109 protein-coding genes and 1 pseudogene (1 of these 110 cut by a window edge) are annotated in these 113,347 nt (G+C 61.8%); 41 read left to right on the forward strand and 69 right to left on the reverse strand.

The genetic code is table 11. The annotated features are described in order from the left end of the window. A pseudogene (locus G6N74_RS21825) lies at positions 1-376 on the forward strand (HlyD family secretion protein); the annotation flags it as partial. Between the two features lie 33 nt (positions 377-409). On the opposite strand, the gene G6N74_RS21830 reads toward G6N74_RS21825, so the two are convergent. Continuing rightward, positions 410-1,486, reverse strand: coding sequence for an NAD(P)/FAD-dependent oxidoreductase (locus G6N74_RS21830; RefSeq protein WP_165120131.1), 1,077 nt, complete (start codon positions 1,484-1,486; stop codon positions 410-412). Between the two features lie 143 nt (positions 1,487-1,629). After that, complete coding sequence (locus G6N74_RS21835) at positions 1,630-1,950, reverse strand: ArsR/SmtB family transcription factor (RefSeq protein WP_165120132.1); 321 nt, start codon at positions 1,948-1,950, stop codon at positions 1,630-1,632. Positions 1,951-1,996: 46 nt separating this feature from the next. On the opposite strand from G6N74_RS21835, the gene G6N74_RS21840 reads away from it, so the two are divergent. The 3 genes from G6N74_RS21840 (at position 1,997) to cml (ending at position 5,576) form a co-directional block, all read left to right on the forward strand. Continuing rightward, complete coding sequence (locus G6N74_RS21840) at positions 1,997-2,479, forward strand: SRPBCC family protein (RefSeq protein WP_165120133.1); 483 nt, start codon at positions 1,997-1,999, stop codon at positions 2,477-2,479. 93 nt (positions 2,480-2,572) lie between these two features. Continuing rightward, on the forward strand, positions 2,573-4,186 hold the full coding sequence (locus G6N74_RS21845) for an EAL domain-containing protein (RefSeq protein WP_165120134.1): 1,614 nt from the start codon (positions 2,573-2,575) through the stop codon (positions 4,184-4,186). 178 nt (positions 4,187-4,364) lie between these two features. Next, entirely contained in the window at positions 4,365-5,576 is a 1,212-nt protein-coding gene (gene cml, locus G6N74_RS21850) for a CmlA/FloR family chloramphenicol efflux MFS transporter (protein ID WP_312857909.1), read from the forward strand. Between the two features lie 139 nt (positions 5,577-5,715). Here cml and G6N74_RS21855 read toward each other — a convergent pair whose 3' ends face one another. From G6N74_RS21855 to G6N74_RS21885, 7 genes are all read right to left on the reverse strand, one after another. After that, positions 5,716-6,813, reverse strand: a complete 1,098-nt coding sequence (locus G6N74_RS21855; protein ID WP_165120135.1) for a DUF1513 domain-containing protein — start codon at positions 6,811-6,813, stop codon at positions 5,716-5,718. Positions 6,814-6,815: 2 nt separating this feature from the next. Further along, positions 6,816-7,892 (reverse strand): imelysin family protein, encoded by a 1,077-nt coding sequence (locus G6N74_RS21860; protein WP_165120136.1) that lies wholly within the window; start codon positions 7,890-7,892, stop codon positions 6,816-6,818. Then, complete coding sequence (locus tag G6N74_RS21865) at positions 7,892-9,421, reverse strand: di-heme oxidoreductase family protein (RefSeq protein ID WP_246245876.1); 1,530 nt, start codon at positions 9,419-9,421, stop codon at positions 7,892-7,894. Before G6N74_RS21865 ends, G6N74_RS21860 begins: the two co-directional genes overlap by 1 nt. 73 nt (positions 9,422-9,494) lie before the next feature. After that, positions 9,495-9,980 (reverse strand): bacterioferritin, encoded by a 486-nt coding sequence (gene bfr / locus G6N74_RS21870; protein WP_165120138.1) that lies wholly within the window; start codon positions 9,978-9,980, stop codon positions 9,495-9,497. Continuing rightward, positions 9,946-10,257, reverse strand: a complete 312-nt coding sequence (locus tag G6N74_RS21875; protein ID WP_165120139.1) for a (2Fe-2S)-binding protein — start codon at positions 10,255-10,257, stop codon at positions 9,946-9,948. The genes bfr and G6N74_RS21875 overlap by 35 nt, the downstream gene beginning before the upstream one ends. A gap of 125 nt (positions 10,258-10,382) precedes the next feature. Further along, positions 10,383-11,687 (reverse strand): imelysin family protein, encoded by a 1,305-nt coding sequence (locus G6N74_RS21880; RefSeq protein ID WP_205826804.1) that lies wholly within the window; start codon positions 11,685-11,687, stop codon positions 10,383-10,385. Positions 11,688-11,697: 10 nt separating this feature from the next. After that, on the reverse strand, positions 11,698-12,207 hold the full coding sequence (locus G6N74_RS21885; protein ID WP_165120140.1) for a hypothetical protein: 510 nt from the start codon (positions 12,205-12,207) through the stop codon (positions 11,698-11,700). A 396-nt stretch (positions 12,208-12,603) separates the two neighbouring features. On the opposite strand from G6N74_RS21885, the gene G6N74_RS21890 reads away from it, so the two are divergent. Both G6N74_RS21890 and G6N74_RS21895 read left to right on the forward strand, forming a co-directional pair. After that, positions 12,604-13,851, forward strand: coding sequence for an NAD(P)/FAD-dependent oxidoreductase (locus tag G6N74_RS21890; RefSeq protein WP_165120141.1), 1,248 nt, complete (start codon positions 12,604-12,606; stop codon positions 13,849-13,851). A 23-nt stretch (positions 13,852-13,874) separates the two neighbouring features. Continuing rightward, positions 13,875-14,603 (forward strand): MBL fold metallo-hydrolase, encoded by a 729-nt coding sequence (locus G6N74_RS21895; RefSeq protein ID WP_165120142.1) that lies wholly within the window; start codon positions 13,875-13,877, stop codon positions 14,601-14,603. Here G6N74_RS21895 and G6N74_RS21900 read toward each other — a convergent pair. After that, positions 14,600-15,205, reverse strand: coding sequence for a TetR/AcrR family transcriptional regulator (locus tag G6N74_RS21900; RefSeq protein WP_165120272.1), 606 nt, complete (start codon positions 15,203-15,205; stop codon positions 14,600-14,602). The two genes, G6N74_RS21895 and G6N74_RS21900, sit on opposite strands and share 4 nt — an antisense overlap. Before the next feature lie 100 nt (positions 15,206-15,305). Here G6N74_RS21900 and G6N74_RS21905 point away from each other — a divergent pair, with 100 nt between their 5' ends. Further along, on the forward strand, positions 15,306-15,830 hold the full coding sequence (locus G6N74_RS21905) for a DinB family protein (protein WP_165120143.1): 525 nt from the start codon (positions 15,306-15,308) through the stop codon (positions 15,828-15,830). Between the two features lie 43 nt (positions 15,831-15,873). Here the strand turns inward: G6N74_RS21905 and G6N74_RS21910 are convergent, their stop codons facing one another. Continuing rightward, positions 15,874-17,322: an aldehyde dehydrogenase family protein gene (locus tag G6N74_RS21910; RefSeq protein WP_165120144.1), complete on the reverse strand. Its 1,449-nt coding sequence runs from the start codon at positions 17,320-17,322 to the stop codon at positions 15,874-15,876. 304 nt (positions 17,323-17,626) lie between these two features. Here G6N74_RS21910 and G6N74_RS21915 point away from each other — a divergent pair, with 304 nt between their 5' ends. Both G6N74_RS21915 and G6N74_RS21920 read left to right on the forward strand, forming a co-directional pair. Beyond that, positions 17,627-18,865: a TCR/Tet family MFS transporter gene (locus G6N74_RS21915; protein WP_165120145.1), complete on the forward strand. Its 1,239-nt coding sequence runs from the start codon at positions 17,627-17,629 to the stop codon at positions 18,863-18,865. 175 nt (positions 18,866-19,040) lie between these two features. After that, a complete protein-coding gene (locus G6N74_RS21920) occupies positions 19,041-19,397 on the forward strand; it encodes a septal ring lytic transglycosylase RlpA family protein (RefSeq protein ID WP_091911700.1) in 357 nt (118 codons plus the stop codon). On the opposite strand, the gene G6N74_RS21925 is transcribed toward G6N74_RS21920, so the two are convergent. From G6N74_RS21925 to G6N74_RS21970, 10 genes are all read right to left on the reverse strand, one after another. After that, a complete protein-coding gene (locus G6N74_RS21925) occupies positions 19,367-20,446 on the reverse strand; it encodes a D-alanine--D-alanine ligase family protein (RefSeq protein WP_165120146.1) in 1,080 nt (359 codons plus the stop codon). The genes G6N74_RS21920 and G6N74_RS21925 overlap by 31 nt on opposite strands. 130 nt (positions 20,447-20,576) lie before the next feature. Continuing rightward, positions 20,577-22,547 (reverse strand): beta-galactosidase, encoded by a 1,971-nt coding sequence (locus tag G6N74_RS21930; protein WP_165120147.1) that lies wholly within the window; start codon positions 22,545-22,547, stop codon positions 20,577-20,579. A gap of 15 nt (positions 22,548-22,562) precedes the next feature. Then, entirely contained in the window at positions 22,563-23,441 is an 879-nt protein-coding gene (locus tag G6N74_RS21935) for an SMP-30/gluconolactonase/LRE family protein (RefSeq protein ID WP_165120148.1), read from the reverse strand. Then, the gene (locus G6N74_RS21940) at positions 23,434-24,072 is read right to left on the reverse strand and encodes a 2-dehydro-3-deoxy-6-phosphogalactonate aldolase (protein ID WP_165120149.1); all 639 of its coding nucleotides are present in this window, start codon (positions 24,070-24,072) and stop codon (positions 23,434-23,436) included. The genes G6N74_RS21935 and G6N74_RS21940 overlap by 8 nt, the downstream gene beginning before the upstream one ends. Next, complete coding sequence (locus tag G6N74_RS21945; RefSeq protein WP_165120150.1) at positions 24,069-25,010, reverse strand: 2-dehydro-3-deoxygalactonokinase; 942 nt, start codon at positions 25,008-25,010, stop codon at positions 24,069-24,071. Before G6N74_RS21945 ends, G6N74_RS21940 begins: the two co-directional genes overlap by 4 nt. Further along, a complete protein-coding gene (locus tag G6N74_RS21950; protein ID WP_165120151.1) occupies positions 25,010-25,777 on the reverse strand; it encodes an SDR family NAD(P)-dependent oxidoreductase in 768 nt (255 codons plus the stop codon). Before G6N74_RS21950 ends, G6N74_RS21945 begins: the two co-directional genes overlap by 1 nt. Positions 25,778-25,897: 120 nt before the next feature. Next, positions 25,898-27,241 (reverse strand): putative bifunctional diguanylate cyclase/phosphodiesterase, encoded by a 1,344-nt coding sequence (locus G6N74_RS21955; protein ID WP_165120273.1) that lies wholly within the window; start codon positions 27,239-27,241, stop codon positions 25,898-25,900. A gap of 146 nt (positions 27,242-27,387) precedes the next feature. Continuing rightward, entirely contained in the window at positions 27,388-29,211 is a 1,824-nt protein-coding gene (locus G6N74_RS21960) for a GtrA family protein (protein WP_165120152.1), read from the reverse strand. 63 nt (positions 29,212-29,274) lie between these two features. Further along, on the reverse strand, positions 29,275-29,691 hold the full coding sequence (locus G6N74_RS21965; RefSeq protein WP_165120153.1) for a GtrA family protein: 417 nt from the start codon (positions 29,689-29,691) through the stop codon (positions 29,275-29,277). Continuing rightward, positions 29,691-30,935, reverse strand: coding sequence for a glycosyltransferase family 2 protein (locus tag G6N74_RS21970; protein ID WP_165120154.1), 1,245 nt, complete (start codon positions 30,933-30,935; stop codon positions 29,691-29,693). The genes G6N74_RS21965 and G6N74_RS21970 overlap by 1 nt, the downstream gene beginning before the upstream one ends. A gap of 211 nt (positions 30,936-31,146) precedes the next feature. Between G6N74_RS21970 and gshB the strand changes: the two genes are divergently transcribed. Beyond that, positions 31,147-32,085, forward strand: a complete 939-nt coding sequence (gene gshB / locus G6N74_RS21975) for a glutathione synthase (RefSeq protein ID WP_165120155.1) — start codon at positions 31,147-31,149, stop codon at positions 32,083-32,085. Positions 32,086-32,270: 185 nt separating this feature from the next. Beyond that, on the forward strand, positions 32,271-33,806 hold the full coding sequence (locus tag G6N74_RS21980; RefSeq protein WP_165120156.1) for a YifB family Mg chelatase-like AAA ATPase: 1,536 nt from the start codon (positions 32,271-32,273) through the stop codon (positions 33,804-33,806). A gap of 89 nt (positions 33,807-33,895) precedes the next feature. Here the strand turns inward: G6N74_RS21980 and G6N74_RS21985 are convergent, their stop codons facing one another. The 10 genes from G6N74_RS21985 to dnaK form a co-directional block, all read right to left on the reverse strand. Next, positions 33,896-34,519, reverse strand: coding sequence for a transglutaminase-like cysteine peptidase (locus G6N74_RS21985; protein ID WP_165120157.1), 624 nt, complete (start codon positions 34,517-34,519; stop codon positions 33,896-33,898). Positions 34,520-34,782: 263 nt separating this feature from the next. Beyond that, positions 34,783-36,060, reverse strand: a complete 1,278-nt coding sequence (locus G6N74_RS21990; RefSeq protein ID WP_165120158.1) for a polyhydroxyalkanoate depolymerase — start codon at positions 36,058-36,060, stop codon at positions 34,783-34,785. A gap of 207 nt (positions 36,061-36,267) precedes the next feature. Then, positions 36,268-36,558, reverse strand: coding sequence for a DUF1330 domain-containing protein (locus tag G6N74_RS21995; protein WP_091915604.1), 291 nt, complete (start codon positions 36,556-36,558; stop codon positions 36,268-36,270). Between the two features lie 24 nt (positions 36,559-36,582). Further along, complete coding sequence (pyrF, locus tag G6N74_RS22000) at positions 36,583-37,281, reverse strand: orotidine-5'-phosphate decarboxylase (RefSeq protein WP_165120159.1); 699 nt, start codon at positions 37,279-37,281, stop codon at positions 36,583-36,585. After that, a complete protein-coding gene (locus G6N74_RS22005) occupies positions 37,278-37,868 on the reverse strand; it encodes an NADPH-dependent FMN reductase (RefSeq protein ID WP_376767738.1) in 591 nt (196 codons plus the stop codon). Before G6N74_RS22005 ends, pyrF begins: the two co-directional genes overlap by 4 nt. A 68-nt stretch (positions 37,869-37,936) precedes the next feature. Further along, positions 37,937-38,545 carry a phospholipid N-methyltransferase PmtA gene (pmtA, locus tag G6N74_RS22010; protein WP_165120161.1) on the reverse strand — a complete coding sequence of 203 codons (609 nt, stop codon included), beginning with the start codon at positions 38,543-38,545 and terminating at the stop codon, positions 37,937-37,939. Positions 38,546-38,659: 114 nt separating this feature from the next. After that, positions 38,660-39,790: a molecular chaperone DnaJ gene (gene dnaJ, locus G6N74_RS22015; RefSeq protein WP_165120162.1), complete on the reverse strand. Its 1,131-nt coding sequence runs from the start codon at positions 39,788-39,790 to the stop codon at positions 38,660-38,662. 175 nt (positions 39,791-39,965) lie between these two features. Beyond that, complete coding sequence (locus G6N74_RS22020) at positions 39,966-40,337, reverse strand: acyltransferase (RefSeq protein ID WP_165120163.1); 372 nt, start codon at positions 40,335-40,337, stop codon at positions 39,966-39,968. A 47-nt stretch (positions 40,338-40,384) separates the two neighbouring features. After that, positions 40,385-41,056 carry an acyltransferase family protein gene (locus tag G6N74_RS22025; protein ID WP_165120164.1) on the reverse strand — a complete coding sequence of 224 codons (672 nt, stop codon included), beginning with the start codon at positions 41,054-41,056 and terminating at the stop codon, positions 40,385-40,387. 186 nt (positions 41,057-41,242) lie between these two features. Next, the gene (gene dnaK, locus G6N74_RS22030) at positions 41,243-43,159 is read right to left on the reverse strand and encodes a molecular chaperone DnaK (RefSeq protein WP_165120165.1); all 1,917 of its coding nucleotides are present in this window, start codon (positions 43,157-43,159) and stop codon (positions 41,243-41,245) included. Between the two features lie 215 nt (positions 43,160-43,374). On the opposite strand from dnaK, the gene G6N74_RS22035 reads away from it, so the two are divergent. After that, positions 43,375-44,496 carry a zinc metalloprotease HtpX gene (locus tag G6N74_RS22035; protein WP_165120166.1) on the forward strand — a complete coding sequence of 374 codons (1,122 nt, stop codon included), beginning with the start codon at positions 43,375-43,377 and terminating at the stop codon, positions 44,494-44,496. Here G6N74_RS22035 and G6N74_RS22040 read toward each other — a convergent pair whose 3' ends face one another. Beyond that, complete coding sequence (locus tag G6N74_RS22040; RefSeq protein WP_165120167.1) at positions 44,497-45,483, reverse strand: Gfo/Idh/MocA family protein; 987 nt, start codon at positions 45,481-45,483, stop codon at positions 44,497-44,499. 263 nt (positions 45,484-45,746) lie between these two features. Between G6N74_RS22040 and G6N74_RS22045 the strand changes: the two genes are divergently transcribed. Beyond that, positions 45,747-46,271 carry a Panacea domain-containing protein gene (locus G6N74_RS22045; protein WP_165120168.1) on the forward strand — a complete coding sequence of 175 codons (525 nt, stop codon included), beginning with the start codon at positions 45,747-45,749 and terminating at the stop codon, positions 46,269-46,271. A gap of 289 nt (positions 46,272-46,560) precedes the next feature. Here the strand turns inward: G6N74_RS22045 and pheT are convergent, their stop codons facing one another. The 6 genes from pheT to infC all read right to left on the reverse strand — a co-directional run bounded on the left by pheT (position 46,561) and on the right by infC (position 52,287). Next, positions 46,561-48,966: a phenylalanine--tRNA ligase subunit beta gene (gene pheT / locus G6N74_RS22050; protein ID WP_165120169.1), complete on the reverse strand. Its 2,406-nt coding sequence runs from the start codon at positions 48,964-48,966 to the stop codon at positions 46,561-46,563. Between the two features lie 22 nt (positions 48,967-48,988). Next, on the reverse strand, positions 48,989-50,074 hold the full coding sequence (gene pheS, locus G6N74_RS22055) for a phenylalanine--tRNA ligase subunit alpha (protein WP_165120170.1): 1,086 nt from the start codon (positions 50,072-50,074) through the stop codon (positions 48,989-48,991). Positions 50,075-50,171: 97 nt separating this feature from the next. Beyond that, a complete protein-coding gene (gene rplT, locus G6N74_RS22060) occupies positions 50,172-50,573 on the reverse strand; it encodes a 50S ribosomal protein L20 (RefSeq protein ID WP_165120171.1) in 402 nt (133 codons plus the stop codon). 31 nt (positions 50,574-50,604) lie between these two features. Further along, on the reverse strand, positions 50,605-50,808 hold the full coding sequence (rpmI, locus tag G6N74_RS22065) for a 50S ribosomal protein L35 (RefSeq protein ID WP_091915627.1): 204 nt from the start codon (positions 50,806-50,808) through the stop codon (positions 50,605-50,607). Between the two features lie 198 nt (positions 50,809-51,006). Further along, positions 51,007-51,627 carry a methyltransferase family protein gene (locus tag G6N74_RS22070; RefSeq protein ID WP_165120172.1) on the reverse strand — a complete coding sequence of 207 codons (621 nt, stop codon included), beginning with the start codon at positions 51,625-51,627 and terminating at the stop codon, positions 51,007-51,009. Positions 51,628-51,750: 123 nt separating this feature from the next. Next, positions 51,751-52,287, reverse strand: a complete 537-nt coding sequence (infC, locus tag G6N74_RS22075; RefSeq protein WP_165120274.1) for a translation initiation factor IF-3 — start codon at positions 52,285-52,287, stop codon at positions 51,751-51,753. A 205-nt stretch (positions 52,288-52,492) separates the two neighbouring features. On the opposite strand from infC, the gene G6N74_RS22080 reads away from it, so the two are divergent. From G6N74_RS22080 to G6N74_RS22095, 4 genes are all read left to right on the forward strand, one after another. Further along, complete coding sequence (locus tag G6N74_RS22080; RefSeq protein ID WP_165120173.1) at positions 52,493-53,266, forward strand: alpha/beta hydrolase; 774 nt, start codon at positions 52,493-52,495, stop codon at positions 53,264-53,266. 2 nt (positions 53,267-53,268) lie between these two features. Further along, complete coding sequence (locus tag G6N74_RS22085) at positions 53,269-54,411, forward strand: benzoate/H(+) symporter BenE family transporter (RefSeq protein WP_205826806.1); 1,143 nt, start codon at positions 53,269-53,271, stop codon at positions 54,409-54,411. A 220-nt stretch (positions 54,412-54,631) separates the two neighbouring features. After that, a complete protein-coding gene (locus G6N74_RS22090) occupies positions 54,632-55,093 on the forward strand; it encodes a DUF2852 domain-containing protein (RefSeq protein ID WP_165120174.1) in 462 nt (153 codons plus the stop codon). 152 nt (positions 55,094-55,245) lie between these two features. Then, complete coding sequence (locus G6N74_RS22095; protein WP_165120175.1) at positions 55,246-56,004, forward strand: M48 family metallopeptidase; 759 nt, start codon at positions 55,246-55,248, stop codon at positions 56,002-56,004. 31 nt (positions 56,005-56,035) lie between these two features. Here G6N74_RS22095 and G6N74_RS22100 read toward each other — a convergent pair whose 3' ends face one another. After that, complete coding sequence (locus G6N74_RS22100; protein WP_246245870.1) at positions 56,036-56,944, reverse strand: LysR family transcriptional regulator; 909 nt, start codon at positions 56,942-56,944, stop codon at positions 56,036-56,038. 300 nt (positions 56,945-57,244) lie between these two features. Here G6N74_RS22100 and G6N74_RS22105 point away from each other — a divergent pair, with 300 nt between their 5' ends. The 5 genes from G6N74_RS22105 (at position 57,245) to G6N74_RS22125 (ending at position 62,439) form a co-directional block, all read left to right on the forward strand. Beyond that, positions 57,245-57,904 carry a phosphoribosylanthranilate isomerase gene (locus tag G6N74_RS22105; protein ID WP_165120277.1) on the forward strand — a complete coding sequence of 220 codons (660 nt, stop codon included), beginning with the start codon at positions 57,245-57,247 and terminating at the stop codon, positions 57,902-57,904. A gap of 114 nt (positions 57,905-58,018) precedes the next feature. Next, on the forward strand, positions 58,019-59,239 hold the full coding sequence (gene trpB / locus G6N74_RS22110; protein ID WP_165120176.1) for a tryptophan synthase subunit beta: 1,221 nt from the start codon (positions 58,019-58,021) through the stop codon (positions 59,237-59,239). A gap of 2 nt (positions 59,240-59,241) precedes the next feature. Beyond that, positions 59,242-60,081 carry a tryptophan synthase subunit alpha gene (trpA, locus tag G6N74_RS22115; RefSeq protein ID WP_165120177.1) on the forward strand — a complete coding sequence of 280 codons (840 nt, stop codon included), beginning with the start codon at positions 59,242-59,244 and terminating at the stop codon, positions 60,079-60,081. Between the two features lie 36 nt (positions 60,082-60,117). Further along, the gene (accD, locus tag G6N74_RS22120; protein WP_165120178.1) at positions 60,118-61,044 is read left to right on the forward strand and encodes an acetyl-CoA carboxylase, carboxyltransferase subunit beta; all 927 of its coding nucleotides are present in this window, start codon (positions 60,118-60,120) and stop codon (positions 61,042-61,044) included. Positions 61,045-61,107: 63 nt separating this feature from the next. After that, entirely contained in the window at positions 61,108-62,439 is a 1,332-nt protein-coding gene (locus G6N74_RS22125) for a bifunctional folylpolyglutamate synthase/dihydrofolate synthase (RefSeq protein ID WP_165120179.1), read from the forward strand. A 1,153-nt stretch (positions 62,440-63,592) separates the two neighbouring features. Here G6N74_RS22125 and G6N74_RS22130 read toward each other — a convergent pair. From G6N74_RS22130 to G6N74_RS22190, 13 genes are all read right to left on the reverse strand, one after another. Then, the gene (locus G6N74_RS22130; protein WP_165120180.1) at positions 63,593-63,874 is read right to left on the reverse strand and encodes a cupin domain-containing protein; all 282 of its coding nucleotides are present in this window, start codon (positions 63,872-63,874) and stop codon (positions 63,593-63,595) included. 137 nt (positions 63,875-64,011) lie between these two features. Further along, entirely contained in the window at positions 64,012-64,335 is a 324-nt protein-coding gene (gene trxA / locus G6N74_RS22135; RefSeq protein ID WP_091915651.1) for a thioredoxin, read from the reverse strand. 74 nt (positions 64,336-64,409) lie between these two features. Beyond that, positions 64,410-67,934: a double-strand break repair helicase AddA gene (gene addA, locus G6N74_RS22140; protein ID WP_165120181.1), complete on the reverse strand. Its 3,525-nt coding sequence runs from the start codon at positions 67,932-67,934 to the stop codon at positions 64,410-64,412. Beyond that, complete coding sequence (gene addB / locus G6N74_RS22145) at positions 67,931-71,062, reverse strand: double-strand break repair protein AddB (RefSeq protein WP_165120182.1); 3,132 nt, start codon at positions 71,060-71,062, stop codon at positions 67,931-67,933. The genes addA and addB overlap by 4 nt, the downstream gene beginning before the upstream one ends. Beyond that, entirely contained in the window at positions 71,059-71,763 is a 705-nt protein-coding gene (locus G6N74_RS22150) for a nucleotidyltransferase family protein (protein WP_165120278.1), read from the reverse strand. The genes addB and G6N74_RS22150 overlap by 4 nt, the downstream gene beginning before the upstream one ends. A gap of 17 nt (positions 71,764-71,780) precedes the next feature. Next, a complete protein-coding gene (tsaE, locus tag G6N74_RS22155; RefSeq protein WP_376767739.1) occupies positions 71,781-73,286 on the reverse strand; it encodes a tRNA (adenosine(37)-N6)-threonylcarbamoyltransferase complex ATPase subunit type 1 TsaE in 1,506 nt (501 codons plus the stop codon). An 8-nt stretch (positions 73,287-73,294) separates the two neighbouring features. After that, a complete protein-coding gene (locus G6N74_RS22160; protein WP_165120183.1) occupies positions 73,295-75,862 on the reverse strand; it encodes a sensor histidine kinase in 2,568 nt (855 codons plus the stop codon). A gap of 200 nt (positions 75,863-76,062) precedes the next feature. Next, a complete protein-coding gene (ahcY, locus tag G6N74_RS22165; RefSeq protein WP_165120184.1) occupies positions 76,063-77,463 on the reverse strand; it encodes an adenosylhomocysteinase in 1,401 nt (466 codons plus the stop codon). A 152-nt stretch (positions 77,464-77,615) separates the two neighbouring features. After that, positions 77,616-77,918: an HPr family phosphocarrier protein gene (locus G6N74_RS22170; protein ID WP_091915661.1), complete on the reverse strand. Its 303-nt coding sequence runs from the start codon at positions 77,916-77,918 to the stop codon at positions 77,616-77,618. After that, complete coding sequence (locus tag G6N74_RS22175) at positions 77,915-78,316, reverse strand: PTS sugar transporter subunit IIA (protein ID WP_091915663.1); 402 nt, start codon at positions 78,314-78,316, stop codon at positions 77,915-77,917. Before G6N74_RS22175 ends, G6N74_RS22170 begins: the two co-directional genes overlap by 4 nt. Before the next feature lie 172 nt (positions 78,317-78,488). After that, positions 78,489-78,935, reverse strand: a complete 447-nt coding sequence (locus G6N74_RS22180) for an HPr kinase/phosphorylase (protein ID WP_165120185.1) — start codon at positions 78,933-78,935, stop codon at positions 78,489-78,491. 2 nt (positions 78,936-78,937) lie between these two features. After that, on the reverse strand, positions 78,938-80,722 hold the full coding sequence (locus G6N74_RS22185; protein WP_165120186.1) for a sensor histidine kinase: 1,785 nt from the start codon (positions 80,720-80,722) through the stop codon (positions 78,938-78,940). 129 nt (positions 80,723-80,851) lie between these two features. Continuing rightward, positions 80,852-81,553 carry a response regulator transcription factor gene (locus G6N74_RS22190; protein WP_091915669.1) on the reverse strand — a complete coding sequence of 234 codons (702 nt, stop codon included), beginning with the start codon at positions 81,551-81,553 and terminating at the stop codon, positions 80,852-80,854. Between the two features lie 368 nt (positions 81,554-81,921). Here G6N74_RS22190 and G6N74_RS22195 point away from each other — a divergent pair, with 368 nt between their 5' ends. From G6N74_RS22195 to lysM, 3 genes are all read left to right on the forward strand, one after another. Beyond that, the gene (locus G6N74_RS22195) at positions 81,922-83,532 is read left to right on the forward strand and encodes a phosphoenolpyruvate carboxykinase (protein ID WP_165120187.1); all 1,611 of its coding nucleotides are present in this window, start codon (positions 81,922-81,924) and stop codon (positions 83,530-83,532) included. 79 nt (positions 83,533-83,611) lie between these two features. Next, on the forward strand, positions 83,612-84,049 hold the full coding sequence (arfB, locus tag G6N74_RS22200; protein ID WP_165120188.1) for an alternative ribosome rescue aminoacyl-tRNA hydrolase ArfB: 438 nt from the start codon (positions 83,612-83,614) through the stop codon (positions 84,047-84,049). A gap of 106 nt (positions 84,050-84,155) precedes the next feature. Beyond that, positions 84,156-84,677 (forward strand): peptidoglycan-binding protein LysM, encoded by a 522-nt coding sequence (gene lysM, locus G6N74_RS22205; protein ID WP_165120189.1) that lies wholly within the window; start codon positions 84,156-84,158, stop codon positions 84,675-84,677. Between the two features lie 61 nt (positions 84,678-84,738). Here the strand turns inward: lysM and coaA are convergent, their stop codons facing one another. The 7 genes from coaA to hisB form a co-directional block, all read right to left on the reverse strand. After that, positions 84,739-85,698, reverse strand: a complete 960-nt coding sequence (gene coaA, locus G6N74_RS22210; RefSeq protein ID WP_165120190.1) for a type I pantothenate kinase — start codon at positions 85,696-85,698, stop codon at positions 84,739-84,741. Positions 85,699-85,773: 75 nt separating this feature from the next. After that, positions 85,774-86,091 (reverse strand): phosphoribosyl-ATP diphosphatase, encoded by a 318-nt coding sequence (locus tag G6N74_RS22215; RefSeq protein WP_165120191.1) that lies wholly within the window; start codon positions 86,089-86,091, stop codon positions 85,774-85,776. Positions 86,092-86,111: 20 nt separating this feature from the next. Then, on the reverse strand, positions 86,112-86,897 hold the full coding sequence (hisF, locus tag G6N74_RS22220) for an imidazole glycerol phosphate synthase subunit HisF (protein WP_165120192.1): 786 nt from the start codon (positions 86,895-86,897) through the stop codon (positions 86,112-86,114). After that, positions 86,894-87,658 (reverse strand): 1-(5-phosphoribosyl)-5-[(5-phosphoribosylamino)methylideneamino]imidazole-4-carboxamide isomerase, encoded by a 765-nt coding sequence (hisA, locus tag G6N74_RS22225; protein WP_165120193.1) that lies wholly within the window; start codon positions 87,656-87,658, stop codon positions 86,894-86,896. Before hisA ends, hisF begins: the two co-directional genes overlap by 4 nt. Continuing rightward, entirely contained in the window at positions 87,655-88,305 is a 651-nt protein-coding gene (gene hisH / locus G6N74_RS22230; protein ID WP_165120194.1) for an imidazole glycerol phosphate synthase subunit HisH, read from the reverse strand. The genes hisA and hisH overlap by 4 nt, the downstream gene beginning before the upstream one ends. Position 88,306: 1 nt before the next feature. Then, positions 88,307-88,792: a DUF2628 domain-containing protein gene (locus G6N74_RS22235; protein WP_165120195.1), complete on the reverse strand. Its 486-nt coding sequence runs from the start codon at positions 88,790-88,792 to the stop codon at positions 88,307-88,309. 5 nt (positions 88,793-88,797) lie between these two features. Then, the gene (hisB, locus tag G6N74_RS22240; RefSeq protein ID WP_165120196.1) at positions 88,798-89,397 is read right to left on the reverse strand and encodes an imidazoleglycerol-phosphate dehydratase HisB; all 600 of its coding nucleotides are present in this window, start codon (positions 89,395-89,397) and stop codon (positions 88,798-88,800) included. A gap of 194 nt (positions 89,398-89,591) precedes the next feature. Between hisB and hslV the strand changes: the two genes are divergently transcribed. The 6 genes from hslV (at position 89,592) to G6N74_RS22270 (ending at position 94,715) form a co-directional block, all read left to right on the forward strand. Then, positions 89,592-90,140, forward strand: a complete 549-nt coding sequence (hslV, locus tag G6N74_RS22245) for an ATP-dependent protease subunit HslV (protein ID WP_165120197.1) — start codon at positions 89,592-89,594, stop codon at positions 90,138-90,140. Further along, positions 90,130-90,651: a GNAT family N-acetyltransferase gene (locus G6N74_RS22250; RefSeq protein ID WP_165120198.1), complete on the forward strand. Its 522-nt coding sequence runs from the start codon at positions 90,130-90,132 to the stop codon at positions 90,649-90,651. Before hslV ends, G6N74_RS22250 begins: the two co-directional genes overlap by 11 nt. Beyond that, entirely contained in the window at positions 90,648-91,250 is a 603-nt protein-coding gene (locus G6N74_RS22255) for a DUF2585 domain-containing protein (protein WP_165120199.1), read from the forward strand. The genes G6N74_RS22250 and G6N74_RS22255 overlap by 4 nt, the downstream gene beginning before the upstream one ends. 4 nt (positions 91,251-91,254) lie before the next feature. Beyond that, positions 91,255-92,322 (forward strand): hypothetical protein, encoded by a 1,068-nt coding sequence (locus G6N74_RS22260; protein ID WP_205826807.1) that lies wholly within the window; start codon positions 91,255-91,257, stop codon positions 92,320-92,322. A gap of 25 nt (positions 92,323-92,347) precedes the next feature. Then, the gene (gene hslU / locus G6N74_RS22265) at positions 92,348-93,658 is read left to right on the forward strand and encodes an ATP-dependent protease ATPase subunit HslU (protein WP_091915697.1); all 1,311 of its coding nucleotides are present in this window, start codon (positions 92,348-92,350) and stop codon (positions 93,656-93,658) included. Positions 93,659-93,758: 100 nt separating this feature from the next. Continuing rightward, positions 93,759-94,715, forward strand: a complete 957-nt coding sequence (locus G6N74_RS22270) for a DUF1402 family protein (RefSeq protein ID WP_165120200.1) — start codon at positions 93,759-93,761, stop codon at positions 94,713-94,715. A gap of 18 nt (positions 94,716-94,733) precedes the next feature. Here G6N74_RS22270 and G6N74_RS22275 read toward each other — a convergent pair whose 3' ends face one another. From G6N74_RS22275 to G6N74_RS22290, 4 genes are read right to left on the reverse strand one after another with little or no spacing between them, the layout of a single operon-like run. Beyond that, positions 94,734-95,102 carry a helix-turn-helix domain-containing protein gene (locus tag G6N74_RS22275; RefSeq protein ID WP_165120201.1) on the reverse strand — a complete coding sequence of 123 codons (369 nt, stop codon included), beginning with the start codon at positions 95,100-95,102 and terminating at the stop codon, positions 94,734-94,736. Next, positions 95,099-95,641: a Smr/MutS family protein gene (locus G6N74_RS22280; protein ID WP_165120202.1), complete on the reverse strand. Its 543-nt coding sequence runs from the start codon at positions 95,639-95,641 to the stop codon at positions 95,099-95,101. Before G6N74_RS22280 ends, G6N74_RS22275 begins: the two co-directional genes overlap by 4 nt. Continuing rightward, the gene (gene mltA, locus G6N74_RS22285) at positions 95,638-96,735 is read right to left on the reverse strand and encodes a murein transglycosylase A (RefSeq protein WP_165120203.1); all 1,098 of its coding nucleotides are present in this window, start codon (positions 96,733-96,735) and stop codon (positions 95,638-95,640) included. Before mltA ends, G6N74_RS22280 begins: the two co-directional genes overlap by 4 nt. A 22-nt stretch (positions 96,736-96,757) precedes the next feature. Then, on the reverse strand, positions 96,758-97,465 hold the full coding sequence (locus tag G6N74_RS22290; protein ID WP_091915707.1) for a Tim44/TimA family putative adaptor protein: 708 nt from the start codon (positions 97,463-97,465) through the stop codon (positions 96,758-96,760). Between the two features lie 188 nt (positions 97,466-97,653). Here G6N74_RS22290 and G6N74_RS22295 point away from each other — a divergent pair, with 188 nt between their 5' ends. Both G6N74_RS22295 and secB read left to right on the forward strand, forming a co-directional pair. Beyond that, positions 97,654-98,142 (forward strand): FxsA family protein, encoded by a 489-nt coding sequence (locus tag G6N74_RS22295; protein WP_165120204.1) that lies wholly within the window; start codon positions 97,654-97,656, stop codon positions 98,140-98,142. 114 nt (positions 98,143-98,256) lie between these two features. After that, complete coding sequence (secB, locus tag G6N74_RS22300; protein ID WP_165120205.1) at positions 98,257-98,763, forward strand: protein-export chaperone SecB; 507 nt, start codon at positions 98,257-98,259, stop codon at positions 98,761-98,763. A gap of 67 nt (positions 98,764-98,830) precedes the next feature. Here the strand turns inward: secB and dnaQ are convergent, their stop codons facing one another. Genes dnaQ through G6N74_RS22325 form a run of 5 tightly spaced genes read right to left on the reverse strand, consistent with a single transcriptional unit; the run spans position 98,831 to position 102,478 of the window. Next, positions 98,831-99,535: a DNA polymerase III subunit epsilon gene (gene dnaQ / locus G6N74_RS22305; RefSeq protein ID WP_165120206.1), complete on the reverse strand. Its 705-nt coding sequence runs from the start codon at positions 99,533-99,535 to the stop codon at positions 98,831-98,833. A 53-nt stretch (positions 99,536-99,588) separates the two neighbouring features. Then, entirely contained in the window at positions 99,589-100,194 is a 606-nt protein-coding gene (coaE, locus tag G6N74_RS22310; protein ID WP_165120207.1) for a dephospho-CoA kinase, read from the reverse strand. Beyond that, positions 100,191-101,030 carry a shikimate dehydrogenase gene (locus G6N74_RS22315; protein WP_165120208.1) on the reverse strand — a complete coding sequence of 280 codons (840 nt, stop codon included), beginning with the start codon at positions 101,028-101,030 and terminating at the stop codon, positions 100,191-100,193. Before G6N74_RS22315 ends, coaE begins: the two co-directional genes overlap by 4 nt. Further along, positions 101,023-101,622: a Maf-like protein gene (locus G6N74_RS22320; protein WP_165120209.1), complete on the reverse strand. Its 600-nt coding sequence runs from the start codon at positions 101,620-101,622 to the stop codon at positions 101,023-101,025. The genes G6N74_RS22315 and G6N74_RS22320 overlap by 8 nt, the downstream gene beginning before the upstream one ends. A gap of 34 nt (positions 101,623-101,656) precedes the next feature. After that, positions 101,657-102,478 (reverse strand): pyruvate, water dikinase regulatory protein, encoded by an 822-nt coding sequence (locus tag G6N74_RS22325; protein WP_165120210.1) that lies wholly within the window; start codon positions 102,476-102,478, stop codon positions 101,657-101,659. Between the two features lie 397 nt (positions 102,479-102,875). On the opposite strand from G6N74_RS22325, the gene hemE reads away from it, so the two are divergent. From hemE to rho, 3 genes are all read left to right on the forward strand, one after another. Beyond that, positions 102,876-103,910, forward strand: coding sequence for a uroporphyrinogen decarboxylase (gene hemE / locus G6N74_RS22330; protein WP_165120211.1), 1,035 nt, complete (start codon positions 102,876-102,878; stop codon positions 103,908-103,910). Next, entirely contained in the window at positions 103,907-104,449 is a 543-nt protein-coding gene (hemJ, locus tag G6N74_RS22335; RefSeq protein WP_165120212.1) for a protoporphyrinogen oxidase HemJ, read from the forward strand. Before hemE ends, hemJ begins: the two co-directional genes overlap by 4 nt. Positions 104,450-104,616: 167 nt before the next feature. Continuing rightward, positions 104,617-105,882, forward strand: a complete 1,266-nt coding sequence (gene rho / locus G6N74_RS22340) for a transcription termination factor Rho (protein WP_205826809.1) — start codon at positions 104,617-104,619, stop codon at positions 105,880-105,882. Positions 105,883-105,987: 105 nt separating this feature from the next. Here rho and G6N74_RS22345 read toward each other — a convergent pair whose 3' ends face one another. Beyond that, complete coding sequence (locus G6N74_RS22345; protein WP_165120213.1) at positions 105,988-108,015, reverse strand: thioredoxin domain-containing protein; 2,028 nt, start codon at positions 108,013-108,015, stop codon at positions 105,988-105,990. 61 nt (positions 108,016-108,076) lie between these two features. Here G6N74_RS22345 and mnmE point away from each other — a divergent pair, with 61 nt between their 5' ends. The 5 genes from mnmE to G6N74_RS22370 form a co-directional block, all read left to right on the forward strand. Beyond that, a complete protein-coding gene (gene mnmE / locus G6N74_RS22350; RefSeq protein ID WP_165120214.1) occupies positions 108,077-109,399 on the forward strand; it encodes a tRNA uridine-5-carboxymethylaminomethyl(34) synthesis GTPase MnmE in 1,323 nt (440 codons plus the stop codon). Between the two features lie 152 nt (positions 109,400-109,551). Beyond that, positions 109,552-111,429, forward strand: a complete 1,878-nt coding sequence (gene mnmG / locus G6N74_RS22355) for a tRNA uridine-5-carboxymethylaminomethyl(34) synthesis enzyme MnmG (RefSeq protein ID WP_165120215.1) — start codon at positions 109,552-109,554, stop codon at positions 111,427-111,429. Then, positions 111,426-112,058 (forward strand): 16S rRNA (guanine(527)-N(7))-methyltransferase RsmG, encoded by a 633-nt coding sequence (rsmG, locus tag G6N74_RS22360; protein ID WP_165120216.1) that lies wholly within the window; start codon positions 111,426-111,428, stop codon positions 112,056-112,058. Before mnmG ends, rsmG begins: the two co-directional genes overlap by 4 nt. A gap of 36 nt (positions 112,059-112,094) precedes the next feature. Further along, on the forward strand, positions 112,095-112,892 hold the full coding sequence (locus G6N74_RS22365; protein ID WP_165120217.1) for a ParA family protein: 798 nt from the start codon (positions 112,095-112,097) through the stop codon (positions 112,890-112,892). 33 nt (positions 112,893-112,925) lie between these two features. Further along, positions 112,926-113,347: the start of a ParB/RepB/Spo0J family partition protein gene (locus G6N74_RS22370; RefSeq protein ID WP_165120218.1), read on the forward strand. Its footprint extends 454 nt past the window's final position; 422 of the gene's 876 nt are visible here — the first part of the coding sequence; it begins with the start codon at positions 112,926-112,928; its stop codon lies off the right edge, out of view.

Below are 113,347 nucleotides of genomic sequence, written 5' to 3' on the forward strand. Positions count from 1 at the left end.
CACCGAAGCCACCTGCATCTCGAAGCCGATGACCATCATTCCGATGGTCATAACCGAGATGCAGGATCTTATCGCAGCCGGCCAGGTCCGGGCATCGGACCAGTTGATCGACCCACAGCAGGTGGTAAAGCCCGGCACGATCACCGTCTTCATGGAGCCGCTTTTCGAAGGCGGGCTCGACGGCGTCCCGCCCGGCAGCAGCTGCATCGTCAATGCCTATACCAACAATCACGACCTTCTCGCGACAAAGGATCTGAGCACCTCAAAATGGGTGTTTCTCCATGTAATCGACACGGTCGGGGTGGTGCACGCCATCATACTGAGACTGCAGGCGCTGCTTCTGCCCGTGCAGACACTCGTCCTCTCAGGACATTGAAATCAGCGCGGCGCGCAGCGAACGAGATCGCAGTCAGAACCGGTTCGACCTGTATGGCGCAAGCAGCGGGTCTTCCATGCCATGCGCTATTTCCAATGATGCGAGACGCCCGACCAACGGGGCCAGCATCACGCCGACATGCATGACGGACAGGTACAAGCCGGCGATCCCGGGAACCCGTCCGACAATCGGCAAGCCATCCCTTGGAACAGGCCTTATCCCTACCTGGACATCCATCAGTTCGACGTCCTCGCCGCCGGTGAGCTGTTTCCTGATTGCTGCCAGCGCGCGCGCTGCCACGGCTTCAGGTCCGTTCTCCCCAGAGGCATCGATATAATCCTCCGCGCCCACCATGATCGTATCGGTGTGGGGCCGTATCTCCATATGCTGGTTGCACACCACCCGGTTGACCAAACGGCGAGGGGTGCGAAAACGCATCAGGATGCAGGGCGAGGCGTCCAGCGGCAGCCTCAGGCCAAGCGGCTGGGACAAAGCCTTTGCCCCGACCCCTGCCGCCAGCACGACAGCATCGGCCTCGATCTTGCCGGTGGAAGTCACAACGCCGGTCACCCCCGAATCCTGCGTGGAGAGCGACAGGACTTCGCTATCGAGCCGGATACCCGCACCTGCCTCCCTTGCCGCCTGAACGAGAGTTTCCGTCGCAGCCACGGGATCGACGGCACCCTCGCCTGATGCGAAGGCGGCGCTGTCGGGCAGGTTCTTCAGGTTGGGCTCAAGGGCGGCTATCTCGTCGCGCCGAATGAGGCGCAAATCATGCCCCATGGCAGCGCTGTCGTGAGCCAGGCGTTCCGTCTCGAATGGGTCTGCATGCCAGGTCAATGCACCTGACCAATTGACCCGCAGCCGCCCACTCAACTCGCTTTCCAGCCTGTGCCACTCGCCGATGGCCCGCTTGCGCAGTTCCGGATAGGCCTCGGGCAGGCCGTGGGATACGTTGATCCACGCAAACGACCGATGCGTCACGCCACCGGCAGGCTTTCCCCTGTCGACAAGCGTAACCCCGACATTCAGTCTGGCCAGATGATAGGCCATGGAAGCGCCGACGATCCCGGCTCCCACGATGACGACGCTTGATCGCCGTGATGTCATTTTCTGTGCCCGCCCGTTTCCCCGGATTGGTGTCGCAAAGTTCGCGATCAGGCAAGGGCTTTTGCAGCAGGCATTCGCGGCGTCTCAACGCTGGCCGTGTCGCAACGGCGGCTCCCGAACCCGCCCGCCCGCGCTCACTTTGTCTACTCCAGATCGGTTTTCAGCCGGTCCAGCACTTCGGTCGCGTAGGCCGCGTAAGGCCCGATCCAGCGATCGTGGATATGCTTGATCGGCAGGGGATTGAGATGGTTCCAGCGCTCGCGCCCCTCGCGGCGCACGATGATGAGATCAGCCTCCTCCAGCACCTTCAGATGCTGCATCACCGTGCAGCGGTCGAGTGCGGGAAAGCGCGTGCATAGCTCGCCCGTCGTCTGCGGGTCGTCCTTCAAAAGGTCGAGAATCGAGCGCCGGGTGGACGCCGCCAACGCCTTGAAAATCCTGTCATTTTCGACATCGCTTGACATGTTATGTTTTTATAACATAATTGCCCGAAGAACAAGGAGAAAGATCATGGAGCTGAAGTTCAATGTCAGTGCACGGGTCTCGAAACCTGTTGCCCAAGTTTTCGAAGCTGTGGTCGATTCGGCACAGCTGTCGCGCTATTTCACCACCGGCGGCGCCAAGGGCCGGCTGGAGACCGGCGCCACCGTCAGCTGGGACTTTCATGACTTTCCCGGCGCCTTTCCGGTCCATGTCGTCGAGGTCGAGAAGGACAAAAAGATCGTCCTGCAATGGGAGGCCAATGAGGGCGCTCCCTCCGACGGCGAGGCGGCGATCACCGCATCCGCCGGCTACATGACCACGGTGACGATGACTTTTGAGCCGCTGGAGGGTAACCGCACGCTGGTCTCCATCACCGAGGAAGGCTGGCGCGAGACGCCGACAGGCCTGAAGGCCTCCTATGGCAATTGCCAGGGCTGGTCGCAGATGCTTTGCGCGCTGAAAATCTGGCTCGAGCACGACATCAACCTGCGCGAGGGCATGTACAAATAGCGCGGACTTGAAAACAATCCGACAAAGGCGAAAGGGAATTTCTTAACACCGGCCGGCGCATCATGGCCCGCTTGGAATGGCGAAGTTGCGGAGATGGAAATGCGACGTTCCCGCATTATCGCGACCGGTGTCCTGCTGGCTTTGCTCGGCGCTGCAATTCCCATTGCCGCGATGGCCTATATGTCGTGGGCGATTGCAGTGCAGAAGGAGCAATCCCTCCTGAAGCTGTTTGCCGACCGCACGATCGTGCGGGCAAACAGCACCTTCCGCGAAGCGAAAGACGCGCTCGACGCCGTCGAAGCCACGCCGTTCATCCCTTGCTCGGACGAGCACATCGCGCGCATGAGGGTGCTCACTGTCAATACGCCTGCCATCGAGGAAATGGGCTATTTCGAAAACGGTTTTCTCAGATGTACGTCCTGGGGACAGACGGAAGGTAAAATCGCGCTGACGCCTGCAGACTATGTGACCCCGGACGGGCTGGACGTGAAATTGCGGACAAAGCCTCGGGTCACCCAGGGCAATCCGATGATGGCCCTGCGCCATGGCAGGCATAATGTTCTCGTCGTGCCCTCGCGCTTTGTCGATGTCCTGGTCGACGACAGCATGTCACTTGCGCTCGCCAACGACCAGGGCACGCTGATCGATACGCTCAACGCTCCAGACGCAGAGCTCATCAAATCCGCGATCGGCAATCCGCAGGAGGGCATGACCAACGACGCGCTGTATGCCGTGGCCCGCGGCAACGGCCTCGTAGCGGTCGTGACGGAACCGAGAGCAAGCCTCGCCGGCAAGCTGCGCAACGAGCAGATGTTTCTTCTCCCCATCGGGGCCTTCATCGCCGCCTTCATCGTCGGCGTCGTCGTTTGGCTGTCGAGAAAACAGCTTTCGCCGCTGGGCGAGCTTGCAATCGCCGTGCGCAATCGCGAATTCATCGTGCACTACCAGCCAATCATCGAACTCAAGACCGGCATATGCGTCGGGGCGGAGGCGCTGGTGCGCTGGAAGCGCCCCGACGGCAGCATCGTCCGCCCCGACCTGTTCATTCCGTTGGCGGAAGACAGCGGCCTGATCATGCCGATCACCGACCAGGTTTTCGAGGCTATCGTTTTCGACCTGAACCGGATGCTGGTCGAAGACCGGACACTGCACATCGCCATCAACATCTGCGCCGCCGACATCAAGTCCGGCCGAATTCTCGACTTCATTGAAGACAGGCTGCGCCACACCGGCATCCGGCCGACGCAGATATGGCTGGAGGCGACCGAGCGCAGCTTCATCGACATCGATGCCGCGCGCGTGACGCTCGGCCGGGCGCGCGCGTTCGGCCATTCGGTGGCGATCGACGATTTCGGCACCGGCTATTCGAGCCTGCAATATCTGCAGGGCCTGCCCATGGATGCGCTGAAAATCGACAAGTCCTTCGTCGACACGGTCGGCAAGAATACGGCCACCAGCTCGGTGACGTCCCACATCATCGACATGGCGAAGGCGCTCGGCCTCTATACGGTGGCGGAGGGCATCGAAACCACCGAGCAAGCCGACTATCTCAAAGCGCAGGGCGTCGATTTCGGACAGGGATGGCTGTTCTCCAAGGCGCTGCCTGCCGCCGAATTCATCGCCTATCATCGCCGCAGCAAGGAGATTTACGGCACGGCACCGGAGGTCATTCAGGTGGCGGCCGTTGCCGGATCGGCCCGAGGCTGATAAAGCACGGCGCATTCATTCACGGGGCAAGACCATGGGAACCACCAAGTCAGCAGACAAGTAAGCCGCAGCAACTCGACTGTTGTTGCGGCGTCTGTCCCGTCATTCCCGGTTTGAAATACCGATCCCGATAGCCAGATCGCCGCCAGATCTTACCCATTTGAGCGGATGCATAATCGTGCCTTATCAAAACTCCCCTTCTCCCGCGCCGAAGGCGTGGAACTACGCCCTGCCCTCAGCCCTGCTGCTGATGGCGCCCTTCGACATCCTGGCCTCACTGGCCATGGATATCTACCTCCCGGTCGTCCCAGCGATGCCCGGCATTCTCGGCACCACGCCGGCGGTCGTGCAACTGACGCTGAGCCTCTACATGATCATGCTCGGCCTCGGCCAGATCGTCTTCGGGCCTATCTCCGACCGCATCGGCCGCCGTCCGGTGCTGATTGGCGGGGCGCTTCTCTTTGCGGCGAGTTCGCTCCTGCTTGCCGGCACCTCGTCGGCTTCGATCTTCGTTGCCCTGCGCCTGCTGCAGGCGGCGGGTGCGTCGGCGGCCCTCGTCGCCACCTTCGCCACCGTTCGCGACGTCTATGCCGAGCGACCGGAAAGTGCCGTCATCTACAGCCTGTTCAGCTCCATGCTGGCTTTCGTACCGGCACTCGGCCCGATCGCCGGCGCGCTGATCGCCAATCACCTCGGCTGGCGTTTCATCTTCGTCACGCTCGGCGTGCTCGCCCTCGCCGCCTCGCTGAATGCCGTGCCAAGATGGCATGAGACGCGGCCTGCAGGCACGTCGGCACAGCGGCCGGCCTTCGGGCCGATCCTCAGGAGTTTTGCCTTCTGGACCTACACGCTCGGCTTCAGTGCGGCGATGGGCGCGTTCTTCGTCTTCTTCTCGACGGCGCCGCGCGTGCTTATCGGCCGGGCCGGTTTCTCCGAGATTGGCTTCAGCGTCACTTTTGCCACCGCGGCACTGGTGATGATCGCCACCACGCGCTTCGCCAAGCGCTTCGTCGCGCGCTGGGGCATTGCCGGCAGCCTTGCGCGCGGCATGGCGATGCTGCTTGCCGGCGCTGTTCTGCTGGCAGGGGGACAGCTTCTGTTCGAGCCATCCTTCTGGACGTTTGTCGCGCCTATGTGGGTCATCTCGGTCGGCATAGTCCTTACCGGTTCGGTGACGGCAAACGGCGCGCTGCAGGCGTTCGGCGATGTCGCTGGCACGGCGGTGGCGCTGTATTTCTGCGTCCAGAGCCTGATCGTCGGCATCATTGGCACGCTGATGGTCGTACTACTCGGCGGCGACACGGCATGGCCGTTGGCCGGCTATTGCACGATCATGGCGCTGGTGACGCTGGGCATGCTGGCGCTGTTACAAAGCCGGCAAAGCACCTGAGAACCTGTCGAAATTCGGGCTAGGGTGAGCCGAGAATGGCAGACTTCGAGAACCGGAGCGGAGCGTACTTTAGTACGTGAGCACCGGAAGCGCAGAAGCTGCCTTTCGCAGGCCGCCATCGCCCGAATAGCGGCAGGTTCTAGCCGATTCTAAGGAGATGATTATCCCAGACATAATCGGCTTCCTCGACCGTGCCGCCGGCAGGGTCGAGGATTTCGCCCGTTCCGGTAGTGGCGCGGAAGCCGGCGTGGTCGGGCGCGAGGCCGCAGACCTCGCGCAGCGACTGGTCCGAAACGATCCTGCCGCTCGCCGCCTCGAAGACGGCGAAGGTATTGCCCTGCGGCGACGACACCGCCACTGTGCCGGCGTCGCGGTTGGCGGCGACCGAGCCGATATAGTTGCGGAAGCCGCCGAGCACATCTTCCGGCATGTCGAGAAGCTGAAGCTCCTTGCCGCGCTCGGCCTTGCCGACGAGCGAGGGCGTTTCGGTTGCCGGGCCTCTGTGCTGGCAGCCGAACCAGACCGCGCCGGTTGCGTCCGTATCCATGTGGCGGATGGAAAGCTGGTGCAGCGTTGGGGGCAATTCATGGCTTTCGATCAGGTCGCCCGAGACGCGATCGACGAACACCAGCGACGGCTTCATCGTCGACAGGTTCATCTCGGCGCGGCCGAAATCCGGATGGGTCTCGATGCCGCCATTGGCGATGGCGAGCGTGCGGCCGTCGTCGAGCAGCAGCAGCTCATGCGGCCCGACACCATGGGTCGGGAATTCGCCAAGCCGTCGAAAGCCGTCGCGCGCATCATAGATGCCGACCATGCCGGCGGCGTTGTCGAAATCATTCTCGGTCGCATAAAGCAGCGCGCCGTCCGGTGAAAAGACGCCATGGCCGAAGAAATGACGGTCCGGCAGGCTGGCGATGGTCTGCGGCTCCGCCTTGCCGGTGTGGTCGAAGGCGACGAAGAAGGTGCCGGGCTGGCGCGCAAACACCACGGACCTTCCCGATACCGGATCGAAGGTCACGTCATGGCCGCGATCGGGCAAATCGACCTGATGCAGCAGCTTGCCGGCTTCAGACAGGACCGCCGCGCCATAGCTGCCGTCGCGCCTCTGGTAGGCGGTGGCAAAGACGGCGTCGGCATCCAGCGTCTTCGCCCAGGCCGCAGGCGCCAGCGATGCGGCAAAGGCGGCACCCGAAGCCTTCAGGAAGTCGCGGCGATCGATGAGCGGCGTGCGCATGGTCAGTCCCCGTCGAGCGAAGAGAAACCCGAGGTCAGGCCGAGTTCGCCGGCGAGCCGCTTGCCGAATAGTTCGCTCAGGCTCGATGTCACGACGCTGAAGTAGGAGAGCCTGCCGCGCCGCTGCGGATCGGCCAGCACCTCGGTCAGCGGACCTTCCGAGCCCGCTGCTGCCCTTGCTGCATTGGCGAATTCGAAGTTGATGGAATTTTCGATCCAGCGCATCTCATCGGAAAGCGCATCGCCAAGACCGGAGATTTCGAACAGCGCTTTCATGCCAGCCAGATTGCCGGCGACCGAATCGACCGTCTTTTCCGAGCGCCAGAACAGCGCCTGTTTCGGCTTGTCCTCCGCCGCCGTCATCTTGCCGAGAAAGCCGCCCAGCCGCACGTCGCGGTCCATCTCCAGCCCAGTGACGAAGACGTCGAACAGTTCGCCGACCGCCTCGTCATTGTTGCGGTAGAGCGGGTTGTTCGCGCCCGGCTTCGCCCATGTGCCGGCAAAGCCGTCAGGCGCATTCCAGGCCTGCTCGAGCTCGCTGGCCATCGTATCGAGATTGATCGCGATCGACGCACCGAAGCTGCAGCGATAGGCGCCGTCGGTGCCGGCAAGCGTGTCCGCGTCGGTGCCGAACAGCACGAATTCCAGCGCGCCGAGGCCCTGCATGGCGACGCTCTTGGCCGCCAGCTGGGCCGGATCGGCAGCGGTCTCGTCCTTGGACTGGATCGCCGCCTGAACCTGCTTCAGGCCGATGCTCTTGCGGTCCGGCCAGAACAGGATGCGGTCAAGCCGGTTCTGCTCCGTTACGGGACCGAACCGGATGATTTCTGCCTTCGACCAGGCATCGACGGTGCCGCCGAACGCCTTTCGCGCCGTGGCGAGCGCGGCGCCGGAAGGTGCGGAGCACAACGCCTTGACATCGGTCGAGAGCTGCGACGTCGCCTGATGGAAGCCGTGATAGGCAGGCCGCACGAAACCGTCGATGACCTTGCCGACGATCTTCGGCGCGTCGAGTTCCGCGGCATAAGCGGCGGACTGGCCCAGCACGAAAAATGCAGCGGCAACCAAAACCCTGAACATCACAGCGACTCCAGAAATTTCACCAGCGCATCGCGCTCGGTTTTCGACAGCGCGGCAAAGCGATCGCGCGCAACCTGCCCCTCGCCGCCATGCCACAGGATCGCCTCGACCAGATTGCGGGCGCGCCCGTCATGCAGGAAGAAGGTGTGGCCGTTGACGCGCTTGGTCAGGCCGATGCCCCACAGCGGCGCGGTGCGCCATTCGTTGCCCGTCGCGTCGCCCACCTGCTGTCCGTCGGCCAGCCCGTCACCCATGTCGTGCAGCAGAAGGTCGGTATAGGGCCATATCAGCTGGAAGGACTGCGCCTTGTTGGGCGCATCGCGGCGGGTGACGAATTTCGGGGTGTGGCAGGACGCGCAGCCGCTTTCGTAAAACACCTTCTTGCCGGCCAGCACGTCGGCCTTGCCGACATCGCGGCGGGCCGGCACGGCGAGGTTCTGCGAATAGAAGGTGACGAGGTCGAGGATCGGGTCGGGCGCCTCGGTGTCGCCCAGCCGCTCCTGCACGCCGTTCGGCATGGCGAGGCATTTTTCCTGCGCCTTGGTGCAATCGCCCCAATGGTTCGGCACGTCCGGGTTGGAGATGCCGATGTCACCGGCAAAGGCTTCCGCCGACTGGCGGCGGATGGACGGCGTCGACGCCTTCCAACCGAAGCGGCCGAGCGTCAGCTCACCGGTCTTGTGGTCGCGCACGATCGAGGCTTTGCCGGAGATGCCGTCGCCGTCCTTGTCGTCGGGGTCGGCGCGGGCGAGGATATCGGCAGGGTGGATCTGCTCGAGCAGGCCGAGGCCGATCATCTGGGGCGTGACGCGCGGCGACAGCGTGACGCGCGGGTCGATCGGCCCTTGCGCCAGATTGGTCACCGAATAGGTCGGCTTGCGCAGCGAAACGACCGTGCCGTCGGCCAGCGTCACCGGCTGCTCCTCATAGGAGATCGCCATCTTGCCTTCGCCGGCAAGACCCGGAACGGCAAGATCCTGCAACTGCCCGCCATAGGTAGGATCGGGGAAATTCAGCGCCGTCTTGTGCGCGATGGCCGCCTTTTCCTCGTCGGTCTCGGCCTGACGCGCAAGGCGCAGGAACATCGATGTTGCGTCTGGGTTGCCTTCCGGCGGATGGCCACGACCGTCCTTCAGGTGGCAGCTCTGGCAGGCGCGGGCATTGAACAACGGTCCGAGCCCGTCGGACGCCTGCGTCGATGACGGCGACGACACCCACAGCTTGCGAAACAGCGCATTGCCGAGCTTGAAGGTGCCTTCTTCCTCGAAGGTGATGTTGGCGGAAAACTGCGAGAACGCATCCTGGTTGACGCGCTTGCGCGAGGTGCCGGCGCCGCCCTGCATCTGCTCGAATTCTTCCGGCTTGGAAAAATCGCCCGTCGGCTTGGTGATCGCCTCGACGCGGCCGAGGTCTTTGGTGTCGAGATCGGTGCGCGTGGTGGCAAGGCCGGCGGGTTCGGTTTCGCCGGCATGAGCGGGAGCCGCAATGAGAACTGCGGCAATTCCGCAAAAAAACCCGCGGCGCAGCATGGCGGTCACGCAGGTAGCGATCGCAGGCAGGACGCGGCGCGTCAAATTGTAGGCGCGCCGCATGGTCTCATGCCTATTCCGCGTCGTCCGCCGACGCTGCATTCAGCTGGCCGTACTTCTGTTCGCCGATCTTGGCGAGAAGGTCGAGCTGCGTCTCGAGGAAGTCGATGTGACCTTCCTCATCCGTCAGCAGCTGCTCGAATATCTTCATGGTCACGTAGTCGCCTATGTCCTGGCAGATTTCGCGGGACTTCTTGTAGGACGTCCGCGCGTCATATTCGCCGGCAAGATCCGATTCCAGCACTTCCTTGACGTTCTGCCCGATGCGCAGCGGCGCAACCGACTGAAGGTTCGGATGGCCCTCGAGGAAGATGATGCGCTCGATGATCTTGTCGGCGTGGTGCATTTCCTCGATCGATTCCTCGCGTTCCTTCTTCGCGAGCTTCTTGTAACCCCAGTCGTCGAGCAGGCGGTAGTGCAGCCAGTACTGGTTGACGGCGCCCAGCTCCAGAAAAAGCGCCTCGTTAAGCCGCTCGATGACCTGTTTTTCGCCCTTCATGGCTCCTGCTCCCAAATTGGCCGCGCAGACCTCGCACGCGGTCCAGGTGTGAAACGATGTCCATTTCGTTCGCCTCCGAACGGGAATGGTAGTGTTCGGTGACCCGAATGATCGTTTCCACCACATTTGGGAAGCAGCCGCAACAGCGTCCGCGCTTTTGCAGAGAATGATAGACCTTCGCCGGCACGATGAGGTGCCAGGGGTTTTCATCCAGAAGGGCGATGATCGCCTCCTCGATCTCCTTCTCGGTAATCAGGTTACAATGGCATACAAGCATGCTTTGCTCTGGTGGCTGACGGCGGCTTGGCGCCGTTTGGCTGTTGAACTTTCTTCCGTTTGACCATGATCTTTCCCAAAAACCGGCTTCGGCTTTGCTGGATCATCGCCGGGACCCCGCAGGGCTTACTTGAACACCTTGTCGGGCGAATCGAGGCTGTCCGAGCCTTCGAACGCGATCGAATCGAGCTTGAGCACGGCAACCGCGCGCTCGATCGACTTGGTCTGATCGACCAGCGCGTCGATGGCCTTCTGCACGCGGGCATTGCCCTCGGTGTTGCCTTCGCCGATCTGCTGGTCATAGGCCTCGCCGCCTTCGGCTGCCTTGACGATGGCTTCCATGTCGGCCACGGTCACGTCCAGCTTGGCCGAAAGCTCCGCATCCACGGCCGGATCGGCAGCCTTCACCAGCGCCTGAACCGACGGACCTTCGACGACCGTGCCGTCGATGCGCTTGTACTTGCCGAGATAGGCGTCGCGGATGCCGACGGCATCGTAGAGATGCGAGATATGGGTATTGTCGGAGAAGCAGTCATGCTCCTCTTCCGGATCGTGCAGCAACAGGCCGAGCTTCATGCGCTCGCCGGCCAGTTCGCCGTAGGAGAGCGAACCCATGCCGGTGAGGATGACCGAGATGCCGGCATTGGCCTGTCCATCGACAAGCGTCTTGCGGGCTTCGCCGTCCGGACCCCAGTTGCCGACCATCTCTTCGAGGTCGCTGACCAGCAGTTTTGCGGCCGACGACAGGTACTGCGCGCGGCGGTCGCAATTGCCGCCGGTGCAGTTGGCGGTGTCGTAATCGGTATAGGGGCGGTTGCCGGCGCCGGGTCCGGTGCCGTTCAGGTCCTGGCCCCAGAGCAGGAATTCGATGGCGTGATAGCCGGTGGCGACATTGGCCTCGATGTCGCCGGCTTCCTGCAGCTTGCCCGACAGGAATTCCGGGGTGAGGTTGGTGGCGTCCACCTTCTGGCCGTTGATCTCGATTTCCTTGTTGGCGATCACATTGGCCGTATAGAGCGTGTTCTCATCCGACTCGGTGCCGTAGCTCTTGTCGACATAGTCGATCAGACCTTCGTCCAGCGGCCAGGAGTTCACGCGGCCTTCCCAGTCATCGACGATCGGATTGCCGAAGCGATAGACCTCGGTCTGCTGGTAGGGGATGCGCGCGGCCTTCCACGCCGTGCGGGCAGCTTCCAGCGTCTCGGCCGAGGGCTTGGCGATGAGCGCGGAAACCGCCTCGTCGAGCGCCTTTGCCGTGGTCAGTGAATCCTCGTATTTTGCGAGGCCGATGTCGGCATAGCTGGAAACCACCGCCTTGGCATCGGTGTCGGCCTTTGCCGGCAGAACGAAGATCGCGGCCGTCAGGGCAGCCGTCGCTGCGATTGCCGCCAGTCGCCCGCTTTTGCGCGTCGTCACCATTGTGGCTTTCATTTCATTCTCCTCAGTGAACGGTGGCGCGGGGTGCGGCACGCGACAGGACGTCTTCGATTGCGCCTTGCGGGATAGGCAGAAGGAATTGCTGCAGCCCGGACAGTATTTCGGCAAAGCTTGCCGCCGCCTCGCCGATCGGCCCGTGCAACGGCGTACACGCCATCGCACCGAGACAGGCGCGCGCGGCGCCGTCATCGTTGTGCTGGATGGCAGCAATAAGGCCGAGCGTCATGCATTCGTCGCGGCAGATATGGTGCGCACCGAAGGGAAAGCTGCGCAGCGGGCAGGCGGCGCACTGCCGCAGCGTGCGCACATAATGCGAAAGCTCGCCCAGCGCGCGACGGCCTTCGACGCCGCCGAGAAGCTCGGTGTACAGCGCGAAGGTAAGCTCCCAGGGTGCTACCGAGCCGGTCTCGAAGCCGGCCATCCAGCGGCGATAGCCCTCAAGCACAAGCTTTTCGGGAACGCGCTCGAAATAGCAGCCGCCACTCGCGTCAAAATCGGGAATCCGCAACGACATCAGCAGCTTCTCATATTGCTGCCGCCGGTCGCGGGCGTGCCGCGCCAGCGCGCGGACCAGAAGAAACAGACATCAAAGTCCTCCAATCGAACGGGTTCAAGGCCCAAACATCAAAGGGATATGCCACCATCGGCATGGTGCCCTTAAAACGCCAGCGTCATCAAAAGTCAACAGGAATCAGACGAAAACGACTATAAATCAATAGCTTAGAACTATTCTAAACTAGCAGCATCAAGTTTAATGCCTGACACGGATGCCGACTGAGCCAAGAGGTCGTGGGGCAGGACGCTTGACACCGCCATATTCCAGGTGCGACCCAGAAGCCGCTTTCCCGGTCGGTTCGGGACGGATCGGAGGCACGGTGGGAGCCTATTCTGTGTCCGGAAACCAAAATTCATGAAAAACGGCGTTGTCATTATCGGTACGGGTCATGGCGGGGTGCAGGCAGCGGCCAGCCTGCGCGAGGAAGGCTATGACGGGCCAGTGACGCTGGTCGGCGACGAAAACGAGCTGCCCTATCACAAGCCGCCTCTGTCCAAGACCTTCATCAAAGACGCGCAAGCGCAGCCGCAGGTGCTGCGCGCCGAAATCTTCTACGCCAGTGGCAAGATCGATCTCAGGCTCGGCAAGAGCGTCGAGCGGATCGACCTTGCGGCCAAGCGCCTCGATCTTGCCGGCGGCGAAAAGATCGCCTTCGACCATGCGATCCTGGCGACCGGCTCGCGCCCGCGCATCCTGAAGCTCAACGGCTCGGACCTTGGCGGTGTGCTGTCGCTGCGCTCCATTGCCGATGCCCGCGCCATCCGCGAACGCAGCGCCGGTGTCGAGGATGTCGTCGTTCTCGGCGGCGGCTTCATCGGCCTTGAGATCGCAGCCACACTGGCGCTCGGCGGACGGCGCGTCACCGTGGTCGAAGCACAGGACCGGCTGCTTGGCCGTGCCGTGGCCCCGGCAATCTCGGCGCATGTGCGCCAGCGGCTGGAAGCCTCCGGCATCCGCATCCTGACCAACACCACCATCGACCGCCTTGAAGGCGACAACGGCCATGTCAGCGCCGCCGTCACCTCCGCCGGCGAGCGTCTGCCGGCGCGCATGGTCATCGTCGGCGTCGGCGTCGTGCCCAATGTCGAACTCGCCGACGCCGCCGGCATCGCCACTGCAAACGGCATTCGCGTCGATGGCCAATTGCGCTCGTCGCAGGCCGAAATCCTCGCCATCGGCGATGCTGCCAGCTACCGGCACTGGTTTTCAGGCGACGATGTGCGGCTGGAATCGGTGCAGAACGCCACCGACCATGCAAGGCTCGCCGCGCGCACCATCACCGGCCATTCGGACCCTTACCGGAGCCTGCCGTGGTTCTGGTCGGATATCGGAGACATGAAGCTGCAGATGGTCGGACTGGCCTCGGCCAGCGACCGCAATCTCATCGTCGGCGACCTGGCCGACAACAAATTCTCCGTCTACCACTATGCCGGCGACCAGCTGATCGCGATCGAATCCGTCAACCGGGCGGGCGACCATATGCTCGGCCGCAAGATGCTCGGTGCAGGCTTCTCGCCGAATGCCGAGGTCGTGGCGGCAGGCGCGGACGCCCTGAAAGCGGCTTTCACCGAAGCGCAAAAGGAAGCGCAGGCCGTCATCTGAATTTCAACGGTCGCGGGGCTGACATGGAAATTGCACCGGCAGGACAGTGGTTCAGGAAAACCGTGGTCGACAGCGCCGTAACGCGTTTCGAGGAGCCTTTCGTCCATCCCTATTTCGCTGCCAATATCTGGTTCGTCAGGGGCGCAGACGCCGACCTGCTGGTGGATGCCGGCATGGGCCTGCGGCCGCTGACGCCCGCGCTCGACCTGACGCCCGGCAAGCCGGTTCTGGCGCTCGCGACCCACATCCATCTCGATCATGTCGGCGCACTCTGCGAGTTCGAGAATCGCCTCGGCCCGCGCGAGTCGGCTGCGGCCTTCGCCACCATGCCGGACACGCTGACCTATGCGCACGAATTCCGCCATCTGGACGACGCCGTCAGCGCGCTGCCTTCGCCGGGCTGGACGCCCGACGACTACCAGCTGACGCCCGCGCCGCTTACGCGCATCCTCACCGAAGGCGACGTGATCGATCTCGGCGACCGCTCCTTCACCGTGCTCGAACTTCCCGGCCACTCGCCCGACGGCATCGGCCTGCTCGACGAAAAAAGCGGCCTCTTCTTCGGCGGCGACGCCATCTATGACGCCCAGCTTCTCGACGACATGCCCAACTCCGACCGCGCCGTCTACCGCCAAACGATGGAGCGGCTAAAGACGCTTCCGATCAGCATCGGCCATGGCGGCCACGGACCAAGCTTCGATGCCCGGCGCATGAGTGAGATTATCGAGGCGTATTTGTGGCGGGCAGCTTAAGCCGTCGCTTCGTCGCCCGCATCGGCAAGGTATAGGCTGACCAACCGGACCAACTCGCTTTGCATTGTCGAATCCGTCAGCATGCCACGGCGCGCAGCATTGTGAATCACGCCATCGATCGCATCGGAAATGATCAGCGCGGCTGTGTGGTCGGCTCCGTTGGGCAGGCGGTTCCGATAAGCGCCTACGGCCTCTGCATAGTAGTTGAGATACTCTATCTCGAATTCGCTGTTGGGATTCCGATAGTCGTCAGAACTCGGAGCTTCATCGAGCAATACCCTATGCAGTCCGGGATAGATGCTGTGGGCGTCGACCATCGCGTGAACGAGGTTTGCCACGAACTGCACTGGCGATAACCCATCGGCCTTGGATTTACGCATGACGGCAAGACAGTCTTCGAGATGCCGCCTGCGGATGGCATCGACCAGAGAAAGCTTGTCCGGGAAATACTGATACAGCGAGCCGATGCTCACTCCGGCCAAGTCTGCAACCTTGTTGGTCGTAAAACCGGCCCACCCCTCATTGCCTAGAATGCGAGCACCAGCCTGAATGACCGTTTCAACCGTCGCACGGGAACGGGCTTGGCGCGGCTCCTTGCGCATTACCGACTGCCCTTTTGCAATGCGAGTAGACAACGAAACCTCCTTGTACAAAATGTGAGTAAATTACTCGCATTCTTCGGAACTTGGAAGGACTAGTCTCATGAGCGCTTTGCTTCAGAAACTCTACACCTATCATGCTTGGGCTAATAACGATCTATTCGACAAGCTGGGAGCACTGGATCAAGAGGAATACAAAACCCAACTGCACACCGCCTTGCGGCTGATCAACCACTATTATGTCGTGGCTCGAATCTTCACCGCGCATCTAACCGGCGAGCAGCATGGCTTTACCTCCGACAACACGGACGAGACGCCAACCTTGGCCGATCTACGCGCTGCCGTAACATCTTCCGATCAATGGTATCTCGACTATCTTCGCCGCGTCTCGACCGAAAATCTGGCCGAGGCCATGCCGTTCATTTTTACCGATGGCGACAAGGGCTATATGACCAGAGAAGAGATGCTGACTCACGTTGCCTTGCACGGAGCCTACCATCGCGGCGAGGTCGGCCGGATACTCTGGCAACTCTCCATCACCCCGCCTTGGGATACCTTTGCCGTCTATCTTCATCGGACCGATCCGACGCGGCGACAGCAAGGCGGCAAGCAGCTCATCCTCGCTTGAGGAGCGGGCCGAAAGCCCGCCCCTTTTTCCGTTACGGCGCGGATCAGGCTTCCTGAGCGCCCCAGCCGGAAATGGCCTTGACCTCGAGAAAGTCCTCGAGACCCCATTTGCCGCCTTCCCGGCCGAGGCCCGACTGCTTGTAGCCGCCGAACGGGCTGCCCGAGCCGCGCGAGGCGCCATTGATCTGCACCATGCCGGCGCGCAGGCGGCGCGCGACGCGATGGGCCTTTTCCTCGTCACCGGTCTGGATGTAGCTCGACAGGCCATAGGGCGTGTCGTTGGCGATGGCGATGGCATCTTCCTCGCTGTCGAAGGGGATCATCGTCAGCACCGGCCCAAAAACTTCCTCCTGGGCGATGCGCATGTCGTTCGACACGTCGGCAAAGACGGTCGGGCGCACGAAATAGCCGCGGTTGAAACCTTCCGGACGGCCAAGCCCGCCGGCGACGAGCCGCGCGCCTTCCTTGATGCCGACATCGATCAGGCCCTGGATCTTGTCGAACTGCGCTTCCGAGACGACCGGGCCGATATGATCGCCGTCGTCGGTCGGGTTGCCGACCTTGGCGTTCTTGGCAAAGTCGGCCGCGACTTCGACGGCGCGGTCATAGACCGAGCGCTCGACCAGCATCCGGGTCGGCGCGTTGCAGGACTGGCCGGTGTTTTCGAAGCAATGGGCAAGACCGCGATGCACGGCAGCCTGAAGGTCGCTGTCGGCGAAGACGATGTTGGGCGACTTGCCGCCGAGTTCCAGCGTCACGCGCTTGACCGTCTCGGCCGCAGCCTTGGTGACGGCGATGCCGGCGCGGGTGGAGCCGGTGAATGACATCATGTCGATGCCGGGATGGCGCGACATCGCCTCGCCGACGGTCGGGCCGTCGCCATTGACCATGTTGAACACGCCGGCCGGGAAGCCTGCCTCCTCCATCATCTCGGCAAAGACGATCGACGACATCGGCGCGATTTCGGACGGCTTCAGAACCACGGTGCAGCCGGCGGCGATGGCCGGCACGACCTTCAGCGTCACCTGGTTCATCGGCCAGTTCCACGGCGTGATCAGGCCGCAGACGCCGATCGGCTCATGGACGATGCGGTCGTTGGGGGCGATATCGCTCAGCCGGTGCTCGAAGTCGAAATTCTTCAGCGTGCGGATGAAGCTCTTGATGTGGCTGACGCCGACGGCTGCCTGGGATTCGGTCGCGAGCTTGATCGGCGCGCCCATTTCCGAGGAGATGGCGCCGGCCATGTCGGGCAAGCGCTTCTTGTAGGCTTCGAGCAGCTTTTCGAGATATTCGACGCGCTCCTCGCGGCTGGTGCGGCTCCAGCTGTCGAACGCCTTGCGCGCGGCTGCGACAGCCTTGTCGACATCGGCACTCGAGCCGAGCGAGATGACGGCAAAGGCCTGCTCGTCGGCGGGATTGATGACCTCCAGCTCCCTGGGCGCGACCGGAGCCGTCCATTTTCCATCGATGAAGAAATCTGTCTTGCGCAGCATCTTTTATCTCCTTTGGTGACGGCTGTTGAGGTCGACGACGCAAGCATCGTTGCGGCGCTCGCGACCTGCTCTTTAGCTAAAGACGCATAAAGCAAGGTTCAAATGGCGTGGCTATCACAGACCTCGCCGTGGCGCTCAAGAGTCCCGCCTGTGGCCCAATGGTTTCGGCCACAAAGCACAATCGTCGCGCGTTTCCTGCAACAGCTTCAACCAAACTGCCACATCCTGTCAGGACATTTTCCCCTGCGGGATGGCCGAGAATTGAAGCGCCCCCTATAAATCCGCTCCCAATCGAGCAACCATCATGACAGTCCTCTCCGGCTCGCGCCGCCAGGCGGCAATCGCCTTCATTCTCGTCACCGCCGTACTCGACGTCGTGGCAATGGGCATCATCATTCCGGTGCTGCCCTCGCTGATCGAGGAATTCGTCGGTTCGAATGCCGAGGCCGGCTGGATCAACGGCGTCTTCGTGGCGCTGTGGGCCGGCATGCAATTCGTGGCATCTCCGATCATCGGCTCGCTGTCGGATCGCTACGGCCGGCGGCCGGTGATCCTGCTCTCCACCGTCGGGCTCGCCGCCGACTACGTGCTGATGGCGGTCGCGCCAAACCTGTGGTGGCTGGCGCTCGGCCGCATCATCGCCGGCATCACCTCGTCGAGCTTCACCACCGTCTTCGCCTATATGGCCGATATCACGGCACCGGAGGAACGCGCCCGCGGCTACGGCCTGATTGGTGCTGCCTTCAGCGCCGGCTTCGTCGCTGGCCCGCTGCTCGGTGGCGTGCTCGGCGAGATTTCACCGCGCGCGCCCTTCTGGTTCGCTGCCGGCATGAGCGGCATCGCCTTCCTCTACGGCCTGTTCGCCTTGCCGGAATCGCTTGTCCCGGCCAAGCGCATGCAGTTCTCCTGGAAACGCGCCAATCCCTTCGGCGCGATGATGCTGCTGCGCTCGCATACCGAACTGCTGGGGCTGGCCTTCGTGACCTTCCTGCTGCACTTCGCCCACCACGTCTTTTCCGCCGTCTTCGTGCTCTATGCCGCCTATCGCTATGGCTGGCACGCCTGGGAGGTCGGCGTGCTGCTGGCGATGGTCGGCGTGCTCGACATGATCGTGCAGGGCGCGCTCGTCGGCCCGGCGGTCAAGCGCTTCGGCGACCGCGCCACCATGGTCTTCGGCCTGTTCGGCGGCGCCGTCGGCATCGCCTGCATGGGGCTGGCGCCGACCGGCCTGCTGTTCACGCTGGCGATGTTCCCGAATGCGCTGTGGGGCCTTGCCATGCCGACGCTGCAATCGCTGATGACGCGGCGTGTTTCGGAGTCGGAACAAGGCCAGCTCCAGGGTGCCAATATGAGCGTCGCCAGCATCGCCGGCGTCGCCTCGCCGCTGTTCTTCGGCGCCGTCTATGCCTTCACCTTGCGCGACGGCTCGTGGCTGCCCTATCCCGGCGCGTCCTTCCTGATAGCGGCAGCGGTGCTTCTATGCGCAGCGATTTTGGGCTGGGTGGTGGCGCGGCAGGCGGGCCGGGCAACAAGCTTAAGATAAGGTTATCGGAAATCAGGCCAGAGCAGCGAAATCACGCCTGAAATCCTGACAATATATTACCCCAGGACTCCAAAGTTGTTCCCTCGCCTTGGAACCGCAGGAGGCTTGCCGCATTTGCTGCCACATTTGGCTCCTACCGCCTCGGCATGTTCAACCTTGGAGCCCTCCCCGAAAGATGAAGATCACTAGAACCGCGATCTGCGCGGTAACGATGACGGCCGGCCTGATGGTCGCCGCTTCCGCAGGAACCGCCTCGGCCCAGTGCGGCCGCGCTTCCTGGTACGCCCTCACCTCCAAGACCGCATCGGGTGAACGCATGAACCCCTCCGCCATGACCGCCGCGCATCGCAGCCTGCCCTTCGGCACCAAGCTGCGCGTCACCAACAAGAACAACGGCCGCAGCGTCATCGTGCGCATCAACGATCGTGGACCGTTCATCAAGGGCCGCGTGCTCGACGTATCGAAGGCCGCCGCCCGGAGCCTCGGCTTTATCGGCTCGGGTCACACCGCTGTTTGTATGGCGAAGGCCTGAAATCTATTCGCCGCAGTCGCGGCGATCGCCTCGGCCAGTTCGAGCCCCCATTGCGTCCTGCAATAGGCGCGGAAGTCGAAACAGGGCAGGCCGGGGCAGACTTCGAATTCGATGAGGTGGACGGTGTCGTCCGCCTCCACGCGAAAATCCATCGAGAACACATCGCGCAGGCCGAGCGTCTGCATCAGCCGCATGGCGATGGCGTTGATGCGCCCGGCCGCAACCGGCTGACTTTTCGCGACCGGCACCAGTTCCGGCTCGGCATAGCTGCCTGCGACCCTCGCTTCCGCGCCGGTCTCGCCATAGAGCGCGAGGCTGTCTTCCATGGTCTGGAAATCGCCGCCTGAATCGACGAAGAAAATGCCCAGCGCCTCCGCACCTGCATCGGGTGTCAGCCCGAGAAAGCTCAGCCGCACATTGCGGCCCGCAACATAGGGCTGGACGATCACATCGTCGCGGTAGGCGGCAAAGACGCGGCGGCTGAGTTCCAGCGCATGGCTGGCAGTCTCGCAACGCGAGTCGGCATAGATGCCGATCTTGGCGCCCAGACGGTTCGGCTTGACGAAATAGCCCGTCACCGAGGCCGGTGGTTCCACCAGCCAGCGCCCGTTCCGCGCCAGCCCCGCCTGCGGCACCGGCATGTCGAGAGCTGCAAGCACGGCGCCCGAGCGGAACTTGTCCTGGCAGAGCGCAAAAAGCGAATCGTCCGAACCCAGCGTCGGCAGGCCGTTCAACCGCGCCAGAGCGGGGCCAGCACTGCCACGGAAATAGGCGACGCCGTCGCTGATCGTCCACACCAGCGTGTTTTTGGGATCGCGCCCGGCAAGTGCCGTCGCCGCATCGTCCAATGCAACGGGTTCGAAGCGCAGGCCGCGGCGAGCACAGGCCGCTTCCATCGCGCCGAACTCCGGCGCGATATCGGTCGACTGCGCCAGATAGGACGAAATCTCCGCCGCGCGGGCAGTCGGAAAGCCGTCAGCCACCAGCCGGTCGAAGCAGGCTTTTTCGGGCTCGTAGATGAAGATCAGCGTCGGTGACTGACTGGGCATTTTTCAAGCATTCCTCGGAGGCGTGACAGCGCGAGAATCGCACCGCACCGGAAAACAGCTTGCGCGAAATCGACCTCGGCGAGGCGCTGGCGTGACAGTGGGTGTGACGACGATGTTGAAGCGCCGCACCCTACTCGCGCCTGAACACCGCCACGCCGCATGGCTCCAGCAATTCACTGCCAAGCAGCAGCGATTTCCCGTCCGTCCACTGGCTTATATCGACCGGCTCCGGTCCATAGTTGAAGATGTAGCGCATCGGGCCGTTGTCGCGGATGCGGATGTCGCGCGGCAGGCGGTGGATGGCGATGCCGGCCTTGCCGCACAGATATTCAACCACGCGCGCGGCATAGGCGGCGTTGGGCTGGCCGGTGAGATAGTGGAAGGCACCGCCAGCGTCGCAGCAGAAGGCAATCTCGTGGTCCTGCGTCCGGTCGATGACGCGAACGCCCTCGCCGGCGACGAGGAACTCGCGCCAGGTCTCGAAGGCCGAAACATTGGCAGGCTCCTCGATGGCAATCGCGAAGGGCGGTTCGAACGTTTCCGAGCGCCTGACCTTCACCGGAATGCGGCCCTGCAGACCCTCGCCCGGCGGCAGTGCATCAGGAATGCGGAAGTCGGGTGTGCGCGACCCAGTTCGCGGGCCGGCAAGCACGATCTGGCCATCGGCCCCGAGGGCTGCGGCAAGCGCTTCCGAGACCGAGAACAGGCCGGGCAGGAGAACGAGCCTGTAGCCTTGCACCGCTTCCGGCCTGGCCGGCACGATGTCGACCGAGATGCCGAGCGCGCGCAGGGCGCGGTAGAAAATCAGGATCAGGCGCGCATAGGAAAAGGATTTTCCCTGCGGCTGGATCGACCAGGCCCAGGCGCTTTCATAGTCGAAGACGATGGCAACCTTTGCCGCCGCCGTCTCGACTTTGGCGCCCAGATTTTCCAGTTCGCGCGAAACCGCACGCACGACGTGAAAGGCTTCGTTGGGCGTCGCATCCGGCAGCAACAGGCCCTCATGCATCTGCTCCTGCCCGAAGGGCGCCTGGCGCCAGCGGAAATAGCTGACCACCTCCGCACTCGCGGCAAAAGCCTCCCACGCCCACAGGCGGATGGCTCCGGGTGCGGGCGCGGGATTGTGGGCCGCCCAGTTCACCGGGCCAGGCTGCTGCTCCATGACCCACCAGCGGCCACGCCCGCAGGCACGATAGAGATCGTGGTTGAAGGCCTGGAAATCGGGATCGCCCACGCGCATGTAGCGCTGCCTGCGCTCTGGATCGGAGCTGTTTTCGAGAAAGCCGAGCGGATAGGAATCCCACGAAGCGGCATCGAGATCGGCACACAGGGCAAAATGGTCGAAGCCGGTGAAGCCGCCCATGAAATTGTGCAGGATCGTGCGGCCCGGCGAATGCTTTCTGATGATGTCGGTCTGGAGCCGGTTGAAGGCCACCACCTGTTCCGACGCATAGCGCCGGAAATCCAGCCGGTGCGCCGGAGCCGCTTCGGTGACGGCGAGATTGGGCAGTTCGATCTCGTCGAAGGAACGATATTCCATCGACCAGAACACGGTGCCCCACGCCCGGTTCAGCGCCTGCGGCGACTGGTATTTTCGCGACAGCCAGTCGCGAAAGCCGGCAAGGGCTGTGCTGGAATAGCTGAGCACCGTATCGTGGCAGCCATATTCATTGTCGGTCTGCCAGGCGACGATGCCGGGATGGGCGCCAAAGCGCTCGGCCAGTGCGGTGACGATGCGGGCGCATTCGGCGCGATAGAGAAGATGGCTGAAGCAGTAGTGCCGCCGCGAGCCAAAACCGCGAACGCGGCCTTCGGCATCGACCGCCAGCATATCGGGCATGGAATCGACCAGCCATTTGGGCGGCGTCGCTGTCGGCGTGCCGAGCACGATGGCCAGGCCCTCGCCGTGCAATATCTCGATGGCGCGCCGGAGCCAGTCGAAATCGTAGCGGCCGGGCTCCGGTTCGAGCCGCGACCAGGCAAATTCGCCGATGCGCACAAGGCCGATGCCGGCTTCGCGCATCATGCGCGCGTCGATCGCCCAGCGCTCCTCCGGCCAGTGTTCGGGATAGTAGCAGACGCCGAGTTTCTGGACGGTCATCGGCGCGATCCCAGCTCAGATCAGGACGCGCGGCTCGAAACGGCCTTTCACCGGCAGGTCCAGCAGCAAGGTCTTGCCGGCCGTCCGGTCGGCCTTTCGCGCCGCCGCATCCATGCCCTCCTGAGCGGTGGTGACGGCAAGGCGGTCCGCATTCGCGCCGACAAAGGCCGGGCAGGAAGGCTGCAGCGTACCGACCTCGATGGTGCGGATGCGCTTGCCGTCGGGCGAATAGGCATCGATGCAGGACGCACCCCAGCGCGCGTTCCACAGCACGCCCTCGGCATCGACCACCGAACCGTCGAGATCGCCCTTCTTGCCGCCGTGGTCGAAAAACACCTTCGGTTCGCCGACCGGCAGGCCGGTCTCGGGATCGCAGCCGACGCGGTAGAGAATGTTCTCTTTGCTGTCGGTGTAATAGGCGGTCGCCCCGTCCGGCGAAAAGCAGATCGAATTCGGGATCGAAATGTCGGGAAACAGTTTTCGGAACTCGCCCTTGAAAAACCAGTAGATCGAGCCGGCCTTGCGCTCGGCTTTTTTGCCCATCGTGCTGATCCAGAACGCGCCGCATGGGTGGACGCGCGAATCATTGGAGCGGGTCGACGGATCGTCCGCCTCGATGGCGAAATGCGGCGTGACCGCACCGGTCCGGACGTCGCGGATGTTCAGCCCGGTTTCGGTCATCAGCAGTTGATGGCCCTCGTTGATGACAGCCAGCGCGCTCGTCATCTCCGGCAGGTCGTGGACAATCGTCTCGCCGCCGGCGACCCGCTTTTCGAGAAGCTTCTTGCCCAGAATATCGAACCAGAACAGCGTGTCGGTGGCCGGGTCGTAGGTCGGGCCTTCACCGAGATGGCAGACATGATCAGACAGGATCGAGACGCCGGTTTCATCCATCGAGCTTTCCTCCGAAAACGGCATCATAGGCGCTGACGGCCGCATGCGCACGGTCGCGAACGTCTGCCACGGTCATGCCCGGCTTGAACAGGCTCGAGCCGAGCCCGAAGGTGCGGACGCCAACCTTGGCGTAGCCGGCGAAATCCACCTCCGAAACACCGCCGACGACACCGACGACGGTCTCGGCCGGAAGAACGGCCTTGATAGCCCCTATGCCGCCTGGTCCGAGCACGCTTGCCGGGAAGAATTTCAGCGCCGATGCGCCAAGGCCTATCGCCTGGAAGGCTTCGGTGGGGGTGAATATGCCGGGCATGGTGACCATGCCATGGTGGTTCGCGCGGTTCATGACTCCAGCATCGATGTTGGGGCTGACCAGAAGCCGCCCGCCTGCGTCATGCAGCCGGTCGACATCGTGCGGTGTCAGCACCGTACCCGCGCCGATCAACGCCTTCGGCAGTTTCGCGACCAGGCTTTCGATGGAGGTGAAAGGCTCCGACGAATTGAGCGGCACTTCGATGGCCTCGATGCCGGCTTCGAAAATCGCGCTGCCGATGTCGACCGCCTCTTGCGGCTTCAAGCCACGGAGGATGGCTACAAGGCCGCGCCGAAGTTCTGGAAATGGTGTCGTCATGCCTGCGTTCCGATGCTGCCAATCATGCCATTGTGCCTTGCCGCCGCAAACAGGCCGGCGCGTACCACCGCATCGCCATCGACAATGCGGACCTCGCGGCCTGCCATGTTCAAGGCGGCTTCATAGAGCTTCGCCAGGCTACTCGACGCGACCAACGTAACCGGACCGCCCACCCCGGCAAAGCGCCTCCCCGCCGAGGCGATCTCTGCGCCGATCAGCAGGCCGGAAAGGGCAGCCGCCGCATCGGCCGGCGAAAGGTCGAGAAGCAAACTCGAGGCGCGGATGCGAAAAAGATGCGCGCCGATATCGCCGCCCTCCGACAGCGCATTTGCGCACCAGTGCCGGAAGGTCGCGTTGTCCGGCAAAACGGAAGCCGGGCTTTCGCCGAGCGAGTGCCGAAGAATCGACTGGCGCGACAGCAGCGAAAACAGCTCGCCGGTCAGCCAGCTGCCGAAACCGGAGACGGTGCCGTCATTCGTCTCGACCCATTTCGAATGCGTGCCCGGCATGCAGACGAGATGACTTCCCACCGAAAGCTCGGCGATGCCCGCAAGCTGCGTTTCCTCGCCGCGCATGACATCCGGCGCGCTTTCATCACGCTGCGCGATGCCCGGAATGATGCGCACATCGCGGCGCGCGCCGGGCGCTGTTACTGCGCCAGCGAGAATGTCGCCGACGGATGCAGGGACAAACACATAGGGTGCCTCGATCCAGCCCTGACGCGAGCCGGCCATGCCGCAGATGATCACTGAGAGCGTTGCCGGCGCACCCATGGCATCGAGATGGCTCTCAAGCACGTCGGAAAAGCCGCCCGGCTTTACCGCCAGCAGTCCCTCGGCGCTGCGCCGCTCGGCAAGCGCATTGCCATCGGCATCCAGAAGCCAGACGCGCAGATGCGATGTGCCCCAATCGGCTGCGGCGATTGCCGGGTTTGGCATTACAGATAACCTCCGTCGACGATCAATGTTTGTGCGGTCAGCATGCGGGAAGCGTCCGAGGCCAGGAACAGGCAGGTGCCGACCATATCCTCGGGCTGCATGATCTGCTTGATGCTCTGCTTGGCGACATGGGCGGCAAGCGCCTCGTCGGTCACCCACAGCTCACGCTGACGCTCTGTGATGACCCAGCCGGGCGCCACCGCGTTGACGCGGATGTTATGCCGGCCGAGATGGCCGGCGAGTCCCTTGGTCAGGCCGATAATGCCGGCCTTGGCAGCCGTGTAGGACGGCATGTCGGGATGATTGATCAGGAACGAGGTCGAGGTGAAATTGATGATCGAGCCGCCACCCGCCGCTTTCATGCCCGGCAAGACGGCCTGCGCGCTGAAGAAATGCGGCCGCAGATTGATGGACTGGTTGTTGTCCCAGTAGTCGACCGTGACATCCTCGACGGCGTGACGCTCATCGAAGGCGGCATTGTTGATCAGGGTCGTCACCGGGCCGTGCGCCTCGATTGCCTGCGCTACGGCGGCGCGCAGGGCGTCGATGTCACGCAGATCGGCCTTGATGAACAAGGGTCGAATGCCGGCGCTCTTTTCGACATGCTCGCACAGCGCCGTGCTTGCCGCTTCGGCGATATCGACAAAGGCCACCTTGGCGCCCTGACGCGCAAATCCCTCGGTGAGGGCCGCGCCTATGCCGGAACCACCGCCGGTGATCAGGACAGACGCTCCCTGAAGATCGGTAAACTGCGCGGATGGCATCATGGCATCTCCCCCTCGACCTGTCTTGGTCGGCGTATGGAATGCACCAAGAGGCGACGAAGGCCAAGAGGAGAATGTTATGCCTGCATGAGGCTACGGGCTTGCGAGCTAAACCTGTGACGTTTAAGCACCGACCCGCCGCGCGCCGCGAAAGGCATCGCGCAGATAGCCGAGCGTGGCGTCGGCATCTGCCGGCTTGCCGAACAGATAGCCCTGCCCGCCGCCACAGCCGAATTCGATGAGACGACTGGCCTGCGCCTCCTGCTCGATGCCTTCGGCCACCACATCCATGCCCAGCCCCTCGCACATGGCGAGTATGGCGCGAATGATGTGTTCGGACGGCCTGTCCTCAAGTATCGAGGAAACGAAGGCGCGGTCGATCTTGAGCTTGTCGAACTGGAACTCGCGCAGGCGTCCGAGCGAGGATTGGCCGGTGCCGAAATCGTCGAGCGAGACGCGGATGCCACAGCGGCGCAGATCGTTGACGATCTTCTCGGCGGAAGCCGGGTCCGTCATCAGGCCGGTCTCGGTGATCTCGATCTCAAGGCGGCGCGGATCGAAGCCGGTCCGCTCCAGAATGGCCAGTATGTGCAGGCCGGTGTTCTGGTCGACAAGCTGCGACGGCGACAGGTTGAACGACAGGAACAGCTCTTCGGGCCAGCTGCGGGCGGCTTCGGTGGCCTTGCGCAGGACCAGCTGCGACAGCGGGCCGATGATGCCGCGCTCTTCGGCGATCGGAATGAAGACGACCGGCGAGACGAAACCGAGATCACGGTCGGTCCAGCGGGCGAGCGTTTCGAAACCGACGACGCGCCGCGTCTTCAGGTCGACGATCGGCTGGAAATGCGGCTCGACTTCGCCAGCGGAAACGGCGCGGCGCAGTGCCTGCTCGATGCGGGTGACGCGTTTGGCCGCCTCTTCCATTTCACGCGTATAGACGACGACGCGGCCCCGGCCAGAGCGCTTGGCGTGATAGAGCGCGGTCTCGGCCTTGTTGACCAGTATCTCGGTCGTCTCGTCGCCCGAATAGAAAAGCGAGCAGCCGACCGAGGCCGACAGCCTGGCGGTCCGCTCGCCGACATCGTAGGGCGCCGAAAGAACCTCGATCAGCATCCTCGCCCTTTCGGCGGCGGCGTCCTCCGAAAACACCATGGGATAGAGGAACGCGAACTCGTCAGCGCCGATGCGCGTGACCGCCGAATGCCCGTCCATGGCGGCACGCAGGCGCATGCCGACCTGGATGAGGATATCGTCGCCGGCCTTGTGGCCGAAAAGATCGTTGATCGGCTTGAACCCGTCCAGATCGATGATGCCTACCGTAAAAGGCGCAGGGTCGTCAGCGCGGTCGCTGATGAGCCTGTCGACCTTGTCGAAAAAACGCCGGTGATTGCCGAGCCCGGTCAAAGGGTCGGTAAAGGCAAGATCGGTGTTCTCCCTGGTCTCGTCAAAGCCGAACGACGGCTGCATCATGGTCCCCGCAGTCTTTTCGTGATTTGCGCGCTACAATGCCAGCAAACCCTTTAGGAAACGTATCGCGGGTGACCGCTTTTCTCCGGCAAAAGAGGCAGCCGAACCGGGGCAAGCGAGGGGGCGAAGACCATGCGGTGGAACAATTATCGATCCAGAACGACCCGGTAGAGCTCCAGCGGTTTTCCCGTGCTTTCGGAGACAGGTTCGAGCCAATCCGGCACCATCCCTTTCATCATGCCGGCAAGCAGGCCATCGGGGGCACGGTCGGTGAGAATCCTGTTCTCGTCGTTGCCGCGGCAAAGTGCGACGAGGCCGACATGGCGCGTTTCGACGATGGTCCGCGCCTGATCGGGCGAGCCCATGAGACCGTCCAGCGCCAGAAGGTTGCCCTCGATATTGCGGTGATAGGGACCGGAAAAGACGCGATGCCCGCTATAGGCGAGAATGGGCGAACCCAGATTGGAGATCGCCAGCACGGTCGTCGCCGGCAAGCCGGCAAGCACGGCGAAATCACTTTCATGCTGGCAGGCGGCAACCGAGGCAATCTGCGCCTCGGGCCTCTGCGACTCACCTTCGAAAGCGGCGGAGGCAGCAGCGGCGGCCGTCGTCCAGCTCGCATTGAGCGAGACCAGCCACACCGCGGCCATCCTGAGAGACGCAGCGGTGGACGGGTTTTTTTCCGCCCGCGCACGCCAGTGTCCGACCCAGGCGGAAAGCGGGATCACGGCGAAGGCGATCGAGAAGGTCGACCCGCGCACCTGCCACACGCTGACGATGAAGGCCGCGATCAGCACTGCGCCGACAAGGATATCCCGCCGCTGCCAGCCTTGACGGCGAAGACGCAGCAACATCCAGCCGATCGCCAGCAACGGCGTGATGTAGCGGGCGAAGACGGAGGCGGGATCCTCGACGATAAGTGCCAGCAGGGACTTCGCCTCGGAGACATGGTCGAGCCAGTCTGCCTTAAGCCGCGCATCAAGGCCGGAATAGGGTGCGGAAAGGCACTGCGGAAAGGCCAGAACCAGGAGCGCGCCGACGCCAACACCCAGCAATGCGAGGCCAAGCAGGCGACGGCTACGCGTGCGCGTGAAAACATCAGGGGATGTAACGGCTGCAAGGCCCACGCCAGCGACCGCTGCCAGCGCGAACTGAACGACCGAAAAGGCGTCGCATTGGGCCTCTCCCCAGCCGGAGGCCGGAACCGTGGCGAAGAAGACGGCAGCCGACACCACGGCAAAACCGAGCCCGAAATCACGGGCGATATGCCTTTCGCCGGCACCGTCGAAAAGAAACAGGCCTGCAACACAGAGGCCGATCACCGCCACATAGGGTGCGGTTTCCATCCCGACTGCCAGCATCAGCGCTGCACACACGCCCGACATTGCGGCGGCCGGCCGATTGTCCGGTGCTTCGAGAAGCAGGCAAAGGCTGCCGGCGGCGAGCATGAGTTGAATGTTGTGATGATCGAGTGCTGCGGGCTGATAGATGCCGAGGAAATGAAGCGCCGCAGCACCGATGATTACGGAGGGCAGAACCGCACGTTCCCCGCCGAAAATGCGCGCGGCCCGCAGGATGAAGAACAGCGTGCCGCAGTAGAGCAACGCCGGCCAAAGGACGCGCGCAACCGTCTCGCCAATCGCCGCGCTGCCGGTCACGGCAGAAACGGCGAGGATGATCGCAGCGATCGGCGCATCGACCAGTCGGGACCAGTGCATGACGAAACCGCCCTCAGGCCCCATGCGATATTGATGCAGATCGAACCAGCCCTGACCACCAAGCAGGTCGCGGACTTCGACAAGGCGAAGCAGGCTGTCGTTGTCACCGCCGAGGTTGGACAAGGTCCTGAAACCGGTCGCGGCATTGACGGCCAGGACGACCAGCGTCGCGCCCAGCGCAAGGGCAATATCCCTGCTCGCCGGCGAAAGGCCCGCCGCCCGTTTCGCGATCGTTGAATGCAATCCGCTCATTCGCTCACAGCCCGCCCGTAACCCGACGTGACCCTAATCCGCGCAGTTCAACAAACGGTAAAGCTAGCGTTTGTTGCTATGTCCCGGCTTGTCCGGAAAAACCCAGAGCGAGGAGACGACATAGCTGACCGTGCTTGCAACGGCCGTGATGAGGACCGACATCGCCAACGGTGACATGTGAAAACGATCCACGGCGATATGGGCGAGCACACCCGACAGCAGCGCGCATCCCGCCTGAAGAATGAAATAGCGCGGCAAAGCATGGCCATGACCGTGTGCTGCGCCGAACGTCCAGCCACGTTGCGCCGAATAGGCCACGACGAAGGCTACGGCATAGGCGATGAGACCCGCAGCGAAACGCGGCAGGCCGATGGATGCCAGCACATAGGATAGAACGAGCAGCAAGGCGGCAGCACCGACGCCGACCGTGACGAAACGAACGAACCGCAGGCGGAAGGCCGTTTGCAGCATCGCCGTCATCAGGAGACTTGGGCGCGCGCTGCTGCCTCGGCGACGAGGGTTTCGCCGGATTTGCGGCGCATGACCGGGATTTCAAGCACACCAAGCAGGAAGGCCGAGAAAAACACCTGCATCGCGATCACGATCAGCGTCAACCCGAACACCACGATGCGCGGGATTTCCGGGTCGTTGAGCGGCCCGAAACTCAGGCTGGCCCAGGACAAAGTCGCGTAGCCGAAGAACGACAGGCCGGCCAGCAGGCAGACGCCCGCGCCGAGTGCCAGCCGGTCGGTGCTGATATGGCGCGTGAGCCAGTCCGAACGGGCATTCCCCGGCAGGATGCCGGTGATGTCGGCATAGTACCGCGACAGGACCCCGAAGGTGGTGAGTTGTACGCCGGCGACGATCATGAAACAGGCCGCGACGAATGTGTTGAGGTCGAGCGAAAGGTTGTCGACGACCTGCAGCGGACCGAAGAAGAGCAGCGTCGAAAGCAGGAGGCCCAGCGCGCAAAGGCTCATGCCGGGAATGAAGAACAGCCAGCGCGGATTGTACATCAGCAGGAATTTGAGATGACGCCAGCCGTCGCGCCACGTCTTGAGATGCGGCGGGCGGCTGCGGCCATCCGGCTTCAGCGTGGTCGGCACTTCCTCGATGCGCAAACCGGCGAGCGCGCTGCGCACCACCATTTCGCTGGCGAATTCCATGCCCGCCGTCTTGAGGTCCAGTTCCCGGATGCGTTCCGCATTGAAGCCGCGCAGGCCGCAGTGAAAATCTCCCGCCTTGATGCGGAAAAACAGCCGGCCAAGGAAGCTCAGCACGGGATTGCCGAGATAGCGGTGCAGGACCGGCATGGCGCCGGCTTCGATGCCGCCCTGAAAACGGTTTCCCATGACCAGGTCGGCACCATCGCGAAGGCGCGACACGAAGGCGTCGAGCGCGCAGAAATCGTAGGAATCGTCGGCATCGCCCATGATGATGAAGCGTCCGCGCGCAGCCGCTATGCCGCCCTGCAAGGCTGCGCCATAGCCGCGCGCCTGCACAGGCACGACCCGGGCGCCAAGGCTGGTGGCGATGAGCTGCGAACCGTCGGCGCTGCCATTGTCGGCGATGAGCACTTCGCCCGATACGCCGGCTTGTTGCAAAAAGTGCTGCGCCTTGCCGATGCAGGTGGCAAGCGTTTCAGCCTCGTTGAGGCAGGGCATGAGAATGGTCAGCTCGATCTGATCTTCAGAGACTGCCCGGATTGGCGTGACTGCGTTCATGACCACCCTCGACAAGCGTGCTCTCCGGCACGTCTGGCAGCTTCTTAGCCGAGAATGATTGGCGTCCTGTTAACGCGGTCATGACATTCCGAGACATTTGCGTGAGGTGAGCTCCCTGCATCCCGGAGGTGGCGAAGTCGCCATTGGCAGACGCCGGGCAAAGCTATACATCCTCTCGACGATAAAAGCCCGCAGCGCCGGAGAAGCCTTCATGCCGCTCAACATCGCCGTCCAGATGGACCATATCTCCACCGTCAACATTGCCGGCGACACCAGCTTCGCGCTCTCGCTCGAGGCACAGCGGCGCGGGCACAAGCTGTTCCATTATACGCCCGACCGGCTCTCCATGATCGGCGGCACGGTGTTCGCGCGGCTGGAAAAGCTCGAAGTGCGCGACGAGAAGGGCAACCATTTCACGCTTGGCGAGCCTGAGCGCACCGATCTATCGGAAATGGATGTAGTGCTGCTGCGCCAGGACCCACCCTTCGACATGAACTACATCACCACCACCCACATCCTGGAACGCATCCACCCGAAGACGCTGGTGGTCAACGATCCGGCCTGGGTGCGCAACAGCCCGGAAAAGATCTTCGTCACCGAGTTCCCGGACCTGATGCCGGAAACGCTGATTACCAAGGATCCCTTGGAAGTCGCAGCCTTCCGCAAGGAATTCGGCGACATCATCGTCAAGCCGCTTTACGGCAATGGCGGCGCCGGCATCTTCCATATGCTTGAGGCCGACCGCAATCTGGCTTCGCTGCTGGAAATGTTCGGCCAGATGTTCCGTGAACCCTTCATCGTCCAGCGCTACCTCAAGGACGTGCGCAAGGGCGACAAGCGCATCATCCTGATCGACGGCGAGCCTGTCGGCGCCATCAACCGCGTGCCTGCCGAGCACGATTCCCGCTCCAACATGCATGTCGGCGGCCGCGCCGAAAAGACCGAGCTGACCGAGCGCGAGCGCGAAATCTGCGCGCGCATCGGGCCGTCGCTCAAGGAACGCGGCTTTATCCTCGTCGGAATCGACGTGATCGGCGACTACATGACCGAGATCAACGTCACCTCGCCGACCGGCGTGCGCGAGGTCAAGAAATTCGGCGGCGCGGATATCGCCGCGCTGTTCTGGGATGCCGTCGAAGCCAAACGCTGAGGCCCCGCCCGCCCAGGAAAAGCCATGCAACGTTCCAGCGCCGCAACCGGCCTCAACCCGGTTGCAATCTGCGCGGCAATTTTGTTCCCGTCTTGTTCTTGATTTGCTCTACAATCTATGCTTGTCTGACGCAGGGTTATCACTGGGCTGGGCATTCGATGCCCGCGCATGCGTCGGGGGACGGCATGGTATCGCGCGTACGCACGGTTGCATTTCAGGGCATCGAGGCGGTTCCCGTCGACGTGCAGGTAATGGTCGCGCCCGGTAAAGTCGGCATGCACATCGTCGGCCTGGGCGACAAGGCGGTGGCCGAAAGCCGTGAGCGGGTGCAGGCGGCCCTGCATGCATCCGGCCTGTCGATGCCGTCGAAGAAGGTCACCGTCAATCTCGCACCGGCAGATTTGCCAAAGGAAGGCAGCCACTACGACCTGCCGATCGCGCTCGGCCTGATGGCGGCACTTGGCGCCGTCCCGGGCGACGCGCTCTCCGGCTATGTCGTGCTTGGCGAATTGTCGCTCGACGGCACGATCGCCGCGGTGTCCGGCGCGCTGCCGGCAGCGATGGCCGCCAATGCCGAAGGCAAGGGCCTGATCTGTCCGGCCGCCTCAGGGCCGGAGGCGGCATGGGCAGGCTCGGAGATCGACATCTTGGCACCGCGAAGCCTGATCGCCATTGCCAACCATTTCCGTGGCACGCAGGTTCTGTCGCGGCCGGAGGCGAGTATCCACGCGCCGGCTTCGGACCTGCCGGACCTTGCCGATATCAAGGGCCAGGAAAGCGCCAAACGTGCGCTGGAAGTCGCAGCAGCAGGCGGTCACAATCTGATGATGGTCGGGCCGCCCGGATCGGGAAAATCCATGCTCGCGCAGCGCCTGCCATCAATCCTGCCGCCGCTGGCGCCGAAGGAACTGCTCGAAGTCTCGATGATCGCCTCGGTTGCCGGCGAGCTCGCGGGCGGCAGGCTGACCGACCGGCGGCCCTTTCGCGCGCCGCACCATTCCGCATCGATGGCGGCGATGGTCGGCGGCGGATTGCGGGTGCGTCCGGGAGAGGTTTCGCTCGCTCACAACGGCGTCCTGTTTCTCGACGAATTCCCGGAGTTCTCGCCTCAGACGCTCGACGCGCTGCGCCAGCCGCTGGAGACCGGCGAGTGCATGATCGCGCGCGCCAATCATCGCGTCACCTATCCGGCGCGCATCCAGCTGATCGCGGCCATGAACCCGTGCCGCTGCGGCATGGCCGGCGAGCCCGGTTATCGTTGCGCGCGCGGCCCGCGCTGCCAATCGGATTATCAGGCGCGGATTTCAGGTCCGCTTCTCGACCGGATCGACCTGCGCATCGAAGTGCCGGCGGTTTCGGCGAGCGACCTGATCCGGCCCGGTGCGGCGGAAAAGAGTGCCGCGGTGGCGGCACGCGTGGCGACCGCCCGCGCCATTCAGCGGGACCGTTTCGAGCGCGTCGGGGTTTCGGCGTCGCTCACCAATGCGCATTGCGCAACCGCGCTCATCGAAGAGATAGCCAAACCTGATGCAGCCGGCCTGTCGCTGTTGCACGATGCAAGTGAAAAGCTCGGCTTTTCGGCGCGCACCTATCATCGCGTGCTGAAAGTAGCGCGCACTTTGGCTGACCTCGACGGCAATGAGACCGTCGGCCGCATTCATCTCGCGGAGGCTATTTCCTACCGGATGACGGGCGAGCGGCTGTCGCAGGCGGCCGCATAGAACGGAAGAGGTCGCCTGCCGCGAAAAGCACGGCAGGACGTGACGTGGTCGTTGTCCCAAAACCGCTGCACAGTTTTGAGCGACGGTCGTTATTGCACCGCGCCGACGAGCGGTGCCTGGCCTTCACGGATCGTGACCCAATGGCCGGTATGATCGCTGGCCTGACGCTTGAGGAAGCGATAGCCTGTCTCGTCCCACTGGCGCACGGTATCCGTCAGATTGTCGAGGACGAAGTCACCCTTGTCGGTTCGCACGGTCAGAACCGCATGGCCTTCACCGTCCGGCTTGCGCACTACGGTTATCAGCAGGTTGGATACCGACAGACCCTTGTGGATCAGTTGCCGGCGCTTTTCGAGCACGTAGTCCTCGCAATCGCCGACGCCGTTATCGGGATAGGCCCAGACCTCGTCCTTGCCGTAGATGTCGAAATCATTCATCGGCGTGACAGCGCGGTTGACCTCAAGGTTGACCGCAACAAGCGTCTTCCAAAGAGACCCGGTGACGCGTTCGGGAACCGAGTTTCGCGAGCGTATGGAACATTCGGAGGGATTGATCTTGCAGAATTCGTAGTGACCGATCGGCTGCGAAGTGAGACCGCCGGTGACCATCGGCGACGACGCGAAAGCCGGCGAGATCGACCATGCAGTCGCCGTCAAGCCGATCATCAATGCCACACGCCTGGATGCGCACCACGCTTTCGGTGAGGAGTTCATTGCCCCGGTCCCGTTCGCCCTGTTTGTTAACAAAACGTTAAGGTCCGTGATGGGTCAATGTCAATTACGGCGAAGGGATGATTGACTTCATGGTTACCGACGAGGCCGGACAGCGACGATTTTGCAACAGAAGGCCCGGCCCTCAGGCAAATTGGTAGATCGGCCTGCACGTATAGGTCGAGCGCGGGATATCAGAACCGACAAGCATCCCTGTCCTGATCAAAAGGACAGGGTGTTATCTTGCGTCCTACGCTCAATGGCGGTCAGGACTTGCCGGAGCGTACCAGTCGCGGCTTCTGCGGCACGCGGCTTTGCCGGCCATAGCTGCTGATGAAATCAGAAATACGCGGCACAATCTCCGACCGGAAGCGCGAACCGTTGAACACGCCGTAGTGACCGACCGCCGGCTGCATATAGTGGGCGCGCATGTCGTCGGGGATGTTGACGCAAAGGTCGTGGGCTGCCTGGGTCTGCCCCAAGCCCGAAATATCGTCGTTCTCGCCTTCGATCGTCAGCAGCGCCACATTGCGGATGGCTGCCGGATCGACCGGAACGCCGCGATGGGTCATCTCGCCCTTGGGCAGGGCGTGGCGGACAAACACCGTATCGACAGTCTGCAGGTAGAATTCGGCGGTCAGGTCCATCACCGCCAAATACTCGTCATAGAAGTCCCGGTGCTTTTCGGCGCCATCGCCGTCGTTCTTCACAAGGTGCATGAAGAAGTCCTTATGGGCGGTGATATGCCGGTCAAGATTCATGCTCATGAAGCCCGAAAGCTGCAGGAAGCCGGGATAGACATCGCGGGTGAAGCCGGGCACCGGCCAGGGCACCTGCATGATGACGTTGTCGCGGAACCAGTCGATGCCCTTTTCCTCGGCCAGAAGATTGACCGCAGTGGGGTTGCGGCGCGTATCGATCGGCCCGCCCATGAGCGTCATCGTCGCCGGCGCGAAACGATCGCCGCGCGCTTCCATGATCGCCGCGGCGGCCAGAACCGGCACCGACGGCTGGCAAACCGCCATCACATGGGTGTCGGGACCCAGCGCATGCAACATGTCGATGACATAGTCGATATAGTCGTCGAGATCGAACCTGCCTTCGGAAACCGGCACCATGCGCGCGTCGGTCCAGTCGGTGATGTAGACATCTGCATGCTGCATCATCGCTTCGACCGTGCCGCGCAGCAAAGTCGCGTAGTGGCCCGACATCGGCGCTACGATAAGCAGCTTCTGGTCCGGCCGGCGCGCGGCAGGCAAGGCACGATCAAAATGCAGGAGATTGCAGAAAGGGCGCGACCAGACGATCTTTTCCGTCACCGGCACGGTTTTCCAGTCCACCACCGTCTGCGGAAGATCGAAACGGGGCTTGCCGTATCGGCGCGTCGTGCGTTCGAAGAGTTCGGCGGTCGCTGCGATCGACCTGCCCCATTGGGTGTGCGAGAACGGGTTGAGCGGATTCGAATAGAACATCTTCACCGCGTCGGCATAGGCTCTCGCCGGCTGAAGCGCCGCGTGGTTCATTTCATAAAACTGATAGAACATTCGAGAACCTTCTCCGGCCAGACAGCCGTCCGGAAGCTTTTTGCGCCCTATTACAAGGTAGCGCGAAATTGTTGCAGCGCAATACGTCACGCTGCGTGAATTATGCTCATACTTTGGTCCAAGGTGTTGAAAAACCGTTGCAGCCGGTGCTTGCCGGCTCACAAATCGTCATTTTGCATTGCAACAGCCAGCCAGCCTGACGCAGCGTCAGGCTGGCCCTTCCACCAATACGATCTCGCCATCGGCGAATTTCTGCCGGATAGCCTTCGCCGCCTGGTATTCGGGTGAGTTGTAGCAATCGCGCGCTGCCGCCAGTGACGGAAACTCAATCACTACATTGCGCGCGCGGCCGGGGCCTTCGACGACCTCATGCGCACCGCCGCGAACGAGAAAATTGGCGCCAAAGCGCTCGAAAGCGGGCTTCGCGGTAGAAACATAATCCTTGTAGCCCTCGGGGTCGCGAACATCGACGCGAGCGATCCAGTATCCCTTGGCCATCTTGTCCTCCAGAATCTTCTTTGTTCAGGCCTGCGCCATTTCGGCGAGGATAGCTTGCGCCGCCGCTCGTCTGTCAACCGCCGCGACCACTGGACGTGCGACGACGAGGTGGCTGGAGCCGTTGCGGATGGCCTGGGCCGGCGTCACGACGCGTTTCTGGTCGCCACGCTCGCTGCCGGCCGGGCGAATGCCCGGCGTCACGACCGCCATGTCCGGCCCGACGATCTTGCGCACGGCGGATGCTTCGTCGGCCGAGCAGACGATGCCGCCCATGCCCGCCTGCAATGCCTGTTCGGAGCGCCGCAGCACCAGCGTGTGCGGATCATATTCGTAGCCCGCGTCGATAACGTCCTGCTGGTCCATGGAGGTCAACACAGTCACGGCAAGCAGGCAGAGATCGCTTCCCCTGGCAGCCTCGACCGCGGCTCGCATCGCCTTGGGATAGGCGTGCAGCGTCAGCATGGACACGCCCATCTTGACGATGTTTTCGACGCCCTTGGCCACCGTGTTGTCGATGTCGAGCAGCTTCATGTCGAGGAAGACTTTGGTTCCGCCGCTTGCCAGCTCGCGGGCGAAATCGAGCCCGCCGGCAAAGGCAAGCTGGTAGCCGATCTTGTAGAAGGAGACGACGCCTTCGAGCTCGCGAACCGCAGCTTCCGCTTCCTTCAGCGTCGGCACATCCAGGCCGACGATCAGGCGGTCGCGCATCGTTTCAACCGTCATGCGTCAATCCTTGTCGAAACCATGCGAGCGCGCTCGATCAGCGTGCGCGCGACATTTTCCATGGCGTGGCGAAGGCGTTCTTCCCTGAAGTCGCCGTTCTCGTCAAAGGCTTCGCTCGCATGGGCAACGGAACATTGCGGCGTGATGATCTCGACCTGACAGTTCATCAGCACCGAGCGCAGGTGATAAAGGCCGCGAATGCCGGCGAAATTGCCATCCGACGACGAGCATAGCGCCGCGACCTTGCCGGCATATGGCTTGAAGGGGCGGCCGCCATCCTTGCGGACGCGGCTGACCCAGTCGATCGCATTCTTCAACAGCGGCGGGATCGATGAGTTGTATTCGGGGCTGGCGATGAGGAACCCGTCATGCGCGGCGATCTGGCGGCCGAGCTTGACGGCGTTTTCCGGGACGCCTTTTTCCGCCTCGAGATCCTCGTCCATGATCGGCAGAGAATAGTCGCCAAGCGAAATGCGGGTGACTTCGGCGCCTTGAAGGACCAGTTCCTTGACCGCCACGTCAGCGGTCCTGCCGCTAAACGCACCGGTGCGGATCGACCCGGCAAAGACGAGAATTCGGGCAGTCATCAGCATGGCTCCTGTTCACCCGGGGTATAGGCGAACTGGTGTTCTAATCAACCGTCAAGATTGCAGCGTCAACCGTTTGCGCCGCGGCGATAGATCCAGAGCTGCGCCGGAGGAATGTTGCGGATGACGAAGTCGAAATGCTCGACCCTATAATCGCCTCGTCCGGCAGGAACCGGCGACAACGGCCCATAGGTGATCTGGACAACCGGTCGACCAGAAGGCAGCCGATCGAGAATGTCATTGATATAGGCGATCCGCTTGGAAACCGGGAAATTCAGCAAAGGAACGCCGGAGATCGCGCAGTCGAACTGAATCCGGTCCTTGGGGCCAAGCGTCTCGTCAAGGTTAAAGGCGTCGCCCTGGATGACGTTGACGCCGGGATATCCCCTTCTCACGTGATCGACGAATTCTTCCGAATATTCGATTGCGTAGAGGTTCTGCGGCTTGATGCCCCGAGCCAGGATCGCCTTGGTGATGACGCCGGTGCCAGGCCCGAGCTCCAGAACGGGCAGACCGGAGGCCGGGTTGATGATGGAGGCCATGCGGCGGGCGGTGATGGAGCTTGTCGGGATGATGGACCCGACAGCCTTGGGCTTATCGATCCAACCCTTGAAGAAGCGCAGTTCGTCGTCGAACTTTGTCGCGAGCGACTTGCGCAGACCAGACCCACGAGCCATCGGCATATTCTCCTGCATTCCGTGCGCCCCGGTGTGATCTTTACGTCACGTAATCTGTGACGCAAGACAAAACGGAGCCAATCGTCGCAAAACCAACAGCTTGCGGTTGCTGCTCTACTCTCCGAAAGACTCGAAAAAGTCCTTCATGCGCGAGAAGAACCCGCTCGACTGCGGGCTGTTGTCCTTGGATGAAAGCTGCTCGAATTCTTCCAGAAGCTCGCGCTGACGCTTGGTCAGGTTCTGCGGCGTCTCGACCGCCGTCTGGATATAGAGGTCGCCGATATTGGGCTGGCGCAGAATTGGCATGCCCTTGCCCTTAAGGCGGAACTGACGGCCGTTCTGCGTGCCTTCCGGCACTTTCACGCGGGTCTGCGTGCCGTCGAGCGTTGCCACCTCGAACGAGCCACCGAGCGCTGCGGTGATCATCGAGATCGGCACCTTGCAGTAGAGGTCTGCGCCGTCGCGCTGGAAGAACTCATGCGGCTTGACCGAAAGGAAGATGTAGAGGTCGCCCGAAGGCCCACCGCGCAGGCCGGCCTCGCCTTCACTGGCGAGCCTGATGCGCGTACCGTCCTCGATGCCGGCCGGAATATTGACCGACAGCGAGCGCTCTTCGGTGACACGGCCCTGGCCGGAGCATTTCGCGCACGGGTCCTTGATCATCTGGCCGCGGCCCTGACATTGCGGGCAGGTGCGCTCGATGGAGAAGAAGCCCTGGCTGGCGCGAACGCGGCCGGAGCCGGAGCACATGGTGCAGGTCACCGGCTGCGTGCCGGGCTTGGCGCCGGAGCCGGAGCAATCGGTGCAGGAGATAGAGGCCGGCACATGGATCTGCGCGGTCTTGCCGGCAAATGCCTCTTCCAGCGTGATTTCCATATTGTAGCGAAGGTCGGCGCCACGTTCGCGGCCACCGGAGGAGCGGCGCTGGCGGCCACCCATCATCTCGCCGAAAATATCCTCGAATATGTCGGAGAAACCCCCGCCACCGCCGAAACCCTGCCCGCCGCCATTCATGCCGCCGTTCTCGAAGGCGGCGTGGCCGAAACGATCATAGGCCGCGCGCTTCTGCGGGTCCTTCAGCGTCTCATAGGCTTCGTTGATTTCCTTGAACTTGTGTTCGCAGGCATTGTCGCCGGGATTGCGGTCCGGGTGGAACTGCATCGCGAGCTTGCGAAAGGCACTCTTCAGTTCCTTCTCGTCAGCGCCCTTCTGGACGCCCAAGGTTTCGTAGAAATCAGCTTTCATCTTATCCCATAAACCGGAAGGGCAATGTCTTTGCGCATCGTTTCGTCCGTCTGCTTGCGGCAACTGGCACCGATTTAGTAAACCGCGAGCCCATATGCCATAGGGCAGGGCAGTCAAACGCGCAGTTTTCGCCAGAAAATCAGTGCTTGCGGCAAGTAAAACGGGTTTGTGGCCCTTAGGCAGCACTTCTCCCGGCCGCTGGCTTCGGCGCTTCGCCGAAACGAGCGTTGAGATAACGGCTCACCGGACCTTCGAAATAGCGGTCGGAAAGCAGGGCCACCACGATGACGGTCAATGCCGGCAAGTACCAATAGGTGTAAAATCCTACGACATTCATCGGCTCGACGATTTTGCGCCACACCACCGCGAGCAGGATGCTCTCGATGACGGGATGGATCATGTAGATGCCGAAGGAAACCCGGCCGATGGGGTGAAGCGGCTTGAGGTAGTAAGCGGCCTCGGCTTCGTTGCGTTCGGCAAGCGCTGCAAGAAAGGTCGCCGCTGCCAGCAGCAGCACGATTACATAGGCGTTCTGAAGCGTTGCCATGGCCGTGATCGCGGCGATAAAGAACAGCCAGCCCGGCAAAAGGCTTTTCAGCTTCCACCGGCTGTCACGCACAGCAATGGCGACCAGCGCGCCGAGGGCGAAATCGGCGAAGGCCCGATACGCCCCCAGGTATTGGCCTGCAACCAGCTCGGGAACGGAATCCAGCCGAGCGCTACCGCGATTTCCAGTGCGACGATTGCCGAGCCCGCGACGGCAGCCAGCCCCAAAATTCCGTACCAGCGGTAGGCGATAACGAGAACCGGTAGCGTGAGATAGCAGAACCATTCGGCCGAAAGCGTCCAGCCGACATAGTTGAAGGTCAGAACGTCGGTCAGGCCCCAGGCCTGAACCAGAGCGATATTGGCCGGCAAGGCCGACCATGCGTAGCGCTCGGGCTGGTCGGACTGGACCAAGCCTAAATGCAGCGCAACCGCGACAATGCAGAAGAACAACAGCGTCGCCAGGTACAGCGGATAAAGCCGCGCTAAGCGCCGCACGATAAAGCGCCGGAACGAGCCCGGCTCGGTCATCAGTGTGTCGGCATAGCGCAGCATGATCAGGAAGCCGGAGATCATGAAGAACATCTCCATCAGCGGCAGCAGGCGGTAGAGTGCAGCACTCGCCGCCTCGTGCCCCGGCGGTGCATAGCGCAGGAAATGCCACATCATCACAGCAAGTGCTGCAGAAAGCCGCCAGACTTCGAGTGTCCTGAAATGCACGCGTCCCTATCCCAGCCCATCACCGACGGCGGAACTGCCGTGCGGCATATACCGATATTGCTACTACCCCGCGGCTAGGTTGGCCGGGTTTCCTTTAGACAAGCTTAATGCGCGCTGAAGTTGTAGCCTGCAGAAACAAAAAGCCCGGCGCGATGGCCGGGCTTTCATTCCTACCTGTAAATCGGATCAGGCCGACTTTTTCTTGTCGTCGTCTTCGTTGATTTCTTCGAAATCAGCGTCGACCACGTCGGAGTCCTTGGCAGCATCGGCTGCGGCATCAGCCTCGGCCGCTTCCTTCTGCGAATTCTCGTACATGGCCTGGCCGAGCTTCATCGAGACTTCGGCAAGCGTCTGCGTCTTGGCGCCGATGTCGTCGACATCGTCACCTTCGGCAGCCGTCTTCAAGGCAGCGATCGCATCGGAGATCGCTGTGCGGTCGGCTTCCGTAACCTTGTCACCATAATCCTTGAGCGACTTCTCGGACGAATGCACCAGAGCCTCGGCCTGGTTGCGGGCCTCGACGAGGCCGCGGCGCTTCTTGTCGGTCTCGGCATTGGCTTCGGCGTCCTTGACCATCTTCTCGATGTCGGCGTCCGAAAGACCGCCAGAGGCCTGGATGCGGATTTGATGCTCCTTGCCGGTGCCCTTGTCCTTGGCCGAGACGTTGACGATGCCGTTGGCGTCGATGTCGAAGGTCACTTCGATCTGCGGCACGCCGCGCGGTGCCGGCGGAATGCCGACGAGATCGAACTGGCCGAGCATCTTGTTGTCGGCAGCCATTTCACGCTCGCCCTGGAAGACGCGGATCGTCACGGCCGATTGCGAATCCTCGGCGGTCGAGAAGACCTGGCTCTTCTTGGTCGGGATCGTGGTGTTGCGCTCGATAAGGCGCGTGAACACGCCGCCGAGCGTCTCGATGCCGAGCGACAGCGGGGTCACGTCGAGCAGCAGCACGTCCTTGACGTCGCCCTGCAGCACACCGGCCTGAATGGCGGCGCCCATGGCAACGACTTCATCCGGGTTGACGCCCTTGTGCGGCTCCTTGCCGAAGAACTGCTTCACGATCTCCTGGATCTTGGGCATGCGGGTCATGCCGCCGACCAGAACGACCTCATCGATTTCACCGGCCTTGAGGCCGGCATCCTTGAGGGCTGCCTTGCAGGGCTCGACCGTGCGCTGGACGAGATCGTCGACCAGCTGCTCGAACTTGGCGCGGGTGAGCTTCATCGTCAGGTGCTTCGGACCCGAAGCATCGGCGGTGATGAAGGGCAGGTTGATTTCGGTCTGGGCCGATGAGGAAAGCTCGATCTTGGCCTTTTCCGCAGCTTCCTTGAGGCGCTGAAGGGCGAGCTTGTCGTTCTTCAGGTCGATGCCCTGTTCCTTCTTGAACTCGGCCGCCAGATATTCGACCAGACGCATGTCGAAGTCTTCACCGCCGAGGAAGGTGTCGCCATTGGTCGACTTCACTTCGAAGACGCCGTCGCCGATTTCCAGCACGGAAATATCGAAGGTGCCGCCGCCAAGATCGTAGACGGCAATCGTCTTGCCTTCCTTCTTGTCGAGGCCGTAGGCAAGGGCTGCCGCGGTCGGCTCGTTGATGATGCGCAGGACTTCAAGGCCGGCGATCTTGCCTGCATCCTTGGTGGCCTGGCGCTGGGCGTCGTTGAAATAGGCCGGAACGGTGATGACGGCCTTCTCGACCTTCTCGCCGAGATAGGCTTCCGCCGTTTCCTTCATCTTCTGAAGGATCATCGCCGAAATCTGGCTCGGCGACTGCTTGCGGCCGACAGCCTCGACCCATGCATCGCCATTGTCACCCTTGACGATGTGGTAGGGGACAAGCTTCTTGTCCTTTTCGGTGACCGGGTCGTCATAGCGACGGCCGATCAGGCGCTTCACCGCAAAAATCGTGTTTTCAGGATTCGTCACCGCCTGGCGCTTGGCCGGCTGGCCGACGAGGCGCTCGTCACCATCGCTGAAAGCGACGATGGAAGGGGTCGTGCGCGCGCCTTCCGCATTCTCGATGACCTTCGCGTCCTTGCCGTCCATGACGGCGACGCAGGAATTGGTCGTTCCCAAATCGATACCGATTACTTTAGCCATTTCTCTACTCTCCGCTAAGCAGGCTGCCAGGACCCATCAGGCGTTCCGACGGCAGCCCCTGTTCACAAGAAATTTCGCTGGCTTGGCCGTATCTGCGGCAGTTCCAGCGATTGTTGGGCGTATATAAGAACAGGCGCCACGGCGCGCAAGCGTCCTGACAACGATGCTGATGCCGGGAATAGGCAAATCGATACATCCATACCATATTTCATTGGATGAGCCCGAACCGAACGATCAATCTCTTCGCCCAACGCCGCAATCGCGTCGTCAACACGCTGCATACGTGGCTGCTGGGCGCGGCGAGCCTTTTCCTGCTCGCCATCACCGCCTGGGCTTTCGGCGGTGTGACGGGTGTGATCTTCGCCGTTATTTTCGGCGCGGTTTCGATGGCGGCTATACGCCGCGTCAGCCCGCAGATGGTGCTGGGCATGTACAAGGCCAAGCCGGTATCGCCCGAGATGTTTCCCACGGGCTTTCGCATCGTTTCGGAATTGTCGCGCCGAGCCGGCCTGCCTTCGACGCCGAAACTTCACGTCATTCCCTCGAAGATGATGAACGCCTTTGCGGTTGGGCGACGCGAAGATTCGGCCATCGCCATCACCGACGTGCTGGCGCGAAATCTTTCGACGCGCGAACTGGCCGGCGTTCTGGCCCACGAAATGAGCCATATCGCGCATGAGGACGTGAAGGTGATGGCCTTTGCCGACATGGTTTCGCGCTTCACCTCCATCATGTCGACCGTCGGGCTGTTTTCGCTTTTCCTCAACATCGGCGGCTTTTTTGGCGGCATGGGCCAGCAGATACCCTGGCTCGGCGTGCTGGTGCTGCTTGCCGCGCCGACGATCGGCGGCCTTTTGCAGATGGCGCTGTCGCGCACCCGCGAGTTCGACGCCGATCTGGGCGCCGCCATGCTGACCGGCGATCCGGACGGGCTGGCCTCGGCACTCGACAAGCTCGAGAAAGCGCAAGGCCGGCGCTGGGAGAATATTTTGCTTCCGGGCGGGCGCATTCCCGACCCTTCGATCCTGCGCACCCATCCAAGAACCGAGGATCGCGTCGCGCGGCTGATGGCGCTGAAAGCGGCGCAGGCGGCGGAAGACGGGATCGTTCTGCCGATGGGTATGCCAGCACAGCCACGGCCTTCGATCGTTCCGAAGATACGGCCTTCCGCAGGCTCGCCCTTGGAGCCGACTTGCAATATCCACGCGTTGCTGGCAATGCCGGAAGCACCGATTGCCGATGGCGCGGATATCGAGCTGCCGGCCTGCATCGCTTCGCTCAATCCGCCGCAAAGCGCGCCACGCGTCAGGTTCAGGCGCGGCGGCGTCTACTGGTGATCAGACCTTTTCCCAACCGTCATGCTCGCCGGCGCGGAAAATGGCGTCGATGACCTTCTGGTTGAGGACAGAATTTTCCAGCGTGAACACTTCGTCCTTGCCGCCCTGTGCGGCGCGGGCGAAGGCTTCGACTTCCAGCCGATATTGCTGCGTTCCGGGGAAGCGGAAGACCTGAGCCTCGGTGTGGCTCTGGTTGTGTAATTCGATGCGATGATGATCGTAATTGCCCGCGTTGAAGGGTGAAGCGACTTCGATAAAACCCTTGTCGCCGTGGAATACCATGCTCTGCCGCGCCGCCATCTGCGTCGAAAGGTAGAAAGATAATTCGAAATCGCCGAAATCGGCGCGGATCGACGAATAGATATCCGTGCCGAAACTCTTGTCGCGCTCGATGGTCGCCTGGACGCGAGCGGGCTCCTTGCCCGTCGAAAACCGGGTCGCAACGGTCGGGTAAACGCCGATGTCGGGCAGCGCGCCGCCGCCGAGATCGAGATTGTTGCGCATGTTGTCCGGATCGACATTGTAATAGGAAAACGCGCCCTGGACATGCCGCAGCCGCCCGATGGCGCCTTCGGCAATGAGGTCTCGCACCTTGATCCACTGCGGGTGGTAGACGACCATGAACGCTTCGCAGATCAGCACCTTCTTGCGGTCGCGAATCGCGATCAGCGGGACGATATCCCTGGCATCAAGCGCCAGTGGCTTCTCGACCAGCACATGCTTCCCGGCTTCGGCCGCCTTCGCCGCCCATTCGACATGCTGCGAGGTCGGCAGCGGGATATAGACGCCGTCGACCGTATCGGAGGCCAGAAGCTCGTCATAGGAGCCGAAGGCATGGGGCACACCGAACCGATCGGCGAGGGCTCGCGCCTTTTGCGCGTCGCGGCTGGCGATGGCTGAAATCACGCCATTCTGCGCGTCGGCGATTGCCGGCAAAAGCTGCTCGCGCGCGATCTTGGCGGTCGACAAAACGCCCCATCGAAACATTTTTTGGCTCCTTGCTGAACTTGCGCCGGAGCCTAGCTGCCGCTTCGCCACAAGGGAAGTGCGGCGGCGAAGCCTTAAAGAAATCGATAAAGGCGCTCAGACCCGGCCGTATTTAACGGCGGCAAACGCTATAACGACAAAGGCTTTCATTCGATGAAGTGTCAGCGATCATCGTAGTGGTTATGCTTTCACATAAGCTAGTTGACACTAGGAGATAATTCCTATACCTTGACAGGAAGAATCAAATCTGACTCATTCGAATCATGGCACGCTATCCGAAACTAAACGCGGCGGTTCATTACATAATCTCTCGTTGTCAACCAGACGACTTGGGAGCAACTAAACTTAACAAAATTCTATGGTTTGCGGACGTCACATATTTTGAGCGCTACGGTAAATCGATCACCGGTGACGAGTATGTGAAACGTCAATTCGGCCCGGTACCTAAACATGTTCCAATGGCTACAAGGGAATTGGAGGCATCAGGACAAATCATAAGCCGCGAGGCTGAATACTTCGGCAAGCCAAAGAGAGAGTTTTGGTCCTTGCAGGAAGCCAACATCGCTGGATTTGATCCGAATGCAATTGCGATAATCGATCAGATGATTGATTGGGTATGTCACAATCATACTGCGACGTCGATTAGCGACGAAACGCACGATCTTCTTTGGGAATCTGCCGAAATGGGGGACGTAATCCCTCTAGGCGCGGCTCTCGCTTTCCGCTCTGCTGAAATCACCGAGGAAGACATCGCCTGGGCCCTTCGGGAACTCGAAGCCGCTGAATGAGAATCGGACCTGGTAGCCGCGGCGCGTTTGAAGTTGTTGAATCTCCCAAAGTTACAGAACTTATCGAACAGGCTATCGCAGCCGATCCGCGAATAGCAGACTTGTGGGCTGGTTTGGTTTGGCTCATTGCGAGGAGCGGTCATAAAATCGGTGTGCCTATTCCCTTTCAGGGTAAAACTCACCGCATCTACAAGACGCTCCCAACGAAATCCGGGCTACCATCGTTGCGCGTAGTCTACTTTCACGACGTTGGACGCTTCACCATCAAGATACTTTCAATCGGTTGATCCTATCCCCGCAGCGCGCCGCCGGTCTGCTTTTTCACATTGTCGACGATGCGGCCGGCGAGCGCCTCAAAATCTTCGTCGGTCAGCGTCTTTTCTACCGGCTGGATCGAAACTTCGATCGCTATCGACTTCTTGCCTTCGCCCAGCGAAGCGCCTTCGAAGATATCGAAGACGGAGACACCGGTGATCAGCTTCTTGTCTGCCGAAAGTGCTGCGCGCGTCAGCGTTCCGGCTTCCACCGCCTTGTCGACGACGAAGGCAAAATCGCGCTTCACCGCCTGGAAAGCCGAAAGCTCCAGTTTCGGCTTGGTGCGGGTCGGCTTGGCCTTCGGCTCGGGGATCGCATCGACGAACACTTCGAAGCCGCAGAGCGGGCCTGACACGTCGAGCACTTCGAGCGTTTTCGGGTGGAATTCGCCGAATGTCCCGAGCACGGTCTTGGGGCCGAGCTTTATCACGCCCGAGCGGCCCGGATGATACCAGGACGGCGCACCCGTCTCGATCTGCAGCTTGTCGACCGGCGCGCCGCAGGCTTCCAGGGCTGCAATCGCATCGGCCTTGGCGTCGAACACTCCGACCGGGCCGGCATTGCCGCTCCAGCTGCGGCCGGAACCTTCGAGCTTCGCGGTGCCGCGGCGAATGCCGGCAGCCACCCGGCGCTGTTTTTCCGGCGTGTCGCCCTCATAGGTGCCCGACACTTCGAACAGAGCGACATCACCAAAGCCACGGTCGGCATTGCGCTGTGCAGCAGCGAGCAGGCCCGGCAGCAGCGAGGGCCGCATGTCGGACATGTCGGCGGCAATCGGATTGGCGAGCTTCAGCTCGTTCTGGCCGCCGCCGAACAGCTCGGCATGCTTTGCCGGGATGAACGACCAGGTAACGGCCTCCATCATGCCGCGCACGGCGAGCGCGCGGCGCGCGGCGCGGGTGCGGATCTGGAGCGTCGTCAGGATCTTGCCATTGACGGCATCATGCGCGCCCAGCGGCTGGGGCAGGATGTTATCAACCCCGTGAATGCGCATGACCTCTTCGACCAGATCGGCCTTGCCGTCGACATCGGGCCGCCACGACGGAACCTCGACATCGATCACGTCGCCATTGCCCAGCGGCTTGAAGCCGAGGCGCGTCAGAATATCGAGCGCTTCTGCCTTCGGAACCTCGATGCCGGTCAGCCGCTTCACTTCCGAGATAGGGAAGGAAACGATCTTGGGCGTGTGGCCGGCGTAGCCGGTCACGTCGATCTCGGTCGGCTCGCCGCCGCAGAAATCGAGCACCATGCGGGTTGCAAGCTCCAGGCCCGGAACCATGAATTCAGGGTCAACGCCGCGCTCGAAGCGGTAGCGAGCGTCGGTGATGATGCCGAGCGTGCGGCCGGTGCGGGCCGTCGTAATCGGGTCCCACAGGGCCGATTCGATCAGCACGTCGGTGGTGTTTTCGTCGCTGCCGGTGTGCTCGCCGCCCATGACGCCGGCGATGGAGTCGGCACCGCTGTCATCGGCGATGACGCACATCTCAGGCGTCAGCGTGTATTCGCGCTCGTTCAGCGCCAGCACCTTCTCGCCTTCCAGAGCCCGGCGCACGACCAGATTGCCGGCCACTTTCTTCAAGTCATAGACATGCAGCGGCCGGCCGCGGTCGAAGGTAAGATAGTTGGTGATGTCGACCAGCGCATTGATGGGGCGCAGGCCAATGGCGATCAGCCGCTGCTGCAGCCATTTCGGCGAGTGGCCGTTCTTCACGCCGCGCACGAGGCGCAAGGCAAAGCCGGGGCAGAGCTCCGGTGCCTCGATCGTCACCTTGACCGGGCATGCGCCCTTGCCTGCAACCGGCTCGACCGCACCAGTCTTCAGCGTGCCGAGGCCGCTGGCCGCAAGATCGCGCGCGATACCGTAAACGCCTGTCGCTTCCGGGTGGTTCGGCGTCAGGTTGATCTCGATGAGTGGATCGTCGAGCTTTGCATAGGTGGCGAAAGGCGTGCCGATCGGCGCATCGGCCGGCAAGTCGATGATCCCGTTATGCTCGTCGGAAAGCTCCAGCTCACGCTCCGAGCACATCATGCCATGGCTCTCGACGCCACGTATCTTGCCCACGGAAAGCGTGACATCGATGCCCGGCACATAGGTGCCGGGGGCAGCGAAAGCGCCGATCAGCCCGGCCCGGGCGTTGGGGGCGCCGCAAACGACCTGCACCGGCTTGCCGTCACCGATATCGACGCTCAGCACGCGCAGCTTGTCGGCGTCGGGATGTTTTTCGGCGGTGAGCACCTTGGCGATGACGAAGGGCTTTAGGCTCGCCTTATCATCGACGGCTTCGACTTCGAGGCCGATCGAGGTCAAGCGTTCGACGATTTCGCCGAGCGAAGCGTCGGTGTCGAGATGATCCTTGAGCCAGGATAGGGTGAATTTCATTTTTCTGTCCCTTGCCGCGCGATCAGTTGCTCAACCCACCGAACAAAGTCGGCATGTCGAGCGGGCGGAAACCGTAGTGCTGGAGCCAGCGGACATCGGCGTCGAAGAAGGCACGCAAATCCGGCATGCCGTATTTCAGCATGGCGATGCGGTCGATGCCCATGCCCCAGGCAAAACCCTGATACTCGTCGGGATCGACTCCGCCGGCGCGCAGCACATTGGGGTGAACCATGCCGCAACCGAGGATCTCCATCCAGTCAGAGCCCTCGCCGAAGCGCACTTCGCCCGGCCGCGAGCGGTCGCACTGGATATCGACTTCCAGGCTCGGCTCGGTGAACGGGAAGAAGCTCGGGCGGAAGCGCATGTTCAGCGACGGCACTTCGAAGAAGGCCTTGCAGAACTCTTCCAGCACCCACTTCATATTGGCGACGTTGGCCGTCTTATCGATGACAAGGCCCTCGACCTGATGGAACATCGGCGAGTGGGTGGCATCCGAATCCTGCCGGTAGGTCTTGCCGGGAATGACGATGCGGATCGGCGGCTTCTGCGTTTCCATGGTGCGGATCTGCACCGGCGAGGTGTGCGTGCGCAGCACCTTGCGCTCGCCCTTCTCGTCCGGGTTGAAGAAGAAAGTATCGTGCATCTCGCGCGCCGGATGGCCTTCCGGGAAATTCAGCGCAGTGAAATTGTAATAGTCGGTTTCGACATCCGGGCCTTCGGCGATGGCGAAGCCGAGATCGCCGAAGATTGCCGCGATTTCGTCGATGACCTGACTGATCGGATGAATGCGGCCGCGCTCGGCCGGCGACTGGCGCACCGGCAGCGTCACGTCGAGCTTTTCGGCGATAAGGCGCGCCGTGATCGCGACGTCCTTCAACTCACTCTTGCGCGTGGCGAGCGCTTCGGTCACCCGGTTCTTCAAGCCGTTGATTGCCGGACCCTTGGTCTGACGCTCTTCCGGCGTCATCGAGCCCAAGGTCTTCAGCAATTCCGATATGGAACCTTTCTTGCCAAGTGCCGACAGGCGAACGGCTTCGATTGCCTGTTCGTCGGCAGCCGACCCAATGTCGCTCAGCAGCGATTCTTCGAGCGTTGCAATATCACTCATGTCTCGGACCCGTTTTTGGCAAAGAAAAACCCGCGCCAGCCCTGCCGGCGCGGGTTTCCCAAATCATAAAATCGAAAGCTTGGGAAGCGCGGCGGCCTTAGGCGACTGCGCTTTCAAAAGCGTTCGGGGTGGTGTTCTTCAGGTATTCAAGCGCGACCTTGGCCTTGTTGACGAGCAGGACGAATGCCTGCGGCTCGTGGATCGCCATGTCGGACAGGACCTTGCGGTCGATCTCGATGCCGGCCTTGTTGAGACCGTCGATGAAGCGGCCATAGGTCAGGCCATGCTCGCGAACGGCAGCGTTGATGCGCTGGACCCACAGGGCGCGGAAATTGCGCTTGCGGTTCTTGCGGTCGCGGTAAGCATACTGCAGCGACTTCTCGACTGCCTGCTTGGCGATGCGGATGGTGTTCTTGCGACGGCCGTAGAAACCCTTGGCGGCTTTCAGGACCTTCTTATGCTTGGCGTGCGAGGTGACGCCTCTCTTTACACGTGCCATGTCATGATCTCCTTAAAACGCTTGGCCGGGCTCAAAGGCCGTTCGGCAGAAAATTCTTGATGACCTTCTTGGCATCGGGCTCAGCGAGAACCATGGTGCCGCGGGCATCGCGAATGAACTTGTTGCTGCGCTTGATCATGCCGTGGCGCTTGCCGGCGGCAGCCGACAGAACTTTACCGGTCGCAGTGATCTTGAACCGCTTCTTGGCGGCCGATTTGGTCTTCATCTTGGGCATTTTGCTACTCCGTTTCTTTAAGAGGTCCCCGTCGTGCCTGTGGCACTCCACGCCTCTTGTTGTTTGCTTCGGGCAGACCAATGCCCGAAAAGCATTAGAAACCGCCACGGCATGCCCTGCCGGACGGTTCTTGGACGCGGCCTTATAGCGATGCGCCGTCAAAAGCGCAACCGGTGAATCGCTGCCGGTGGCTTAAGGTCAATAAAGCCGCAGGAAGACCGGCAAATAACCGGCATTCTGGAGATATTCCACGAACTCGAAAAACGGATAGGCAGCCAGAAACAACAGGCCGTCCGTAAAAGTGCGGTAGAGGATCTGTGGTCGCACCGAAAGCAGTTCGCTTTCCTTGAAAAGGCTGAAGCGCGGGAAGAAGCGCGGCACCTCGCGCATATAGCGCTCGTAGGGTTCGCCGAAGGCCTGCTTCAGATAAGCCTCTTCAACGAGGGTGACCGAATGAAACGCCAGGTAGGTGATGATCGCGAAAGCGACCGCCACCGTAATGCTGCCGGTCATCGCGCCGATGCCCGCCGCGCCAATCGCGCTGAAGACATAGAGCGGGTTGCGGGTGACCGAATAGGGCCCGCCCCTGACGATCTCCGAGCCTTTGCGCCCGCCGATATACATCGTGCACCAGGTGCGGCCGAGGATGGCCGCCAGGATCGCGGCGCCGCCGAACATCTCGACATATTCGTGCAGGTCGTCGTCTGACACTATGGCCGACTGGACGAACAGCAGTGCTGCGAAAATCACCACGACGAGTATCGCAAGGACGATGCGTCGGCGCTGCTGGTAACGGCTCAATTCGGCGGACGGGGACATGGCGGCTCTCGGAAAAGCAAAGAAGGGCGCGGCGTGCAAAGGCGACGCCGTGCCCTTTCCAATCGGATCATGGCCAATTCAAGATGCGCGCTGTCCGCCATCAGGCGGACAGCGCTTGAAAGGTCAGCGCGGCGCCAGAACCATCATCATCTGGCGGCCTTCGAGCTTCGGCTCTGCCTCGACCTTGGCGATCGTGGCGACCTCTTCCCGAACCTTGTTCAGAAGCTGCATGCCGAGTTCCATATGGGCCATTTCGCGGCCACGGAAACGCAGCGTCAGCTTGACCTTGTCGCCTTCCTCGAAGAACCGGCGAACCGCCCGCATCTTCACCTCATAGTCATGGGTGTCGATGTTGGGGCGCATCTTGATCTCCTTGATCTCGATGATCTTCTGATGCTTGCGCGCCTCTGCCGCCTTCTTCTGGTTGGCGTATTTCAGTTTGCCGAGGTCGAGAATCTTGACGACCGGCGGCTGTGCGTTGGGGGATATCTCGACGAGATCGAGGCCTGCCTCTTCGGCGGCCAGCAGAGCATCGTTGATTGAAACGTCACCGCGATTGCTGCCATCTACATCGATGAGCTGAACCCGGGGCACCCGGATGTCGCGATTGGAGCGCGGGCCGTCTTTGGTGGGCGCCGCTGCTTTGAAGGGTCTGCGAATGGTCGTTGTCTCCTCGAACCGTTGACGTTCATTTCGTGGGTTGCGCCTATGTCGGTACGGCGCGGAGCAAGTCAATAGCACAGCAAACAGAATAAATCACCTGACTTGATATTGGCTCATCAAGCACGGCACCGACTGTGCTTTGTGGGCCTTTCCGCCGGATTCGACCTGTGTCAAAAGAGCGTCACCCGACAGGAAAGAAGACATGACCGAAACGCCACCGGACTTTCTTGACGTAGACGGCACCGCGATCGCCTTCCGTCATCTTGACGGCAAGGAGCCCGGAATCGTCTGGCTGGGCGGCTTTCGCTCCGACATGCTCGGCACCAAGGCCGAGACGCTGAGCGACTGGGCCGAACGTCACGGCCGCGCCTTCCTGCGCCATGACTACTCCGGCCACGGCGAGTCCGGCGGCGCCTTCGCCGACGGCACGATCTCCAAATGGCTCACCGAGAGCCTCGCCGTGTTCCGGAAGTTTACGCACGGCCGGCAAATCCTCGTCGGCTCGTCCATGGGCGCATGGATCGCGTTGCGGATGGTCGAGGAGCTGCGCAAATCCGGTGAAGGCGAGCGCATTGGCGGGCTGGTGCTGCTGGCGCCGGCGCCCGATTTCGTCTCCGAACTGATGGAACCGCAGCTCACCGAGGCGCAACGCCGCGATCTCAGGGAAAAAGGGTTTTTCGAGGAGCCGTCCGAATATTCGCCGGAACCCAATGTCTACACGCGGGCGCTGTTCGAAGATGGGCGAAAAAACCGGGTAATGACCGGGCCGATCGACACGCATTGTCCGATCCATATCCTGCAAGGGCTGGCTGACCCGGATGTGCCGCACAGCCACGCTTTGAAACTAGTCTCGTGCCTGCCTGCCGACGACGTCACGCTGTCTCTCATACCGGAGGGCGACCACCGCCTGTCGCGGCCGCAGGACCTCGACATGCTTTTGCGCGCAGTCGAAGCCATCAGCGCGCAGGTGGGCTGAAGATGCGGCTTTCCATTCCGGTATCCGCCTTCGTCGCGGCAATCGTTGGTTTTGGCGGCACGCTGGCGCTGATCATCGCTGCCGCCGATGCGGTCGGCGCGTCGCGCGAGCAGACGGCAAGCTGGGTCACCGCGATCTGCCTCGCCATGGCGTTCGAAACAGCCTGGCTGAGTTGGCAAACCAAAATGCCGGTCATCTCGGCATGGTCGACGCCGGGGGCAGCGCTGATCGCTGCCAGCTCCGGGTTCAACATGAATGATGCCGTCGGCGCTTTCATCGTGACGGCGGCTCTTCTGATCATCACCGGCCTGTTCAAGCCGCTGACGCGGCTCATCGCGAAAATCCCCGCCTCGGTCGCCTCGGGAATGCTCGGCGGCATCGTTGTCACTTTCGCGATCAATGCGGTGAAGACGGTTCCGGTCGACCCCATCCTCATCCTGCCGCTGATCGCGGCGTTCTTCATCATCCGGGTGTTCAATCCGGCGCTTTCGGTGCTGGCGGTGCTGGTTGGCGGCGGTGCGATCGCCTTTTTGACCGGCCGCGTCGGCGGGCTGCCCACGCCTGAGCTTTCGACGCTGACGCTGATCAGCCCGTCCTTCTCGCCCGCCGTCATCGTCGGGCTGGCGATACCGCTCTACCTCGTGACCATGGCCTCGCAAAATCTCTCCGGCCTCGCCGTGCTGCGCGCTGCCGGTTACGATCCGAACCCCGGGCCGCTGATTTCCGTGACAGGATTATTCTCGCTGCTGACGGCCCCCTTCGGCGCGCTGACCACCAATCTGGCGGCAATCTCCGCAGCAATCTGCACCGGGCCGGACGTTCATCCCGACCCGGCCGAGCGCTGGAAGACCGGACCGTTCTACGCGCTCGCCTATCTCATCTTCGCCATCTTCGGCGCATCGCTGGTGGCGATCTTTGCCGTGCTGCCGCAGAGCCTGATCGTGCTGGTCGCCGGTCTTGCGCTGATGGCGCCGCTGGCCAATGCGCTGTCGATCGCGCTCAAAGACGAGGGCGAACGCATGGCCGCCACGACAGCTTTTGCTGTGACCGCCTCGGGGCTGACGCTGTTCGGCATCGGCGCCGCATTCTGGGGTCTGGTTGCCGGAATGATCGTGCTCGCGCTCGATTTTCTCAAAAAACGCTGAGGCAAAACGCAAAAAAGCGGAATCAATTCCTCGGAAAGAATTATTCGTAGATTCAAAGTATTACAGCATCCGTTGGGCGTTCAACTCCCCTTCGGCGCTGTAATTTTTCCAAAAGCTTGTCCGGTTTTCAACAAAACCGTCTTGAATAGCCATTTTTCCGTTCCCATTTCGAATTGAAGCAGCCGGATTGGCTGCCTCCAACTGAAGGAACCGGAGAAACATGAACACGACTGCACTGATCCGTCCGGCATGGACGCCGGCAACCATCGCGTTGATGGTGATCGGCTTCATGGTGTTCTGGCCGCTTGGCCTCGCCATGCTTGCCTACATCATCTGGGGCGATCGGCTTGAAGGCTTCAAGCGCGACGTAAACCGCGCAACCGACGGCATCTTCGCCGGCTGCCGCCGCGGCTCCGACAAGGCTGCCCGCTGGGGCAAGGGCTCCTACACGCCCACCGGCAACGTCGCCTTCGACGACTGGCGCGAGAAGGAACTCGAGCGCCTTGCCGAAGAGCGCCGCAAGCTCGACGAGACGCTGGCCCAGTTCGACGACTATGCCCGCGAACTGCGCCGCGCCAAGGACCAGGAAGAGTTCGACCGCTTCATGGCCAACCGTAACAAGTCGACCGCGACGACGACCACCAAGCGTGGCGGCAAGCCCGGCCTGCTCGATGAAGCATAAGGCTCTGTCCTGACAACACGTTCAAACGGCGTCGCATTCGCGGCGCCGTTTTCCTTTGTGCCTCTGCCGTTCCTCCCGATCAAAATTCCGCCCGAAAGACCTGTGCTTTTCAGGTAGAATTCCTTCCATCGCGAATCACACACCGTCACCTGATGCCCTTCGGTTTCCTGAAAAAATTGCAGGCCCGCCCCGTAGCTCCGGTGCTTGAGCGGGAGCATGTCGTCGCCGGGCGTACGCTGCCCTTGCGCATCGTCGAGAACGATCGCGCGCGGCGGCTGACTCTGCGCATCGATTCAGGCGGCCGCGGCCTGCGCATCACCGTGCCACCCGGCCTGGCACGCGGCGAGGTCGACCGCTTCCTGCACCGGCATCAGGGCTGGCTGGAACAGCGTCTGGCCAAAGTGCCAGATCGCCCGCAGGTGCGGCCGGGCATAAAAATACCCGTTCGCGGCGTGCCGCATATGATCGTGCATGAGCCCGGCAAACGCGGAACGGTAACGGTTTCGCATGACGACGCCGGCCCGACGCTGGTCGTGCATGGCGACCGGCTTCATCTGCCGCGCCGCATTGCCGATTTCCTCAAGCGCGAGGCCAAGCGCGATATCGAACAACTGGTGGCGAAGCACGCAGCGGCAGCTGGCCGCAAGGCCAAGGCGATCCGCTTTCGCGACACCTCGAGCCGCTGGGGCTCCTGCACGTCAGACGGCACGCTCTCCTTTTCATGGCGCATCATGATGGCGCCGGCACCGGTGATAAATTATCTCGTCGCGCACGAAGTGGCGCATCTGCGCGAGATGAACCACGGCCCGAAATTCTGGAAGCTCTGCGAGGAGCTTTGCCCCGATACCGAGCGCTGCAAGGCCTGGCTGAAGCGCAATGGCGGCGCACTTCAGGCGATCATGTTCGAGTGAGCGAATACGAATATGAGGGGCGATCGGCCCGTCAGGCCGTTACGTCAGCGCTGTTCGCTTCCTTCAGCCACTCTTCCATAAAATCCAAAAACGCCTGAACACGCGGGGCGTGAAAGCGGCCCTTCGGCATCAGCACCCAGAGCGAGATCGTATCCGAGCGATTTATGTCAGTCAGGATTTCAAGCAGCCGACCCTCGCGGACAGCCTGTCCCACCACAAAATCGGCCAGGCGAACGATACCTTGGCCCGCAATAGCCATATCAAACAGCATGCCGACATTGTCGCAGGAAAAAGTTCCTTTTGGCTGGAACCGCACAAGGCCGTTTTCGGCCGCGAGCGGCCAGGTCGTGGGCGACTGGCTCAACAATGCTATACAGTTATGTTTCTCCAGGTCAGCAGCCGAAAGCGGCGTCCCAGCTCTTTCCAGATAGGATGGAGCGGCGCAAATAAGGCGACGCCCTTCCGCCAACTTGCGAACAACCAGATCGGACCCCGCTGACGGACTGCCTCGAATGACGATGTCGACCTGCTCGGCAACCGGATCGATGAGGCGGTCGGTCAGAGTGAGGTCCACCGAAACCTCGGGATAGCGATGCAGGAACGCCGGAACTGCATGCAGCAAGGTTTGTCGGGCAAAACCGGTGCTGGAGTTGATGCGCAAGCGACCTTTCGGCTGGCTACGGGCGGAGGAGACATCAGCCTCGGTGCGGCCAATAAGTTCGAGGATTTCGCGCGCCCGCTCAAGATAGAGCGAGCCTTCCGACGTCGGAGCCAACCTTCTCGTCGTGCGGGTCAGGAGCCTCACGCCGAGCCGGTCTTCGAGGCGCGAGATCAGCTTCGATAGGGCTGATGGCGTGACGCGCAAATCCTCAGCCGCCTTGGCGAAGGAGCCGAGGTCCACGATGCGCACGAAGGCATTCATATCGTCTGACACGGCCATTCATGATTTCCAGTCATGAGTGAAGCCACCATGTAACTGATTATCTAGCGTTCTGGAAATGATATCCGAACTGCATGACTTCTCCCCTGGAGACCGCCATGCGTCGCGATACTGAAATACTGCAACCTCCCGGCCCGGAACCGTTGGCAGCGATCGACTATGACCACATTCGAGCAATCGCCGTGATAGAGCGTCGCAAGGCCATCTACGCTTTTCCGAGCGTCGTTTACGGCTGGACCAAGTCAGTATTTCAAAGGCTATTCTCGACTTTTCGATCTTTTCGTGGCAATTCCCCCGGCCATGGCGCTCGACATCAAAATCTGTGGCCTGAAGACCGATGAGGCCCTTGCCGCCGCCCTTGCCGGCGGCGCGAGCCATGTCGGCTTTATTTTCTTCCAGAAGAGCCCGCGAAACATCGATCCGATCGAAGCCGGACGGCTGCGTGAAACCGCGCGCGGGCGTGCCAAGGCGGTCGCGGTGACCGTCGATGCGGACGACGAGACGCTCGACCATATCGTCGCTTCGATGTCGCCCGACATGCTGCAGCTTCACGGCCACGAGACGGTCGAGCGCGTGGCCGAGGTCAAGGCGCGCTATGGCCTGCCGGTGATGAAGGCTTTTGCCATTCGCGAGGCAGCCGATCTCGACGCAATTGCTCCTTACGTCAGCGTTGCCGACCGCTTCCTGTTCGATGCCAAGCCGCCGGTGGGATCTGAGCTTCCGGGCGGCAATGGCGTTTCCTTCGACTGGCGGCTGCTTGCGGGCCTCGAGGGCCAAGTCGACTATATGCTTTCCGGCGGTCTCAACGCCGCCAATATCGGCGAGGCCTTGCGTCTTACCAACCCGCCCGGCATCGACATATCGTCTGGTGTGGAAAGCGCTCCCGGCGTCAAGGATGTGGCGCTGATCGACGGGTTCTTCCGCGCCGTGCGGGCGGCGACAGATAATCGCGCCGCCTGACGATGTGCAGAGACCAGTTTACATTTAGCCCCCGAAAGGCTTAAGGCTCGGCAAGATCGCGCAAGGGCAGGAAAAAGGCTGTCCTGCTGTCGCCCGGACCAACAGGATAGTGCAATGAACAAGCCGGCAGAGCCCAATTCCTTCCGTACCGGACCCGACGAACAGGGCATGTTCGGCATTTTCGGTGGCCGTTTCGTTGCCGAGACGCTGATGCCACTCATCCTCGACCTGGAGCGCCATTGGAACGAGGCCAAGAACGATCCGGCCTTCAAGGCCGAGCTTGAGAATCTCTCGACCCATTATGCCGGGCGGCCATCAAAGCTCTATTTTGCCGAAGGCCTTACAAAACATCTCGGCGGCGCGAAAATCTATTTCAAGCGCGAAGACCTGAACCACACCGGCAGCCACAAGATCAACAACTGCCTCGGCCAGATCCTGCTTGCCAAGCGCATGGGCAAGACACGCATCATCGCCGAAACCGGTGCCGGCCAGCATGGCGTCGCCTCGGCGACCGTGGCCGCACGCTTCGGCTTTCCCTGCATTGTCTATATGGGCGCCACCGACGTCGAGCGCCAAAGCCCCAACGTCTTCCGCATGAAGCTGCTCGGCGCCGAAGTGCGGCCCGTCAGCGCCGGCCATGGCACGCTGAAGGACGCCATGAACGAGGCGCTGCGCGACTGGGTCACCAATGTCCACGACACCTATTACCTGATCGGCACGGCTGCCGGCCCGCATCCCTATCCGGAACTGGTGCGCGACTTCCAGTCGGTGATCGGCATCGAGGCCCGTGCCCAGATCCTCGAACAGGAAGGGCGCCTGCCCGACGTGATCGTCGCTGCCGTCGGCGGCGGCTCGAATGCAATCGGCCTGTTCCACCCGTTCCTCGACGACCGCAACGTCAAGATCGTCGGCATCGAAGCCGGTGGCCGCGGCCTGGACGGCATAGAGCATTGCGCCTCGATGAATGCCGGCAAGCCGGGCGTGCTGCACGGCAATCGCACCTATCTGCTGCAGAACGACGACGGCCAGATACTCGACGGCCATTCGATCTCTGCCGGCCTCGACTATCCCGGCGTCGGGCCGGAGCATAGCTGGCTGCGCGACAGCGGGCGCGTCGAATACGTACCGATCCTCGACAACGAGGCGCTGGACGCCTTCCAGCTCACCACGCGCGTCGAAGGCATCATCCCGGCACTGGAATCGGCGCATGCGATCGCCCATGCGGTGAAGGTCGCGCCGACGATGGGCAAGGACCAGATCATGATCGTCAACCTTTCGGGCCGTGGCGACAAGGACGTCCACACCGTCGCCAAGATGCTGGGAATGGAGATCTGACCATGAGCACCCGCATCGAACGCCGCTTCGCAAAGCTCAAGGCCGAAGGCCGTCCCGCACTCGTCACCTATTTCATGGGTGGAGACCCGGACTACGAAACGTCGCTCTCGATCATGAAGGCGCTGCCCAAGGCCGGCAGCGACGTGATCGAGCTTGGCATGCCGTTTTCCGACCCGATGGCCGATGGCCCGGCGATCCAGGCCGCCGGCCTGCGCGCGCTGAAGGCCGGCCAGACGCTGAACAAGACGCTGCAGATGGCGCGCGAGTTTCGCGCCACCGACAATGAAACGCCGATCGTGCTGATGGGCTATTACAATCCCATCTACATCCACGGCGTCGACCGTTTCCTCCCTGAGGCCATCGATGCCGGCATTGACGGGCTGATCGTGGTCGACCTGCCGCCGGAAATGGATGAAGAGCTTTGCGTGCCGGCGCTCAAGGCCGGCATCAACTTCATTCGGCTGGCGACGCCCACCACCGACGACAAGCGCCTGCCCAAGGTTTTGGAAAATACTTCGGGCTTCGTCTACTATGTGTCGATGACCGGCATCACCGGTTCGGCGCTGGCCGACACGAGCAAAGTCGCCGAGGCAGTCACCCGCATCAAGGGCCATACCAGCCTGCCGGTGTGCGTCGGCTTCGGCGTGAAGACCGCCGAGCAGGCACGGGTCATCGGCGCGTCGGCCGATGGCGTCGTGGTCGGCACCGCGATCGTCAATGCAGTCGCCAACGTCATCGGCCCCAAGGGCGAGATGACGGCCAATCCGGCCGAGGCGGTTGCCACGCTGGTAAATGGCCTAGCGCAAGGCGTTCGTTCCGCCCGCCTTGCTGCTGCCCAATAAAGTACCCATGTCTTTGACATCACAGGAATGGATGCCATGAACTGGATCACCAATTACGTCCGCCCGAAGATCAACTCGATGCTTGGCCGGCGCGAAATGCCGGAAAACCTCTGGATCAAGGATCCGGAGAGCGGCGAGATGGTCTTTCACAAGGATCTCGAGAGCAACCAGTTCGTCATCCCGTCTTCCGGTCATCACATGAAGATTTCGGCGCGCGAGCGGCTGAAGTTCTTCTTCGACAATGGCGCGTTCGAGACGCTCGAAAACCCGAAGGTCGCGACCGACCCGCTGAAATTCCGCGACGAGAAGCGTTACGTCGACCGTCTCAAGGACGCCAAGGCCAAGACCGGCATGGAAGACGCGATCCTGAATGCGCTCGGCACGATCGAGGGACTGCCGGTGGTCGCCACCGTGCAGGATTTTGCCTTCATGGGCGGCTCGCTCGGCATGGCCGCAGGCGATGCGATCATCCATGCCTTCGAGACGGCGGTCGAAAAGCGCCGCCCGATGATCCTGTTTGCTGCCTCCGGCGGCGCGCGCATGCAGGAAGGCATCCTGTCGCTGATGCAACTGCCGCGCACCACCGTCGCGCTCGACCGCCTCAAGGAAGCCGGCCTGCCCTATATCGTCGTCCTGACCAATCCGACGACCGGTGGCGTGACTGCCTCCTATGCGATGCTGGGCGATGTCCACATTGCCGAGCCGGGCGCGCTGATCGGCTTTGCCGGGCCGCGCGTCATCGAGCAGACCATCCGCGAGAAGCTGCCGGACGGCTTCCAGCGCGCCGAATATCTGATGGATCACGGTATGGTCGACATGGTCGTCTCGCGGCTGGAACTGAAATCGACCATCGCCCGCCTGCTTAAAATCCTGATGAAGACGCCGGAGGCTTCCAGGCCGGAAAAGTCGGAAATCGTGCCGGCACCCGTCGTCGTGACGACTGAGGCGCGTCCTCAGGCCTGATACGGTCGCCGGCGGGGGTTCACAAAATTCCCGCCCACGACTTCTGCTCCCGGAGGAGCCTTCATGTCCATTCTGCTCGCCGATCGCGAAATCGAGCGCCTGATGACGCTGCACCCGAAAGGTTTCGACCTTTCGCTGGACCGGGTCTCGCGCCTGCTCGGCCGTCTCGGCAATCCGCAGGACAGACTGCCGCCGGTGATCCATATCGCCGGCACCAACGGCAAGGGCTCGGCTGCCGCCTTTTCACGCGCGCTGCTCGAGGCGGCGGGCTATCGCGTCCACGTCCACACCTCGCCGCATCTGGTTCACTGGCATGAGCGCTACCGGTTGGCGGCAGACGGCGGCGGCAAATTCGTCTCCGACGACGTGCTGGCCGACACGATCACACGTGTTGCCGAGGCCAATCGCGGCGAGACCATTACCGTCTTCGAGATCCTGACGGCGGTCACCTTCCTTCTGTTCGCCGAACACCCGGCCGATGCCGCGATCATCGAAGTCGGGCTCGGCGGGCGCTTCGACGCAACCAACGTCATCCGCAAGCCGGCGGTCTCCCTCATAATGCCGGTGTCGCTCGATCACGAAGCCTATCTCGGCGACCGCGTCGAGCTCATCGCGGCCGAAAAGGCCGGCATCATCAAGCCGGGCTGCCCGGTCGTCGTCGGTGCGCAGGAGAACGGTACCGCGCAGGACGTGATCGTGGAGACGGCGGACCGTCTCGGCAGCCCGGTGCAGGTCTACGGCCAGGAGTTCCTTGCCGCCGAAGAGCATGGCCGCCTGATCTACCAGGACCAGACCGGCCTCATGGATCTTTCGCCGCCGCGCCTGCCGGGGCGGCATCAATACGCCAATGCGGCTGCAGCAATTGCAGCAGTCAAGACGGCCGGTTTCGAGATCAGCGAAGCAGCGGCGAACAAGGCGATGACTACCGTGTCCTGGCCCGGCCGCATGCAACGCCTGACGCAGGGCGCTCTTGTCGACCTGGCGCCACCCGGTGCCGATATCTGGCTCGACGGCGGCCACAATCCCGGCGCGGGCGTCGTCATCGCCGAAGCGCTGGCCGAGCAGGAAGAAAAGCTCGCGCGGCCGCTGTTCCTCATCTGCGGCATGATCAACACCAAGGACCAGACCGGCTATTTCCGCGCCTTCCACGGCATCGCCCGCCATGTCTACACGGTGCCGGTGAGTTTGAGCGAAGCCGGCGTACCGAATGGCGAACTCGCCGCGCGCGCCAACGAGGCCGGACTTTCAGCCGAGCCGGTCAGCTCCGTTGCCAACGCGCTGATGCTGCTGCGCGACACCTGGGGCGAAAAGGAAGCGCCACCGCGCATCCTGATCGGCGGCTCGCTTTATCTGGCGGGGGCGGTTCTTGCCGAAAACGGCACGCCGCCGGTGTAAGCGCCTGCGTTTCCCTCCCACTTGAGGGGAGGGTGGCGGCAAAGCCGCCGGGTGGGGTCGCTGCGGCAGTGCTCGACATTCTTTGCGCCGAGCGCGGCATGAACCGACCCCCTCTGGCGCTTCGCGCCCCGGCCCTACGCTAGGCTCCGGGCGTTCGTCACTCGAAAAGCCAAATCGTTGGCTTTTCGTTCGCTTCGCGAATCGCTCCTCATCCCCTCAAGGGGGGAGAGAACGCTGGCGCGCTTCAGCACCGTCCTCCCTCATCCTGAGGTGCGAGCGTAGCGAGCCTCGAAGGACGCACCTATTCATCGCCACGCCTGCTTTCGCATCTGGCCATTGTCAAAGAACTCCCTCTACGAGGGGTGGGAAGCGGGGCGCATGGCCGTGCCTTCCTAATGTAAATACGTGGCGCGACTTCCGCACCCCGCCGGCGATTTCTGTTCCCGTCCGTTCCGCTGCGCCCTGCCTTCATTCATTTGCGAATGAAGGCAAAGCCTATGTGCTCGTCCAGCACGCGCGGGCCATAATACCCGCAGGAGAACCCTTGGACGGAACCTCCCCGGATGATGAGCCACGTTAGCCCATCACCGGAAGCGCCGGTTCCTCCCCACAGATCACCGTCGCGACCGGTGTTCCCGTGGGAGGAACTGAGACCAAGGTAAGTGAGTTGGAAAGGAGGGGGATAAATCGGGCGTGAGAAAGTTCGTGGCGTAAGCCAAAACAACGGCTTGGGTGGAAATCGGCTGAAAATCTTTCCACACCTTCGCAAGCCTTCGGTAGCTCTGCACCGCTGCGGCCTTCACGGATGTTCCGGCATGGATCCCCGGGTTCCTACACCTCACTTCGTTCGGCTCCGGCCCCGAGGATGACGAACTTGCAGGTTAGGCCTTCGCTAATCGTCAACGCTGGCTCCACAGTCACATCTGTAGCTTTGAAACAACATTTGCGATTAGCGGTGGCGCTCCTCCCCTCGTCATTCTCGACCTCGTGAGCGAGGAACGAGCGGAGAGTGTCGGGAATCCATGCCTCGGCATCGACGGCACGAGAGACCGTGCAGGATGCGGTTCGCGTGAAGCACACGATGCCGGAAAGTTGGGCCGAAGGTCCGATCCAGTTTCAGGAGCCAACAGACGGGAGATCACCAGTCTGACGCCTACTTCAGCTCGATCTCAATGAAGGCGTATTCGCCGTCATTGGCGTTGATGACGTCGTGTTCGACGCCTTCGGAGCGGAAATAGGGGACGCCCTGCTTCATCTCGGCGAAAGACTCACCGTCCTTGGTGAGCAGTTTCACCTTGCCGTCCATCAGAGGCACGACGACGTAGTCGTGGCCATGGCGGTGCCAGCCCGTATTGGCGCCCGGCGCAAAACGCCATTCGGTGACGATGACGCGTTCATTGTCGACGAAGACGGTTGGTTTGGCCGATCCCGACATTTTTTCTGCTCCTCTGTTCACCTGAAGCGATGAAGGAATGAAAAAAGCCACGCGAGAAGAGCCAGCTGGAAAATTCCGCCAGCCAACAAAAAGCCCGGCACGATGGCCGGGCTTTTGAATTTTCGTATTTCGGACGATCAGGCGACGTTGCCGCCGATCCAGTGCGAAAGTGCCGTCTTGGGCAGCGCGCCGACCTTGATGTCGGCCACTTCACCGCCCTTGAAGATCATCAGGGTCGGGATGGAGCGCACGCCGAACTGGGCAGCGATTTCCGGATTCTCGTCGATATTGAGCTTGGTGATCTTCACCTTGCCGGCCAATTCGGTCGAAATTTCCTCGAGCGACGGGCCGATCATCTTGCAGGGGCCGCACCATTCCGCCCAGAAATCGACGACGACGGGACCCGAAGCGTCCAGCACGTCAGACTGAAAATTGCTCTTGTCGACCTTGACTGTGGCCATGATGAAATCCTTTCCGGGTTCGATGTCGCGCTATATGTGGTGTCGGCCTTGCAGGCGTTCAAGCAGACCTTGTGTCACGCCTGTGTGAGTCGGACAAGGGCATCGTCCATCGCGGTTTCGGGAATCCGCATCAGGCCAGGCAGCTCCGTAAACAGCAGTGCCGCTGAAACCTTGTGGCGCGGATAAAGCGGCTGGAGCAGCGCCCGGTAGAGCGCGAGCTGCGTGACATAGGACAGCGGAACATCGCCAAACGCGGCGGGGGCCGGCCGGTTGGTCTTGTAGTCGACGATGAAGACCTCGTCGGCGGTGACCGCCAGGCGGTCGATCTTGCCCGAGACCGAGCGCGGCTTGCCGCGGACCGTGACGCTGCCCATGATCGACACTTCCGCGCGTGAGCCTGCCCCGAACAGGGGCGCGAAATCCGGCGATGCCAGGATATCCTCGACCGAGGCGAGTGCCGCGTGGCGCTCCTGCTCGGGCCAGCCTGCGGCGATGCGCTCGAGATAGCGCGATGCAGCAGGCTTCCTTTCCGCTTCGGCAACATCCGGCAGCATCTGGAGCAGCTTGTGCAGCGCCAGACCACGGGCAATGGCGAAACCCGGTTCGATCTCGGGATCGAGCACCGGCGAACGGTCCGACACGACCGGCTCCTTCGTTTCCTCGATCAGCGCCGAAGCGCCTGACGGCGACAAGGGCCGTGGCAGGCGTTCCACCGGCGGCAGCGGCTTCAGCAGATGCGGCGGCATCGGCGAGGATGACGGCACCGGCGTCTCTAGCGTCTCGGCGGCGGCCTGCGCGGTTGTGAACGGCGTCACGCGAAAACGGTGGACCATATCGTCGGCCACCGGGTGCCTGCGTTCCTCGCTGTGCTCGATGCCGACCAGCGCCCTGGTGACCAGCGCGTGCCATGTCGCGGCGTTCTGCGCGCGCTTGCCGTGATAGCCACAGACGATCAGGCGGTCCTCGGCGCGCGTCATTCCGACGTAGAGCAGCCGGCGATATTCGTCGTCGGCGCGCTCCTTCGCCTCGCCGCCCGCCGCTTGCGAAAACAGGTTGGCGACATCGCTGCCCGAGCGCCACAGGAACGCTTTGACATGCCGCAATTCCTCGCCCTTTGGCTGGAACGGCATCAGCCGGGGCAAATGCTGGTCGCTGAAGGGAGCGGCACCGCCATCGACGAGGAACACCACCGGCGCCTCAAGCCCCTTGGCGGCGTGGACGGTCATGATGCGGACCTCGTCGCGCGTCTGGTCCATCTCGCGCTTGATCTCGGGACCAGCACTTTCGAGCGTCGCGAGGAAGGATTCGAGGCCGGGAAGGCCCGTGCGCTCCTCGGCGAGGCAGAAGTTCAGGAACTCATCTAAGATATCGCCGGCGTCCTGGCCGAGGCGGGCTACCATCTTCTTGCGCACGCCGTCGCGGCCGAGAATGCCGGAATAAAACTCGAACACCGGCTTGAAGGCCGATTGCGTCGACCATTCCGTCAGACGTTTTACGGTTTCGGCCAGCGGCGGAGAATTTTCGGCCTGCTGCCGGAGCGATGCGTATAGAGACCGCCCGCCGGCGCGGCCAGCGGCAAGATCGAAAAGCGTGTCTTCGCCGAGCTGGAAGATCGGGCTTTTCAGCACCGCTGCCAGCGACAGGTCATCCTCCGGCTGGATCATGAAACGGCCAAGCGCCATCAAGTCCTTGACCGCGATATGACCGGGCAGGCTCAGCCGATCGGCGCCGGCGACCGCGATGTTGCGGTTTTTCAGGCTGCGCGCCAGCGCATGGACGAAACGGTCGCGCTTGCGCACCAGCACGATGACATCGCCGGCGCTGAGTTTTTTTCCGGTGCCTTCGATTATCTCGCCCGAGCGAATCCAGTTCTGGATGGTAGCGGCGACGCTTTCGGCAACCCGCACCGCCGGGGCATGAGCGTGGTCGACGGCCTGCGTCCAGTCGTCCGGTTCCTCCGCTGCGTCGGCACCGACCGAAGGCCAGACCTCGACATAGCCCGGCGCCCCGGCGCGGATGGCATTGTGCTGGACCGGGCCCGGATCGAGCGTGATGCCGCGTTTCGCCTCGTCGCTGGCAAAGACCCTGTCGACGGCCTGCAGCACGTCGTCGGTGGAGCGGAATGACAGCGTCAGCTTGACCGGTTCGAAGCTGCGGTTGGCGGCGCGGATCTTCTGCGCGAATTCATGGCCGCTGCGGGCAAAGGATTCGGGCGCCGCGCCCTGAAACGAATAGATCGACTGCTTTTCGTCGCCGACGGCAAAGACGGTGCGGTGGACATTGTCGCGCGCACCGAAGCCGGCAAAGAATTCCTCGGCCAGCCGCTTCACCACCTCCCACTGGTCGGGGCTGGTGTCCTGCGCCTCGTCGAGCAGGATGTGGTCGATGCCCTTGTCGAGCTTGTATTGCACCCATGGGCCGGCATCCTGCCTGGCCAGCAGGCGCACGGTGCGGGTGATGAGATCATTGAAATCGAGAAAGCCGCGCCCGGTCTTCAGCCGCTCGTAGCGGGCGATCAGCCAGTCGGCGATGGTGAGTGCGGCGCGCGTGCCTTCCAGCATGCGGAAGGTGGCAAGGCGGTCGTACATTTCGATGATCGCGCCTGCTGCAGTCGCATAGCGCTCGGCCAAGTCCGGCATGCGATCGTGAAGGGCCTTCTTGAACGTCTTGACCGGGTCGTAGGGATCGCCATCCGACTTCAAAAAACCTTTCGCCAGCAGTTTCAGCCGGGCGACCGGGTCGGGTTGGGCAAAAGCCAGGATCACATCCGGAATGATGCTGTCGAGCGCGCGGCGGGCATCGACGGCGGCGGCCTGATTGGCGAACTCGGTAAAATAATCGGCTGAAAAGCCCGGCAGCGGCCAGATCGAGGCGGCGATGTCTTCCGCCGTGTCCTCCGGGGAGAAGCCGAATTCGGCAAACAGCATGGCATAGGGCACGGTGTCGTGTGCGGCGGCATCAATGAAGTCGCGCAAACCGTCGCGCTTGCGCACGATTTCGCCGAGCAGCGCGTCGAGCCCGGCCTCGCCACCGCGCTCCAGCACCATGGCGAAGGCTTCGCCGAGTTCGGGATTGTCGGATGCGACCGCGCCCGTCACCATTTCGCGCCGTGCGGTGGCAAACAGCGTTTCTTCCATCAGCGGGTCGAGCATCTGGAAGTGTGCTGCGATGTTGGCTTCCAGCGGAAACTGATGCAGCACGGATTCGCAGAAGGCGTGGATGGTCTGGATCTTCAGGCCGCCCGGCGTTTCCAGCGCCTGCGCGAAAAGCCGCCGCGCCCGGCGTAGCTTTTCGGCATTGGGCGCCTTGCCGTCGATCTTCTCGATCTCGGCGCGCAAAGCCTCGTCGCCGAGCATGGTCCATTTCGACAGATTGCCGAAGACGCGGTTCGACATGTTGGCGGCGGCGGCGCGCGTATAGGTCAGGCAGAGGATTTTGGATGGGTCGGTGCCTTCCAGCAGAAGGCGGATGACGCGCTGCGACAGCACATGCGTCTTGCCCGAGCCGGCATTGGCCGACACCCAGGCGGAATTCTGCGGGTCGGAGGCGCGCGCCTGCCGCTCGGAGGTCTCAGTGGGAACGGGATAGATTTTTTTCATGCGTCGCCGCCGCCATCGTCGGCGCTGTCACCGCCGGCGGACCATTCGAGGACGCGGGCGAGATGGTCGTAGTCGCCGTCCGTCTCGCCTTCGCGGAACGGCAGCGCGCGCGACAGATATCCCGTTTCGAGCCGGCCATAATGCTTGAGCAGTTCCTCGAGCCGGTGCCAGGCTTCCTCGGAAAGATCGCCGGCAGTGCGTGGCTTGCGGTTGTATTCGAGGATCGATTCCTCGAATACTTCGCCGTTGGGTTTGAAGCGGACGAAGGCCAGTTGCGAAGGCTCCAGCCTGCCGAGTTCGCGGAAGGCACCGCGCCTCAACAGCGCGCCTTCCAACGCCAATTGGGGCGCCAGAAGAGTATGGGCCTGCGCTTTGGAAGGCGACGAGCCAGTCTTGTAGTCGAGAATATCGGCCATGCCCGCCGGCAGCACATCGACGCGGTCGGCATAACCCGAGAGCGTCACCGCGGAAGCGCCGACGGCGGTCTTTTCGGCGCGCTCCTCGGCGTGGCGGGTGTTTACCGAGGGTGCGCGCGTGCGCTCCCATGCGATGATGTTTTCGGCCAGCTTTTCGAAGCGCGGCCACCAGATCGCGTGAACGTCGGCCGGCAAGGCGGCTTCCGTGAAACAGGTGCGGCCGGCGTCGAGCAGGACATCGAGCGCCGAGGCATCGCGCGGATCGACGCCCGAGGCGGAAAAGCGATGCATGATGGCATGGAACAGCGTGCCGCGCTCCGCCGCTCCGGGATCGCGCACCAGCGGATCGAGCGGCATGAGGCCGAGGATGCGGCGGGCGTAGACCGCATAGGGATCGCGGCGCAGCGTCTCGATCTCGGTGACGGAGAAATGGTGCGGCCGCGCCTCGAGCGGCGGCTTGGGCTGCGGGCGCTCGGCAAAGGGAATTTGCGGCCCGCCATCCAGCGCCCGCGCCCAGCCGAGCAGTTCGTTGCCGCGGGCGCGCATGGCTTGCGCCTGCTCAACCCCGGCAAAGGTCAGGATGCGTTGGAGCCAGCGCGAAGGCACTGCCGGCGCGTCGCCCGAACGCGCCGAACGGGCGAGGATGACCTTGCCGGCACCCATCGCCATTTCGAAATCATGCGCCGACTGGCCGATCCGGCGCTCCGGCGGCTCCAGATCGATGCCGGTCTTCATGATGCGCGACATGAAACGGTCGGCCTGGGCCTTGCGCGGCCACACACCTTCATTGAGGCCGCCGACCACCAGCGTGTCGACGGACAGGAGGCGGGCTTCCAGCGCGCCCCAGATCGAGACGCGGCTGTCGCTGCCATAGGCCGGCTTGACGACTTCCGGCGCGACCAGCGCTTCCATGATGTCGGGCCATTCCTCAGCCGGGAAGGAGAAGGGCGCGCTCGCCGCCACGAGCCCGCGCAGGAGTTCGGCCAGCTCTTCACCGGCGTCGCCGGCATAAAGCTCGGTGAGGCTGCCATCCGCGCTTCGCCCGAGTGCTTCCATCGCCGTGACCGTCACGTGGATGATGGCGGCAAGTTCCACTGTCTGGTCGTTGCGGAAGGCAACCAGAGGCGCCAGCGCATCGTGAAGGCGCGCGAGCATCGCCCGCGCTTCATCGATGGGCCTGGCCGTCATGCGCGAAAACCAGAAAGGCTTGCGGCTCTCGCCGGCCAGCGCTTCGAGCCGCTTTTCGAAAAGCGCGCCGAGGCTGGCAATATCCGGCCGCCCTGTGCCGCCGCGTAGCGCCACCAGTTCGATCGTCTCCGCTGCATGGCGCACCACAGCTCGCTCGAGCCCTAGCGCAAGCAAGGGGTGCTTGAGCAGCGACAGGACCGCGACCGGATCGCCGGGATTGAACGCCGCTTGCAACACCAGCCGCAGGAAAGCGCCGGGCGGCGTGTTGGAAAGCGGCGTGCCGCCGGAATCGTCGGCCTGAATACCGAAACGCAGCAGCTCGGCCGAGACGCGGCGCGCAAGGTTGCGGTCGCCCGTTACCAAGGCGGCGGTGCTGTTAGCCGTATCGATCGCGCGGCGCAATGCAATGGCGATCGCGACGGTTTCGTCGCGCTCGCCGGCGGCTTCCAGCAGCGTCACATCGGCAAATGCACCGGCCAGCTCCGAGTCGGATATTTTTTGCCGATGGTCTGCCCAATCGTCGGTGGTCTCGGCGGGCAGCAGGGCTTGGCCTACGAACGCAGCGCGCTGCGCAAGGTCAGGGCCGACGGCGCCGACCTCGTCGACATCGGCGCGCAGGACGCCGAGTTTCCGCAACAGCTTGGCCAGGCCGTATTGCGGGTGACCGAGCACGGAAGGCTGCGGCGCGTCGCCCGCAATCACCGACCAGGAGCGCTCATCCATGCGCTTGTCGAGACCCGGCAGGACAACCGCTCCCCGCGGCAGGCGGGCGATGGCCGACAGGAGTTCGGCGGTTGCCGGAATGGAACCGGTAGAGCCGGCGGCGATGATCGGCCCCTGTGGCGGATCGAGCCTCAGCCGCTCTGCCTCGAGCCGGATGAGCGCGCTGCGATGGGCGGCGGGGTTCGACAGGTCGCGCTCCGCAAGCACTGCCGGCCAGCTGGTCATGACGATTTCGAGGAAATCCAGCGTCACCTGCCACCAGTTGGCGAGGTCGCCGGAAACCAGATCGCGCAGCCGCGACCACTCGGAGCCCTCGGTTTCGATCTCGTCCATCAGGCCGGCCAGATCGCGCGCCAGCCAGACGGCGTCCGCTGACGAGGCGGGAACGACGATCTCCTCCTCGAACAGGCTGGCGACGTGAGCCGGCAGGCGACGCTTCCAGCTTCGGACCAGCGGTGCAAGCAGGAGCAGGCGATCGATCGACGCGATCGGCGGCGCCAGATCGAGGCTGGCAGAGCCTTCCGGATTGAACAGTGCCTCGTCCTCGTCGAATTCGCCAAGCGGGCGAATGGTCGGCAGGATGGCCGCGCGGCCGCCCGAGCTGTCGACGAAAACGCCGCGCAGTTCGCGCGCGGCACGCCGGGTCGGCACGTAGATCGTGACATCGGCAAGCGCCAGCGGGTCGCCGTCGAAACGAAAATCGGGGATCAGCCGGCCGGCAAGCAGTTCGTCAGCGAGCGTCGGCAGAAAGGCGGCACCGGGCGGGATCGACAGGACCCGCGGCGTCGAGCGTGCACTCATGCGTCCTGCGCCAGCGCGGCGGCAACCACCGCTTCAGCCGGTGCGATGGCATCCGGCGTGCCGACCGTAATCCACTGGCCTTCCATCTTCATGCCGAACAGGCGGCCATCCGCGATGGCGCGATCGAAATAGAGGTTGAGCGAATGCGGCGTCGGCGCAGCACCCTCGAAAATGCGCGGATGCACGATGGCCGCACCGGCATAGATCAGGCCGGTCGGGTCGCCGGCCGCGCGCGCCAACGTACCGTCGGGCGCGACAAGGAAATCCGTGCTTTCGCTGTGTCCGGTGGCTGAGTCGAGATCGGCTAGCATCAGGAGAATATCCATTCTCGATGCGTCCCAGGCAAGGGCAAGCCGTTTCAGGTTGGGCTCGTTCCGATCGATCCAGAAGGTGTCGGCGTTCAGGATGTAGAAGGGTTTTTGGCCGAGCTGCGGCAGTGCCTTGACGATGCCGCCGGCCGAGTTGAGCAGGCTTTCGCTTTCATCAGAGATGACAATTGCCGGCTGCTTGCGGCCCGCGACATGGGCGACGATCTGCTCGGGTAGATAGTGGACATTGACCACCGCCCTGGTCACGCCGGCGGCTGCAAGGCTGTCGAGGCCCCAGTCGAGCAGCGTCTTTCCGGCGATGCGAACCAGCGGCTTGGGCATCGTTTCGGTGATCGGCAGCATGCGCTTGCCGAGGCCGGCGGCCAGCACCATGGCAATTTTCGGAGCGGTCAAATCGATGCGTCCTCAGTGAGGCCGTGACGGTGATAGAAATCGCGCAGTTCGGCAAGTGCCGGATGCGCAAGCGCGCGGCGCAGATAGTCGCGGATGCGCGGCAGATGCTTCAGATAGTCCGGCTTGCCGTCGCGGCGATCGAGGCGGACGAAGATGCCGAGGATTTTTGAATTCCGCTGCGCGGCCATGATCGCATAGGCTTCCGTAAAAGCATCGGCGTCGAAACCGCCTGCCTTCGAGCGCGCAGCGATATAGGCTTCGAGCGTGCTTGCTTCGATATCGACCGGCACCGTTACGCGGGCATCCATGGCAAGCGAGGCAACGTCATAGGCGGCGGGACCGATCAGTGCATCCTGGAAATCGATTATGCCGAGCCGGTCATGGCCGGTTCGGTCGCCGCGCCAGATGATGTTGGGCGAATGGAAATCGCGCAGCATCAGTGTCTTTTCCGCCTTGTCGATGCGACCGAACAGATCGTTCCAGACCTGCCGGAAACCGGCGCGGAGCGCATCGTCAGGCTGCCTGCCGGCAACCGCAGCAAAGTACCAGTCGAGCAGGAGTTCGACCTCGATCATCATTGCGTCGCGGTCGAAGGGCGGTACAGTATGCACGACGCCAGGTTCGACGTCGATGTGATCGGGCCAGCTCTTGCCGTGCATCATGGCGAGCAGTTCGGCGGCGGCGGCATAGCGCCCGGCCACCGGCTTGCCCGCTTCCAGAAAACCTTCCGCGCCGAGATGTTCGATCAGCAGGAAACCGGCTTCGAGGTCCTGCGCGTGGATGTTTGGAACGGTGACATCGCCATCCCGCAAGGCGCGGTCAATAGCGACGAAGGCCGAGACCGACTGCGCCGTGTGGGCGATTACCGCATAGGGTTTTCCGTCGCGAACCGGCGGCCCCAGCACCAACCGGGGCGAGTTCATCAGCACGCGCGGCGGCTCGTCGCCAAGCGCCACGATTTCGTAGGAGCGCGCGGAGGCGTCGCCGACGAAATGGCTGCGGTGAGCCTCGCCCCAACCGGCGGCGCGTAAAAATTCGCGCGTGGCAAAGGAGCGGCCGATGCGCTCGCCGAGCGGGCCCGATGCTGAAATCCTGACCAAGCGTCCTTCGCCTTGCTCGACCAGTTCGATCCGGGCGGCAGCAGGCGGCAATCTGTCTCCGGCCTTTTCGGGCCATTCGACCAATGCCGCGCCCTGTTCCAGCGCATCTTCAAAGCCGAGCTCGTCCAGCTCGTCGGCGGATGACAGTCGATAGAGGTCGAAATGGTGGATCGGCACGCGCGTGTCGTAGGACTGAACGAGCGTGAAGGTCGGGCTCGGCACTTCCAGCTCGGCGTCACCCGCGAGAGCGCGGATCAGGCTGCGCGCCAGCGTGGTCTTGCCTGCCCCGAGGTCGCCGTGCAGCGCAAGGACATCGCCCTTGCGCAGCGTCAGCGCCAGGTCTTCGCCCAACCGGACGGTCGCCTGCTCGTCCGGCAGAAAACGCTCGAACTCCATGGCCATGGAGACCGCTACTCCGCCGCTTCGCGGACGCCGGTGGGCGTGGTCGGGAACAGGCAGATCACCGTGGTGCCGCGATCCTTGCCAGTGTCGATCCTGACCGTGCCGCCATGAAGCTCGACGAAGCTTTTGACGATGGAAAGGCCAAGCCCGGCACCACGCCGCCGGCCGCCGTTCACCCGGGGCTCGAAGCGCCGGAACACAGTATCCAGAATCTCCGGCGCCATGCCGGGACCATCATCGTGCACGGCAAACTCGACGCCGTTCGCCGCCTGCCGGCAGGACAGCGAGATGGTGCTTGCCTCGGGCGCATAGTTGGCAGCGTTGCTGAGCAGGTTGTAGAGGATCTGGCGAATGCGGGTCTCGTCGCCATGAAAGCTTTTCGGCGCCTGCGCGGCGTCGATCTTCAGCTTGATCGCATGTTCATCCAAACGCTCGGCGACCAGCTCGGCGGCTGCTGCAATGGTCTGGTCGACGCGCACTTCGGCGATCTCGAGCTCCATGATGCCGGCGTCGACGGTGGCAAGGTCGAGAATGTCGTTGACGATGGTCAGAAGCACCGACGAGGACGAGCCGATATGGCCGAGATATTCGCGCTGGCGCGGAGCCAGCGGGCCGGTGGCCGGCAGGGACAGCAATTCGGCAAAACCGATGATGTTGGTCAGCGGTGAGCGCAGTTCGTAGGAAACATGCTGGACGAAATCGTTCTTGAGCTGGTCGGCTTTTTCCAGCGCCTCGTTCTTGTCCTTCAGCGCGCGCTCGACATTGACGCTGTCGGTGACGTCGACGAAGGTGATCATCACCTGCCCGTTCGGCAGATGGATGACTGCATAGCGCAGGACGGTGCCGTTCCTCAGTTCCGTCTGGCCGCTGCCGTCGCGGCGCTCGTCGTCGAAACCGGTGACGGCTGCGACGAAGGTCGGCCACGGACTGTTTTCCGCCAGCGCATCGCATTGCGCGCGGATCGCCGAGATATGGGTCTTCGCCTCGACGGTCTCGGCAGGCAGGCCCCAGAGGTTGACGAAAGCCGGGTTGGACAGGCGTATACGGCCGTCGGGTCCGAACACCGCAACGCCCTCGGCAAGGTTGTCGAGGGTTTCGCCCTGCACCCGTACGGCGGTGTGGTAGCGGCTTTCGAGGTCCATGCGCTCGGTCAGGTTCTCGAATACCCAGGTGACGCCGCCCTTGGGTTGCGGATTGGCGATGACGCGGATGGTGCGGGAGTCCGGCAGATGCCACCAGTGTTCCTGCGAATCGACAGAACGGTAGGCGCCGAGCAGGTTTTCCTTCCAGCGCCGCCATTCCGGCTGCTCGGCGATCTTGCCGTCGCTGCGCAGCCTGTCGAGCAGCAGGGCATTGTCGGGCGCGCTTTCGAGGAACGCAACGTCCAGATCCCAGAGCTTCTGGAAGGCCTGGTTGAAGAAGCGTAGCTTTTCCTGCGGGTCGAAGATCGCCACAGCCGTGGTGAGCTGGTCGAGCGTGTCGGCATGGCTGCGAACCGTTCGCTCATATTCCTCGCGGATGGTCTCGACACCGCTCATGTCGAGCGCGATGCCGGCAGAACCGTCGCCGCCGGCAAAGTCGGTCACCGAAAAGACCCGGCGGTCGCCCCTGACAACGGTCGAAAGCGTCTGTTCGAAAACCGGGTGGGCAAGATGCTGCTGCACGATCGATTCGCGCGCCGGCGTTCCCAGGAATTCCTTGCCTTCGCGCGTAGCTGCTTCGGCGTTCAACGCCTCGACCGCCTCCGCATAGGCGCGATTGACCCATTTCAGGCGACCGTCGGCGGCGCGTATCCAGAACGGCATCTTCAAGGCATCGATGAGACCGAGCATGTTGTCGTAGTCGGCAGCGAGGCGCTGGTTTTCCAGCTTCAGCCGTGCCTGGTTCCGCTGCGATTCAGAAAGCGCCACGAACCGGACCAGGAAATGCGACGGGCTCTTGCGGCCCTGGACCTCCAGCGGCGCGGAGGTCTGCGATTCGACGACGAGGTCGAAGGAAGTGCCCTTTTCGCGCAACGCGGCGACCGCGTGATCGAGAGCGGCGGCAGAACGCGGCATCAGCCAGCGGCCGAAGGCCAGGAACGCCGCGCGCTCTTCTGGCGCCCCGGCTTCCGCCGGCAATGAGCCGACCAGTTCGGGTTTCTGTTTCTCACTCGCCCACACCACGACGCGCTGGTCGCGCAGGTTGAGCAAGGCGTCGGAGCGCTGCAACGAGGCGTTCAGATCGGCGACGCGGGCGCGCAGGTCGACATTTTCCGCCGATATCCGGGCACGCTCGCGGATCAGGACGATGGCCGATACGAGGGCCGCACCCATGACGCCGGCAAAGACGGCAAGCTGCATGACTTCGACCGCGCTGACCGAAAGACCTGCCTTTCGCGCCACCACATCGGCTTGAGCCAGGGCAGCGTCGACCGAGGACAGTCCGAACACGGAAGTCGCAGCCAGAAGGCGACGGGCCACCGGCCACCGCCGGACGCCAGCTGGCCAGAGTCCTGCCACTGGAGCAGCCTTGCTCGAATCCTCGTGGCCGCCGGTAACGGCCTGTCCCGCGCGAAGCGGGTTATCCCCCGGCATGTCTTGTTCCTCTCCGCCGCCTGAATGCAAGACCGCCTTGATACTGCCCTCGGATCCCCGCCCCCGGGCCCCAAGACGTCGCGAATCACAACAACATACAAGCTGGGCGAATCGCCGTGAAGAAGCTGACGCGGCAAAAATAAAGCCGGGCGAAAAGTCAATCGCCCGGCTTCAACATCTAGTAGTTTGGTTAATTCAGATTAGTACCGGTAGTGTTCCGGCTTGAACGGACCTTGCTGGGTCACGCCGATATAGGCAGCCTGTTCGCCGCTAAGCTCGGTGAGTTTCGCGCCAAGCTTGTCGAGATGCAGGCGCGCTACCTTTTCATCGAGATGCTTGGGCAGCACATAGACCTGGTTCTGGTAGGTGCCGGGCTTCGTCCAGAGCTCGATCTGGGCGAGAACCTGGTTGGTGAAGGACGCCGACATGACGAAGCTCGGATGGCCTGTCGCGTTGCCGAGGTTGAGCAAGCGGCCTTCCGACAGCAGGATCATGCGCTTGCCATCCGGGAAGGAGATCATGTCGACCTGCGGCTTGACGTTGGTCCACTTCAGATTGCGCAGTGCCGCGACCTGAATCTCGTTGTCGAAGTGACCGATATTGCCGACGATGACCATATCCTTCATCGCCCGCATATGGTCGAGCGTGATGACGTCCTTGTTGCCGGTGGTGGTGATGACGATGTCGGCGGTGGGAGCCGCATCTTCAAGCGTGACGACTTCGAAGCCGTCCATGGCCGCCTGAAGAGCGCAGATCGGATCGACTTCCGTGACCTTGACGCGGGCGCCGGCGCCGCTGAGCGATGCGGCAGAACCCTTGCCGACGTCGCCATAGCCGCAGACGACGGCGACCTTGCCGGCCATCATCACGTCGGTGCCGCGGCGGATGCCGTCGACCAGCGATTCCTTGCAGCCATATTTGTTGTCGAACTTCGACTTGGTGACGCTGTCATTGACGTTGATTGCCGGGAAGGGCAGCAGGCCCTTCTTCTGCAGCTGATAGAGCCGGTTGACGCCCGTGGTGGTCTCTTCGGTCACGCCGCGGATCGCTTCGCGCTGCTTGGTGAAGAAGCCGGGCGACTGCGCCATGCGCTTCTTGATCTGGGCGAACAGGATTTCTTCCTCTTCGCTGCCGGGGTTCGACAGGACATCCTCGCCTGCCTCGGCACGCGCGCCGATCAGGATGTACATGGTAGCGTCGCCGCCATCATCGAGGATCATGTTCGAGGTGCCGCCGTCGGCCCACTGGAAGATCTTGTCGGTGTACTGCCAGTATTCATCCAGCGTTTCGCCCTTGATGGCGAAAACCGGGATACCGGCCTCGGCGATAGCCGCGGCGGCGTGATCCTGCGTGGAGAAGATGTTGCAGGAAGCCCAGCGGATATCGGCGCCGAGCGCCTTCAGCGTCTCGATGAGGACCGCCGTCTGGATCGTCATGTGCAGCGAACCGGTGATGCGCGCGCCCTTCAGCGGCTGCTTTTCACCGAACTCCTCGCGGCAGGCCATCAGGCCCGGCATTTCGGTTTCGGCGATCTCGATTTCCTTGCGGCCCCAGCCGGCAAGCGAAAGGTCGGCGACGATGTAGTCTTTGCTACCAGACATGGCAGTGCTCCGATGAATAAGGTTTGCGGACGCGCCCAAAGCCATGTTCACAACGGGCGCAATTATGCCGCGTGACTAGCAGATCACGGTCAAATCGACAATGGGATATAAAGAAATCTTTATTCGTGCATGTCCTGCAACGAACGCCGCGTTCAGATTTCCTCGCCGAAACGGGCCGAGATCAGCGCTTCGAGCGCATCCATCACCTGCTGCGCCTCCGGGCCGCTGGCGGTGACGCGGATCGAGCAGCCGGGGCTGGCCGCGAGCATCATCAGGCCCATGATCGAAGTACCGCCGACGGAAGTGCCGTCCTTTTCGACGCGGACGTCGGCCTGAAAGCCGCCGGCGACCTGAACGAATTTCGCCGAAGCGCGGGCATGCAGGCCGCGCTGGTTGACGATCTGGAATTCCCTGCTGATCAGGCCATCCTTGGCAGAGAAGGGCAGGCTGCTCATTTGCTGCTCAACAACTGGCTGGCGACATTGATGTATTTGCGGCCGGCCATCTGCGCCTCATCGAGGGCGAGCGCCATGTTGTCGCCCTTGCGCACGCTGGTGAGCTTGATCAGCATCGGCAGGTTCATGCCGGCGATGATCTCGACGCGGCCGGATTCCATCACCGAAATGGCAAGGTTGGAAGGCGTTCCGCCAAACATGTCGGTCAGCACCACGACGCCGGAACCGGTGTCGGTCCGGGCGACGGCATCGACGATATCGCGGCGACGCTGCTCCATGTCGTCATCGGCTCCGATGGCAACCGTCTCGAAATGTTCCTGCGGTCCAACGACGTGCTCGACGGCGTTGCGGAACTCCTCGGCCAGTTGACCGTGCGTCACGAGCACGAGTCCGATCATTCTGCTTAGGCTCCCGTCATGGCCCGTTCACGAGCGCATTGTATTCTGGCCGGTAATCCGGACATGGCCGGACGGCGGAGCGCTATCTTGTCGACGCGGCGGGCGTTGACAAGTCCTAAAACGCTCGGAATTGGGCCATTTTGCCGCATCGCACCACGAACACTGCGTCAAGTCACAAAAAAGGCGGCAAGGAAAGCCGGGCGAAGAGCGCAAGAGCAGCACCAGCGGCGTTACGCTCGGCAAGCAGCAGGCAGGGCAGCCGGCAGCCGGCGATTTCCTCGAACCTGTCTTCCGGAAGACGCTCGGTCTCAGCAGGCGAAACGAGCCGGACCAAAAGATCGATGACAGCGCATTCCTCGAAGCCGATCGGCTTCGGTCCCAGCCCGAAAACCTCGACGAGCCCGCCGATCGTCGGCGGCGCCTTGCACACCACACGTCCGCCACGCGCCGAAATCAGCACCTGATCGTCGCCGACCAGCCGGGCCAATCGGCTGCTTGCCTGAAACTGCGCAATGAGGGTGAGTGCCAGCGTGCTCTTGCCCGAGCCTGACGCGCCCAGGATCAGAACGCCGCGATCGCCAAGGACAAGGGCCGTACCGTGCAGGTTGGTAGCGACCACGATCAGCCTTCGACCGGCAGTGTCATCACGAAGCGCGCGCCCATGGTGTCACCCGGCTTCGAGCCGGGAATGTTTTCCGCGCTCAACGTGCCGCCATGCGCCTCGACGATCTGGCGGCTGATCGACAGGCCGAGCCCGGAGTTCTGCCCAAAAGCCTCGCTCGAAGGACGGTCCGTATAGAACCGCTCGAAGATGCGGTCGATATTGTCGGCGCGTATGCCGGGACCGTTGTCGTCGATCGTGACGATGTTGAACTTGCCGGCTCGCTCCAGCGAGATGACGATCTGGCCGGTCTCTTCCGGAACGAAGGAACGGGCATTCTCGATCAGATTGGTGATGACCTGGCCGATGCGAAGGTCGTGGCCGAGCGTGAAATAACCTTTGACGCCCTGCGGCAGCTTCGCCGGCCTGAATTCTATGCCGACCTTGCGCTTGTGACGGCCGGCATCCTGGGAGACAGCGACGAGATCGGAAATGAACTTCTTCAGGTCGATCCTGGCTGAATCCTCGCGCACCAGTTCGGCGTCGAGACGCGAGGCATCCGAAATGTCGGTGATGAGCCGATCGAGACGCCGCACGTCATGCTGGATGACTTCCATGAGGCGGCCGCGCGAGGCCTCGTTCTTGGCCAGCGGCAGGGTTTCGACGGCGCTGCGCAGTGATGTCAGCGGGTTCTTCAGTTCATGCGACACGTCGGCGGCAAAGCTCTCGATCGCCTCGATGCGGGCGTAGAGCGCGTTGGTCATGTCGCGCACCGCAACGGAGAGATTGCCTATCTCGTCCTGGCGGTCGGAGAAATCAGGGATTTCCTCGCGATTCTTGACGCCGCGGCGCACACGCACGGCAGCCGCCGAAAGCCGGCGCAGCGGGTTGGCGATGGTCGAGGCAAGCAGCATCGAAAGGATCGCGGTCACCAGCGCAGCGATGCCAAACACGCGCAGGATGGCTTTGCGCTCGGCGGCAACGATCTTGTCGATGTCGCCGCCTTCGGTCGAAAGCATCAGGACGCCCATCACCGCGCGGAAGCGCTGGATGGGAACCGCGACCGAGACGATCTGCTCGCCCTGCTCGCTGACCCTGACGATCGTCGACGGGCTGCCGGTGAGCGCGCTCATGACCTCAGGGAAGGACGCACCATTGCCGCCGGGCTGTTCGCGATAGACCGGCAGGTCGCCATTGCGAAACAGGTCGAAGACGAACTTCTGCACGCGCTCGAGGAAATCCGGCTCCTCTTCCTGCACCGGCGGAAGGTCGTAGCGCAGGATCTGGCCGCGCGAATAGAGATGCCGGGAGTCGAGCAGGAGATTGGCATCGCGGTCGTAGATGCGCGCCCGCGTCCGCGTCGGTGAGATCAGCCGCCTGAGAACCGGCGCCACGCGCTCCGGGTTGATCGGAAAGTCCAAGCTGTCGAGCTGGTCCGATCCCGGCCCGAGGCTCTCGCCGGCCTGAAGCTCGAGCAGCTTTTCCGGGTCGATCCTGATCGTGTCCGTCTCGATCGTGGCGGAGGACGCGATCGCACCCGCAATGATCTCGCCCTGCGTCATCAGGCTCTCGACGCGCGCGTCGATCAGCCCGTCACGAAAGGTGTTGAGATACATGATGCCGATGACGAGGACCGCCAAACCGGCAAGATTGAGGAAAAGGATGCGGCGCGTAAGGCTGGAGAAAACATGATGGCCGAGAAAGCGGCGCAGCGGCACGGTCACACGCCGCAAGAGCGAAGACGCCATCTTGCCCGGCCCGCGTGAGGCCGTTGCCGGTTTCTTGAGTTCGACCTCAATGGCCATGCAGTCACAAATCCCAGATCATGGAGCCTCACCGGTTCTCACGAACCGGGACGGGGCGCTCCACACTGCGAGCCTGATCCGAACCCGGTTCCCGCCTTCCCGGATCATGGCCCGACGGTTCGCGGGCTGTTATGCCTCGCGGAACCGGTAGCCGACGCCGTACAAGGTTTCGATCATCTCGAAATCGTCATCGACAGCCTTGAACTTCTTGCGAAGGCGCTTGATGTGGCTATCGATCGTGCGGTCGTCAACATAAACCTGCTCATCATAAGCCGAATCCATCAAGGCATCACGGCTTTTCACCACGCCGGGGCGCTGGGCCAGCGAATGCAGGATGAGGAATTCGGTGACGGTGAGCGTGACCGGCTCACCCTTCCAGGTGCAGGTGTGGCGCTCCTGGTCCATGACGAGCTGGCCGCGCTCGAGCGAACGGGCCTGCTGGCTCGGCGTCTTGGCCGCCGCATCGCGGGCGCTGGCGCGACGCAGCACCGCCTTGACGCGCTCGACCAGCAGACGCTGCGAAAACGGTTTGCGGATAAAATCGTCGGCGCCCATTTTGAGGCCGAACAATTCGTCGATCTCGTCGTCCTTCGAGGTCAGGAAGATGACCGGAAGGTCGGTCTTCTGGCGCAACCGGCGCAGAAGCTCCATGCCATCCATGCGCGGCATCTTGATGTCGAGGATAGCGAGATTGGGTGGACGGGCGGCAAGCCCTTCAAGCGCGGATGCGCCATCGGTGTAGGTCTCGACGCGATATCCCTCGGATTCCAGCGCGATCGAAACGGAAGTCAGAATGTTGCGGTCGTCATCGACAAGCGCGATTGTTGCCATATCAAGCGGCTCCCTCATGTGCGGAGTGTCCCTTCTTGCGTCGGAAGGGGCTATTGGCGGACAAATTGGGTACAAAATGTGGCACCGCCGCCGCTCCTTGTCGCATGGACCCTGTCCGCATACTCCCTCTTGGCGACCCGGCATTCGCCTGAATGCCAGATTAAAAATTGCATGCTTATTGTGCAAGCCTAGCATCTTTCGATGGATATAAACGATTTAAAATATTTTCAAAATTTTTAAATCGATTAAAGATTTGAAATTACTTATCTTTTCTGGTTCTGACCACATTCTGCTCCCATTTGGGAGAAACAAGGTTCGGCGATCAGGCTGGACCCCTGGCGCTGTTGAATTGGATGGAGAGCTGCGCAATGAGCGAGACCGGCAAACGAAACCCGAATTTCGGGATCGACAAATCCGGCCTGAAAACCTCGGGCACCGTGCATTATAATTTCGGTGCCGCAGCACTTTATGAGGAAGCGATTCGGCGCGGCGAAGCCAAAGTGACCGCGCATGGAGCCCTCGTGGCGGAAACCGGCCAGCACACCGGACGCTCCGCCAAGGACAAGTTCGTGGTGCGCGACGCTGCCACCGAACCGCATATCTGGTGGGACAACAACAAGCCGATGTCGCCCGAGCATTTCGAGCTGCTGCTGTCGGACTTCATTGCCCATGCGGCTGACAAGGATCTGTTCGTGCAGGACCTTATCGGCGGCGCTGACGCGACGCAGAAGCTGCCGACGCGGGTCGTCACCGAATATGCCTGGCATTCGCTGTTCATCCGCAACCTGCTGATCCGCCCGGCATCGAGCGAACTCGACGCTTTCGCGCCGAAGATGACGATCATCGACCTGCCGTCCTTCCGTGCCGACCCGGCACGCCACGGCTGCCGCACGGAGACCGTTATCGCGGTCGACCTGACGCGGATGATCGTGCTGATCGGCGGCACCTCCTATGCCGGCGAGATGAAGAAGTCGGTCTTCACCGCCCTCAATTACCATCTGCCGGTCAAGGGCGTCATGCCGATGCACTGCTCGGCCAATGAAGGCCCCGATGGCGACGCTGCCGTCTTCTTCGGCCTTTCCGGCACCGGCAAGACGACACTGTCGGCCGATCCCAAGCGTACGCTGGTCGGCGACGACGAGCATGGCTGGGGACCGGAAGGCATCTTCAATTTCGAAGGCGGCTGTTACGCCAAGACGATCCGGCTTTCGGCGGAAGCCGAGCCCGAGATTTTTGCGACGACGCAGCGCTTCGGCACCGTGCTGGAAAACGTGATCCTCGACGAGGCACGCGTTCCCGATTTCAACGACGGGCGGCTGACCGAAAACACGCGTTGCGCCTATCCGCTCGATTTCATTCCCAATGCCAGCGCCAGCGGCCGCGCCGGCCATCCCAAGAACATCATCATGCTGACCGCCGACGCTTTTGGCGTGATGCCGCCGATCGCCAAGCTTACGCCGGCGCAGGCCATGTATCACTTCCTGTCGGGCTACACGGCAAAGGTCGCCGGCACCGAAAAGGGCGTGACCGAGCCGGAAGCGACCTTCTCGACCTGCTTCGGCGCACCCTTCATGCCGCGCCATCCTTCGGAATACGGCAATCTGCTGCGTGAACTGATCGCCGCGCACGGCGTCGATTGCTGGCTGGTTAATACCGGCTGGACCGGCGGCGCCTATGGCACCGGCAAGCGCATGCCGATCAAGGCCACGCGCGCGCTGCTCGCGGCTGCCCTCGACGGTTCGCTGAACGGCGCGGAATTCCGCACCGACGCGAATTTCGGCTTCGAGGTTCCCGTGACGGTTCCGGGCGTCGACAGCGCGATCCTCGATCCGCGCTCGACCTGGGCCGACAAGCAGGCCTACGACCAGCAGGCGAGGAAGCTCGTCAACATGTTCATCGACAATTTCGGCAAGTTCGAAACCCATGTCGATGCCAGTGTCCTGGGCGCTGCGCCGCGCATACTGGATGCCGCCGAATAGGCGCTTCATCACCACACTTGGAAAAGGCCCGGTTCTGCCGGGCCTTTTCTTTTTGCGCGGCGCGCGTCATCAGTAGCGCATGAGCGCCGACGAAAAGATCATCATCACCGAGGAAGCCGTCATCCACCCCGATGACCTCGAGGAGAATTTCATCCGCTCCTCAGGCCCCGGCGGCCAGAACGTCAACAAGGTGGCGACGGCGGTGCAACTGCGCTTCGACGCAAGGAACGCAGCCGGTCTGAGCGAGCGCGTGCGCGAACGCACGATCAAGATGGCCGGCCAGCGCGCGACCAAGGACGGCGTCATCGTCATCGAGGCGGGCCGTTTCCGCACGCAGGAGCAGAACCGGGCGGACGCCCGCGCGCGGCTGACCGAGCTGGTCGCCAAGGCGGCCGAGCCGCCGCCAAAGCCGCGCCGGAAAACGAAGCCGACGAAAGGTGCGGTCGAAAGACGGCTGAAAACAAAGGCCGGCCGATCCACCGTCAAGAAGCTGCGCGGCAAGGTCGATAACGATTAACGCCCCAGGCGTGACGGGGCGCGGATTGCAATCACCGCTTTCAATTTCTGGCGGCAGATGCAAAATTCGCGTGGCGGATCAATGCGGAAGCAAGGAGATACTGACCATGGGTATGTTCGATTTTGTGAAGAATGTCGGCAAGAAGCTGGGGTTTGGCGGCGACGACGAGAAGGTGGCGACGGCTGAGGAGCTAAAAAAGGAACTCGATTCCCACAAGCTCGGCACCGACAAGGTTCAGGTCGAAATCCAGGGCGACAAGGCCGTTCTCAAGGGTGTCGTCGCGGATCAATCGATCTTCGAGAAGGCCATCATTGCGGTTGGCAACACGCTCGGCGTTTCCAAGGTCGAGGCCGGGGAACTGAAGGTCGTCGCGCCCGAGAGCGGGCTGAAGCTCGACGGCAATGTCGACATGAACGCCGTGGTGGCGGCTGCGACGCCAGCCAAGGAGCCCGTTTTCTACACCGTGAAAAAGGGCGACAATCTCTGGAAGATCGCCGAATCCCAGTACGGCAAGGGTAAGGGCGCCAAGAACACGCTGATCTTCGAGGCCAACAAGCCGATGCTGACCCACCCCGACAAGATCTATCCGGGCCAGGTGCTGCGCATCCCCGAGATCGCGAAGGCCTGAGGCTTAACAAATCTGCATATGATAAAACGGCGGCCTTGGGCCGCCGTTTTTGTTTTTCAGGCTATAGCTTCCTCAGCGCCACTTCCTCGACCAGATGATCCTCGCCCTTGCGCAGGATCAGGTCGGCGCGGGGACGGGTCGGGAGGATGTTTTCCTTGAGGTTCTTCAGGTTGATATTACCCCACAAGCCCTCGGCGATCGCCTTGGCGGCATCCTCGGACAGTTGCGAATAGCGATGAAAGAAGGATTCGGGATTGCGGAACGCCGTTTCCCTGAGCCGCATGAAACGCTTGATATACCAGCTGTGGATCAGCTCTTCCTCGGCATCGATATAGATCGAAAAATCAAAGAAATCCGAGACGAAGGGGACGAAGTTACCGTCCTTGGGCAGCTCGCGCGGCTGGAGCACATTCAACCCTTCGAAGATTAATATATCAGGCCGATCGATGGTGACGAACGCACCCGGCATCACGTCATAGGTCAGGTGCGAATAGAGCGGCGCGCGCACGTCGCGCTGGCCCGACTTGATCGCCGACAGGAAACGCAGCAGCGCGCCGACGTCATAGCTGTCGGGAAAGCCCTTTCGCTCCATCAGATTCTCGCGGCGCAACACCTCGTTGGGCAGCAGGAAACCGTCGGTCGTCACCAGATCGACCTTCGGGCTCGACGGCCAGCGCCCGAGAAGCTCCTTCAGGATACGGGCGGTGGTGGATTTGCCGACCGCGACCGACCCGGCCATGCCGATGATGAAGGGCGTCTTGGCGACCTGATCGCCGCTGAAAAACGCCTGGCGCTGGCGAAACAGAAGCTGGCTCGCCTCGACATGGGCGTAGAGCAGCCGCGACATCGACAGATAGATGCGGCGGACCTCGTCGAGATCGATCGGGTCGTAAAGCGAGCCCAGCCGCTTGACCTCGTCCGCCGTCAGGGTCATCGGCGTGTCGGCACGAAACTCGGCCCATCGCTCGGCCGAAAAAAACCGGTACGGGGAATATTTTACGGTCGGAGCGAGTTGATCCATCGCTTACCTCAGGCCAAGCACTTGTTTTTACGCATTTCCCGGCGGAAAACCGCTGCACGTTTTCCGGGAATTGCTCTAGCCGCGTGATGCCTTCTCGGCAATCCCGGACTGGCCGGTCCTTTTTTCGAGCTCCGCAAGCACGTCCGACAGCGGCACGCCGGCAACCGCCAGCACGACCAGCCAATGATAGAGAAGATCGGCGCTTTCGGAAACGAGGTCCTTTTTATCGCCCTTTACGGCGGCGATGACCGTTTCAACGGCTTCCTCGCCAAGCTTCTTGGCGGCGCGTTCCATGCCCTGGGTAAAGAGCTTCGCGGTCCATGACGAAGGTTCGCCGGAACGGGCGCGTTCAGCGACGATGCGTTCGAGATCGTCCAGGGAAAAACCGGTCATTCGCGTCTCGGCGAGAGAGGTCATGCGGCAGCATCCAGCCGCATCGGCAGGCCTGCTTTTGCCATGTAGTCCTTGGCCTGCGCAATGGTGTAGGTGCCAAAATGGAAAATGGAAGCGGCCAGAACGGCAGTCGCATGGCCATCGCGGATGCCCGCGACCATATGCTCGAGCGTGCCGACGCCGCCCGAGGCGATCACCGGCGCACGCACCGCATCGGCCACTGCGCGCGTGAGCGCGATATCGTAGCCGGCCTTGGTGCCGTCGCGGTCCATGGAAGTGAGCAGGATTTCGCCGGCGCCGAGATCGACGACCTTTCGTGCGAACTCGATAGCGTCGATGCCGGTCTTCTCGCGTCCGCCATGGGTGAAGATTTCCCAGCGGTCGCCCTCGCCCGGCAGCGAGACCTTCTTGGCATCGATGGCAACGACGATGCACTGGTTGCCGAACTTGTCGGCGGCTTCGGCGACGAAATCCGGGTTCTTCACGGCTGCCGTGTTGATCGACACCTTGTCGGCGCCGGCCAGCAGCAGCTTTCGTATATCAGCCACCTGGCGCACGCCGCCGCCGACCGTTAGTGGCATGAAGCACTGCTCGGCGGTGCGGGCAATGACGTCGAAGATGGTTTCGCGGTTGTCCGACGACGCGGTGATGTCGAGAAAGCAAAGCTCGTCGGCACCGGCCGCATCGTAGGCTTTCGCCGCTTCAACCGGATCGCCGGCGTCGATCAGGTCGACGAAGTTGACGCCCTTGACGACGCGGCCGTCCTTGACGTCGAGACAGGGAATGACACGGGCTTTGAGGGTCATGCGCGTTCCTCGAACAATCCCGGGGCCGGCTTCAGGTCGCCGCGCAAAATCGCCAGCGCTTCGGCAGGGTTGATGCGGCCGTCATAGAGCGCGCGGCCGGAGATCGCGCCTTCGAGCTTCTTGGCATCGGGCATGGTCATGCGCACAATATCGGCGATCGAGGCAAGACCGCCCGAGGCGATGACCGGGATGGAGATCGCATCGGCAAGATCGATGGTAGCGTCCCAGTTGATGCCGGTGAGAATGCCGTCGCGATCGATGTCGGTGTAGATGATGGCCGATACGCCGGCACCTTCGAACTTTTTTGCCAGCTCGATGACGCCCAGCGTCGAAGCCTCGGCCCAGCCCTCGACCGCCACCTTGCCGCCCTTGGCGTCGATGCCGACGGCTATCTTGCCCGGAAATTTCCTGCAGGCTTCGATAACCAGACCGGGGTCGCGCACCGCGACCGTGCCGAGGATGACGCGGGCAAGTCCCTTGGAAAGCCATTTCTCTATATGATCGAGCGTGCGGATGCCGCCGCCGAGCTGGACCGGATTCTTCGTCGCCTTGAGGATCGCCTCGACTGCTGCGCCATTGACGCTTTCACCGGCGAATGCGCCGTTGAGATCGACGACATGGAGCCACTCAAAACCCTGGTCCTCGAAGGCTTTCGCCTGGGCAGCGGGATCGGCATTGTAGACCGTGGCCTGACCCATGTCGCCGAGCTTCAGGCGAACGCACTGGCCGTCTTTCAGGTCGATGGCGGGAAAAAGGATCATGGCTTCCATTTCAGAAAATTGGTGATCAAAGCGAGGCCGAGCGCCTGGCTCTTCTCGGGATGGAATTGCGTGCCGGCCATGTTGTCGCGCGCGACCGCGGCGGTGACGGGACCGCCGTAGTCGGCAACGGCCAGCACCTGGTCCGGCCTGGTCGCGTCGAGGTGGTAGGAATGGACGAAATAGGCGTGCAGACCGCCCTCTCCCGTCCGGATTCCGTCGAACAGCGGATGCGGATGTTTCACGTGAATCGTGTTCCAGCCGATCTGCGGGATCTTCAGCGCCGGGTCCGACGGGGTGATTTCCTTCACGTCGCCGTCGATCCAGCCGAAGCCGTCGGTGATCGTCTTTTCCAGCCCGCGCTCCGACATCAGCTGCATGCCGACGCAGATGCCGAGAAACGGGCGCGCCTGCTTTATCGCGACCTCGTCGATCGCTTCAGTCATGCCCGGCACCGCGTCGAGCCCGGCGCGGCAATCGGCATAGGCGCCGACGCCCGGCAGCACGATACGGTCGGCGGTGCGGACGCGCTCGGCATCGGCCGTCAGGTCGATCTCGGCGGCAATGCCCGCCTCGCGCGCGGCGCGTTCGAATGCCTTGGTGGCCGAGCGGAGATTGCCCGACCCGTAATCGATGATGGCAACACGCATGTCAGGCTTTTCCGGGATATTGAACGAGGCCGAGCGACGGTGCGGGCCGAGCGAGGGCGTGGGGCGAGGCAACGGCGACGGGCCGGACAATCTCCTCCACCTCGCCAGCCTCGGTGCCCGCAGCCTGTGTGAGATAGCGTATCTCGGCGTCAGATATATCATCGGCCTCGACCACGCCCCATTCGCGCCAACCCCGGCGGCGCAGTGCTGCTATGCGCAGCGCCGCTCCTTCCAGGCCGACATAGATGGAAACGAGCAGCGACAGCAGCGAGCCGGTCACGCCGAAGCCTGCGACTTCGCCGAGGGCTGCCAATGCCAGAGCAGCGGCGAATGCGAATGCGGCCTCGCTCCATAGCCGATGCCAGAGTAGCCAGAGCGGGGGCACGAGAAAGGCAAAAACCGCAAACCTGTCGCGGACGAAGACGGCCTTGTCCGATGCCTCGCCGCGCCCCTTAATCGGCGGCTCCATGACAACATAAGTGCTCATCGGCTTCAGCCTTTCAGCGAACCTTTGGTCGAAGGAACTGCGTCCGGCTGGCGCGGATCGCGCTCTAGAGCCGTCCGCAGTGCACGCGCCACCGCCTTGAAGCAGGTTTCGGCGATGTGGTGGTTGTTGGCGCCGTAATGATTGGTGACATGCAGCGTAATGCCGGCATTCTGCGACAGAGCCTGAAAGAATTCGCGCACCAGTTCGGTATCGAAGGTGCCGATCTTGGGTGCCGAGAACTTTACGTCCCAGACGAGAAACGGCCGGCCGGAAACGTCGATGGCGGCCCGCGTCAAAGTCTCGTCCATGGCAAGGTCGATCGACGCGTAACGCATGATGCCGCGACGCTCGCCGAGCGCCTTCGTCAGCGCCTGGCCCATGACGATGCCGGTGTCCTCGACGGTGTGGTGGTCGTCGATGTGCAGGTCGCCCTTGGCCTTCACCGTCATGTCGATGAGCGAATGGCGCGAGAGCTGGTCGAGCATATGGTCGAAGAAGCCGACGCCCGTCGACATATCGGAGCGGCCGGTGCCGTCGATATCGAGGGAAACGGATATCTCCGTTTCGCGGGTCTTGCGGCTGACTTCAGCGGCGCGCTTGCTCATGGAGCGGTTCCTTGCATTTAAGAAAACGTGAGCCTTCTAACAGCATGCTGCCGCGATTTCCAGTTGGCACGACGCGGGTGTTGCGGCGCGTGTCGTGGGGATTTGCAATCATGCTGCCTATGCATACATATGGCGAAACAAACCTCGTACCGCGCCGATTGCCTTAAAGGGATGGCGCGCAATCGGAGCTGACTATGTCGAATGAATTGACGATGCACGCGACCACGATCGTGACCGTGCGCAAGGGCGGCAAGGTGGTGATCGCCGGCGACGGCCAGGTGAGCCTCGGCCAGACCATCATGAAGGGCAATGCCAAGAAGGTGCGTCGCCTCGGCAAGGGCAATGTCATTGCCGGTTTCGCCGGCGCCACGGCGGACGCCTTCACCCTGCTCGAACGCCTCGAAGCCAAGCTCGAACAATATCCCGACCAGCTGACGCGCGCCTGCGTCGAGCTCGCCAAGGACTGGCGCACCGACCGCTATCTGCGCCGGCTGGAAGCGATGATGCTGGTTGCCGACAAGAACGTGTCGCTGGCGCTGACCGGAACCGGCGACGTGCTGGAGCCGGAACATGGCGTGATGGCGATCGGCTCGGGCGGCAACTACGCGTTGGCCGCGGCCCGCGCGCTGATGGACACCGACAAGGACGCCGAAGAAATCGCCCGCAAGGCGATGGAGATCGCCGCCGACATCTGCGTCTACACCAACCACAGCTTCGTCATCGAAACGCTCGATGCCGCCTGAGGCGCAGCCCCGCTACAGCTTCCGGCCGGTGGTCGAGGCAGATCTGCCGATGATCGCCGGCTGGCTGCGACAACCACATGTCGCCGAGTGGTGGGATGATGCTGAAGACGAGATCGCCTCGATCCGCGAGCATATTGACAGCATATCGGTCGAGCCGCTGATCGTGGAGCTGAACGGCAAGCCGATCGGCTATCTGCAAAGCTATGATCCGCATCTCGAGGATGACCATCCCTATCAGGACCAGCCCTTCGGCACGCTCGGGCTCGACCTTTCCATTGGCAAGCCGGAGCTTGTCGGCGTGGGTCACGGCTCCGCACTTTTGCGGCAGTTCGTGGAAGAGCTGTTTGAGGAAGGCACGCCTCGCGTGATCATTGATCCGGACCCGGCCAACACAAGAGCCATCCGCGCCTATGAGAAGGCAGGGTTTCGCGCCTTCGACACGCGGACTTCCGTCTATGGTTCGGCCCTGATGATGGCTATCGACGCCGATGACTGGAACGAGGACGCATGACCGCTTCGGATAGGCAAGAACCAACGACGGCACCGCGCCTGTCCTGGCAGATGGGCGTCTCAATTGCAGCGGCGCTGATCATCGCGCTAGCGGTGATCCTCTATGGGATGGGCCGGGTGCCGATCTGCGAGTGCGGCTATGTGAAACTCTGGCACGGTGTCGTTCAGAGCTCGGAGAATTCTCAGCATATCAGCGACTGGTACACCTTCTCGCACATCATCCACGGCTTTCTGTTCTATGCGCTTGCCTGGCTGGTGCTGCCCGGACGGTCGATCTGGATAAGGCTGGCGCTGGCCATCGTCGTGGAAGGCGCCTGGGAAATCCTCGAAAACAGCGACTTCATCATCAATCGCTATCGTGAAAGCACGATCTCGCTCGACTATTACGGCGACAGCATCGTCAATTCGGTGTCGGATACGCTGGCGATGGTGCTGGGCTTTGTCATGGCGCGACGCCTGCCTGTGTGGAGCATCGTGGTTCTGGCGCTGATCTTCGAAATCGGGGTCGGTTATCTCATCCGGGACAACCTGACACTCAACGTAATCATGCTGATCCATCCTTTCGATGCGATCAAGGAATGGCAGGCGGGGCCTATCTAGACCTATGAACACACTTTCCAAATCGCCGGACATTTCCATCTCGAATGCAGCGCTGCTCGCGGGGATAGAACGTGGCCTCGTGACGGCCGATCAGGCGCAAGGGCTGCGCGATCTGGAAAGGACCAGAACCGCCGTCCTCGACGTCGAGCCGCAGGATGACGAAAAGTTCCGTTTCATCAGCGGGTTCAGCGATATCTTCGTGACGATCGGCCTTGGCCTGTTTATCGGTGCTCTAGGCTACTTCTCTGCCGAATTCATTGGCGGCGTCGGCATGTGTATCGTCATTGCGGTGGCGAGTTGGTTGCTCGCAGAATATTTTACCCGCAAGCGGCGCATGGCACTGCCAAGCATCGTTCTGCTTCTGGCCTTCGCGGCGGCGGTGTTTGGGGCAGTCGCCTTGGCCCTGGATCCGAGGCTGGGCATCAGTTCCGCGCTTGCCGAAGATTCCGGCTGGCCAATCGTCGTCGCAGGACTGGTCACCGCCGGCGCCACTGCCCTGCATTACTGGCGTTTTCGTGTGCCGATCACAGTGGCAGCCGGGGTCGCGGCTCTGGTGGCCGCCGCTGTCGGGCTTGTTTTCACCGCCGCTCCCGATCTCATCACACAGGTGGCAAAGCCGCTGCTGCTCATCTGCGGGCTCGCGGTGTTCGCGCTCGCCATGCGCTTCGATCTGAGCGATCCGCAGCGCCAGACCCGGCGCACCGACATAGCCTTCTGGCTGCACATGCTGGCAGCGCCTTTGATCGTCCATCCGCTCGTCAGTGGGCTGATTGGAGAAGGCGGCCCTGAGGCCGTTGCGGCCTGGAGCATCCTTGCGATCTTCATCGGCCTTGCACTCGTCGCCGTGCTGGTCGACAGGCGCGCCATTCTCGTCTCCGGCCTGTCTTATGCCGGCTTCGCCTTCGGTTCGCTGGTCGTCAAGGCGGGGCTGTCGGACAGCGTCGTGCCGCTTACCATGCTGGTGCTGGGTGCGCTGGTGCTCCTGCTGAGCGCCGGTTGGCATTCGCTGCGCCGGGCCCTTCTGTCGCGGTTGCCGGACGCCCTTGCGGGCCGGCTTCCGGCTCATACATAAGCAAAAACAAAACCGAGTATCCAATATGTCAAATTTTTCCCCCCGCGAGATCGTTTCCGAACTCGATCGTTTCATCATCGGCCAGAAGGACGCCAAGCGCGCCGTGGCCATCGCATTGCGCAATCGCTGGCGCCGCCAGCAGCTCGAAGGCAACATGCGCGAAGAGGTGATGCCCAAGAACATCCTGATGATCGGACCCACCGGCGTCGGCAAGACCGAGATTTCGCGCCGCCTTGCAAGGCTGGCCGGCGCGCCCTTCATCAAGGTCGAGGCGACCAAATTCACCGAAGTCGGCTATGTCGGCCGTGATGTCGAGCAGATCATTCGCGACCTCGTCGAGACCGCGATCGGCATCGTGCGTGAAAAGATGCGCGAAGACGTCAAGGCGCGTGCGCATCTCAATGCCGAGGAACGCGTGCTTGAAGCGCTGGTCGGCAAGACGGCAAGCCCGGCCACCCGCGACAGTTTCCGTAAGAAGCTGCGCGACGGCGAGCTCGACGACAAGGAAATCGAGGTCGAGGTTGCCGACACCGGAACCGGCGGCATGCCGGGCTTCGAGATTCCGGGCATGCCCGGCGCCAATATCGGCGTGATGAACATCAACGACATGCTGTCCAAGGCTATGGGCCAGACGCGCACCAAGACGCGCAAGACCACGGTCAAGGAATCCTACGAGCTGCTGATCGCCGATGAATCCGACAAGCTGCTCGACCAGGACGAAGTCGTACGCAAGGCGCTGGAATCGGCCGAGAATGACGGCATCGTGTTCCTCGACGAGATCGACAAGATCGCCGCCAGAAGCGACATTTCCGGCGGTCCGTCCCGCGAAGGCGTGCAGCGCGACCTGCTGCCGCTGGTGGAAGGCACGACGGTTTCGACCAAGTATGGACCGGTGAAGACCGACCATATCCTGTTCATCGCGTCGGGTGCGTTCCATGTTTCCAAGCCGTCCGACCTGCTGCCGGAGCTTCAGGGCCGCCTGCCGATCCGCGTCGAGCTGCGGGCGTTGGAAAAGGACGATTTCCGGCGCATCCTGACCGAGACGGAAGCCAGCCTGATCAAGCAGTATATCGCGCTGATGGGCACCGAAGGCGTGACGCTCGAATTCACCGACGATGCCATCGATGCGCTGGCGGGAATTGCGGTCGACCTCAACGCCAGCGTCGAGAATATCGGCGCGCGGCGCCTGCAGACCGTGATGGAGCGCGTGCTGGACGAAATCTCCTACACCGCCCCCGACCAGTCGGGCACATCGGTGAAGATCGACGCCGCCTATGTTGAAAAGCATGTCGGCGATCTGTCGCGGAACACAGATTTGTCGCGATTCATTCTCTAAGGATCGGTCCAAAGGTCCCACACAATGGAAAAGCGCTCGACTCGGTCGAGCGCTTTTTCTAGTTTGCCGGGCTGATGGCTATCGAAGGTTGCGGAAACGCATGAAAATCTCGTCTATTCTAGCGTTTCCGGTTCTGGCCTGCCTGGCCTTTCCGGCCCAAGCGCAAACGCTGGTGCCGCCGGGAAACCGCAACGCCGAGCAGCCGACGGTGCCGGGTGCCTCGTCCAAACGCACCAAGGCCGGCAAGACCAGCTTCGACGCCAAGTACCGCAAGGTCTACGCGCTGTTCAAGAATGACGGCGCGCTGCGCGCGAAGATCCGCGAGGTGGCATCCGCCTACAGGATCGATCCGATGCACATCGTCGGCGCGCTGGTCGGCGAGCACACCTACAATGTCGATGCCTATGACCGGCTGCAGACCTATTATGTGAAGGCGGCGGCCTATCTCAACAACGGCATCAGCTTCACCTACAAGGGCGAAGACGTCACCGATTTCATCCAGCGGCCCGAATTTGCCGGCTGCGCCAGCAAGACCGACAGCTACGATCTGTGGGAATGCCGCGAAAACGTGTGGAACCGCCAGTTCCGCGGCAAGACGGTGGGCGGCAAGAGCTATCCAAACGACCGTTTCAGCGCCACCTTCTTCCAGCCGTTCTATGCCGGCCAGACTTTCGGCCTCGGCCAGCTCAATCCGCTGACCGCACTTCAGGTGAGCGACCTCGTCCACCGTGTCTCGGGACTGCCGAAGCTCGATGCCGCCCGACCGAGCCAGGTCTATGAAACGATCATGGACCCGGACCTGACCATACCTTACGTCGCGGCGACCCTGAAAACGTCCATCGACGCCTATCGCGACATTGCCGGCTTCGACATTTCCAAGAATCCCGGAATCACCGCGACCTTGTACAATGTCGGCAACCCGGAAGCGCGTGCTTATGCGCTGAAGGCGGAAAACCAGAAGCGCCAGAGCGAGGGCCAGGAGCCCAAGCTGCCGGAGGAAAATTATTACGGCTGGCTGGTCAACGAAAAATTGCCGGAACTGCAGGCGCTTTTCTGAGCCGAACTGAGGCCAAGATCAGCGCCGCCGTCCGCGAGCGGCTTTCAATTGCGCGGTAAGGCTCAAAATGTCTTCCTCGCTGATCCGGTTTATCGACCGCGCCAGCAGATTGGCGAGTTCGGTCGCCGCCGGGGAAAGCCCCGACGTATCGATCACCACGCGCGGATGCGACGTTTCGGCCAGGCGCTGCAGATCCTCGGCGTCATCCCAAATGATGTTGAAATAGCCGATGATCTTCTGGATCAGCGCCCAGGTCGGGGTTCCGCGTCTGCCATGCTCGAGCGCCGACAGATAGGCCGCGCTGACCCCGAGGGCCGCGGCCATTTCCTTCTGGCTGACGCCTCTTTCGTCCCGCAGCGCCCGCAGCCTTTCGCCAAGCGGCGTCATGATTTCGGCACCGCATGGCGCCGCAGCCTTATGTAGAGAGCGCCTGAGCCGCCGTGATTGCGGGCGGCATGGTCGTGACTGCTGACCAGGATGCGAAAAGGCGGCGTCAGCAACCACGCCGGCACGGCGCGGCGCAATACGCCCTCGCCGCCGGATGACGAACCCTTGCCGGTGATGACCAGGACGTAGCGCACACCGCCGGCATAGGCCCGGGTGAGGAAGGAAAGCAGCAGCGAATAGGCCTGATCCTGTGTCAGGCCGTGCAGATCGACACGCCCCTCGATCGGCAGACGGCCTTTGGCGATCTTGTCGTGGGTCGGCGCATCGAAGGAATGCGTGACCGTCTGGCGGGGCTTGGCCGGTGCTGGTGCCGCCGCCTTGACTGCCGGTTTGTCCAGCGCCATCGCCTGTTCCATGGTCATCGGCTCCGGCGATGGTTCTTCCACGCCCAGCTTGCCCTTGAGCGGCTTGGCCGAGCGCGCGACCAGGTTCCAGAGAACGCGATCCTCGTCGCTGAGTTTTTTGCCGCGCCCGGTCATGACACTGCCCCGCCAACCAAACTGCGCGGAACAAGAGCGAAGAAATCGGCTCGGTTACGCACCACGCCAGCGATTTCACCCGCATCGAAGCCCGAGCCGGCGAAGAGATCGCCACGCGCGGCACCGACGATGGCCGAACCGGTGTCCTGCGCGATCATCAGCCGGCGGAAGGGTTTTTTCTCGAAGGCCGTCAGCGTCGGCGCATGGATGAAGAACGGCGTGCCGAATGTGTGGAGCAGCCGGTCTACGGCAACAGAGCGTCCGGGCGTCAGCGGCACTTTTGCCGCGGCGATCGGACCGAGCTCCGGTTCATCGACAGGCGCCTCGCGGAAGAAGATGTAGGACCGGTTCTGCCAAAGGATTTCGCTGACCCGGTGCGGGTTGGCGGCCAGCCACGCCCGGATCGACTGCATGGTGACCTGTTCGAGCGGGATTTCGCCGAGATCGGCCAGTTTTTTCCCCGGTCCCGAAAATCTCTGACCGGATTTTGCCGCATAGGTGACCCGGCGCAGCGTTCCGTCCGTCATATTGAGCCGGGCCGCGCCCTGGACATGGATGAAGAACGCATCGACCGGATCGGCAACCCAGGCGATTTCCAGCCCGCGTCCCGCCAGAGCGCCCTGCTCGATTGCAGGCCGATCAAAATATTCAACAGGGCCCGCAGGCGTCTCACGTCCGAAGGCGAGATAGGGGTCCAAGCCGGCGGGCCGGTTTTCGTCGTCGATATCGACCAGATCGTCGGGCCGCGCCAGCAACGGAACCTTGAATTTTTCGGTTCGTCTGCCAGACGCTTCCACTTCCGGTTCGTAGAAGCCGGTGACGAAACCGGCTTCCGCGTCATCCGGTACGATGCGTGCGGGAACGAAATGACGCTCGAAAAAAGCCCTGGCATCGCCAGTGTTTTCGGATCGGGCAGCAGAATAGGCTTCTTTGAAGGCCGAAAACTCGATGCCCAACGACCCCGTTCGGTAGGGTTTGTTCAGGACGTGGAATGCCGAGCGGCGGAAAGCGGCGTAGGCGCCGGCGTGGTCGTCTTCAGCCCAGCCGGGCAGGTCGTCGAAGGAGACGATGCGGAAAACAGGCGACAAAGGCACCGGCCCGGCTCCCGCAAAAGGCTCAGTCTTCTTCTTCGGTGGCGACGAGCTTCCAGTTCGGATCGCGCGAGCGCGTGTCGCGGGCGAAGGTCCAGACGTCCTTGACCTCGGCCACGGTCTCGGGATCGCCATCAATCACCTCGCCGGCCTTGTCGCGCGTGGCCGAAATCAACTCGCTGACGATGCGGAGCGTGATATGCGCCTCGCCATTCTTCATCTCGGCCGAGACGATATCGGCCTTGTCGATGCCGACGAAGGAGGACTGGATCTTTTCCGAGCGCCCTTCGCGATCGGAAATCGCGGCGACGAAACCATCATAGACTTCGCGCGAAAGCAGATTTTTCAAGGTTTTGCGGTCGCCATCGGCATAGGCCATCACGATCATCTCATAGGCCATCTTGGCGCCATCGACGAAGGTCTTCGGCTCGAAGGTCTGGTCGCCGTCCTTGATCGCGCGCAAGCCCTTGTTCAGCTCCGTGCCGGGCTTGGCGAAGGCGTCGATTGCCACATAGGCTTCGTCATTGTCTGCGGAAACGCGCTTGCGCGGCAGGGAAACGACATTTTCAGGTTTCGCCGAAGCGTCCTTGTCGCTGCGGGTCCGCCCGGCGGTATAGGGATCGAAGGGCGGACGCTCATTGCCGGTGCGGCGGCCGAGCACATTGCGCAGCTGGAAGAAGATCACGACAGCCGCAATCAGAAAAAATATCGTGCCGAAATCGAAGAATTCCATGTCTTTCGCCACTAGTCCTTTGTCTTCGGCCGGCAACACCGCCGTTTCGCCGCATTCCGCGCTTCAATCCATGCATATAGAACGCATGCCGTCATCATTCAAATCAAAGGCATGCATACCTATCTATCGCATAATGTGCCAGCATCAGGTGCTGGGCATTTTGATGCAACCTTAATATTGGCGGGCACGTGCGGGTTTCCCTCATTCCTTTGTTTCTTCTTCTGCTCCCCCTGATCGAAATCGCCGGTTTCGTGGTCGTCGGGCGCCAGATCGGCGTTCTGCCCACTCTGGGGCTTACCATCGCCACCGGAATCGCCGGCGGCATGCTGATGCGCTATCAGGGTTTCAGCGTTCTGGCGCGTATTCGCGCCGAAATCGAGGCCGGGCGCGACCCCAGCCGTACGCTTGCCCATGGCGTGATGATCCTGGTTGCCGGCGTTCTGCTGCTCATTCCGGGCTTCGTGACGGATATCGTCGGTATATTGCTGTTTGTTCCGCCGATCCGTGACCTCGGCTGGCGTTTTATCAAGCGGCGGGTCAATTTTTCGGCGGATTTCGGCCGGATGGGCGGCTTCCCGCGGGACGGCAGGCGCGAGAAAACCATCGATCTCGATGAAGACGATTATACAAAAGGCCCGGATCCGCGCTCGCCTTGGCGGCAGATAGGCGACGACTGATCCGCAAAGCAGCCTGAAACCGGCAAAAACTTGTGTTGGCAAGAACACCATGCTAGCCAACGCTCGATTTCAATCCGGGCCGCCGGGCGGCTGAAGCAAAGAGGATCAAGGCTCATGGCCAAGAATGACAATGACGCCGCCGGCGCTGTGAGCAACGGAAACGGCAACAATGGCGTGCAGCCTTCGCTGAACGTGCTTGCCCAGTATGTGAAGGACCTTTCCTTCGAAAGCCCCGGCGCGCCGAATTCGCTGCGCGGCCGCGACAAGGCTCCCGGCATCGCCATCAATGTCAACGTCAACGCCAATCCGCTTTCGGACAAGGAATTCGACGTCAACCTGTCGCTGACGGCCAAGGCTGCCTTCGACAAGGACGTGCTGTTCAATGTCGAGCTCGTCTATGGCGGCGTCTTCAAGATCGAAGGTTTCCCGCAGGAGCACATGCTGCCGCTCCTGTTCATCGAATGCCCGCGCCTGCTGTTCCCGTTTGCCCGCCAGATCATCGCCGACGCAACCCGCAATGGCGGCTTCCCGCCGCTGATGCTCGACCCGATCGATTTCGCGCAGATGTTCCAGCAGAAGATGGCCGAGGACCAGGCTGCCGCCAAAGTCCAGGTCAGCTGATTTCTTCAGCGAAACCAATTGAAAAACCCGGCCTTGCGCCGGGTTTTTTCGTTTTCAGCTCTGTTTTTCATTTCTCTTGGAAATTTTGCCAGATGGCTTTTTCGCCGAGATCGGCGATCAGCCGCATATGCGCGGCACGTTCGGCGTCCGTCAGGCGGGGCGGCAAAGGTTCGGGACGCGGCCCGATAGAAATCTCGATCTGGATTTCGGTCGTGGCGTCCGACCTTGTTTCCATGCCCGCGTCCAGAACAAGGGCTGTCTGCTTGCCGCCGATGAGCTCGATATAGACTTCAGCCAGAAGCTGCGAATCGAGCAAGGCGCCGTGAAACGTGCGGTGGCTGTTGTTGATGCCGTAGCGCCGGCAGAGTGCGTCGAGCGAATTCGGTCCCATCGGGTGCTTGCGCCGCGCCAATGCCAGCGAGTCGATGACACGGTCCGAACCGATCGCCGGTTGGCCGAGGCGGGCAAACTCGGCATTGATGAAGCCCATGTCGAAATTGGCGTTGTGGGCGACCAGCTTGGCGCCTTCGATAAATTCCATGAACTTTTCAGCAATATCCGGAAAAGCCGGCTCGTTGGCCAATCTTTCATTACTGATGCCGTGGACAGCCAGCGCCTCGGCGTGAACGGCGCGTCCTTGCGGATTGATAAAGACGTGAAAGGTCTTGCCTGTAGGGAAGCGGTTGATGAGCTCGACACCGCCGATTTCAATGATGCGGTCCTCGCGGGAATCGAGGCCCGTGGTTTCCGTATCGAAAATGATCTCGCGCATTCGAATCACCACTCCTTGACCAAGCATGGCCCCGACCGAAAATCCCGGCAAGGTCAGGCTGCTGGCTGTCCCGGCATTTCCTTGGTTAGCGTGGCGATAATTTCTTCGACCGATTTTTTCGCGATTTCCAGGCCCTGGCCGGTGTCTATGATGAAATCCGCCAGCCGGCGTTTTTCGGCATCCGGCACCTGTTTTGCCAGAATGCTGGCGAATTTTTCCTCGGTCATGCCGGGCCGGGCAAGCACGCGTTGCCGCTGTATATCCGGCGGTGCGGTCACCACCGCTACCTTGTCGACACGATTGCGGCCGCCGGTCTCAAACAGCAGTGGAATATCGAGCACCGCCAGCCGCGCTCCGGCCGCGCGATGCCTAGCCAGAAAGGCGTCGGCGTCGGCGCGCACCAGTGGATGGATGATCGTCTCGATCTTCTTCAGCGCTTCCGCATTGCCGAGAACTTGGCGCGCGAGCAGCGTGCGGTCGACAACGCCGTCCTTTACCGTTCCGGGAAACGCCGCCTCCACCAGGGGTGTGGCCTTTCCGGCATAAAGGCGATGGACGGTTTCGTCGGAATCATGCACCGGCACGCCGGCGTCGGCGAACATCTTTGCGGTGGTCGACTTGCCCATGCCGATCGACCCGGTCAATCCCAGCACGATCATTTGGCACCCAGATCCGAAACGATGAGGCCGCGCAGTTCAGGCGTGACCGTTGGCCTGACGCCGAACCAGCGCTCAAAACCCGGAACCGCCTGATGCAGCAACATGCCGAGGCCGTCGATGGTTTTCAGTCCGCGAGCCCGCGTGGCAGCAAGCAAGGGCGTTTCCAGAGGCACATAGACGATGTCGGTGACTATGGCGTGGTCCGGCAGCCGGGACGGATCGACCGGGATTTCGGCATTGCCATGCATGCCGAGCGCTGTCGTGTTGACCAGAAGCCCGGCATCGGCGAGCAGTTCATCGACCGCCGCAAAGGGGTGGGCCGAGACGGCCTTGCCGAAATGATCTGCCAGTTCGACCGCGCGTTCGACCGTTCGATTGACGACGCGGATATCGCGAATTCCGCTTTGCTTCAGCGCGTGAATGACCGCGCGGGATGCTCCGCCGGCGCCCAGCACCACGGCGGTTCCGGCTTTCGCCCAGCCTGGCGCATAGTCATCGAGATTGGCGGCAAAGCCATGCGCATCCGTATTGGTACCGCAAAGCAGACCGTCCTCGAACCACAGCGTGTTGACCGCTCCGATCTCTTCCGCGGCGTTGTCTCGCCGGCCGACAAGGCGAAACGCTGCTTCCTTGTGCGGGATGGTGACATTGCCGCCGGCAAAGCCGCTTTCTTTCAGTTCGCCCAAGAAGCTTTCGAATTTCTGCGGGGACACGTCGATAGCATCGTAGGAACCGGCGATCCCGTATTGCCTAAGCCAATAGCCATGGATTTTTGGCGAACGCGAATGGGCGATCGGATGACCGCACACGAACGCTTTAACAGTGCGATCAGCCATCGATCGCTCCGAGTTCGCGAAGCTTCGCCAGAAGCGGCAGCAGCGGCAGGCCGACAATGGTGAAATAGTCGCCGTCGATCTTTTCGAAGAGCTGGATGCCTTCGCCTTCGATCTGATAGGCACCGACGCTTGCCAGCGCCTTGTCGCCGACGCTCGCCAGGTGGCGGCCGATAAAGGCGGGATCGAGCTTGCGCATGGTCAGCCGCGCGATGCTGACGTCACGCCATAGCGTTTCGCCATCGCGCACCAGCACGACGGCGCTGTTGAGCTGATGCGTCTTGCCGGAAAGATCGAGCAGATGGCGGCGCGCGTCTTCCTTGTCGCGGGGTTTGTGGAAAACACGGTCGCCCAGCGAAAGCGTCTGGTCACAGCCGATCACGAGTGCCCCGGGGCGGCTTTCGCTGACATTGATCGCCTTGGCCTCGGCCAGGATCGACGCGACGTCTTCCGGCGTGGCACCGGTGCCTTCGAGCGGCGCTTCCAACGCTCGCTCGTCCACATCGGCCGGGATTGCAGTGAATTCGATGCCGGCATTGGCCAGAAGCGCCTTCCGGAACGGGCTTGCCGAAGCCAGTATGATTTTCGCTGCCATGCAAACCTCGGTCGAAGTGACGGTCGTGCCTCGACTAGCGCGTCTTGCCGCGCAGGGCAACGATTGCAGCTGCCGTTTCCTCTATGGAACGGCGGCTGACATCGATCATCGGCCAGTTGTGCCGCGTGCAGATCTGCCGCGCATAGGCGAGTTCTTCGGAGATTGCCGCGCGATCGACGTAGCCTTGTGAATCGTAGCCGGTGGTCGTTCCAAGCACCCGGTTCTGACGGACCTGCGAGACACGCTCGGCAGTTGCCACCAGCCCAACGATGAGCGGTTTCTTGGCTACGGCCAAATTCTCCGGCAGCGGCACGCCGAGAACGATCGGGATGTTGGCGGTCTTTATGCCGCGATTGGCCAGATAGATGCTGGTCGGCGTTTTGGACGTCCGCGATATGCCTATAAGGACGACGTCAGCCTCATCGACGTCGCCGGGCAGCTGGCCGTCATCATGTTCCATGGTGAAATTGAGCGCATCGATGCGGCGGAAATATTCGGCGTCCAGCACATGCTGCGCGCCGACGCGCCGGCCGGCCGGCGTACCAAGATAGGACTGGAACACCGCAAGCACCGGCTCCAGCACGGAAACGCAAGGCAGGCCCATTTCAGCGCAGCGCGCATCGATCTGGCCGGCAAGGTTCTGGTCGACAAGCGTGTAGAGCACGATGCCGGGCTCTTCCTCGATATCCTCGAACACCTTCATCAGTTGCTTGTCGGTGCGGATGAGCGGATAGATATGCTCGATCGCCCTCGCGTCCTTGTATTGCGCCGATGCAGCGCGCCCCGCTGCCAGCAGCGTCTCGCCGGTGGCGTCCGAAATCAGGTGGAGATGGAAGAAGCTCTGGGGTTTATTCACAAGGTCCGCCCGGTTCTGTGGTCAAATGTGGATAAGCAGGGCGTTTGCCCCTCTCGGCCAGAGCGGACTGTATCAGAAGCCAGTTTGTCCACAATTCGCCCTGCTGTCTGTTTCGTTTTCGCGGTAAGGAGGGTTATGGGGATAAGTCGAACAAGCCTCAAAGGATTGTCGGTGGCCTGAAATTTTCAGCCTATCAAGGCTTTGTAATTCCTAGCTGAAATCTATTCGTCCCCAGAGTTTTCCAATTCACATCGAAATTGGCGCGACAATATGCTTTCTGGTTGCGGAGGCCCGTTCTGGGATAAGTCGCAATTCCCGATTCCAACAGAGTCTAAGAATCAGAAGACTCTTTTCATAGAATTTATATTTATAGAAAGAGCTGGGAGGATAACGCTCTATGCCTGCGCAACGCGTCATGCTGGACGTCCTGAAAGGCGAGACAGCTTCTCCGCCTCCGCTCTGGATGATGCGGCAGGCTGGCCGCTACCTTCCCGAGTACAGGGAGCTCAGGAAGAAGGCCGGAAGCTTCCTCGACCTCTGCTACAATCCGGACTTTGCAGTCGAAGTGACATTGCAGCCGATCCGCCGTTTTGGCTTCGATGCGTCGATCCTGTTCTCCGACATCCTCGTCGTGCCTCATGCGCTCGGCCGCGACCTTCGCTTCGAGGAAGGCCGAGGACCGCTGATGACGCCGATCACGGCATCCGAGATCGCAAACCTTGACGGATCGAATTTCCATCACCATCTGAAGCCGGTCTACGAGACGGTAAAGCGTCTTCGCGGCGAACTCCCTGAACAAACCACGTTGATCGGATTTTGCGGCGCGCCGTGGACGCTTGCCACCTATATGATCGCCGGCCATGGAACACCCGATCAGGCACCGAGCCGGCTTTTCGCCTATCGGGAGCCTGAGGCAATGGCACGGTTGCTGTCGAAGCTGTCGGATTATTCGGCCAGATACCTCATCAAGCAGATCGAAGCCGGCGTGGACGTCGTCCAGATATTCGACAGCTGGTCAGGCGTGCTCGATGAAGCCTGCTTCGAAGCGTTCTGCGTCAGGCCGGTGGCCGAAATCGTGCGGCAGGTTCGGGCGGTCTATCCCGATGTTCTGATCATCGGATTCCCGAAAGGCGCCGGCAACCGCTATTCCAGCTACCGCGAGAAGACGGGCGTTACCGGTCTCGGGCTGGATTGGACGGTTCCGCTGTCCCAGGCGCAGGCCTTACAGGCCGGCGGGGCCGTGCAGGGCAACCTCGATCCATTGCGGCTTGTAGCCGGCGGGCGGGCCCTCTCCGAGGGCGTGGACGCTATCCTGAAGGCATTGGGCGCCGGGCCGCTGATCTTCAACCTCGGCCATGGTATTACGCCGGAGACGCCCATCGAACATGTCGAGGCGATGATCCGGCAGGTCAGGAGCTTTTCAGGGCAATGAGTGCTGAAAGCGGCAAGGTTTCGCCAAGCGGCGGACAGGCAATGAAGCGGGCAGCGATCGCCATTGGCATTTTCGTCGTTCTGACGGGATTGCTGTTCTATTTCGACCCGGAAAATCTCTATCTCTGGGCCAAGGCCGTGCATGTCATCGCCGTCATCTCGTGGATGGCCGGCATGCTCTATCTGCCGCGGCTTTTCGTCTATCACGTCGATGCCGAACCCGGTTCCGTACAGTCGGAAACCTTCAAGGTGATGGAGCGGCGTCTTCTGCGAGCGATCATCAATCCGGCGATGATCGTCACCTGGGTGTTCGGGCTGTGGCTTGCCTGGAAAGGCTTTGGTTTCGCGGGCGGCTGGCTGCATGCGAAGATCGCCGCGGTCGTTGCCCTGTCAGGCGTGCATGGTTATCTCGCCGGTTCGGTTCGCCGTTTTGCGGAAGACCGCAACACCAAGCCTGCACGCCATTGGCGGATGATCAACGAGATTCCGACCATCCTGATGATAATCATCGTCATTCTCGTGATTGTGAAGCCGTTCTGACTTCCTTCGATCGCGTGAAATGGTACCTTGCTCTTTGCTAGGCAGGCGGATAAAAGACAGATCTTCCTTCTCGCCACGCGCGCCGTCCCCACTGACACCTTGACCGCGCTCGGCGCCCATCGCATTCGCCGATATTTTTTCCCCTTTATCCAATTCAGAGTCCGTCTATGCAGGAAATGAAACTCCAGGAGTTCAAGAACAAGAAACCGACCGATCTCATTGCGTTCGCCGAAACGCTCGAGGTCGAGAACGCCAGCGTCATGCGCAAGCAGGAGCTGATGTTCGCCATTCTTAAGAAGCTCGCGGCGCAGGACATCGAGATCATCGGTGACGGCGTCGTGGAAGTGCTGCAGGACGGTTTTGGTTTCCTTCGCTCCGCAAATGCCAACTATCTGCCGGGCCCGGACGATATCTACATCTCACCTTCGCAGATCCGGCGGTTTTCGCTGAAGACCGGCGATACGGTCGAGGGTCCGATCCGCAGCCCCAAGGAAGGCGAACGCTATTTCGCGCTTCTCAAGGTCAACACGATCAATTTCGATGACCCTGAGAAGATCCGCCACAAGATCCATTTCGACAATCTAACGCCGCTCTATCCGACGGCGCGTCTGAAGATGGAGGTCGAGAACCCGACCACCAAGGATATCTCGCCCCGCGTCATCGATCTCGTGGCGCCGCTCGGCAAGGGCCAGCGCGCCCTGATCGTCGCGCAGCCACGCACCGGTAAAACGGTTCTGTTGCAGAACATTGCCCACTCCATCACGACCAATCATCCGGAATGCTATCTGATCGTTCTCCTGATCGACGAGCGGCCGGAAGAAGTGACCGACATGCAGCGTTCGGTGAAGGGCGAGGTCGTTTCCTCGACATTCGACGAGCCGGCGGTGCGTCACGTTCAGGTCGCCGAAATGGTCATCGAAAAGGCAAAGCGCCTGGTCGAGCATGGCCGCGACGTGGTCATCCTTCTCGATTCGATCACGCGCCTTGGCCGCGCCTACAACACCGTCGTGCCGTCATCCGGCAAGGTTCTGACCGGCGGTGTCGACGCCAACGCCCTGCAGCGCCCCAAGCGCTTCTTCGGTGCTGCGCGTAACATCGAGGAAGGCGGCTCGCTGACGATTATCGCAACCGCGCTGATCGATACCGGCAGCCGCATGGACGAAGTCATCTTCGAAGAGTTCAAGGGTACCGGTAACTCGGAAATCGTGCTCGACCGCAAGGTCGCCGACAAGCGCATCTACCCGGCGATGGATATCCTCAAGTCCGGCACGCGCAAGGAAGACCTGCTCGTTGCCAAGCAGGATCTTCAGAAGATATTCGTCCTGCGCCGCATTCTGGCACCGATGGGAACGACCGATGCGATCGAATTCCTCATCGACAAGCTCAAGCAGACCAAGACGAATACCGATTTCTTCGATTCGATGAATACCTGATCGGGTTCATCGTTTAGAGTATGATCCCGAAAAGTTGCAGACTTTTCGGACAAGATCATGCTTCAAAATCAATATCTTAGAGTGAGATGACGACTCAAGGAAACGTCATCTCACTCTAGGACGCAAGGCCTGCTCGAGTTCATCAGGGCCGGTAATAATCGGAAGACAGACCGGGCCGGTGCATAGAAATGCGCCGGCCTTTGTCGTTGGCGGATAGGCGCCGCCAGGCAGGCTTGGCAGGTTCGCTTCGGCGCCAATGGGAACGAGCAGGTCGACGCGTCTGGGATCCGGGCATCGATTCGCCACCGGAATAAATTTCGGATCAGCCAGATCATCGACGATGACGAGCTTGATCGGGTTGATCACCAGCGCGCAGGCGTTGACGATCCCTGCCTGACCATATTGCTGGCGTGACGCGCGCCCAGTGGCATGTTCTGCAACGCGCCAAGCCTTTTCCTGCAGCTGAACGTCACCGCTGGCGTCTGCCACCCTGATCATCGCCTCGATGATCTGGCCGGTTGCCGAGGGGATTGCCTCGTCGATGTCACCGCGGATTCTGATCGGGACATCGGTGCTGTCCGATGCCGTCAGGTAATAGCCGTTGCCGGCGCTGTCGGCATACCATCGGTCCAGCTGATCGAGAAAAGACCTTGCCCGTTCGATGTAAGCGACCTCACCGGTTGCCTCAAAAAGCGAAACCGCTGCATTGGCCATGGCGGCATAGTCGCTCGACAGCGCAGGATAGAGTTTGCGTTCGCCAAGTATGGAGTGCGGCAACCGGCCGTCGGCATCCGCGTGTTCTATTATGAACCGGAAGGCTCTCACGGCTGCCTCAATCCACTCCGCACGCAACAAAGCGCGACCCACCTCGGCAAGCCCTGCTATGGCGAAACCGTTCCAATCAGCCAGAACCTTGTCGTCGCGGCCGGGACGAATGCGCCGCTCCCGCGCCGTCAAAAGCCTGAGTTTGATCGCATCGACTTCCGCGCGGCGTGCAAGGGCATTGTGGCTTTGCGCCGGCGTTTGACAGACGATCGGCTTGCCCTCCCAGTTGGAGGGTGAGGAAAGAGTGAAGCTATTGAAAAACAAAGATGAATCGTTTCCGAGCACGCTTTCTATCTCGGTTTTATCCCAAGTGTAGAAAAGCCCTTCTTCGCCTTCGCTATCTGCGTCCAGGCTCGAGGCAAAGCCGCCGCCCTCGACAGTCATTTCACGCAGGAGCCAGGCAACGGTTTCTTCGATTCGTATCCGGAACAATTCATTCTGCGTTTCGGCAAAAGCCCAGTTGGCCATGCGCAGCAATTGCGCATTGTCGTAAAGCATTTTTTCGAAATGCGGGACCAGCCATTCGGCATCTGTCGAGTAACGCGCAAGCCCGCCGCCGACATGATCATAGATGCCGCCACGCAGCATGTGTTCCAGGCTGGAAACAACCGCGTCGCGGTGCATTTCGTTTCCATTCTGCAGCCAGCTGAGCCACAGCGTCTGCATGAAAGGCGCATTGGGGAACTTCGGCGCGCCACGCAGGCCACCGGCCTGATGGTCGATCATGCCGAATATGCCATTCGCGAGCGTCGTCAGAAGAACGCCGTCGATGGACGAGGACGCGTGTTTGGCTGCAAGCCTTGCCTCGACGTGATCCGTCAGCTTGTCGGCGCTTTCGGCAAGGCTTTGCTGTTTCTCGCGCCAGGCCTTGTCTACGGCTTCGAGAACCTGGATGAAACCAGGCCGGCCATAGCGCGGCTCCTTCGGGAAATAGGTGCCGCCCCAGAACGGTTTTGCATCAGGCGTCAGGAAGATGGTGAGCGGCCAGCCGCCTTGCTCGCCCATAGCGGTCAGAGCAGCCATATAGATCTGGTCAATGTCGGGCCGCTCCTCGCGATCGACCTTGATATTGACGAACAGCCGGTTCATGACGGCGGCGACATCTTCGCTTTCGAAGCTCTCGTGCGCCATCACGTGACACCAGTGACAGGCGGCGTAGCCGACCGAAAGCAGGATAGGCCTCTGCAATCGTTTGGCTTCGTCCAAGGATTGTGGCGACCAGGCCCGCCAATGTACGGGATTGCCGCTGTGCTGACGAAGGTACGGGCTGGTTTCGTTCGATAACAGGTTTTCAGCAGGAAGATTCACGGAACCACAATTCGATGCGAGAGGATTTTTTGAAGCCTACGGCGCATAAGGAAGGCAGGCAATGATATTCCAGGACTCGATCGTTGCGCTTTCCAGTGGCCATCTGCCGTCGGGAATAGCCATTATCCGAATTACCGGCCCAAAGACTCGATTCGCCCTCGAAACGATCAACGGAAGCGTGCCGAAACCGCGCTTTGCGCATTATGGAAAATTCCGGTCGCGGGATGGATCGGTACTCGACAGCGGGATTTCCCTTTTCTTTCCCGGGCCGAAGAGCTTCACAGGCGAGGATTCTGCGGAATTTCACGTCCACGGCGGACGCGCGGTAGTCTCGGCCATGATGCAAGCGATAGGAGAACTCGACGGATTTCGACAGGCGGAGCCGGGCGAATTCACGCGGCGCGCCTTTCTCAACGGTAAAGTCGATCTTGTCGAGGCAGAAGCCCTGGCCGATCTGGTCTCCGCCGAGACTGAAGCGCAGCGGCGATTTGCGGTACTGAACAGCGAGGGACGCCAGAGCGAACTCTATCAGGCCTGGCGCACGCGCTTGATCCATGATCGAGCGATGATCGAAGCGGAGATGGATTTCTCCGACGAAAGCGACGTACCGGGCTCGGTTTCGTCGGCCGTTTGGGCCGATATCGATTTGATGATCGAAGAGATCGAGCTACATCTGCAGGGTTTTCGGAAGGCCGAAATCATCAGGGATGGCTATGACGTGGTCATAGTCGGGGCACCGAACGCTGGAAAATCAAGCCTTCTTAATGCTTTGGCGCGACGGGACGTGGCGATCGTCACCGATGAACCCGGGACGACGCGCGACCTTGTGGAGGTCGCGCTCGAACTGGACGGCGTTAAAGTCCGGCTTACCGACACGGCCGGTATTCGCGAGACGTCCGGAAAAGTCGAGTTGATTGGCATTGAGAAGGCTCGGCAAAAGATATCCGCTGCAGACGCCGTGCTTTATCTGGAGGATCTTGGTGATCCCAAGAGGCTTGCGCCTGACGAGATACCCTCAGGCTCGATTCGCATAGGTACTAAGGCCGATCTGTCGGGACACCACATTGAAGAAAATGCATATGACCTTCTTGTCTCGACCGAGACCGGTGAAGGGATCGTCGCACTGCTTGCGCTTCTTTCTGGTCGTGCAGTCGTCGAGATTGGCTCCGCCGGCGATGTATTGCCATCAAGGCAAAGGCATGTGGAGTTGTTGGGCGCCACGGCGGATTTCCTGAAAAGCTGTAGAAGCCTGCCAACGGCAGACCTAGAGCTTCGTTCTGAGCACCTCCGTTTGGCGTCAGATCGCCTGGGCAGAATTTCAGGCGCTGTGGATCCCGAGGATCTGCTGGATGTGATATTCTCGCAATTCTGTATAGGGAAGTGACTCACGTGAAACATATGCCGCTGCGTGACTCACGTGAAACACGCCTCGGTAGATGAACCCTGTTTCACGTGAAACATTATTGCGCGCCTGAGTCTTTCCCTTGACAGATCGGTCGAATGCAAACATGGGTTTCCGCATCCTGGAGCAGTGCAATGGACGATAGCTACGACGTGATCGTTGTTGGCGGTGGACACGCCGGCTGTGAAGCCGCAAGCGCATCGGCGCGGGCCGGTGCGAAGACAGCATTGGTCACACTTCGCGCGGACACCATCGGCGTCATGTCCTGCAATCCGGCGATTGGTGGTCTTGGCAAGGGGCATCTGGTTCGGGAAATTGATGCGCTCGATGGGCTGATGGGACGCGTGGCCGATGCGGCCGGTATCCAGTTCAGGCTTCTCAATCGAAAGAAAGGTCCGGCGGTTCGCGGCCCCAGGACGCAGGCCGATCGCAAACTTTATCGGCTGGCCATGCAGTCGGCGATTCAGGAGCAGCCCAATCTTTCGGTTATCGAAGGCGAGGTCTTTGACTTTGATATGGATGATGGCGGCATTAAAGCCGTGCAGTTGGCGGATGGCAGTAAGCTTCGCTGCAGCGCAGTCGTACTCACGACAGGCACATTCTTGCGCGGCTTAATCCATATCGGTGAACGAAAGTTTCCTGCCGGTCGAATGAATGAACAGGCGTCAGTCGGGTTGTCGGCAACGATGACCCGCGCAGGCTTCAGCCTGGGCCGGCTGAAGACTGGAACTCCTCCCCGAATGGATGGTCGGACGATCGATTGGTCTGGCCTCGACATGCAGGCTGCGGATGACCGGCCGGTGCCGTTCTCCCTGATGACGGACAAGATCGTCAATAGTCAGATCGATTGCGGGATTACGCGCACGACGGCGCAGTCTCACGATGTCATTCGAAAGAATCTTGGTCGATCCGCAATGTATTCGGGATCGATCGAAGGGATCGGTCCACGCTACTGCCCGTCCATCGAGGATAAGATTGTCAAGTTTGGCGATCGTGAAGGCCATCAGATATTTCTTGAGCCGGAAGGCCTCGATGACGACACCATTTATCCCAACGGCATTTCGACCTCTTTGCCTGAGGATGTTCAGCTTGAGCTGCTAAAAACGATTCCGGGCCTTGAAAAAGCTGTCATGCTTCAGCCCGGCTATGCGATCGAGTATGACCATGTCGATCCACGCGAGCTGGAGCAAACGCTCGAGACCAAGCGTGTACGTGGTCTGTTTCTGGCTGGTCAGATCAACGGTACCACAGGCTATGAAGAAGCTGCGGCCCAGGGTTTGGTTGCGGGATTGAATGCCGCACGCAGAGCCTCGGGCGCCGGCGAGGTCATATTCAGCCGCACTGAAGCCTATATCGGCGTGATGATAGACGACCTTACTAGCCGCGGCATCAGCGAGCCCTACCGAATGTTTACGTCGCGAGCGGAGTTCAGGCTCTCCCTGCGCGCCGACAATGCCGATGAGCGTCTGACGCCGAAAGGTATGCAATTGGGGGTTGTTGGTATCGGTCGAGTTCAACGTTTCGGAGTTGTCTCTGATGCGCTCACGCGTGCGCGCAGTCTTGCTCAATCCATCGAGATTACGCCGAACGAGGCGCGCCGGCATGGCCTGTCTGTGAACATGGATGGTGTTCGCAGGTCGGCCTACAATCTTCTCTCCTATCCCGACATGACACTTGACCGCCTGGCGCAGGTTTGGCCGGAGCTGAGCGACGTGGAGCCCGCTGCGGCCGAAGCGCTTGAGATAGAAGCGCGATATGCAGTTTATCTGGATCGCCAGTGTAGCGACGCAATACAAATCCGCCGCGAAGAGGAACGGTTGATTCCTTCCGATCTCGGATTCGATAGCGTGCCCGGCCTTTCGAACGAGCTTAAGCAGAAACTGCGCGAACGGCGTCCGCGCTCTGTCGCGGACGCCCAACGCATTGATGGAATGACTCCCGCAGCGCTGGCTATAATCGTTTCTCACATTCGCCACGCGGAAAGCAGCGCGCTAAAGAAGGGTGCCGCGTGAATTCTGGAGCATTTGAAGAACTTCTGCGCGTGGCAGGCCCTGTTTCACGTGAAACCTTTCAGCGCTTGTTGTCCTTCGAGACGCAGTTCCGGAGATGGGCGCAGCGAATAAATCTGGTGGCGCCGTCCACGCTGAATGATGTCTGGAACAGGCATGTTTTGGACAGCGCGCAACTTGCACGTCTTGATTCGGATGCGAAAAACTGGGTTGATCTGGGGTCTGGAGGCGGCTTTCCAGGCCTTGTTATGGGATTTCTGCTTATGGACAGAGACGGTGCCAGCATCGATCTCGTGGAAAGCAACCGCAAGAAAACCTCGTTCCTGCAGGCAATTGTCGGTGAATTCGGCCTGCCGGCGCGTATCCATGCCAAGCGAATCGAAGACACTTACGATAAGATTCGCGATGTCGAGGTGGTCACAGCCAGGGCGCTTGCCCCTTTGCATGTGCTTCTGGGTTTCGCAGAGCCTTGGCTTGCAAACGGTGCAAAGGCGCTTTTTCACAAAGGGCGGGATTACCGCACGGAGATCGAAGAAAGCGCTAAACTGTGGGTGTTCGACCTGATAGAACATCAAAGTGTAGTCGATCCGCAGAGCGTCGTTCTTGAAATACGGAATCTGCGCCGGGTTTAAATGAAATTGGGCGATAGGTTCATTCCAGAAATGATCATGATGACCGGACCCCGCATAATCACGATAGCAAACCAGAAAGGCGGCGTCGGCAAGACGACCACCGCAATCAATCTGGCGACCGCGCTTGCCGCGATCGGCGAGCAGGTTCTCATTGTAGACCTCGACCCTCAGGGTAATGCCAGCACCGGGTTGGGTATCGATCGCCGCGAACGAAGCGTATCGTCCTATGATGTGCTGACAGGCGCGATGACGCTGGACGAGGCTGCGGTCCAGACTGCGGTGCCTGGGTTATCGATCGTTCCCTCGACACTGGACCTTCTCGGTGTGGAAATGGAAATCGCCGGTGCGCCGGACCGCGTGTTGCGCTTGCGCAATGCGGTTCGCGCTTCTGCAGAGCGCACAAACAAATTCTCCTATGTCCTGATCGACTGCCCGCCGTCGCTGAACCTGCTGACGCTGAACTCGATGGCAGCGGCCGATTCGGTACTTGTGCCGCTGCAATGCGAGTTCTTTGCGCTGGAGGGTCTAAGCCAGCTGCTGGAAACGGTCGAGCAGGTCCGTCAGTCGATCAACCCCTCGCTGACGATCCAGGGTATTGTGCTGACGATGTATGACGGCCGCAACAATCTCGCCAATCAGGTGGTTGAGGATGTGCGCGCGCATATGGGTGAGAAAGTCTATGAGACGGTTATTCCCCGCAATGTTCGCGTTTCGGAGGCGCCGTCGCATGGCAAGCCGGCAATTCTCTACGACCTGAAATGCTCCGGCAGTCAGGCCTATCTGCAACTCGCTTCCGAAGTCATTCGCCAGGAACGCAAATTGCGTGCGGCGTGAAACGATTCGATATCGAAATAATCTGGAAAAGTGATGAGTGAAGATCTTTCGAAGAAACGGCTTGGACGCGGACTGGCTGCCCTCATAGGCGAAATCGATAAGCCCGCGACGCCGGCGCAGCAGCCGGTATTTTCGGACAGGCACGTGCCGATCGAATTCGTGACACCAAATCCGAAGAACCCACGGCGTCATTTCGGTGAAGCCGAACTCACGGATCTTGCGCAGTCGATTCGCGAACATGGCGTCGTCCAGCCGGTGGTCGTGCGACCAGCCGTTGGCCAGCAGGGCCGCTATGAGATCATTGCCGGCGAACGCCGCTGGCGCGCAGCGCAGCGGGCCGGGCTGACCGAAATTCCGGTGATCGTGCGCGATGTCAACGACCGCACGGCGCTTGAGCTGGCGATCATCGAGAACGTGCAGCGCACCGATCTCAACCCGGTCGAGGAAGCGCTTGG

The sequence above is a fragment of the Mesorhizobium zhangyense genome (genome assembly GCF_011045115.1).
Lineage (GTDB): Bacteria > Pseudomonadota > Alphaproteobacteria > Rhizobiales > Rhizobiaceae > Mesorhizobium_M > Mesorhizobium_M zhangyense.

Coding starts and splice junctions, on each gene's coding strand:
- G6N74_RS21830 (WP_165120131.1), bottom strand. CDS start 1,486: ATGACATCACGGCGATCAAGCGTCGTCATCGTGGGAGCCGGGATCGTC.
- G6N74_RS21835 (WP_165120132.1), bottom strand. CDS start 1,950: ATGTCAAGCGATGTCGAAAATGACAGGATTTTCAAGGCGTTGGCGGCG.
- G6N74_RS21840 (WP_165120133.1), top strand. CDS start 1,997: ATGGAGCTGAAGTTCAATGTCAGTGCACGGGTCTCGAAACCTGTTGCC.
- G6N74_RS21845 (WP_165120134.1), top strand. CDS start 2,573: ATGGAAATGCGACGTTCCCGCATTATCGCGACCGGTGTCCTGCTGGCT.
- G6N74_RS21855 (WP_165120135.1), bottom strand. CDS start 6,813: ATGCGCACGCCGCTCATCGATCGCCGCGACTTCCTGAAGGCTTCGGGT.
- G6N74_RS21860 (WP_165120136.1), bottom strand. CDS start 7,892: ATGTTCAGGGTTTTGGTTGCCGCTGCATTTTTCGTGCTGGGCCAGTCC.
- G6N74_RS21865 (WP_246245876.1), bottom strand. CDS start 9,421: ATGCTGCGCCGCGGGTTTTTTTGCGGAATTGCCGCAGTTCTCATTGCG.
- bfr (WP_165120138.1), bottom strand. CDS start 9,980: ATGAAGGGCGAAAAACAGGTCATCGAGCGGCTTAACGAGGCGCTTTTT.
- G6N74_RS21875 (WP_165120139.1), bottom strand. CDS start 10,257: ATGCTTGTATGCCATTGTAACCTGATTACCGAGAAGGAGATCGAGGAG.
- G6N74_RS21880 (WP_205826804.1), bottom strand. CDS start 11,687: ATGAAAGCCACAATGGTGACGACGCGCAAAAGCGGGCGACTGGCGGCA.
- G6N74_RS21885 (WP_165120140.1), bottom strand. CDS start 12,207: ATGTCGTTGCGGATTCCCGATTTTGACGCGAGTGGCGGCTGCTATTTC.
- G6N74_RS21890 (WP_165120141.1), top strand. CDS start 12,604: ATGAAAAACGGCGTTGTCATTATCGGTACGGGTCATGGCGGGGTGCAG.
- G6N74_RS21895 (WP_165120142.1), top strand. CDS start 13,875: ATGGAAATTGCACCGGCAGGACAGTGGTTCAGGAAAACCGTGGTCGAC.
- G6N74_RS21900 (WP_165120272.1), bottom strand. CDS start 15,205: ATGCGCAAGGAGCCGCGCCAAGCCCGTTCCCGTGCGACGGTTGAAACG.
- G6N74_RS21905 (WP_165120143.1), top strand. CDS start 15,306: ATGAGCGCTTTGCTTCAGAAACTCTACACCTATCATGCTTGGGCTAAT.
- G6N74_RS21910 (WP_165120144.1), bottom strand. CDS start 17,322: ATGCTGCGCAAGACAGATTTCTTCATCGATGGAAAATGGACGGCTCCG.
- G6N74_RS21915 (WP_165120145.1), top strand. CDS start 17,627: ATGACAGTCCTCTCCGGCTCGCGCCGCCAGGCGGCAATCGCCTTCATT.
- G6N74_RS21920 (WP_091911700.1), top strand. CDS start 19,041: ATGAAGATCACTAGAACCGCGATCTGCGCGGTAACGATGACGGCCGGC.
- G6N74_RS21925 (WP_165120146.1), bottom strand. CDS start 20,446: ATGCCCAGTCAGTCACCGACGCTGATCTTCATCTACGAGCCCGAAAAA.
- G6N74_RS21930 (WP_165120147.1), bottom strand. CDS start 22,547: ATGACCGTCCAGAAACTCGGCGTCTGCTACTATCCCGAACACTGGCCG.
- G6N74_RS21935 (WP_165120148.1), bottom strand. CDS start 23,441: ATGGATGAAACCGGCGTCTCGATCCTGTCTGATCATGTCTGCCATCTC.
- G6N74_RS21940 (WP_165120149.1), bottom strand. CDS start 24,072: ATGACGACACCATTTCCAGAACTTCGGCGCGGCCTTGTAGCCATCCTC.
- G6N74_RS21945 (WP_165120150.1), bottom strand. CDS start 25,010: ATGCCAAACCCGGCAATCGCCGCAGCCGATTGGGGCACATCGCATCTG.
- G6N74_RS21950 (WP_165120151.1), bottom strand. CDS start 25,777: ATGATGCCATCCGCGCAGTTTACCGATCTTCAGGGAGCGTCTGTCCTG.
- G6N74_RS21955 (WP_165120273.1), bottom strand. CDS start 27,241: ATGCAGCCGTCGTTCGGCTTTGACGAGACCAGGGAGAACACCGATCTT.
- G6N74_RS21960 (WP_165120152.1), bottom strand. CDS start 29,211: ATGAGCGGATTGCATTCAACGATCGCGAAACGGGCGGCGGGCCTTTCG.
- G6N74_RS21965 (WP_165120153.1), bottom strand. CDS start 29,691: ATGACGGCGATGCTGCAAACGGCCTTCCGCCTGCGGTTCGTTCGTTTC.
- G6N74_RS21970 (WP_165120154.1), bottom strand. CDS start 30,935: ATGAACGCAGTCACGCCAATCCGGGCAGTCTCTGAAGATCAGATCGAG.
- gshB (WP_165120155.1), top strand. CDS start 31,147: ATGCCGCTCAACATCGCCGTCCAGATGGACCATATCTCCACCGTCAAC.
- G6N74_RS21980 (WP_165120156.1), top strand. CDS start 32,271: ATGGTATCGCGCGTACGCACGGTTGCATTTCAGGGCATCGAGGCGGTT.
- G6N74_RS21985 (WP_165120157.1), bottom strand. CDS start 34,519: ATGAACTCCTCACCGAAAGCGTGGTGCGCATCCAGGCGTGTGGCATTG.
- G6N74_RS21990 (WP_165120158.1), bottom strand. CDS start 36,060: ATGTTCTATCAGTTTTATGAAATGAACCACGCGGCGCTTCAGCCGGCG.
- G6N74_RS21995 (WP_091915604.1), bottom strand. CDS start 36,558: ATGGCCAAGGGATACTGGATCGCTCGCGTCGATGTTCGCGACCCCGAG.
- pyrF (WP_165120159.1), bottom strand. CDS start 37,281: ATGACGGTTGAAACGATGCGCGACCGCCTGATCGTCGGCCTGGATGTG.
- G6N74_RS22005 (WP_376767738.1), bottom strand. CDS start 37,868: ATGACTGCCCGAATTCTCGTCTTTGCCGGGTCGATCCGCACCGGTGCG.
- pmtA (WP_165120161.1), bottom strand. CDS start 38,545: ATGGCTCGTGGGTCTGGTCTGCGCAAGTCGCTCGCGACAAAGTTCGAC.
- dnaJ (WP_165120162.1), bottom strand. CDS start 39,790: ATGAAAGCTGATTTCTACGAAACCTTGGGCGTCCAGAAGGGCGCTGAC.
- G6N74_RS22020 (WP_165120163.1), bottom strand. CDS start 40,337: ATGGCAACGCTTCAGAACGCCTATGTAATCGTGCTGCTGCTGGCAGCG.
- dnaK (WP_165120165.1), bottom strand. CDS start 43,159: ATGGCTAAAGTAATCGGTATCGATTTGGGAACGACCAATTCCTGCGTC.
- G6N74_RS22035 (WP_165120166.1), top strand. CDS start 43,375: ATGAGCCCGAACCGAACGATCAATCTCTTCGCCCAACGCCGCAATCGC.
- G6N74_RS22040 (WP_165120167.1), bottom strand. CDS start 45,483: ATGTTTCGATGGGGCGTTTTGTCGACCGCCAAGATCGCGCGCGAGCAG.
- G6N74_RS22045 (WP_165120168.1), top strand. CDS start 45,747: ATGGCACGCTATCCGAAACTAAACGCGGCGGTTCATTACATAATCTCT.
- pheT (WP_165120169.1), bottom strand. CDS start 48,966: ATGAAATTCACCCTATCCTGGCTCAAGGATCATCTCGACACCGACGCT.
- pheS (WP_165120170.1), bottom strand. CDS start 50,074: ATGAGTGATATTGCAACGCTCGAAGAATCGCTGCTGAGCGACATTGGG.
- rplT (WP_165120171.1), bottom strand. CDS start 50,573: ATGGCACGTGTAAAGAGAGGCGTCACCTCGCACGCCAAGCATAAGAAG.
- rpmI (WP_091915627.1), bottom strand. CDS start 50,808: ATGCCCAAGATGAAGACCAAATCGGCCGCCAAGAAGCGGTTCAAGATC.
- G6N74_RS22070 (WP_165120172.1), bottom strand. CDS start 51,627: ATGTCCCCGTCCGCCGAATTGAGCCGTTACCAGCAGCGCCGACGCATC.
- G6N74_RS22080 (WP_165120173.1), top strand. CDS start 52,493: ATGACCGAAACGCCACCGGACTTTCTTGACGTAGACGGCACCGCGATC.
- G6N74_RS22085 (WP_205826806.1), top strand. CDS start 53,269: ATGCGGCTTTCCATTCCGGTATCCGCCTTCGTCGCGGCAATCGTTGGT.
- G6N74_RS22090 (WP_165120174.1), top strand. CDS start 54,632: ATGAACACGACTGCACTGATCCGTCCGGCATGGACGCCGGCAACCATC.
- G6N74_RS22095 (WP_165120175.1), top strand. CDS start 55,246: ATGCCCTTCGGTTTCCTGAAAAAATTGCAGGCCCGCCCCGTAGCTCCG.
- G6N74_RS22100 (WP_246245870.1), bottom strand. CDS start 56,944: ATGGCCGTGTCAGACGATATGAATGCCTTCGTGCGCATCGTGGACCTC.
- G6N74_RS22105 (WP_165120277.1), top strand. CDS start 57,245: ATGGCGCTCGACATCAAAATCTGTGGCCTGAAGACCGATGAGGCCCTT.
- trpB (WP_165120176.1), top strand. CDS start 58,019: ATGAACAAGCCGGCAGAGCCCAATTCCTTCCGTACCGGACCCGACGAA.
- trpA (WP_165120177.1), top strand. CDS start 59,242: ATGAGCACCCGCATCGAACGCCGCTTCGCAAAGCTCAAGGCCGAAGGC.
- accD (WP_165120178.1), top strand. CDS start 60,118: ATGAACTGGATCACCAATTACGTCCGCCCGAAGATCAACTCGATGCTT.
- G6N74_RS22125 (WP_165120179.1), top strand. CDS start 61,108: ATGTCCATTCTGCTCGCCGATCGCGAAATCGAGCGCCTGATGACGCTG.
- G6N74_RS22130 (WP_165120180.1), bottom strand. CDS start 63,874: ATGTCGGGATCGGCCAAACCAACCGTCTTCGTCGACAATGAACGCGTC.
- trxA (WP_091915651.1), bottom strand. CDS start 64,335: ATGGCCACAGTCAAGGTCGACAAGAGCAATTTTCAGTCTGACGTGCTG.
- addA (WP_165120181.1), bottom strand. CDS start 67,934: ATGAAAAAAATCTATCCCGTTCCCACTGAGACCTCCGAGCGGCAGGCG.
- addB (WP_165120182.1), bottom strand. CDS start 71,062: ATGAGTGCACGCTCGACGCCGCGGGTCCTGTCGATCCCGCCCGGTGCC.
- G6N74_RS22150 (WP_165120278.1), bottom strand. CDS start 71,763: ATGGTGCTGGCCGCCGGCCTCGGCAAGCGCATGCTGCCGATCACCGAA.
- tsaE (WP_376767739.1), bottom strand. CDS start 73,286: ATGGCCATGGAGTTCGAGCGTTTTCTGCCGGACGAGCAGGCGACCGTC.
- G6N74_RS22160 (WP_165120183.1), bottom strand. CDS start 75,862: ATGCCGGGGGATAACCCGCTTCGCGCGGGACAGGCCGTTACCGGCGGC.
- ahcY (WP_165120184.1), bottom strand. CDS start 77,463: ATGTCTGGTAGCAAAGACTACATCGTCGCCGACCTTTCGCTTGCCGGC.
- G6N74_RS22170 (WP_091915661.1), bottom strand. CDS start 77,918: ATGAGCAGCCTGCCCTTCTCTGCCAAGGATGGCCTGATCAGCAGGGAA.
- G6N74_RS22175 (WP_091915663.1), bottom strand. CDS start 78,316: ATGATCGGACTCGTGCTCGTGACGCACGGTCAACTGGCCGAGGAGTTC.
- G6N74_RS22185 (WP_165120186.1), bottom strand. CDS start 80,722: ATGGCCATTGAGGTCGAACTCAAGAAACCGGCAACGGCCTCACGCGGG.
- G6N74_RS22190 (WP_091915669.1), bottom strand. CDS start 81,553: ATGGCAACAATCGCGCTTGTCGATGACGACCGCAACATTCTGACTTCC.
- G6N74_RS22195 (WP_165120187.1), top strand. CDS start 81,922: ATGAGCGAGACCGGCAAACGAAACCCGAATTTCGGGATCGACAAATCC.
- arfB (WP_165120188.1), top strand. CDS start 83,612: ATGAGCGCCGACGAAAAGATCATCATCACCGAGGAAGCCGTCATCCAC.
- lysM (WP_165120189.1), top strand. CDS start 84,156: ATGGGTATGTTCGATTTTGTGAAGAATGTCGGCAAGAAGCTGGGGTTT.
- coaA (WP_165120190.1), bottom strand. CDS start 85,698: ATGGATCAACTCGCTCCGACCGTAAAATATTCCCCGTACCGGTTTTTT.
- G6N74_RS22215 (WP_165120191.1), bottom strand. CDS start 86,091: ATGACCGGTTTTTCCCTGGACGATCTCGAACGCATCGTCGCTGAACGC.
- hisF (WP_165120192.1), bottom strand. CDS start 86,897: ATGACCCTCAAAGCCCGTGTCATTCCCTGTCTCGACGTCAAGGACGGC.
- hisA (WP_165120193.1), bottom strand. CDS start 87,658: ATGATCCTTTTTCCCGCCATCGACCTGAAAGACGGCCAGTGCGTTCGC.
- hisH (WP_165120194.1), bottom strand. CDS start 88,305: ATGCGTGTTGCCATCATCGATTACGGGTCGGGCAATCTCCGCTCGGCC.
- G6N74_RS22235 (WP_165120195.1), bottom strand. CDS start 88,792: ATGAGCACTTATGTTGTCATGGAGCCGCCGATTAAGGGGCGCGGCGAG.
- hisB (WP_165120196.1), bottom strand. CDS start 89,397: ATGAGCAAGCGCGCCGCTGAAGTCAGCCGCAAGACCCGCGAAACGGAG.
- hslV (WP_165120197.1), top strand. CDS start 89,592: ATGTCGAATGAATTGACGATGCACGCGACCACGATCGTGACCGTGCGC.
- G6N74_RS22250 (WP_165120198.1), top strand. CDS start 90,130: ATGCCGCCTGAGGCGCAGCCCCGCTACAGCTTCCGGCCGGTGGTCGAG.
- G6N74_RS22255 (WP_165120199.1), top strand. CDS start 90,648: ATGACCGCTTCGGATAGGCAAGAACCAACGACGGCACCGCGCCTGTCC.
- G6N74_RS22260 (WP_205826807.1), top strand. CDS start 91,255: ATGAACACACTTTCCAAATCGCCGGACATTTCCATCTCGAATGCAGCG.
- hslU (WP_091915697.1), top strand. CDS start 92,348: ATGTCAAATTTTTCCCCCCGCGAGATCGTTTCCGAACTCGATCGTTTC.
- G6N74_RS22270 (WP_165120200.1), top strand. CDS start 93,759: ATGAAAATCTCGTCTATTCTAGCGTTTCCGGTTCTGGCCTGCCTGGCC.
- G6N74_RS22275 (WP_165120201.1), bottom strand. CDS start 95,102: ATGACGCCGCTTGGCGAAAGGCTGCGGGCGCTGCGGGACGAAAGAGGC.
- G6N74_RS22280 (WP_165120202.1), bottom strand. CDS start 95,641: ATGACCGGGCGCGGCAAAAAACTCAGCGACGAGGATCGCGTTCTCTGG.
- G6N74_RS22290 (WP_091915707.1), bottom strand. CDS start 97,465: ATGGAATTCTTCGATTTCGGCACGATATTTTTTCTGATTGCGGCTGTC.
- secB (WP_165120205.1), top strand. CDS start 98,257: ATGGCCAAGAATGACAATGACGCCGCCGGCGCTGTGAGCAACGGAAAC.
- dnaQ (WP_165120206.1), bottom strand. CDS start 99,535: ATGCGCGAGATCATTTTCGATACGGAAACCACGGGCCTCGATTCCCGC.
- coaE (WP_165120207.1), bottom strand. CDS start 100,194: ATGATCGTGCTGGGATTGACCGGGTCGATCGGCATGGGCAAGTCGACC.
- G6N74_RS22315 (WP_165120208.1), bottom strand. CDS start 101,030: ATGGCTGATCGCACTGTTAAAGCGTTCGTGTGCGGTCATCCGATCGCC.
- G6N74_RS22320 (WP_165120209.1), bottom strand. CDS start 101,622: ATGGCAGCGAAAATCATACTGGCTTCGGCAAGCCCGTTCCGGAAGGCG.
- hemE (WP_165120211.1), top strand. CDS start 102,876: ATGCCTGCGCAACGCGTCATGCTGGACGTCCTGAAAGGCGAGACAGCT.
- hemJ (WP_165120212.1), top strand. CDS start 103,907: ATGAGTGCTGAAAGCGGCAAGGTTTCGCCAAGCGGCGGACAGGCAATG.
- rho (WP_205826809.1), top strand. CDS start 104,617: ATGCAGGAAATGAAACTCCAGGAGTTCAAGAACAAGAAACCGACCGAT.
- mnmE (WP_165120214.1), top strand. CDS start 108,077: ATGATATTCCAGGACTCGATCGTTGCGCTTTCCAGTGGCCATCTGCCG.
- mnmG (WP_165120215.1), top strand. CDS start 109,552: ATGGACGATAGCTACGACGTGATCGTTGTTGGCGGTGGACACGCCGGC.
- G6N74_RS22365 (WP_165120217.1), top strand. CDS start 112,095: ATGATGACCGGACCCCGCATAATCACGATAGCAAACCAGAAAGGCGGC.